Below are 88826 nucleotides of genomic sequence, written 5' to 3'. Positions count from 1 at the left end.
TATAACTATTCATAAAAGTCAAGGCTTAACGTTCGAAAAAGCAATCATTGACGCCGAAGGTGCCTTTGCACATGGGCAAACCTATGTGGCATTGAGTAGATGCAAGTCTTTGGAAGGCTTGGTTCTAAAAAGTAAAATCCATTCCAATCAGATCATAAGCGACGCGCATGTTACTGCATTTAATGAAGATGCTGAAAACAATGCGCCGGATGAAAATATTTTAGAGGATTCCCGGAAAAATTTTCAGTTGGATCTAATTGAAGAACTCTTCGATTTTTATGAACTATTATATCCCGTAAATCGGATTCTGGATATTTATTATAAAAACAGAACTATTGTTGAAGGACCAGTTGAAAAGGTGTTTTTAAAAATAAAGGACACATTAACCCATTTTTTAAAAATAGGAAATGGATTTAAAAATCAACTCAAAGAATTATCATATCAATCCAACGAGTTACCAGAACTAAACGAGACCATTCAGGATAGGTTTAAGAAAGCCATGGCTTATTTTAAAGTCCAAACAGAAACAAACATCGCAGAGCCTTTAAAAACTTTTGGATTCACAACCGATAACCAAGCGGTTGGCAGCGAAATAACTAAACAGCTCGATAATTTTGAAGAGTTGTTAGATATAAAGCTGTTGTATTTCAATAAAATTTCAAATGGTTTTAATTCTAATTTGTTTTTAGAATTGAGAGCCAAAGCCGTTTTTAATGCCAAACAACAGCCTAAAAAGAAAAGAAAAAGCGTTGTTGAGGGGACAAGTAACGTCGAACTTTTTGAGAAACTGCGACTGCTTAGAAACGATATTGCTCAGGAAAAGTGTTTGGTACATTTTCAAGTGTTTACTCAAAAGGCTCTATACGACATGTGTGAAACCTTGCCGACAAATAACGGTGAGCTTTTAAAAGTAAACGGAATGGGAAAAACACGTGTTGAAAAATACGGTACCGCTATTTTGAAAGTGATTAGGACATATTGCGAGGAGCATGATATTGAAATTTCGGGTGAAGCTGAAATTTTTGACGAACCAAAGAAAACGAAGAAGAAAGTAGATACCAAAAAGGAATCATTACAATTATTCCAATCGGGAAAATCTATTGAAGATATTGCTGAAGAACGTGAACTGACTTCCAATACCATTTTCGGCCATCTGACCAGTTTTATTGCAACCGGTGAAGTTAAAATAACCGATTTAATGACTGCTGAAGATTATGACGAACTCAAGAGCATAATTCCCCAAAAAAGTTTTGAAGGCCTGTCGGATTTGAAACAGCAGTTGGACGACAAATACAGTTATGCCGAATTACGCTTGGTGGTAAATGATTTAGCTAAAAGTTGATATTTCTAATTTCTTATTTTTTCTAGCTTAATTGCCTAACATACCGGATCCAGAAAACAAATCCATAGTTTGGTATTGGTTTGGTTTTATTGAAGTGGCTTTTTTGTTCAATGATTTTGCAATGATGTTGACGTTATTTTTCGGTTTCTTTTTGTCAATCATATCCATTTCCATAATTAATCCGTTTGAAAATTGCTTCACAATTCTGGGGTCTATATCAGGAAAATCCATCTTTTTTTGATTGCCAAAATTTAAAAAGTTTGATAGTGTAATGGGAGCTTCGGTGGTATGGTATATTTTCATGATGTACCTGTCATCTTCAAATTGGAGCCCTTTGCAGATATAGCCAATAATGGTTTTTGAAGGCAAATCGGAAATTTTGTAGTTGTCTATTTTTTCAGTGCTATTTCCGGGGTCGGGAATAGGAAACATTTGGAGGAATTTTGAACCTTGGGCATCCATAAACATAATCATTGTGTTTAAGTCCGAATCGAATAGCATGGTGGTGTTGCCCGCATTTTTGTTTTCACGAATGCTTATGTTTGTCCCTTGATATTTAGCGCCTTTTTTTATTAAAAAGGTCATATCCATGGTTTCTTTTTTCTTGGTGTTTAAAACCATTTCTGTTTGTAATTGCCAGTCGAAGTCGTAAGAATCGGGTAAATCACTTGCCTTAACTTTATGGTTTTTTAAGGCTGTTTTAACCGATTTAACTTGACCTTTGGAATTACTGGTGTCGTAATCATCTTCATCAATATCCTCTTTGGGTTGATTTCCTCCTTTAACAATATTTTTCATTACACCTTCCATAAGAACTTGACCTTGCGCCTTAACTTCTCTAGCTTGTGGTAGCTGTACCGTTACGGCTTGGTAATTATAAACCAATAGACTTTCACCAGGAGGTGCCATATTCATATCGAAAGCACTAGCAGATTGCCCAGTATCTGACTTTTTAGTATATATTTCGACCAAACGGTCTTGGTCATCAAAAAGCACATAGCTGCCTTCGTAACCGGTTTCATTAAGAAAATCGAATTTGGTATAAGTTTTTCCCCTTAAGGTTTGTTTGCTTTCCTTAAAATCTTCATATCTAAAATGTTCGGGTTCATATATAAAAGCGAATTCTACAATGCCGTTGAACGGATTTGTCATCATGCCCAAATCGGTTTGTTTTTGCAAATTGGCCATTACAGGCTCGGGTGGTAGTTTATAGGCTTCAACCATCATGGTTGGCATCATCATACCTTGGCTTTGCAGTGCAACGATGGATGATTTTGTATATTCACCATCTTTGAATGCGTAAATAAATCCCTCGCTATCAATATAGCTGGGTTTGGGCATATTGTCATGAGTAGAACGCACTGCCACTTGTTCGGCATCAAAAAATTGGGTTTGGTTAAGGTTGCCATTTTCGTGGAGTTTAATAACTACATCTTCTTTGTAAAAGTCTTTTTTAGCTTGGGTGTTTATGTTTAATGCCGAGTTGGCAGGTTCTAAAACAGCCGGTGTTTCTTCGGTTTCTTGTGAATTATCATTTTCAGGCTTGTCTTTTTTGGTTGTGGCATCGTCAATGGTTTTTTCTGTTTTTTGACTGACTACTTCGTCGGTTTTTCGTAAAATGGTGCGTTCGGCCGCTTGTTCGGCTTTTTGTTTCAGTTTTTTTAAAAACTGAGCTTGTGTAGGCATTGTAAAGCAAAGTGTCAACAGCGCCATTATTAGTGTTTTCGTTTTCATGACTTTTATTTTTTAAATTATTATGTGTTTGCCATGGCTAGTGGATGCGTTTTTTTACTTGTACACGGCCTTTTATTTTGGCTTCTGCATATTGTGTTAGTGTAGCATAGTCTATAGCATAACAGGTATAATCAAATTCTACTATAAAATCTTCTTTGCCGCTACTGTGATTAATTATTTTAAGGTTGCCTTCGCCTTTTAATGAAGTATCTAACCAAATGGCATTTTCATAATCTTCATTGAAAATAATCTGTGCGTTTCCACCAACAATGGGTTTGTCATTTACAATAGGGAAGTATGTAGCTACTGAATAACTTGCTTTCGGGTTGTAGTCAGTACTGCTAACGGCTTTAACAAAGCCAATAGAAAAAGTTTGCGGACTATAGTCGTGAATGCCAATATCAAAATTAATTATTCCCGCTCCAGAATACCCATAATCGGCCTGTATATTATCGTCGCCATCATATTCCATAAGTACATCGCCATAAATGCTTTTGTAGTCTATGCTAATGTAATAACCGTCGGGATCTCTTTCGCCGTTCTCCTTTTTGTCATTTGAAGGATCTTTAGAGCACCCAACCGTGCCCAACAGAAAGAGAAAAATAATAATGTGAAATTTGGAGGTGTAAATGTTTTTCATATTTCAACTGAGATTTAAGAGAAGTAAAGCTATGCTGAAAAATGAAAAGCGAATCAAACAAATGTTTCAATCTATGCTAGATATGTAACATGTTAAGCAATGTAGAAATATATTTTAACGTGAGTTCGATATAACCATTTATTCAGAAGCCAAATTATTAATTAATGCAATATGTCAGGTTGAGCGGAGTCGAAACCTAATTGAAATTTTCGTTTTTCATACCTTTCGACTCCGCTCAAGGTGACAACAGTCAATTTTATTGGAAACACTAGCGTAAACGTAAACACTGAATTCTTAAATCAAACTCACGTTATTTTATTGAAAAAGAATATTTTATCTTCCCGTATAAACAATACATCAAGTTTTTAAAAAATAGGAAAGATCGTTTAAGGAGTCTTTTAGTTTAAAAATATTTTAGCTATTTTTAGTGTCTATGGATATCATCATTCAATCGACTTTAAAAACGCTCCAAAAATCTCAAGTTTTGTTGAATAGTATATCGAACGTCCAATTATGTGATGCTTCGGTTCCGCCGTACCATTCCAGCATTGGCACCCATATCCGACATATTTTAGATTTTTACGATTGTATTTTTAAATGCAATCTAGAAGATAAAATTGATTTAACAGCACGAAGCAGAAACAGGGACGTGGAAACGGACTGTGGTTGTGCCCAACATTATTTGGATTCTATTATAGAGAAGCTGAATTCCGTAACTATAAACATAGCAAAAACGGTTTTAGTAATTGACGATTTGGGTATGGGGAAAACAGAAATTCCATACACACTAGGTGCTTTATTGGCACAAGCGAATAGCCATACTATTCACCATTACGCTATTATAAACTATATATTAGATGGCTTGGGAATTGAAATTGCAGACTCCAATTTTGGATACAATCCTACTACGCCACAGCCAAGACCGGTAGCTTAAAACTATTTGTTTTTAAACATACTGCTCATGATGATTTTGATGCCCTTAAAAATTAAAAATACGGCCATGGCACATATTAAGCACCCAACAATTAAAAGAGGAATGTAAAGGGAGTTTTCTGGTTGACTAAAAGCAAAGGTTAACAAAATAGGGCCAATAAACAGGCTCAATACTGCAAATATTAAAATTTTTATGCCTTTAAAAAGAACGACTTTATCTGTTTTATTGTCCATAGTTGTTATAATTTTGAATTGCTAATCGCACGTTTTTATGTTTTTTGAGCAGGGCTTCGGCTTCTTTTTGTGGAATATCGAGTTCGGCCATAATCATTCTTGTACCTCGGTCCACCAACTTATTGTTACTCAGTTGCATATCCACCATTTTGTTGCCCTTAATATGCCCCAGTTGAATCATTGTGGAAGTGGTAATCATGTTTAGAACCAGTTTTTGCGCGGTTCCGGCTTTCATTCTGGAACTTCCCGTAACAAACTCTGGTCCCACGATAACTTCAATAGGGAATTGTGCCGTTTTAGACAACGGACTCTCCTGGTTACAAGTGATGCAGCCCGTAATGATGTTGTTTTCGCTACAGGCTTTTAATGCTGAAATCACGTAAGGTGTGGTGCCCGAAGCTGCAATGCCAACTACCACATCTTTGCTATTGATTTGGTGTTTTTGTAAATCTTCCCAACCCAAGGTTAATGAATCTTCAGCAAATTCAACGGCTTTTCTGATGGCTTGGTCGCCACCGGCAATAAGCCCGACTACCAATTCGTGGGGTACGCCAAAGGTGGGCGGACATTCCGAAGCATCCAAAATGCCCAATCGGCCACTGGTGCCCGCACCGATATAAAACAGCCGGCCTCCCGTTTTTAATTTTGATACAATTTGTTCCACCAATTTTTCTATCTGCGGAAGCGACTTTTCAACGGCATAAGGCACGGTTTTGTCTTCATTATTGATGTTGGTCAATAATTCTGAAACCGACATGTTTTCCAAGTGGTTGTAGTTTGAATCCTGCTCGGTAGTTTTTGTAAAACCCATGTGCCAAAAATAGCAATTAATGATTAGATTTAATCATAAAGCACATCTTCAACTTCTATTTTTTTGTCGTTTATAAAATCGTAAAGTGTGAGTTGCCTTAAAATGTAATAATCGCGCCAAAAACTTTCTAACGAGTTTAAATATTTTAGTACGGATTCATCACGTTCTCGAAGGGCAATGTTTAATTCGGTGATTGTGATTTTGCCCAAAATGTATCGTTTTTGTGAAATATCGTATCGTTTGGTAGCGACTTCCTTTGCTTTTTCCGAAGTGAATAAAAAATCACGTTGGTTACTCCAATTGAGTACATGCAGATAAATTTCCTGTTCGAATTCCTGCTGGTCTTGTTTTATGTTGTTGTTGGTTAAATCGAGGTTAGCCTCGGCCATTTTCCGACGGGATTTTGATACGCCCCAATCGAAAATGGGAATGCCCAACGACACACGAACATTTTGCTGTTTGTTGTAATTATTAAACAGATTATTGAAATCGTCACCGTTTTGCGAAATACCAAAATTAGCAGAAACACCCAGTCTCAATCGGTTATTGCCTTTTTGAAACGCCACTTCCTTTTCGGCTTCCAAGCGTTTTCTTCTAAATTCAATAACGGCCTTTCGATTATTTTGGGCTTCGCTCAGTGCTTTTTCAATATCCACGTTAAACAGCGGTAATTCTTCTGGAACGGCCAACTCGATATTTTCGGTGCCCAATTCCAAATATCTGGCCAAATTTTGCGACGTCCGTTTTACTTCAACGGTATTGGTGGTCACGTTGTTTTTGGAATTTAAAAGGGTAAGTTCCATTTGCAACAATTCATTTTCGGCAATTTTTCCCATTTTGAATCGGCCTTCGGCAATTTGGTAAAGGGTGTCCTGATTTTTAAGATTGGTCTTGGCGATTTCCAACTGCATTTGCGACTTTAGCAACGCAAAATATCTATTGGCAGTGCTCACCGAAATCTGCTCCATATTTTCAATAAAGTCCCTTTTGGATTCTTCATAAACCAAAGGTTCTATTTTTTTGTCCCACTTAAACTCGTTGAATAATACGGAATTCTGAAAATAATTCACACTGAAAGGGATAACGGAATAGCCAATATTGTCATCGAGGCCAAAAAGTTCAATACGCTCTAAATTAGAATTTATTGAAAGTACCCCTCCGGTAAAGGGCACACTTTGTGAAATAGACAAACCTCCTTCAAGTAGTAATTGGTTTTGGTTTACAAAAATATCCTGTCCTTCATCGTTAGTTAGTCTTCTTACTGCATTTCTATATTCGGGTAAAATGGCGTTGAGGCTTAACTCGGGTAAAAAACGGGCTTTATAGTTTTTATATTGCCAATAACTCGCTTGGTTTCTATTCAGATTTATCTTGTAATCTGGCGATTTTTTCTTGGCCATACTAATGGCTTCGGAAAGGGTGATTTTTTGGGTTTGCGAAAACGTGATTAAAGGAAAAATAACGAGTGCGATAAATAGTTTTAGTTTCATCTATTTAGTGTTATAGAGTATTACAAAGAACAAGAACGTTCATGCAATTCGTTGAGTTTTGGGTTTTATTCGGTTCTAAGGGCTTCAATGGGGCGTTTTTTTGCGGCTGCCTTTGCGGGGAAAATTCCAAAGGTTAGCCCCACCAAAACGGCAATGAAAAAGGAAACCATAATGGATGTTATAGACAGAACCGTTTCAATACCGGAGACAAGTTCGATAATGTAAGCGCTGATGATGCCGAGTAAAATGCCGACTATTCCACCGCCAACACTGATTAAAACCGACTCCGAAAGGAACTGTAAAATCACATCTTCTTCGGTAGCACCAATGGCTCGGATAATGCCAATTTCCTTAGTGCGTTCCAGCACCGATGCCAACATAATATTCATAATGCCAATACCTCCAATAAGCAACGAAATACCAGCAATAATACTGAGTACAATATTGAAAATCTGTTTTGTTTTTTGCTGCTGCTTGAGTAGTTGAATGGGGATGGTGATTTCAAAATCCAACACATCGTTGTGGCGACGTTTTAGCATTTTACTCAATACTTCGGCGGTAGCTTTCAATTGGTTGGAATTCGTAACTTGTACGGTGAGTTTATCAATTTGGTGATAATTGCCACGAGGTGTTTTTGTGGCTGGGCCGTTTTGGTTTCGGTTTTGTGCCGCAGGATTATCACTGATTATTTTCCGGTCTTTATACCTTACCAAAAACGTGTTTATGGGAATGTAAACATCTTCGTTTAAATCTCTGATGCCTAAATTTTCCTGAGCCTTGTCAGAAATTAATTTTTCTTCAATAACGCCGATAACTTGCAGCCAAACGTCTTTAACTTTTATTTGTTTCCCCAGAGCACTCTCTCCGGTAAATAGTTTCTTTTCTACTTTTTTACCGACAATGCAAACGGGAAGTGCATTTTTAATCTGAAATTCAGAAAACGATTTTCCTTTGTCTAATGAAATATTCGAAGTTTCGAAAAAACTGGGTTCAATACCAATCAGTTTTACGGGGTTTTGTTTACCGTTATTGATCATGTAAGTGTTCATGATAATTTCGGGGCTTACCACTTTAACACTGGGAATATGCTTTTTTACGTTAACCGCATCCAGAACATCCAATCCTTTTGAAAACCGTTTGGATTCGCTGTTTTTGGCTTCTTCCTCGGTTTCACTGGTGTCTTTCTTTTCTTCGTCGGGAATGGGCGTTACCACAATATTGTTAACCCCAACGAGTTCCAACTGCGCCAAGATTTCTTTTTCGGCACCGCTACCAATGGCCAACATGGCAATAACCGATGCCACACCAAAAATAATGCCTAAAGCCGTTAAAAAAGTGCGAACCTTGTTGGTTTTTATAAACCAAAACGCTTCGCTGAAGTTAGATTTTAGCTTTTCTAAAAGTATTTTATCTATCATCTTACTTCAATAGAGTTATACTTTTATCATCCAAATCTTCAGGTTGGTTTAGGTAAACCACATCGCCTTCTTTTAATCCTTTGTTTACTATTATTACCTCGTTGTTGGAAAGTCCCAATTCCAATTGCTTTTTCTCGATGGATAAGCCCGACTTTACATAGGCATAGCTGATGGAATCTTTTGAAAAAATCGCTTCTAACGGAATCATTAAAACATCTTCCTCTTGTTTGGTGAGTATTCGGTTGGAGGTGGTCATGCCCGGACGAATATTTTTGCTGGTGCCATTCAATTTTATCAATACCTGAAACAATTTGATGTCTGATCCTGCTTTGGTTTCACCTACATTGGCCACTTCGGTTACTACACCATCCAATTCAATATCCGGGAAGGCATCAAATCCTACTTTGGCGGTGAGTCCTTTTTTTATTTTTCGGATATCTACCTCGTTACTATAGGTTTTCGATTCCATTTTTGTTAAGTCTGGAAGGCTAGCAATAGCGGGTTGCCACGGTGAAATGGTGGAGCCGACTTTCTTTTTGGTGCCATTCCATTCCTTTACGTAGGTTACCATGCCTTCGTCATCAGAAAAAATGGTAAACTCCTTTTGAAGTTCCATCAATTCATCAATTTGCTTTTTGTATTTTGAAACCTCGGTGCCTACTTCAATCATTTTAGCATTGGCCTGACTTTTTTTAATGGAATAATCGGCTTTCTTTTCCTTTAAATCACGTTCTGTTTTTTCAATATTAATTTCCAAAGACCTGATGGTGGCGGGTGGTTCGTAAGTAGAGCGCGATAATTCCAATTTGTATTCCTCAATTTTAAACAATAAATCTTTTATGGCAGTACGCTCTTGTTTTAATGTAAGCGTGGTGTCGAGTTGCTGCTGAATGTATCTGGATTCCGCTTTTTCCAAGTTCAATTGAGCATCCAGAATTTTTCCGTTAAGTTCTGAAACATCCAGTTTTCCGATATAATCGCCCTTTTTTACCACCGTGCCTTCGGGAACCAAATCTTGAATTTTGATATTGTACAAACCAAAACGCTGGGCGTTGCTTGGGCCGTTAATTTCTTTTGAGCTTGTAGATTGCGCTTCGCCAGAAATAAATACTTCGTTTAAAAAAGTGCCTCTTACCACTTTGCTTGTAATTGAAACGTTTTCATCGCTTGAAGAGCTGAAAAAGGAATAGGCGAGAACAGGAATGATGATTAAGCCAACAATTACGGCTATACGTTTTTTTGTCATGGCTAGTTTAATTGATGAAGTCTTAAAATTACGAAAAAATCACAGCTGTAAGATTTTATTACGTTAAATAAAACTTAATGTTTTAACCACTATTTTCGTGCCTTTATTGTATCGTGTACGTAAAAACATCAACTTCTGAGGCTTTAAAATAACCTAGCGGAAAATTATTGGGGTTGGATAGGTTTACACAGTTACCTCTTAAAGTAGCTGGTTGTGTTTGGAAAGGGTCGCCCGCCTCATCATCGGTTTGTTGGAGTAGTAAGCTGAAGTATTCAAAAGTGCGCTGCGTAATACCATAGTTTCGCAAAATGATTTCATCTCCAGGATTTAATGAATCGTCTGAAAAAAATGCAAAAATTTCGTTGCCGTTGGTAAACTCATCATCGTAAACTTCGAGGCTGATTTTATTACTGTCGAAAAACACAAATTCGAATAAATAAAAATCTTCGGTTTCAACGGGGTCGCTATAAAAGGCTTTAATTTCAATTTCGTCGCCAGCAAAACCACCGTCATTTTTTTGTTCAATATAATCTATGGGCACTACGGGTTTTAAAACGGTGGTAGCCGTATAAATGTCGTTATTGTACTCAATATTTAGCGTGTAAACGCCATTCAATTCCGGCTGAAACCCTTCGGTTCTATAGAAACCTGTATCGCCATCTTCAAGAAAACGATAGGTTCTGTTGTTGTCGCTAACATTAACTACCGCTCCGGTAGCGGGCATAATTTCATTACTAAAATAAGGAGAGGTTAAGCTAAGTTGAATGCTCTGAATATTTCCAGTTGTACCTTTTATCCAGTTTAATGACGCATCGATAACCAATCGGGGTGCAGAGTTTTCAAGCTCGACATCAATCACGTCTTCACAAGACCAAATTAAAAACGGAAGAAACCAAAGGATATGTTTAAGCGCGTTCATTTTTTTAAAATTTGAAATTATACGATACCGACGGTACAATGCCGAAAATGGACAGCCTAGTGGCTTCGTTCCTTCCCGTATCTGTATTTCGGTTAAAATTGATAGAAGCAGCGTTCCTTCTGTTGTACACATTGTAAATTCCGAACACCCATTGCGATTGCAAGCCCGATTTCTTGTTGGGTTTAGGAGTATAATTTAAGGCGAAATCCAACCTGTGGTAACTGGGCAGCCTGTTTTCATTTCTACCTGAATAGTTGGGAATGTTCAATCCGTTGAAGGTATATTGCGCATTGGGGAAGGTGGTGGGCTGCCCCGTTTGGAATAAAAAGTTGGTGTTCAGTTTCCATTTGTCGTTAAAATCATAACTGCTGGTTATGGAAATATCGTGGGTTTTATCGTACGGCGTGTTGTACCAATTGCCGTTATTAATGCCCAATTCTTCAGGTGTTCTTCCCGGAGTTTGCTGTTCAGATTTTGATAGGGTATAGGCCAGCCAGCCTTTAAATTTTCCTTCATTCTTTCTTAATAAAAATTCCATACCGTAGGCGCGTGCCTTTCCGTTGAGGATAACTTGCTCTATGGCATTGTTGGCAATTAAATCGGCACCATCAATATAGTCAATACGGTTTTTAACCTTTTTATAAAAACTTTCAATTTCTAGGGAATAGCGATTTTCATTAAAATTTTTAAAATAGCCCATTGCTATTTGATCTAATAACTGGGGTTTTATATATTTTCCGCTGGGCGTCCAAATATCCAAAGGGGTAGGTGAGCTGGTGTTTGATAGCAGATGTAAATATTGGGTCATGCGGTTATAGCTCCATTTAATGGAACTGTCATCATTTAATTGATAGGCCAACGACGCTCGGGGTTCCAGATTGTAAAAACTTTCAATAACATGTTTTTGTTTGAATGATTCTGTACCAATGGTATCGGCTTTTTCATAGATTTGGAAATCTTTGTTGAACGTTACCGCTTGATTATTGGCATAAATATTAAGTTCGTCCTGCCCTAAACGATGAAAACTGCTTAGCCTCAAACCGAAGGATGCGGTCAATCTTTCCGATAGCTTTCGTTCGGCATCCAAATAGAGGGCATTTTCAAAAGCATACTTATCGGTGAGTTTAAAAGGATTGATTCCCGAAGTAGGGGTGGTTGGATTAATTTCTCCAGGATTAAACCTGTAGTACACACTGTTTAATCCATATTGAAGCTTTAATTTATTGCTTATATAGTGTTTGAAGTCATACTTTAAATTGAAATTTTGAATGCCCGAAACCCAATCGAATTCCACAAAATTCAGTTTGAGGTTGTAATAGTAATCGGAATAAATAAAGGAGAGGTTTGAAAATAACTTGTCGGAAAACAAATGGTTCCACCTAAAATTTAAGACCGAATTACCATAAACGTTTTCAAAAGTGTCCTCAATTCTAAACACATCGCGTCCAAAATATCCAGACAAGTAAATGCTATTACGATCGTTTAATTTATAATTTAATTTGGTGTTGAGGTCGTAAAAATAGGCTTCGTTGTCAATATCGAACAACGGAAGAAATAAATGCGCATAACTGGATCGGCCACCCAACAGGAACGCGCCTTCATCTTTCTTTAAGGGGCCTTCAACCAACAACCGACTCGATACCAAACCAACGCCGCCGTTGGCATGAAACGATTTGCTGTTGCCCTCTTTTTGGTAAATATCCAACACCGAAGACACACGCCCGCCATAACGCGCTGGAATGCCGCCTTTAAACAAACGCAAATCCTTTATGGCATCGGGATTAAAAACCGAAAAGAAACCAAATAAATGGGAAGAATTATAAATGGTAGCCTCGTCCAAAAGGATTAAGTTTTGATCAGCAGCTCCTCCGCGCACGTTAAAACCTGAAGCCCCTTCCCCAGCGGTGGTTACGCCCGGAAGCAGGGTAATCGCTTTAATAATATCGGCCTCGCCAAGCACCACAGGAATGTCTTTTATGGTGCCCGAAGTGAGTTTGTTAACACTCATTTGCGGCGCTTTAATATTCAGTTTTTCTATGTTTTGGGTAATGACTACTTCGTCCAAACTTTCAAGGGCATCGGTAAGGCTGAAATTTTTAGTGGTGTTTTGTGATAAATTGATGGTTTCCGTATGCGTATTGAAGCCTAAATGACTCACAATAATTTGGTACTCGCCTTTTGGAAGTGTGATGGAATAAAAACCATATTCATTGGTGATGGTGCCCGATTTTAGCTTTGGGAAAATGATATTTACCCCAATTAGTGTCTCGTTGCTATTTATATCTGAAACCGTACCGCTTATTGTGAATCTTTCCTGTGCGTTTATTCCATTGAAGTAAAAACAGATAAGTAAAAGACAAAGAAGGCTTTTTTTCATATAAGGTCTGTTTCTTTTTCTTGATTGAATAGTTTTGAGAATGGTATTTTAAAATTTACATAAAAATAAAAAAAAGCCCCTTAAAAAGGGGCTTTTGGAATACTTTAACAAAAAAGTAATATTAGGCTATAATGGCATTGAAGGTTTTGCTTGGGCGCATTACTTCGTTTACCAAAGTTTCACTTGGTTCGTAATACCCACCAATATCTGCAGGTTTGCCTTGTATGTCATTAAGTTCTTTTACAATAATATCTTCGTTTTTGGCCAATTGCTCCGCCATTGGAGCAAACTCGGCTTTCAACGCTTCATCTTTATTTTGGTTGGCCAATTCTTGTGCCCAATATAAAGCTAAGTAGAAATGGCTTCCGCGGTTATCCAGTTCACCAGCTTTTCTAGATGGTCCTTTTCTGTTTTCCAACAATTTACTTGTGGCATCATCTAAAGTTTCACCTAAAATTTTAGCCTTGGCATTGTTGTTTACTTCACTGAAATGCTCCAATGAAACTGCAAGTGCTAAAAATTCACCTAAAGAATCCCAACGTAAGTGGTTTTCTTCCATTAATTGTTGAACGTGTTTTGGAGCAGAACCACCAGCACCGGTTTCAAACAATCCACCACCATTCATTAATGGAACGATAGATAACATTTTTGCACTGGTTCCTACTTCTAAAATAGGGAACAAGTCTGTTAAATAATCACGCAATACGTTTCCGGTTACCGAAATGGTATCTTCTCCGGCTTTTAATCTTTCACAAGTGAAAATAGTAGCATCAATAGGAGAAAGGATTCTTAAATCTAAACCAGTAGTATCGTGGTCTTTTAAGTACGTGTTTACCTTTTTAATCAATTCGGCATCGTGTGCACGGTCTTCGTTCAACCAAAATACAGCAGGCGTTTCTGAAGCTCTTGCTCTGGTAACGGCCAATTTTACCCAGTCTTGGATAGGGGCATCTTTAGTTTGGCACATTCTCCAAATATCACCAGCTTCAACGCTGTGTTCCATTAAAGTGTTTCCTAAGTCATCAATCACTTTTACGGTACCGTTAGCTTCAATTTCGAATGTTTTGTCGTGCGAACCGTATTCCTCAGCTTTTTGAGCCATTAGTCCAACGTTTGGAACCGTACCCATAGTGGTTGGGTCGAAAGCACCGTTGGCTTTACAGAAATCTATAGTAGCTGTATAAACACCGGCGTAGCTGCTATCTGGAATTACCGCCTTGGTATCTTGCGATTTACCTTCGGCATTCCACATTTGCCCCGAGTTACGGATCATGGCTGGCATTGAGGCATCAATAATTACATCACTTGGTACGTGAAGGTTGGTAATACCTTTATCTGAATTTACCATAGCTAAATCGGGACCGTTGGCGATGGCCGATTCAATGGCTTTTAAAATTTCGTCTTTTTTATCGGCAGGAAGCTCGTTTACTTTAGCTAAAACGTTTCCTAAACCGTTGTTTTCCTCAACACCAATTTGTTCGAAAACATCGGCATACTTGTCGAAAATATCAGCAAAAAATACTTTTACGGCGTGGCCGAAAATAATAGGGTCTGATACTTTCATCATAGTTGCTTTCATGTGAAGCGAAAACAAGATATCGTTAGCTTTGGCATCTTTTACTTGTTCCTGTAAAAAGCTTACCAAGGCATTTTTGCTCATTACAGAGCCATCTATAATTTCACCTTTTTGGATAGGAAAGGCCGGTTTTAGTACGTTTTCGTTGCCTTGGGCATCAACGTGAACTATTTTTATGTTGGTAGCAGCAGCTAAGGTCAACGATTTTTCGTTGTGTGCGAAATCACCAGATTCCATAGTAGCTACGTGCGACTTAGAGTCTGAACTCCAAGCCCCCATGCTGTGCGGGTTGTTTTTTGCAAAGTTTTTTACCGCTTTTGGAGCACGACGGTCTGAGTTTCCTTCACGCAACACCGGGTTTACGGCACTACCTTTTATTTTATCGTAACGCGATTTAATATCTTTTTCAGCGTCTGTTTTTGGCTCGTCAGGGTAATTTGGAAGTTTATATCCCAAAGCCTGCAATTCTGAAATGGCAGCCATCAACTGAGGTACCGATGCACTAATGTTTGGCAATTTTACAATATTGGCTTCAGGTTTTTTGGCCAACTCACCAAGCAGAGCCAAATCATCTGGAACCTGTTGGTCTGCTGTTAAAAAATCCGGAAAGGTCGCTAAAATTCTTGCCGCCAAAGAAATGTCTTTGGTTTCAATATCAATACCAGAAGATTTAACAAATGCTTTTACGATAGGGAGTAACGATTTTGTAGCTAAAGCTGGAGCTTCGTCGGTTTTTGTATAAATAATTTTAGACATTCCTGTGATTTATATTTTTAGAATTATTAAAAGGCCAAAAAGCACGAAATAAAAAGACGTTTCGTTTTTAGCGTTGCGAATATACAAAAAAAAGGTAGTTAAACCTGTTTAAACGATTAACTAAAATGTTGGAGTTTACAGATTTGCGATAATACCAAAAAAGAGGGGACAGAGTAAGAATATTTTAAAAAATAAACAGAATGTATAAAAAAACAAAAGCCATATCACTATAGAATTTAATCTATTCTGACATGGCTTTCTTGAAATAACTTAACGTGCCCTTTTAGTATTTCTACTATCAAACTCAAAATTTTCATTCAAATTTTTTGGTTCAAGTGTTGTTATTTCAAAGAAACATTACGTAATTTTCAAAATGTATTGACCTATTATTTCATGTTTCCGTAATTGTTTTTCTTGATACTATTAACTTTTTCTTCGCTTTCGCGTTAAAATTATTAATAGCATTGCTTGCATTACAACAAAAACTTTCGCTTTATATTGATTTTTAAGCTTTCAACCTTATTAGTTACCGTCTGCTGGGCATACCGCTCTATTTAAGATATCATGGTTTTTAACATTTACAGACGCATACACGTTGTTGTTAAATAACCTCAAAAAACAATTTTTATAAGAACGTTACCTTATTTAGAATATAATGCAAATTCGCTGTTGAGACGAAACCAACTTCTTTAAGGTTGTCATTATTTCTTCTACTAAGATACAATATAAAACCCTAAAAACCAAATTTTTAAGTCTATTAGTTTTAAACTGATTATAAACACAGGTTGTTAACATTTGTTAATAAAAAAGCCCTGGGATGTCCCAAGGCTTTTAAATACTGATGTTTTCAGTACTATCTTATTAACGTCTGGCTTCTTTAATTCTGGCTTTTTTACCAGTAAGACCTCTAAAGTAGAAGATTCTAGCTCTACGTACTTTACCACGCTTGTTAACTTCAATTTTTTGCAATGCTGGTAAGTTTACTGGGAAGATACGCTCTACACCAATAGAACCAGACATTTTTCTAATTGTAAAAGTTTCTGAAGATCCAGAACCTCTTCGTTGTATTACCGTACCTCTAAAAAACTGGGTACGTGTTTTGTTTCCTTCTTTAATTTCGTAGTAAACGGTGATGGTGTCTCCTGCCGAAAAATTTGGTAATTCCTTTTTTGTTACAAATTCGTCTTGTACAAACTTTACTAAAGATTCCATATCTTTAAAATTATAAATGGTTAATTCAGAACAACATTCACGATTCTCGCCAGAGGTTAACCCGAAATTGGGTGCAAAGATAATTAAAAAGTTAATAGTTTAAAGTAAAAAGTAAAAAGTTTTTTTCGCTTTTTGGGTGTTCCTTTTTGCTTGGTGTTTAGGAGCTTACGCCAATGTTCACAGAAGCAAAAAGTCAGGCTATCCGCTATATCTTTTTTTCGTGCCTCAAAAAAGGATGTCGCTGCTATCCTTAACACGGTTAAAATTAATCCTCCAACAAATCCGGCCGGCGTTCCTTGGTTCTTAAATAGGCCTGCTCTTCTCGCCACTTTTCTATTTCGGGTAAATTGCCGCTAAATAATAATTCGGGCACTTTCCAACCTTTGTATTCGCGGGGTTTGGTGTAAATGGGCGGTGCCAATAAATTATCCTGAAACGAATCGGTTAGGGCAGAAGTTTCATTCCCCAAAACTCCGGGAATCAAACGGATTACTGCATCGCACAACACGGCCGCGCCCAATTCGCCTCCCGATAGCACATAATCGCCAATGGAAATTTCGCGGGTTATAAAATGGTCACGCACCCGTTGGTCTACCCCTTTATAATGTCCGCATAAAATAATAATGTTTTCTTTTAGCGATATCTGGTTGGCAATGCCCTGTTTTAGGGTTTCGCCATCGGGGGTCATGTAAATAACCTCGTCATAATCCCGTTCCGCTTTAAGCGCGGTTATGCATTTGTCAATCGGCTCTACCATCATTACCATACCGGCACCACCGCCAAATTGGGTGTCGTCAACAGATTTGTAATTATCGGTCGTGTAATCCCGTAAATTATGGAAATGCACTTCCACCAAACCGGCTTCAATGGCACGTTTTAAAATGGAAGCCCCAAACGGACTCTTCAGTAATTCGGGTAAAACCGTAATAATATCAATGCGCATAACAATTCTTTAAGCGCAGCAAAGATAATTTAAATCATAGACATTTTAATAAATTCGATTTATGGCTGTATTGGAAATAAAATGGATTTTACAATTTAGAAATTCAATACTAATCGTAAATTTGAAATAAGTTAAACGAGTCGAAACGAAAAAGAGAACAATACCACTATGAAACTAGTATTATCGCCAGCCAAGTCGTTGGATTTTGAAAGTAAATTGCCCACCGAAAGATATACCGAAGCCCAGTTTTTAAAGCAGTCGGAACGCTTAAACAAACTGCTTAAAAAGAAATCGGCCAAAAGCTTGTCGAAACTCATGAGCATATCCGATGCTTTGGGCCAACTCAATTACGAGCGTAACCAATCGTGGGAATTGCCGTTTACTACCGATAATGCCCGCCCGGCCGTTTATGCCTTTAGCGGCGATGTCTACAAAGGTTTGGATGCCTACACCATTCCGGAAGAAAAAATGGACAAGCTTCAAAACACCGTGCGTATCCTGTCTGGGCTGTACGGTTTGTTGAAGCCTACCGATTTAATCCAGCCGTACCGCTTGGAAATGGGCACTAAAATGCCGGTTGGGGCGAAAAAAAATCTCTATGAATTCTGGAAAAAAGATATTACCAAAGCGCTTAACGAGGAGCTGGAAGACGACGAGTTGTTTTTAAACTTGGCCAGTAACGAATACTTTAAGGCTGTCGATAAAAAAGCATTAAAAGTTCCTGTGGTAACGGCCAATTTTAAAGATTTAAAAAATGGCGAGTATAAGGTAATTTCATTTTTTGCCAAAGAAGCACGAGGATTAATGGCCAGATATATTGTAGATACCAATGCACAAAACGTCGACGATTTAAAAGGCTTTAATTACCAAGGCTATAGTTTTAGTGAGCCCATGTCTAAAGACAACGATTTGGTTTTTATTAGATAAACTCAATGAATCTGTGTTAAAAGCCGGAACAAACTCATAAACGGCTCCAGCTTTTAACACAGCCATTTTATTTGGGCGTTGCCTTGTTGCCCACATTAATTTGGCTTTCCACCGAAGGTTTCTTTTTAATTCTAGGTCTTCTTTTTCCAAACGTGCCACGGTATATTTTGCCGCGTTTTGTTTTTTTGTCTCCTTTTCCCATTGTTTTTTGTTTTAAATGATATTTTTATAATTTGAACCTTTGTCACCCTGAGCGCAGTCGAAGGGGTTCAGGTTCTCATAATAGTTTTGTTCTGGTGAGATTCCAAAATAATCCCGATAGCTATCGGGACGGAATGACCACCAGTTTAGCAAAATATAAAAAATTCAAAACTAAAATTCAAATTTCTGTTTTTCCATAAGCATCCATACTCGCCGTTTATAAAAGAAAACACCACAAAGCTCATTGTGGGCACTTTGCCACCACCCCGCTTCTCCACGGGCGATTTGCTGGAAAAGGACGTCGATTTTTGCTACGGCAGCTATTACAATTCGCTGTGGCTGTTTATAGATAAAATCCATAATCTCAATTTACCTTTCGATAATTCCGAGGAAGCCGTGCAGCAGCGCAAAGCCTTTTTAATAAAACACCAAATTGGCGTGTGTGATATTGTGGAAAGTGCCGAACGCGAAAAAATCGATGCCTCCGATTTGGGCATGAAAAACATCAAACTGCGCAATGTGCTGGGCTATTTGCAACAATACCCCAATATCGATACCATTTTATTTACCGGCGGAAACAGTAAAAACGGTCCCGAATATTTTTTTAGAAAGCATTTAAAAGATTACGGATTAAAACTGAAACTGGTCTCCAACGAAGTGCCACGCATACACGAATTCGTCATGCCAAACGAAACGGATGTGAGGTTGAGCGGTCCCGATAACTATCGGGACGAAACCCCTAAAAACCGAAAAATAAAAACCGTATCATTAACCTCCGGCTCCGGTGCCGCCAATATCTCCATTAGCCGATTGCCGCTGTACAAACAACTAAAAGCCAAAAACCCCGATTTTAATACCTTCGATTTCCGGGTGATGCAGTATCGGGAGTTTTTTTGAAGTGGTTCGCTTAACGGTCTCGTATAACCGTCAGTTACGGAATTAAAGATAATGATTTTCGGTTTAACACTGACGTTAGCAATTTCGAGTGGATTCGGACGTAGTCGAATCCGCCGTAATTGCGGTTATACATTGTTGTGGTGTCGTTTTTATTATTTTTTCACTTAACTGTTTAGCGAATTCAGGTTCACAATAAACTTGATGCCCTTTGTCCAATAATATTTTGTATTCCAATTCCATCTTTTCTAACCATTCCATTTCTGGTTTAAACTCATCATTTTCTCCAAAGAACAGTTTTAGGCTTCCATTAGGTCTTTCAGTTTCTTTTCTTAATCTAGTTGAAGACACACAGGCAAGAGAATTAATTTTTCCACTTCTAATTCCATATTTCCAAGCTATAGTTCCACCTAAACTAAATGCTAAAATATTTATCGAGTGCTTTTCAATTTCAATTAGTTTATTCACTGCTTTTTCAATTCCGCCTTCAATAAATTGTTTGTGCAAGTTAGTTTGACTGTATTCTGTTTTGTCAATTTCTCCAAGTTCGCAACTATCGTAAAACTCAATATCAAATTTTGCTTCTAAAATTCGAGTATAATTTATTAACCATTCAGATTTTTCTCGACCCCACAAGTCTGAAATTATGATTAATCTTTCTTTCATAAACGATATTTTGTCAAATGCACCACAACTTTAAGGATATGCGTCGTTTCCTAAATGACTTATATCCGTCGTTAAGCGAAGGTAGCTGAAATTTTTTACAAAGTCAAGAGGTTTAAAATAAATCGCAGTGCTGTATAAATTAACCGTACATTTGCCACTTAATAAAAAAAGGGGGTGATATTTAATTTGTAAGTCATCATCTCAAAACGCCCACCATGGGCTTTCAAACAAATTATATGTCATTTCAATCTTTAGGCTTATCGGAAGCCTTATTAAAAGCGGTGGATCAAAAAGGTTACACCACCCCAAGTCCCATTCAACAAAAAGCCATTCCGCCTGTATTACAGGGCAAAGATGTTTTGGCATCGGCACAGACCGGCACCGGAAAAACCGCTGGTTTTACCTTGCCGTTGTTACATATTTTATCGGAAAACCCAAAAGAAAAATACCGCCCCATTCGCGCCCTAATTTTAACGCCCACCCGCGAACTGGCGGCACAGGTGTACGCCAATGTTAAGGAATACAGTGCCTTTTTAAATTTACGCAGCGTGGTTATTTTTGGCGGCGTAAACCAAAAACCACAAGTGGCACAAATACGCAAAGGCGTTGATATTTTGGTGGCCACACCGGGGCGTTTGCTCGATTTGCAAAGTCAGGGGTTGTTATCGCTAAAACGTGTTGAGGTTTTTGTTTTGGACGAAGCCGACCGTATGCTCGATATGGGCTTTTTACGCGATATTGAACGCACCATTAACCTGATGCCCGAAAAACGACAGAACTTAATGTTTTCGGCCACGTTTTCAAAAGAGATTAAAAAACTGGCGCACGGTATTTTAAACCAGCCTGTGCAGGTGGAAGCCACACCCGAAAACACCACTGTAGAGCTCATAAGCCAAAAAGTGTATCGGGTGGCCAAGGGCTTAAAAACGGGATTGGTTATTAAGTTGATTTCCGATGGCAATTGGAAACAGGTGTTGGTATTTACCCGCACCAAACACGGCGCCAACAAACTGTGCAAAAAAATGATGGCGGCTGGCATAAGCGCTGCGGCCATTCATGGGAATAAAAGTCAGGGTGCACGTACCAAAGCGCTTTCCAATTTTAAAAATGGCAGTGTGCGCGTGTTGGTAGCTACCGATATAGCGGCCCGCGGATTGGATATTCCGTTGTTGCCCCACGTTATTAACTTTGAACTGCCCAATGTGCCGGAAGATTACGTACACCGCATTGGAAGAACGGGTAGGGCAGGTGCCGACGGACAAGCCATTTCTTTGGTAAGTGCCGATGAAACTTCGTATTTAAAAAGTATAGAAAAACTGATTGGTGAAAAAATTGAAGTTGAAATTTTGGAAGGTTTTGAGCCCGACCCCAATGCCTCTACCGAACCGATTAAACCTGGTCAAAATCGGAACAGGAATAACAGAAACCCACGTAATTCGAACCGAAATTCGGGAAGAAGCCGAAACTCCAGACGCCCAAAGCGTACTAACGACAAACGAATTTAACATTAGTCTGATTGAGTGCAGAATGGCGGTGCTAGGTCAATTCGAGTGGATTTTTACATTGAAAAGGATGCTGTCTTAAAAGGCGTCATTCCGAACAAAGTGAAGGAATCTCAAAAAATCAAGTTGCTGATAAAGAGATTGCTTCGAAATAAAATTTCGCGCAATGACGTTAATTAATTATTTTTAGACAACCTCGACAAAATCAAAAATCTAGTAAATGGAATCGCAACCCAATAATCCGTTGCACGGTGTAAAACTGGAACAAATCATCAACGAATTGGTGGCGCATTACGGTTGGGAATATATGGGTTACACCATAAACATTAAATGTTTTACAAATAACCCTTCGGTGAAATCGAGCTTAAAGTTTTTACGCCGAACGCCATGGGCGCGCACTAAAGTGGAAGCCATGTATTTAAATATGCTTGAAAATAATAGGCGTTAATCTAAAATCTTAATTTCAATATCTTTAAAGTTAATACCTTGCCCTTCAGCTTGTAATCCAATATATCCTTCTTTGAGAAGTTTTCCATTAATTTTAATACTTGGATCGAAATCGCGTATTAATATGTTGCCGCCAATTTGAGGTTTGCTATATTCTAAAACCTTTTCACCATTTACAAAATGTTGTATTAAAGAATCTTTATACACAATAAGTTCGCCATTAACCCATTCATTCCATTTATAGGTTTTTGAGGAAGATCTTACACAATGAGAATCACTTATTGCGTTATTTATAACAATATCTGTTCCAGGCGAACACATGTTTCCAGTGGGTCTATGTTCGTTTTCTTTAGATTCAGCTAATATTTGATACTCTACCGAAATAGGCCAGTTTTGATTTTTTAAAATGGTTTTTGGGTCTTGTGCATGAAACATAATACCACTATTTCTGTAAGTGAAATGAGGAGCATCTTCCATCCATTGGCTAGTAAACTGATATTTAAATTTTAAATGATATGAGGAAAATTTAGTCTTATAAAATAAATGTCCGTAGCGCTCATCAAAACGTTCATAATTATCATAATTTACCTGAATAGAGCCATTTGAAATTCTAAATGTGTTTAAATAATTTGTTCCGGTTTCTTCTTTATAAAATTTAGGAATCCAACCGTCTAAATTTTTTCCATTAAATAAACTTATCCATTGTTTATCTGTTGTTTCGTTGTTTTTTGATGGATTCTCTTTACAGTTAAGCACCATAATTGAGAATATAACAATGGTGATAATAGGTTTTATGTGCATTATAATGTTTGTATTGGCTTATGAATATTACCGTTGCCCTTTGATACGAAAAGTGAGCATGATTGTAAAGGTAGTTTTTACTCCCATTCTCGCTGTCTATTTGACACTTCTGTGTAAACTCAAGAGATTTAATAAGAAGTGAAAAGGTTATAGATAGTTTGTTTTTTCCGTAATAGGCTATTCAAATATGTTATTTTTAAATTAAAGTAGCTAATATAAAGGGTTTAAATTTTTAAAAAAATATAAAATCTAAGTTGATTTTTAGCTATTTATCCTTAATGAAAATTTTTGTTCAATTAAGATTTGTTAACTTTTAATAAGCCATATTGCCAACAGCATTAACTCAATTTAACCTTGATACTTTATGCTGAAAATAAAGATTCTTTGTAAAAAGTTATATATAAATGTTGCCATGCTATAAACGATTTGGCGTCGTATTGGGTTATATCATAAAAATGGGTGTTTTCTGAAGCCTTCGGTGAATTCGAGCTTAAGAATTTTTAAGCCGCACGCCATAGGCGCGCACTAAAGTGGAAGCGATATATTTAAATATGCTGAAAAACAAGAAGAAAAATTGACACAAAAAAAGACCCGATTTTCAGTGGGGTCTTAAATTCTTTAATGAGTAAATAAACTACTCTTTTTTCTTGTCTTTACCTTTTTCTCGACCTTTACCCCAGTTGACTTTAAGTTCTTCTAGAGTCACTTCGCCGTTAGAGTCGCCATCAAGCGATGCGAACATTTTTTCCAAGCGTTCTGCAGGTACTTCGCGTTTTCTTTTGGCAGACTTAAACTCGTCTAAAGAAATGGAGTCGCTTTTGTCGGCATCAAAACGGGTTAACATTTTTTCAAAGTTTGGAGCTTTTTTTTCCTTTTCCTGTGCTTCAGAAGTAGCTAAACCAGACATAAATACCAAAGCCAAAACGCCTAATTTTAAAGTTGCTTTTTTCATGTGTAAAACAATTTAAGTTATTTGGGTTTTAGACTCTTTTTTTTAAAAATAGTTTAATGGGAATAAGAAATATTTTTCAACCCTTCATAAACCACAATACCCACGGCATTGGCCAAATTCAGGCTTCTAATATGCGGACTGTAAAGTGGGATTTTAAATAATTTATCGGCGTTTTTTTCTGTGATGGATTTTGGAAGCCCAACAGATTCCTTTCCGAAGATTAAAAATAGATCGTCTTCAAAAGGGATGTTCCAATGGTCTTTTGTGCCATGGCTGGAGAGAAACGCCATCTTTTTATTGGAATTGATTTCAAAAAAATCGGCGATACTATCGTAATACGTAATGTTTACATGCGGCCAATAATCTAATCCGGCACGTTTCAAGCGGGTGTCGTTTATTTCAAAACCAAAAGGTTTTACAAGGTGCAAGTTTGAACCGGAAGCCAATGCTAACCGACCAATGTTTCCGGTGTTGTTGGGTATTTCGGGTTCAATTAAAACAATGTTTAAGGGCATTACTCTTTTTTAGGTTTAACCTTTACAGCTGCGGGTTTCATTATAATCCTTAAAGTACTGTCGTTATTAAAATAACTGATCATCCAATTCATGAAAATAAGCAGTTTATTTTTAATGCTTAAAATAAGCATAAGATGAATAAACATCCAGGTAAACCAGGCCAATCGGCCTTGAAAACTTAATTTAGGTAAATCGACTACGGCCTTTCGTTTTCCAATGGTAGCCATAGAGCCTTTATCAATATATTCAAAGTTTTTTAGAGTTTTGCCCTTTTTTAGGTTTTTGAAATTTTTTGCTAAAACCGAAGCTTGTTGAAGGGCCACACCTGCCACCTGCGGATGTCCGGTAGGGTAGTTGGGCGTTTCCATAAAAGCAATGTCGCCAAGAGCATAAACTTGGTTCAGCCCATTCACGTGACTGTGCCGGTTTACAATGAGTCTGTTGCCTCTGGTAATGCAACTTTCCGGAAAACCTTCAATGATGTTTCCGGTAACACCAGCAGCCCAAATCACGTTTTTTGAATTTATGGTCTCGCCAGAATTTAGGGTTACCGTGAAGCCATCATAATCGCTCACTAAAGTGCTGGTTTTTACCACTACGCCCAACTCTTCTAAATATTTTTGTGACATTTTTTGAGAGCCATCACTCATGGGGCTTAGGGTGTTTGGCGTACCTTCCAGAAGATATATGGTTAGTTTTGAAAAATCCTTATCGGGGTAATCCTTTGGTAAAATATTGCGTTTCATTTCGGCCAAGGCTCCGGCTAGTTCAACACCGGTTGGACCGCCACCAACAATAACGAAATTCAATAAGGTTTGAAGTTTTTCGGGGTCGGTGGTGTTTAAGGCGTCTTCAAAGGTTTGTAAAATCCTGTTGCGCAATTGAATGGCTTCAGGAATGGTTTTCATTGGGTAGGCAAATTTTTTTAGATTTTTATTTCCGAAGTAATTGGTGGTGCAACCTATGGAAATCACTAAATGGTCATAAGTAAAATCGCCGATAGGTGTACTGATAAATTTTTCTTCCAAATTTATTTTGGAAACTTTTGTAATCCGAATCCGGACGTTTTTTGCCTTTTGAAAAACTTTACGAAGCGGAAAAGAAATACTGGCGGGTTCCAATCTTGCCGAAGCCACTTGGTACATTAACGGTTGAAATTGATGGTAGTTTTGTTTATCTAAAAGATAGACTTCGTAGTTGGGGTGGTTTATCAATTCCTGTGCAAGTCTTAAACCGGCAAAACCAGCACCAATGATTATAATTCTTTCTGGAGGTGTCATTCTATTTTAAATTTAGCCCAATATCGATTTTACAAATTGGTCTATTTGCTTGTTTCCGTTAGTGGTTAAATGCTTAACAAAAGCACTGCCAATAATGGCGCCTTTGGCGTACTTGGTTGCGGCGGTAAACGTCTCGTTATTACTAATGCCAAACCCAATAACTTGCGGATTTTTTAAATCCATTTTTGCAATGCGCTCAAAATATTGGGTTTGTTCGTCGCCAAATCCAGATTTTGCTCCCGTAGTACTGGCGCTGCTCACCATATAAATGAATCCGTTGGAAATCGAATCGATGTAACGGATGCGTTCTTCGGAAGTTTGTGGCGTTATCAAAAACACATTGATCAAGCCGTATTTTTCAAAAATAGCTTGGTACTCTTCGTGGTACACATCAACAGGTAAATCGGGAATAATCAATCCGTCAATGCCCAATTCCTGGCATTTCTTGCAAAATGCCTCCACGCCATATTGCAGCATCGGGTTGAAATACCCCATGATGATTAACGGAATTTCAACCGTTTTTCGGATGTCTTTTAACTGATTGAAAAGTGTTTCGGTGGTCATGCCATTTTTTAAGGCAGCCGTAGAACTCTCTTGGATTGTTGGGCCATCGGCTAGTGGGTCGCTAAATGGTAAGCCGATTTCAATCATGTCCACCCCATTTTTTTCTAAATCCTGAATGATAGAAACGGTATCGTTTAAATTAGGGTAACCTGCTGTGAAATATATAGAAAGTAACTTTTTGTTTTCTTCTAATTTGCTTTGAATTCGATTCATTTTTGTTTGGTTATCGTCATTGCGAGGAACGGAGTGACGAAGCAATCTTTTGAAGAGATTCCTTCACTTCGTTCGGAATGACGTTAAATTTTAAAATATTCAATATAATTATTCAAATCCTTATCGCCACGGCCCGATAAACTCACTACAACCACGTCGTCTGGCTTAAAGGTTTTCTGTTCGAAAATAGCCAAGGCATGCGAGCTTTCAATAGCCGGAATGATTCCTTCCAGTTTGCAAAGTTCCAACCCGGCATTCATGGCCTCGTCATCGGTAATCGACATAAATTCTGCACGGCCTGTTTTTGCTAAATGGGCATGCATGGGACCCACACCGGGGTAATCCAATCCTGCCGAAATAGAATAAGGCTCAGTGATTTGTCCGTCGTTGGTTTGCATCAACAGCGTTTTACAACCGTGGATGATGCCTTCTTTTCCCAAAACCGAAGTGGCGGCACTCTCGCCAGAATCTACGCCATGACCAGCGGCTTCCACTGCTATAATATTGACATTTTCTTCATGCAAATAATGGTAATAGGTGCCAGCGGCATTACTTCCACCACCAATACAAGCCACAACATAATCGGGGTTTTCGCGACCTTCGTGTTCTTTAAGTTGCCATTTTATTTCTTCGGAAATAATGGCTTGAAAACGCGTTACCATATCAGGATATGGGTGTGGGCCAATGGCCGAACCAATAATGTAATGCGTGTTTACGGGGTTGTTGATCCAATCGCGGATGGCCTCATTGGTAGCATCCTTTAGAGTACGACTTCCCGATTTGGCGGGCATTACTGTGGCGCCGAGCATTTTCATTCTGGCAACGTTTGGTGCTTGGCGGGCAATGTCGATTTCGCCCATGTATACGATACATTCCAATCCCATGAGAGCGCAAACTGTTGCAGTGGCCACACCGTGTTGACCGGCACCGGTTTCGGCGATAATTCTAGTTTTGCCCAAACGCTGCGCCATTAAAATCTGGCCAATGGTATTGTTTATTTTGTGCGCTCCGGTGTGGTTCAAGTCTTCGCGCTTCAAATAAATTTTGGTGTTGTATTTTTCTGAAAGTCGTTTTGCAAAATACAATGGCGATGGGCGCCCCACATAATCTTTTAAAAGCTGTTTGAACTCATCCTTGAAAGAGGGTTCGTTCATCACTTCTAAGTACTTTTGGCGTAATTCTTCTACATTGGGGTACAGCATTTCTGGGATAAATGCCCCTCCAAATTCGCCGTAATAGCCTTTTTCGTTTACGTTGTAATTTTTCATTTTTTTATTTGTCATTCCCGCGCAGACGGGAATCTTTTTATTTTTAGTTTCGGTTTATAATGGATTCCGCATCAAGTGCGGAATGACAAACTAGCTTTAAATTGTTTTAATAATTCAATATGCTTCAATCCGGGTTCTATTTCGAATTGACTATTTATATCTAAAGCATAGCAATATTTTGATGCTTCACTTTGATTAAATTTTTTAATTTTTTCTATTTCATCAACTCCAATACCGCCGCTTAAAAAAAACGGTTTGGTAGAGGGGTAGTTTTTTAAAACGTCCCAATTGAAGGTGTAGCCATTGCCACCCGGAAGCTTGCCTTTGGTATCGAAAAGGAAATAGTCAACAACGTTTTCGTATGGTTTTAAAACCTCAAAATTGAACTCGTCCTTAATGGAAAATACTTTGATGATTTCAAGTTTTTTATGTGATGCTGAAACAAGTTCAGCATGACGTAAGGCGTCACAATATTCAGGAGATTCTTCGCCATGTAATTGAACAGCTTGTAAATCGAGCTCATTTATTTTTCCAACCACAAACTCTAAAGGGGCATTTACAAAAACGCCTGTCTTTTTTATAGAATTCGGAAGATTTGGAATGGATTCAGCGTCAAAGCATCTAGCGGATTTTTCGAAAAATATAAAACCAAGATAATTGGGTTGCAAAGCCGCAACTAGTTTGATGTTATCTTGATATTTCATTCCGCAGATTTTAAGTCGAAGCCCCTCCTTGACCCTCCCCGAAGGAGAGGGAATAGATTGTGGAATATGTTGCTTCTTTTTGTTCATCTGAGTACTGGTTCTCCTCCTTTGGAGGAGTTAGAGGAGGCTTTTTATAAATACTGTGGCACTTGCCCCGGGATTATCCGTTTTCATAAAATTTTCTCCAATTAAGAATCCTTTGTAACCAAAAGGTTGTAACTCTTTAATAGCTTCAATATTGCTGATGCCACTTTCAGATACTTTAACAAAATCGTCTGGAATGAGTTCGCTCAAGACTTTACTAGTTTCTAAGCTAACATCAAACGTTTTTAAGTTTCGGTTGTTAACGCCCAACATATCGAGGCTTGGCATGATGGATTTATGTAATTCTTCTTCGTTGTGCACTTCCAACAGCACGTCTAAATTTAAACGTTTTGCAAACTCGGAAAATTGCTTGATTTCATCGCGAGTTAAAATAGCGGCAATCAACAGAATAACATCGGCACCATAGGCTTTGGCCTCTAGGATTTGATATTCGTCAATAATGAATTCCTTTCTCAATAACGGTAAATTGCAACTGGCTCGGGCGGTTAATAAGTCGTCCAACGAACCGCCGAAATATTTGCCATCGGTTAAAACCGACATGCCACAAACACCGGCATTCTCGTAACCTGTGGCAACGTCTTGAACGTTTAAGGTGTGGTTGATGACTGATTTTGATGGCGAGCGCCGTTTGTGTTCGGCAATAATGCCCGACTTGCTATTTCGTAATGTATTTGACAAAGAAACGGTTTCTCTATTGAAAAGCACCGATTGCTCTAATTGCGAAACGGGAATTAAACCTTTTCTGAGGTTTACCTCGTTGCGTTTGTCGATTACTATTTTGTCTAAAATATTCATTTTTGTTTTCGAATCGTCATTGCGAAACTTGTGAAAAAAGTTGTGGCAATCTGTATGTTTTAACGAGATTACCGCGTCGTTTTTCTCCTCGTAATGACGTTATTTACTCAATTCAATCAATTTATCTAAACTCGTTTTGGCTTTACCAGAAAATAAGGATGCTTTGGCTAACTCAAAACCTTCTTTATGCGAAATTTGTTCGGCCGTAGCGATGGCTAATCCTGCATTGGCACACACCACGTTGTTTTGTGCTTCGGTACCGTTTCCGCTTATAATATCCACAAATATTTTTGCGGCATCTTCAATACTGTTGCCTCCAAAAATCGCGTCTTGTTTTACTGGTTTTACTCCTAAATCTTCCGGAGAAAACAGTTTCTCGGAATGATTCGATACTATTTTAGCTTTTCCGGTTAATGAAATTTCGTCGTAGCCATCTAAAGCATAAACAATGTTGTAATTTTTATCGGTGTTTTGATAAATGAAACTGTACAAGCGCAAAAGTTCCAAATTATAAACGCCCAATAATTGGTTTTTTGGAAACGACGGATTTACCATGGGGCCCAACATATTGAAAAAGGTTTTTACGCCCAATTCTTTTCTAATTGGAGCCACATTTTTCATGGCCGGATGGAATAGCGGCGCGTGCAAAATACAAATGCCCGCTTGGTCCACACAGCGTTTTAAAAAATCTTTGTTGTTGGAAAATTTTACTCCCAATGTTTCCATAACGTTTGAAGATCCCGAAGTGGACGATACGCCGTAATTACCATGTTTCGATACATTAACTCCTGCACCTGCCGTTATAAACGAGGATAGGGTGGAAATATTAAACGTGTTTTTTCCGTCACCACCCGTACCTACAATATCAATGGCATCGAATTCTCTGAGGTCAATAGGAACACAAAGCTCCAACAAAGCATTTCTGAATCCCGTGAGTTCTTCAATGGTAATGCTGCGCATCATAAAAACAGAAAGAAAACAAGCAATTTGACTCGGGTTGTACATATCGTTGGATATGTTAACGATAACTTGTTTGGCTTCCTCGGTGGTTAGCGTGTCGTGGTTTATCAGTCTGTTTAATATATCTTTCATTTTACTATTGCTGCGAAATCGGAAATTGTTTTAATTGTTCTAAAATTATTGTTCATTTTGTCTTGATACAAAACGAACCAAAAAATCAAATCAATCTGAGGAAATTCCTGCGGAACATTCGCTTTCGGAACTTCGTGCTTAAAGCTTTGCTTTGCATCTTCGTTTCTACGCTCATTATTTCTGCAGATTGATGCTTTCGACTTGGTCGAAATTTGGGACTCGATTTTTTACTATTTTATTTTCTTATTTTTATCTGCTTTCAATTTTTACTGGTTCACCCAATTTTCCAATATTTTTTTGCCGTCTGGTGTTAATACCGATTCGGGGTGGTATTGTACACCTTTTACGTCGTAAATTTTGTGGCGTAATGACATCACTTGTCCGTTTTCGTCAAACGAAGTGGCTTCCAAACTCTCGGGCAAATCAGGATGCACCACCCACGAGTGGTAACGGCCCACTTCAATATTTTTGTCCAGTCCGTTAAAAATAGGTTCGTCATCCACACAAATTTCCACTTGGGTGGCCACGCCGTGGTAAACATCATCTAGATTCACCAATGAACCACCAAACACTTCGCCTATGGCTTGCTGGCCTAAACATACACCTAAAATGCTTTTGGTTGGGGCATATTTTTCAATAATGGCTTTTAACAGTCCGGCTTCGTCGGGAATGCCTGGGCCAGGAGATAATACAATTTTGCTGAATGGCTCAACATCTTCCAAAGCCAGTTTGTCGTTTCTTACTACGGTAACATCGCAGTTTAAATCTTCCAAATAATGAACGAGATTATAGGTGAAACTGTCGTAGTTATCTATTACTAGTATTTTTTTCATTCGTTTTCAGTTTGTCATTCCTGCCAAAGCGGAATCTCTTTTGTTTATGTTCATTTTGTCTTGATACAAAACGAACCAAAAAATCAAATCAATCTGAGGAAATTCCTGCGGAACATTCGCTTTCGGAACTTCGTGCTTAAAGCTTCGCTTTGCATCTTCATTCCTTCGCTCATTATTTCTGCAGATTGATGGTCCCGATTCCATCGGAAAAAGGGACTTTGCTTTTTGTTAATTATTTTCTGTTGATTTCAATTATTCCTTTTTTTCTAAACTCATATATCTTCTGCTATTTTGATAGCTTTGGTTAAAGCCCCCAGTTTATTGTAAACTTCCTGTAATTCACTTTCTTGGTCCGATTTTGAAACCATTCCGGCACCGGCTTGCCAATTCAGTTTGTAGTCTTTGCTTAAAAAGGTTCTAATCATGATGGCGTGGTTAAAATTGCCATCAAAATCCATAAACCCAATGGCTCCACCGTAATAGCCTCGGCTTGTTTTTTCATACTTTTCAATGAGCTGCATGGCCATATGTTTGGGTGCTCCGCTTAGCGTACCTGCGGGGAAGGTATCGGCCACCACTTGCATGGTTGAGGTGGTGTCGTGCTTATGCCCGGTAACTTTACTCACTAAATGGATAACATGTGAGAAAAATTGAACCTCGCGATAGGTTTCCACATTCACTTGGCTACCGTGTCGGCTGAGGTCATTTCGAGCCAAATCGACCAACATGACGTGCTCGGCATTCTCTTTGTCGTCGTTTTTTAATTGTTCGGCCAAAACGGCATCTTTTGCGTCGTCGCCGGTACGTTTAAACGTTCCTGCAATGGGGTGGATTTCAGCCAAACCATCGGAAACAATAAGTTGTGCTTCGGGCGAACTACCAAATATTTTAAAATCACCATAATCGAAATAAAATAAATACGGCGAGGGGTTAATGCTTCTTAGTGCACGGTAAACATTGAAATCGTCGCCCGCAAACTCTTGCGAAAAACGTCGAGAAAGCACTAATTGAAATACATCACCACGTTGGCAATGTTTTCTGGCCAACTCTACGTTTTGTTTAAACTCTTCATCAGTTAAGTTCGAATTGATGTCGCCCTTTGTATTAAAGTTGTACGAAGCAAAATTTTGAACGTTTATGAGTTTGTCTATTTCGTGGATATTGTTTTCGTTATCCTCGTAACAGTGGGCAAAAATGTAGGCTTCATTTTTAAAGTGATTGATGGCTATGATGTTTTTATAAACTGCATAATACACATCGGGGATGATTACCGAATTGTCTTTTTTGCCGATTTCAATGTCTTCAAAATATCTAACGGCATCATAAGCCGTATAGCCAAAAATGCCGTTGTTAATGAACTTGAAATTCTCTTCGGTTTTAACATCAAATCGTTTGGTGAAATTGTAGATTTCGTCCACCACATTTACACCATCGGTTATGTTTAAACTGGTGGTGCTTCCATCGGGAAAGGTTTGCGAAATCACTTCGTTTTCTACTTTAATCGACGCGATGGGGTTAAAGCAGATATATGAAAAGTTTTTATGGTTGCGGTGGTAGTCACCACTTTCCAAAAGAATACTATTCGGGTATTTGTCGCGTATTTTATAGTACACCGTTACGGGCGTAATGGTATCGGTTAAAATGCGTTTGTGGTGGGTATAAAGACTGTATTTTTCCATTTATTTTTAGTTTCTCTGAAATGATTTCAGAATAATAAAAAAAGGCTTGTCGTGAATTGACAAGCCTTTTTTATATTTTGAGTTTTAAATATACTAGGTTTTTACTTCACGAATCGTTAGTTTCTAAAGCACCACCACCAAGCTGTATTTAAAATTATGTTCATGTTTTGTTTTTTAATGGCTCAAATATAAAAACGAAAAAATTATTACCCAAAATATTAAGGAGTTTTTTCGTGTTTTGGTTAGCAATTGCACCTGTTAGTCCAGTTTGTTCAATAGCCTGATGAGTTCGCGTTGTTCGGTGGGGCTAAGTGCACTTGTAAATTCTATTTCTGAAGTTTCTACTAAATTGTCAATATCATTCAGGAAATCGAGCCCTTGTTGGGTAATTGTAATATCTATTTTCCGTTTGTTGGTATTGTTTTTGGTTTTAGATACATACTTCTTTTTAACAAGTTTGTCAACCAAACGAGTGGTGTTACTCATTTTATTGACCATGCGTTCCTGGATGGCAGCCAAAGTTACGGGGCGGCCTTTTTGCCCACGTAAAATACGAAGCACATTAAACTGCTGTAGGGAAATATCGTGGGGCTTGAGTGCTTCGTTTAGTTTCCCGTTTATCAATCCGTAAGTGAAAAACAGGTTAATCACCACCTTTTTGTGCAAAGGCAAATCGGAGTTTATTTTAAGGATTTGTTCTATGTTCATTTGTTGGTTGTTGCTCCTAAAAATACAGAAATAATTTAGAATTTTTTTGCGATTGATTGACGTCGGATTTACTTTTAACATAAAATACTGTTAAAAAGCGGTATAGAGTTTAAGTATTATTTAAATTTATAAAGCTCAAGAAAGGAAATTAATTGCTTGATTGGTTTTTAAGTAATTGGTTGGACACTATCAAAATTGAGTTTGAAAATTTTATGAAAGAATACATATGAAAATAAAACTAGTATCTATAGCCATTATATGCTTACTGTTCAGTTGTAAAAATGAAAAAAAAGCTGAAATGCTGGCTGTCGATTCAACTCAGCAGATTGACGTCAAGCAGGAGAAAGCTTCGATGGATTTAGAGGTTTACGATTTTGCTGGTTTTAAAAAATTCCTTGAAAAGAAGGATGATAAAATACACGTTATTAATTTTTGGGCAACGTGGTGCGCGCCGTGCGTTAAGGAGTTGCCTTATTTTGAAAAATTGCATGCCGATTATAAAGACAAGGGTGTAGAGGTGCTATTGGTGAGTTTGGATTTTCCGCATTTATACGATAAAAAGCTTAAGCCCTTCATAAAAAAACATCAACTTCAGAGTAAGGTTGTGGCGCTGGATGACCCTGATATGAATTCGTGGATTCCTAAAATAAGCGAAGCTTGGTCGGGCTCTATTCCTGCGACATTAATATATAAAAATGATACTCGTGAATTTTATGAGCAGTCATTTAATTATGAAGAATTAAAAGAAAAACTAAATCCATTTTTAAACCACTAATAATTATGAAAAAGTCTATCCAGTTTCTTACAGCAGCACTTGTTTTGGTGCTAATTAGTGCCTTTACCGTTAGCGATGGTTACAAAATTGGCGATGTCGCCGAAGATTTCTCCTTAGAAAATATTGATGGTAATATGGTGTCGCTTTCAGATTATGAAGATGCCAAAGGTTACATCGTTACGTTTACCTGCAATACTTGCCCGTATGCAGTGATGTATGAAGACCGAATAATTGCACTTAACAATAAATATGAAGAAAAAGGCTATCCGGTGATTGCCATTATGCCCAATAATATTGCCGTAAAGCCTGGTGATAATTTAGATGCCATGAAAAAGCGAGCAGAGAGCAAAGGCTTTACCTTTCCTTATTTAATCGATGCCGAGCAAAGTGTGTACCCAAAATTTGGAGCCACAAAAACACCGCATATTTTTGTATTGCAAAAAACCGATGCCGGTAATGTGGTTAAATACATTGGAGCCATTGACGATAATTACAAAGACGAAACGGCGGTAACAACCAAATACGTTGAAGACGCTGTTGATGCTTTGTTAACGGGTGAAGATGTGCCGCAAAAAGAAACAAAAGCAATTGGTTGCACGATTAAGGTTTAGGATACGATTTTTAACTTCCCCAAAAAACAAAAAGCTCCGAAAATGAATTCGGAGCTTTTTTATGTAAATGCCGTCTTGTAGTAAATTGACCAAAAGGCGATTTCTTATGAAAGCTTTGAGTATGTCTCTAAACTTGCTTTACTGCTACGCCAGATGGAGCACTTAACGATACATTGAAATATTGTATGTTTTTACAAAATCCATCTTTTATATTGAAAGGAAAAAAGTATTCAATTTTGGACATATTTTATTTACTTATTAAATTGTCAAGAAACCCTTTTGATTGTGATGATTAAAGTGAGTCTTTAATCGAATACGGCCAAAATACTTGCAAATCCAATATTAAGCCTTTTCAGTAAACTAATAATGATGTCATAGCAGAACATTTACAAACGAGTTTGATTAGAATTAAAATTAAGCAATAACTTGATTCACTTCATCCAAGCTATTTTCGTTATCCATTAACACCACCAAGGTATCGTTGGCCTCAATCACTGTCGATCCTCCTGGCCTAACAAACTTATTGTTTCGTTTTATCATCACTATAAATGCCGATTTCGGAAAATGTATATCGATAATGCGCTTGTTTACAGCGCTGCTTGTGGGCGATATGGTAATTTCCTCCATGGCTGTTTTGGGCAAATCCAGAATATAGCGATCGCTTTCAGAAAAGGGTTTTACTGCTTCGGGAAGCCCCACGTTGAGCCATTTGGCGAAAATGGAAAGGGTGGTGCCTTGAATTAAAACCGAGGTTACCGAAATAAAAAATACAATATTAAAAATCATATCGGCCTTTTCAATGCCGGCCAAAAGAGGGTAAGTGGCAAACACGATGGGAACGGCGCCACGTAGCCCTACCCAAGAAATATACAGTCGACGTCTATTTTTCATTTTAAAAAACGCCATGCTCAAAAACACACTTACTGGGCGCGCCACAACGATTAAAAACAGGGATATGAGTAAACCAATGCCCATATATGGGATGATTTGCGTGGGGAACACAAGTAGCCCGAGTGTTAGGAACAAAACGATTTGCATGAGCCAAGCCAAACCATCGAACATCTTTAAAATAGTTGATTTATGTATTAAATCTTGGTTGCCTAAATAAACGGCGCAAATGTAAATGGCTAAAAATCCGTTTCCGCCAATAAAATCGGTGGCTGAAAACGTGATGAACATTAGGGCTATAACCAAAACCGGGTAAAGCCCCTCAAAACCGAGCTTTATTTTATTGATAATGGTTTTGCTAACTTTTCCGAAGATAAACCCTGAAATACCACCCAAAATCATTTGTTGTAAAAACAGTGGGATTATAGAAAGAAAACTTTGGTCTTGATTGACTACTAGGCTTAAAAAAGCAATGGTCAGTACATAAGCCATAGGGTCGTTACTACCGCTTTCCAATTCCAATGTTGGGCGCAGGTTGGTGCGTAGTGCTAAATTTTTGGAGCGTAAAATGGAGAATACGGCAGCCGCATCGGTAGATGACACAATTGAACCTAATAACATGCTTTCGTAAATGGTGAAATCGGTAATCGACCAAACGAAAACGCCTAAACATGTGGCTGTGAGCAATACCCCAACCGTAGATAGCATGATACCCTCTTTTATAATGGGTTTTACCGAATTCCAATTAGTGTCCAATCCTCCCGAGAATAAAATAAAATTAAGGGAAACGATACCAATAAATTGTGCCAGTTTAGGGTCGTCAAAACGAATGCCCACAATGCCGTCTGATCCTGCCAGCATGCCAATAGCTAAAAATAAAAGTAAGGTGGGGACGCCAAATTTATAGGATGTTTTGCCCACTATAATGCTCACAAAGAGTAATAGGGAACCAACAAGCAATATGTTTTCAATTTCTAAGTTCATTTGTCATTTGTGAAAATTTATAGATAACAAATTAGATTATTTTATCCGTTTGGCTTGTGTGGTAAATGATAGGCCTTGTTGCCCCATGGTTGAATTCATAATGCCTTCAAACAAGGGCTCGGGACAGTTTTTCGGAATTTTCCATTCAAAAATGAAGTTGGAACCCGTACCACCGGCAACGTCCTTTTCATCAATAATAATATCGGTGGTTTCCATGGGAGCCAAAAAAATAGGGTGGTTAAAATAGTTCCTTACCGAAACCCCATGAGTGTCAAAGTATTCTGCTTTAAGCAGGTAAATGGTGTCGGTATCGCTGGTATTGCGCAAGCTAACCATAGCGGTTAAATTATGGGTTTTGTGTTGCGATATGCTGTAAATCTGCGAGTAAATCGATAAGTACGATTTCCCGTATTCCAAAGAATCCTTGTCCTTAATTTCAATTTTCCGGTTGGCCCAATTTTCTGCGTGTATGGGGGGCGATGTCTTGGGTTGTTCGTTACAACTTAAAATAGAGCATATTATGAAGCTATAAAGTAGTAGCGTTTGTTTCATGGCTGCGATGGTTTTTGGAATGCGATTTACGTTTTAAAGGTAAAAAAACATTTTGGTTCAAACAGAGCAATGCCAGAAAGAAATATTACTCGATTAAAGCCGCTTCACAGTCTGTGAGGATATAATTGAAATGCTCCACGTCGTCCTTGTTGAGTTTTAATTTTCCTGTTACCGCGACGATGTCATCAGTGTTAAAATTTTGCTTTGATTTAAACTGAAGCTCAACAGCCGTTTCCGGTCCGCCAACGCCACAAAAAAAGCAGGAGGCCATGGGGCCTTTAGATAGTATGTATAATTTGTCTTCTGGAGATATGTTTAAAAAATATCCTTTAATCGTAACCACTTTCCCTTCCAAAGCTTTGATATCGGTAGAGAATGCCGGATACAAGAATGTATCATCAAATTTTGGAAAATATTTTTCACTAAACTTTACCTTGGCTAAATCTTCCCAAGTTATTTTTTGCTGGCCAAAACAAACCGCGGTACTTATAAAAAACAAAATGATTAAAATGTTGTGCTTCATATTATCGTTTTTTTGGGGTGGGGTTTAGTTTGGTTGGTTTGGCTTTGCTCGATGCTAGGTGTTATCGACCTTCTTGGCTAAGTATGGTTGAAATATTCATTTTTAATATAGGGTAAATGGCTAAAATAACAGAAAATGCTACCATGGCAAAAACCAATCCGGCAGTTTGTGCTATTTCGTGTAAACCTAAAGGCTGAATCATGTTTTGTTTATAACTAAAATTAGCGAATTTTAGTATGAAATACAATGCTGTTTTTGTGAGTAATGCACCGAGTACAAATGCGGTAAAAGTAATAGCTATACCTTCATAAGCCACAATTTTTATAATTTGAAAAGTACTGGCGCCATAGGTGCGTAACAATGCCAAATCGAACGCGCGTTCTTTTACCATTTTATAAAGGTTGATAAAAATAGTTAGGGCAGAAATGAATAATATAAGATAGGCTATCCAATTAATGGTTTCAAAACCAATACTTGTATATTGGAATAGCCGATCGAGTTCAAATTTTGGCAAAGCCGCTTGCAGGTTGCTTTGTTCGTTTATTTTTTTAGGAAAGGTTAAAAGTGCCATGGGGCTTCTAAACGTTACCAATAAAGCCGTAACCTCTTTTTCTGTTTCATGCGCATGGTTTTCATGGTCTTCATGTTCGTGAATCTCATCCTTATGGTTGTGTTCGTCTTCATTTTCATGATTGTTGTTTTGTTCATCCGAATGCTCATCTTGGCCATGGTCGTGAACATCCCAAACGGTTTCCAAATTACAGACAATTAATCGGTCTATGACTTTTGTTGTCGGTTTTAAAATGCCGACAACAGTTAGTTTTTCGTCGTGTACTTCCACGGTGTTTTCAATTAATCCGTGCGAGCTGGAAAATGTATCACCTAAATTTAGGTTTAATTGGTTGGCTACGTCGCTGCCAAGCACCACTTCCATGGCGCTTTGGGGTTTTTGGCCTTGTGCGATTTCAGCTTTGTAAATGGCGTAGAACGCCGGGTTGGTGCCCACAATTCTAAACCCTTTGTAGTTATCGCCATACGAAATGGGAACCACCGATTTAACCATCGGATTTTTTTCAATTTTTTTGGCCTCTTTAAACGGAATATTCCCAGTGGGATTGTCTAAATGCAACACCGACGATAAAATGAGCTGCAACGGACTGCCTTTTGCGCCAACAACAACATCGATATTGCTCAGGTTGTTGTCCATTTGATGTTGAAACGAACTTTTTAATTGCTGAATGCCTAAAAGCAAGGTAATGCTCAAGGACAGCGTGATGATGCTTAAAAACGTGTAAAACGGTTTTGATTTAATGTTTTTTATGCTGATTTTCCAAATGTTCATAGGGTAATGGTGTTTTGGAATACGTGTTTGATTCTATGATCGTGGGTAATGACTATTAAATTGGCACTGTTTTTTTCGGCTTGTTCCTTTAAAAGGTTGATAACCATGTTGCAATTTTTGTCGTCTAAACTCGAAGTAGGCTCGTCGGCCAAAATAACTCTAGGTTGGTGTATTACCGCCATGGCTATACCCAAGCGTTGTAACTGGCCTTCGCTAATTTCATTTATGTTTTTGTGTTTGCATGCCTTTAAGTTGAGTTGTTCCAATACCGTATCGACAGCTAACTCATCAATATTTTTGTTGCTGAAAAACAATCGGGTTTTTAGGTTTTCGTAAACGGTTAACGAAGGAATGGCATGTTTTTTTTGAAACACCAAACCGATGTGTTCACCGCGAAATTTATCCATTTGACTTCGAGATAGAGTGGTTAAATCGGTATGATGTATCATGATTTTTCCACTATCTGGTTTTAAAATACCAGCCAAAAGATGAAGCAAGGTGGTTTTTCCAATTCCAGATTCACCGAGCATTAGGAGGCTGTCTTGTGCATTTAAATTAATTTCGGGAAAACGGAACAGGGTGTTACTGTTTTTATATTTGAATGAAAGCTCACTCGTGTGTATCATTTTGAGTGTAATTTGTTGATTCAATATTCGATTTTATAGCACGCTCTAAAATAAGAGGTTCGCTGCCAGGTCCAATGGTCAGCAATTTGCACCCGGTTATAGGCACTCCATTAAAAGGTCTTATATGAATTTCTCCATCGGGTGTACGTTCAAAAAAAGTATAATTATTAGCTTCACCTATTTTAGTGCAGCCTTTTATCCTTAGAATGGTTTTGGGGAGTGCATTGCAAATTTTCACGATATGATCCCGGCTAGGTAGGTTGGGCAAATCTATCGAGCAGGATGCCCAATGTGCTTTTTGGTGATTAAGCTGCTGCGGAGTGCTTTGTGAGGGGACGAGCTCGGGAAGCAGTTCGATGTCCAAATCTGCCATAGCGATTACCTTGGCTGTTGGATTTATTTTTCCAAGGGAGGCGATGACTTCTTTTTTGCGGTTTAAATCTGTTTGTTCTAAGTGTGTTAAAACAATAAGTGATGATACTTGAATTTGGTTAGCTTCCAATTCATTATGTTCGCCACGTTTTTGCCAATTTTGGGCATCGACTACAGAAACCTGGATAGGGGGTGAAAATCTATCGTTCAGTCCAACCCCAAGAAACTCCATTAGCGAGCAGGCATCAGAGGTGCCATTGGCTTCAATAAGTGTAATGCCGTTTTCTCGTTTAGGAATTCTATTAACCGTTTCCCGAAGTTCAACAATACCACTGCAACAAATACAACTTCCGCTTAAAGGTTTTATGGTATTGGTGTTAAGTTGCTCCCTAAAATGCTGAACGTCCATGTTGGCATTTTCGTAATCGTTCAGAATCACGTATGGATTCCAGGCTTTGTTGTTAAAGTGTTCGATCAAATACTTTAAAAGCGTCGTTTTTCCAGCGCCCAAAAAGCCTACTATGGTAATTAAAGCTTCCATTTTTTTGCGGAGTCTTACAGTGTTTTATGCAAATTTACTGTTTATTAGGTCTAAACGGTTTTATTATTGATTCATTGCATTTTAAAAAAGGGCCTTCCATAAGGTCGATACAATACGGAATGGCTGGAAAAATGGCATCTAAACATTCTCTAATGGACTTGGGTTTGCCGGGGAGGTTAACGATTAAACTATTGCCTCTAAGTCCCGCTGTTTGTCTTGATAAAATAGCTGTTGGAACGTATTTTAAAGATTCGGTTCTCATAAGCTCCCCGAAACCTGGCATCATTCGGTCGCAAACCGCCTCGGTGGCTTCTGGGGTAACATCGCGTTTTGCAGGGCCCGTTCCACCTGTGGTGATAACTAAGCAACAGTTTTCATTATCGACGAAATCGATAAGTGTGTTCTCTATAATTTTTTGCTCATCGGGAACTATTCTATAGACTTCATTCCATGAGGAAATTAAATATTCATTAAGCGTATTTATGATGGCTTTACCACTAATGTCTTCATAAATTCCTGCATTGGCTCTGTCGCTAACGGTTATAATGCCTATTTTGATAATATCCATTTTTTTGATTTTAAACGGGCCACTTGTCCTCTTGGGGAAGCAATTGGGCTTTCCATAATTTTACCTCGGTATCAGTAAGCAGGCAATCATTTAATTGACTAAGCATTTTCTCTTTTTTTAAATGTATTCCTATAAATACAAGTTCTATTTTTCGATCACCAAACATAGGATCCCAATTCGCTTCTATTTCGGCTTGGTTTTCAATAAAAGCCGCATAGTTAATGCGCTCTGAAAACGGCATGGATGCCCACCAAACCCCAGCGTTATCGGCTTTGCAAGAACCGCCCGCTGAACTCCATAGAAGTGCTTGGTTGGGTCTGGACGATAGCCAAAACAAACCTTTGCTCCTGATGATGTTTTGCGGAAATTCTTGATTGAGATAGTCTAAAAAACGTTCTGAATGGAATGGCCTTTTGCTTCTAAAAACAAATGAGCCTATACCGTACTCTTCTGTTTCAGGCACGTGTTCGTTTTCTAATTCTTTTAGCCATCCTGCCGAAGCTTCTGCTTTTGCATAATCGAACAGCCCAGTATTGATGACTTGTTTCAGATCTACTTTTGATTGATGGGCAGAAATTATTTTTGCTTCTGGATTTAACGAACCGATAATAGCCTTGAGTTCTTCTAATTGATTTTGTGTAACTAAATCCTCTTTGTTAAGAATAATAACATTAGCAAATTCAATTTGGTCGGTAAGCAGGTTGACAATGGTTCTGTTGTCGCCTTCAATATCTGTAAGTTCTCTAGTGACAAGGTAGTCAGAACTAGAAAAATCTTTTAAAAAATTAAAGGCGTCAACAACGGTTACCATAGTGTCTATGTAACTAAAGCGGCTCAAGTCTATTGAGCCATCTTCACTTTCAAAAGTAAAGGTTTGGGCAACGGGAATGGGTTCGCTAATACCAGTACTTTCAATTAAAAGGTAATCGAATTTGTTTTGCATTGCCAGTTTTTCAACCTCTTCCATGAGGTCTTCCCTGAGCGTGCAGCAAATACACCCGTTAGACATTTCTACCAGTTTTTCTTCGGTCCTTGAAAGTGTGTTTTCATTTTGTATAAACTGCGCATCAATATTAACCTCGCTCATATCGTTAACGATAACAGCAACTTTTAGGCCTTGTTTGTTGTGCAAAATATGGTTGAGTAAGGTGGTTTTTCCTGCTCCTAGAAACCCACTTAATACAGTAACGGGTAGTTTTTTCATTTTAGAAAGAAATATTTTTGAGAATAAAGACTGGAAATATGCTTTTAATTTAAGTGATGTTTTTCAATGCTTATCAAATCGGAATATATTGCCGTGAAGACATGATCTTGTTTGTCGTAAATTTTTCCGCGTATCTTAATTTGATAATCGAAATTTTTATCTATTTCGGATTGCAGTAGTTTGATTTTTCTATTCAGGTAATATGAAATAATTGAAAATTTAAGACTACTGCTATGCCATATAGTGTCTAAATGTGCTGTGTGTTTGTTAATATCGTTGTAAAAGCGGTTTAAAGCTTTAAAGTTTGAGAAATCTTGATTGCCCAATGCATCTAGAATAATTTGGTTATCGCTGGAGAGTACGAAATATATTTCTTCGATTTGATGCTTTTTTATCAATTTATGAATGTGCTTAATGGTTTTTCTATTATAAATAAAAGAGTTTCCTAGAGAGGTGTAGAAATAATTTTCTTTATGGAACCTGCTATTTATAATAGGTTCCAAGCAATCTGTAGGGCACAAAAGGAATAAACTTTTAGGCATTAATTTAAGATGTTATTTAGAGTAAGTAGAAAAGAGGCATATTGCTGTTCAGCTTTAAAATGTTTTAGCACAAGGCATGTTTTTCCTTTACCTCGTTACCGTTTAAACCAGATTAGTAGCATCAAAATTAAGCTGTGACGACAAACTATAGGGGTGTTAATGTATTTGTTTATAGGTTTTTAAAGGCTTCCGTTTCTAAAATTGAAACCGATTTAAAATCATTTGTATTCTTGGTGTTAATAACATCAAAGTTTCTCACATCTACATAATCGTTAAATTCCTCACTAGTATTAATAATTACACCTCCAAGTAAAAATATTCTATCGCAAGTAAATTCGTTGATGCTCATTTTTACCAGTTGCTTTATTTGCTTATCGATTGCAACATAGGTAAAATCGGTAATAGCCTTTTTGGGGTTATCTGAATGAAGGATTTCGTGTTTAAAGGGCATAAGCGATTGTTCCAATTGTATTTGTTGGTAATCATAGTATACGCTTTGAGGAACATAAGTAGGTTCTTCGTTACTTTTTTTAAACCTTTCTAAGGCAAGCATTAATGCCCCACAGCTGTTGGTTAAACGAGATTGTCCAATTCTGCGCATTCTCCCTAATTCGCCATTGTCAGTAATACCTATGTGCGGTCCATAAAATATGAAAGCATCTCCACCGTCTGGTATATGGTGCGAAAATGCTACCATGCCTGTAAAGCCAGAATAAGGCAGTCCTCCCAATCCTCCCATAGTAAATGGACGACTCAAAACCCTACGGAAATCGGTAGAAACATTCACGTCGTCTGAACAAACAGAGGTAGCAAACAACATTTTCTTTAAATCTGATTTATACTCCTTTTCAAGAAGGGATAAATAGCTTTCGGTTATTTCCGCTCCGGTTTTTGCGTTGGGATAGTGTTTTTTTACAGTGGCTTTTATTTTCATAATAAAAAGTTTTATGATTTTAACTATATAAATGTTTGGTGCTTTTAATTAAACGTTGACAAATTCGATGGTTGATTTGATTTTATTTAGGGAAGGAACAGCATAAACCTTTCTTACATTGACAATACTTTAAATTGTACAGGTGAAGCACCACAAGAGAAATAGCAGTTGCATACAGAAAAAGTTCAGATAGATGAAGCCATTCTAGCCTCTCGTTAACAATCAATACGAAAAGGAAGCTCCAACAAACCCACAAGCCTTTTTTTATAAATGGGTTTGTACTGGTTTTGGCAGAACGATAAATAGCAAAAAAAGAAATAATCAAGAAAACAAAATCGATGCCATACCACCATGTAGGAGCATTACTATGGCAACAAATGGCCGATGCCTGTGCTGTAAATAAAAATGGAGTGGCCAAACAATGTACTAAACAAAGCGAACTGGCCAATGCTCCCCAAGTGTCAGATTTTTTTATTGAGATGCTCATTTACGACTTATTAATGCAACTTAGTTGCAAATATAATGATATTGCTTGTTATTACAATTGTGTTGTGTTAAATTTGTACTTATGGGAGTAATTAGAAAAACACAATCTATAGACTTGTTGCTTTCTGAGTTTAGCAGGAATTCTGCGGCTATTTCGGTAACAGATCTAACAAAGCGACTAGAGCCAAAAATTAATAAATCGACTATTTATCGCACGTTAGAAAGGCTTGAGGATGATGGGGTGCTGCATTCCTTTTTAGGAAAAAGTGGTATTAAATGGTATGCTCAATGCCATAGTTGCACAAAGGAAACACATGTAGATTCGCACCCGCACTTTCAATGCCTGGAATGTGGAAAGGTAGATTGTTTAAATATCAACGTGCAAATACCCAACATTGCAAACCGCGAGGTAGTGGCTTCTCAAGTTTTAATTCAGGGAAAGTGTGAGGATTGTACTAATTAACATTTAAAGAGGATTAAGATAACAAACCAAAATATCCTCCTTTAATTAAGTCAAATCCTCGATAAATTTTATTTACACACTTTACGGGATAGTGTCAGTTCCAGTTGCAAGTGCGCAAATGTGTAAGTTTGATTTACATGGAATTTTTGAAAATCACAATCTAAATCCACTTGATGAAAATGGGTAGGGTATCGCTATTACAAACTTTATGCTCGTGGTGCTCAAATAGGTGTGCCATTTTATGAGAAGCCGGCAATAACAAGGTGGCCACTAAAAATAACGAGAGTACCCTAAAAACGATATGTAATTTTTGTTCCGTCAATTAATCTACAAAACGTTTTAGTCCAATTCGGCGAAGCATCTTTTTTTCAAAATTCCAAAAGAATTGGTGTTGCCCAAAAAGCCAGCCAAAACCTACTAGCAAAAACTGATATACTGTAAAAAGTAAAATGATTCGGGTAACCCAATAGCCAAATGTTCCAAAACTTTCTGTAGTGATGTGTAAATAGCTTAAAATAGGTTTGCCAATGTATGAAGCTGTTGATCCCGTTATGGCAAAAACCAAAAAAATAATAGCTATTTGCCAATTGTTGTCAATGCCCCAGCGCGCTTTTAATTTTTCCAAAGTCTGCGTTTTAGTTGCAAAAGTACTAAAATCACAATTAAATACGAGGCACCCACGGCCCTAATCTTTGATTGTAGGTCATTTGGAAGTATATAAAATAATTATATAGTAAGTAGTTTACTTCGTAACCGTAGTCAATGTTGGGTTGATAATCAATTTGAAGCTCATATAAGTTAGGGTTAAAGCGCTGAGGTTGAAGTACGCGTTGATTCCATTCGATAACGTATTGATAGTTTCGGTTTTCCAAATATTGTTGTGAGTAAAAACCGTGAGGCCTAGCTCGGCTAGCCACCCAAAAGTTGAAACCGGGTTCGATGATAATGATTTCGTATTCGGTTTTGTCGCTGGAAATAACAACCGTATCGTTGTCCTTAAGGTTTTCTAAGCGTTCGTCACTTTTTGAAGCCGTTTGTTTTGTGGTATTGCAATTGAAAGCTAAGACCGTTAGGATAAATATGTAGAATAGTTTTTTCATAGTTTTATTTTAATGGTTTATTCAAATTTAAGGCCAAAGGGAAGTAGTTACGAAACCACAATGAGTAAACCATTACTTTTAATTAGGGAACGCCATTTGGCATATTCTAAATTTACGAAAACTATTTTTTGAGTGGCCTGATTTAAGAGGTTTTAACAAAAAAGCGCCGAAAACGATACCGTTCTCGACGCCAAATCTTTAAGTGTTAAAAAAAGATTGTTATTTTCCGCCAAACAAGCCGCCTAATAGACCTCCTAGTCCGCCTTTCTTTTTTGCGCTTCCTAAAACCATTCCGGCTACATCGTCAACAACGCTGCCATCGCCGTCGGCATCGAGTATTTTTTCCAAAAAGCTTTGCTCTTCTTTGGCTGAGTTTCCTCCGAGCAAACCTCCAAGCAAACCTCCCAAATCATTTGGTGTACTCACATTGTTTTGTCTGGCCTGTTTTCCCAAAACGCCCATTAAAATAGGAGCGGCCACTTTTAGGATGTTGCCCACATCGCCGGCACTAACACCCGACTTTTCACCGATTATTTTTTCTACGCCTTGTTTTTTTGTTCCTAAAACATGACTTAAAATTTTGTCGCCATCATTTTTTACGGCATCATCAACACCACCACTAAATAGGCCACCAATATTTTCAATAATACTTCCGTCATGTTTACTGTTCATTAAGGCTCCCATTAACCCTTCTGCACCTTGCGGTGTTGAGGCATTTCGTTCCATAGCTTTCATAAGTACGGGTAATGCCATGGTAAGCACGCTGCTCGTTCTGGTTTCATCGGTTCCCGTTGAACCCGATACGCCGCTAATAATTGTTTTTCCTAAATCACTGTTTAAAAGGTCTAAAATTCCGGACATGATATTTATTTTTTGTAAGATTAAAAGTAAAAGGTAAGGTACAAAAAAAGTCCTAACCGTTGTAGTTAGGACTCATTTATAACGTTTTGGTCACATGGAATGTTGGCCAATTTCAATTATTTTGGAAATTACCCGAGAATACTGATGATTTGCGTAGCCAATTCTTCACCAATTCTGTCTTGTGCTTCGTTAGTGGCTGCACCGGTGTGAGGTGTTAACGATAGTGCAGGGTTCATTAACAATTGCATTTCTGGTTTTGGCTCTTTTTCAAAAACATCTAGAGCAGCTCTGGCTACTTTTCCGCTTTCAATCGCTTTAACCAAAGCCACTTCGTTTACTACACCACCACGTGCTGCGTTGGCAATGATAACACCGTCTTTCATCATGTTGAACTCGGCTTCATCGATAACGTAATCTTTTTGTGCAGGTACGTGTAATGTTAAGAAATCGGCTTGTTTTAAAACGTCTTCTTTTGAAATGGTGTTGATTTCGAAGTTTACTTTTTGTCCGTCGAAAAATTCCAATTCCAAATTGGCTTTTTCCAAAAACGGATCGAAAGCCACTACTTTCATTCCAGCGCCCAAAGCTACTTTTGCGGTAGCTTGACCGATACGGCCAAAACCTAAAACACCTAAAGTTTTCCCTTTAAGTTCGGTGCCTTTGGCGTAAGCTTTCTTTAAACCTTTAAAGTTGCTGTCTCCTTCAAGAGGCATTTCTCGGTTGGCATTGTGAAGAAAACGCGCCAATCCGTAAAAATGACCGAAAACCAATTCGGCTACAGAGTGCGAAGAAGCTGCAGGTGTATTGATAACGTGCAAGCCTTTTTCACGAGCATATTCTACATCAATATTGTCCATACCAACACCACCGCGGCCAATAATTTTTAGGCCCGGGCAAGCGTCAATTAAATCTTTTCGAACGGTAGTTGCGCTACGAACCAATAGAACAGCGATGTCTTTTTCGTTGATGTAGTTGGCTAATTGTTCTTGAGCTACGGTTGTTGTGATTACTTCGTATCCTCCTTTTTCAAGGGCTTTTATACCACTTTGAGAAATACCGTCGTTTGCTAATACTTTCATTTTTAATTTTTCTTTTTAATTTGTCATTACGAGGAAGTTAGCATCGTAATCTTTTTTAAGAGATTCCTTCACTTCGTTCGGAATGACGGTATTGTTTAAATTTGAGTAAACACTGCACACGGCAATTGATTACTGCAAACTAGTTTATGCTTTGCTTTCCAATTCGCTCATCACCTCAACCAAAACTTTTACGCTCTCGATAGGCATGGCGTTGTACATAGAGGCGCGGTAACCACCAACACTTCTGTGACCGTTGACACCGCTAATTCCAGCTTCTTTAAGCATGGTTTCAAAAGTGTCTTTTAAATTATCGTTAGTCAGGTTGAAGGTTGCGTTCATAAAAGAACGGTCTTCCTTAACAGCAAACCCTTTAAATAGTGGGTTCAAATCGATTTCAGAATACATCAAGCTAGCTTTCTTTTCGTTTTCTTTTTCGATAGCTGCAATACCGCCTTTGTTTTTCAACCACTCTAGCGTTAACATTGAAGTATAGATTGGGAAAACAGGAGGTGTATTGAACATACTGCCTTTGTCGATGTGCACTTGGTAATCCATCATCGATGGGATTTTACGGGATACTTTTCCTAAAATATCTTCTTTAACCACTACTAAAGTTGTTCCTGCTGGCCCCATATTTTTTTGAGCTCCGGCATAGATCAATCCGAATTGAGAAAAGTCTAAAGTACGAGAGAAAATATCGCTACTCATATCGCAAACCATTGGGATGTTGGTTTTAGGGAAACTCTTCATTTGCGTACCAAAAATGGTGTTGTTTGAGGTACAGTGGAAATAATCGTAATCTTCAGGGATTTCGTAACCTTTAGGGATGTAGTTGTAGTTGGCATCTTTAGAAGAACCTACTTCGTAAACATCGTCGTAGATTTTAGCTTCCTTAATAGCTTTTGCTGCCCAAGAACCAGAGTTTAAATAACCGGCTCTTTTTTCCAAAAGGTTAAGTGCCACCATTAAAAATTGTGTGCTGGCACCACCTTGTAAAAACAAAGCCTTGTAGCCTTTGCCCTCTAAACCTAGCAGCTCTAAAACCAAAGCTCTGGCGTTTTCCATAATATCCACAAAATCTTTACTTCTGTGGGATATTTCAATTAAAGATAAACCAGAATTGTTATAATCAACTACCGCTTCAGAAGCTTTAAGCAATACTTCCTGTGGTAAAATACTTGGTCCTGCGCTAAAGTTATGTTTTTTCATGTTTGTTATAAAAAATTGAGATGCAAAGTTGCTAATTAATTAGGGATTATATAGTATAAAATCAATATTTTTTTTAGGAAATTGATAATAAAAATTCAACGGAATCGACACTATCCGCATAATCCCAAAGTTTAGGTTTTTGGGTGGATCCAAAAGCAATTTCGTTTTCCGTAAACCCGTTAGAAACAATGCATTGAATTAGGTTTTCGTCTTGGTTTAGTTTTTCCTTCAATTGCTCGGTATTGTCGTAATATTCGTAAAACAAAGTGGCAATGGGCGAGGCGTAGCTTTGGTCTTCTTTGATCATAAAAAAGCCGTTTTCAAGCATGTCGAATTCGCTCATTAAATACACCGCTTTGTTGTAGTCGTAATTATTGGCATATTTGGCTTTTTCAACAATGGGGTGCCAATGGTAAATAGATTCGAAAAAGGCATCGAATTTGTAACCTTTGGGCACAAATAGTTTTGAAACGTTTCGGCAGCCTAAACCGTAGTATCTAAAAATGTCTTCGGAAAGGTTTTTTAGGTCTTCGGAAGTTTCATTTCCTGTTAAAACAGCTACTGAATTTCGGTTATTTCGAATAATGGACGGCTTGCCCTTGAAATAATATTCAAAATACCGGGCGGTGTTGTTACTTCCGGTGGCAATTACGGCATCGAAATTTTCAACTCTATTTTCGGTGAAATTTATTTTTCCTTTGAATTGTGGATCGACAAATTCCAAATACTTAGCCAAAAAAGGCAATAAATGTTTGTCGTTGGAAGATTGTTTTACCAAAACCTTGTGTCCACTAATTAAAACTGACAAAAAATCATGAAAGCCCACCAGGGGGATATTTCCAGCCATGATGATGGCTATGGTTTTGGGTTCAACCTTACCAAAATCATAAAGTTTTAACCAGTTAGTTAAGTTTTTTTCGGTTAGGGATTCGGCCCATCCGTTAATGGCGAATCGCATATTTTCTGGAGTAAACCAGCCGTTGTGTTCTTCGGCTAGTTTCAGTTGGTGCTTAAAGCCGTCGAAAAAAATGTCGTTGTGTTCCACATCATTATTTTTTTCGATGATATGGGTAGAAAATTGCCTTAAAAAATCTCCTAATTTTACAAATGCGGTAATTCTTTCCTGTAATTGCATCCTTAAATTTGGTTATGAATGGTTTTGGCTTTATTTTTGCGACTGCAAAGTTAGAAAGAAAAAAACGCTATGGCAATTATTATAACAGACGAATGTATAAATTGTGGTGCTTGCGAACCCGAGTGCCCAAACACAGCAATATATGAAGGCGCTGACGATTGGCGCTACAAAGACGGAACAAGCTTAGAAGGCAGCGTGGTATTGACCAACGGTACCGAAGTGGATGCCGATGAGGCTCAAGAGCCAATTAGTGACGAGATTTACTACATCGTGCCCGATAAGTGTACCGAATGTAAAGGTTTCCATGATGAGCCACAATGTGCTGCCGTATGTCCGGTAGATTGTTGTGTGCCTGATGAGGATAATGAGGAAACAGAAGAAGAACTTTTGGCCAAGCAAAAGTTTATGCACCCAGACGGATAGTCGAAAATTTATAATTAGTGATACAAAATTAAATCCTGAGTCTTTTTGACTCGGGATTTTTTTTCGCCTATAGTGAGCTCCGCCCTAAAATTAAAATCTGTATCTTCTAAAATTAGGTTTTGAGCGTTCTATTATTCATCGATTTGCAGATTTTTTACGAATTGAGCTTGCGAAAAACGGAAATGTAATTGGTTTAATTGTTTGATTTTTAGTTTTTTATGCTTAAATTTAATAGCAACTTAGGCTAGGGTTGTTTTTATCGCTATTAAAACTTTAACATCATGAAAAATCTCTGTCTTCTATTCTCGTGTTTTATTCTTTTTTATTTGTTTTCCTGTAAGCCCAATTTGGTAGGGCTAGGCGAAAAAACATATAGTCCGCAACTCGATAAAATCATGGTTGAGCAATTGGGCATAAATGATTCGGTAAATATTGTTTCACCGCAATCATTTATAGTACAAAGAAATTTAGTGAATAATGGTAATGCCGATGTGAATGCTTCCTATGTGATTAGAGATAGAATTCAACCTATGGTGTTTCAGGCTATTGTTGGCAATTATGGTTTCGATACCATACCCAACACAACTATTTATGAAGAAACCATTAGTGGGCCACAACTGGCAAGTTCGGCACAAGATTCCATTTCCTTTGGTCCAATTGGCCCGTTGGGATGTGGCATGTATAAGGAGACCATCACCATTGATACGCTCAATACAGTTGATGAATCGAATGAAGTTGACAATCAATCCGTTCACTATTTTTTCGTGCCAAGCACTCAAAATTTTAGTGTGACCAAGAATGAAATATTAACCGGAGTGCCTCATGATTCGGGCAAAATTGTAACAACAGTTTTTACGGTTACTGCCGGGGCAACATTTTCTGTTGAATATGCGCACTTTACTTATGTTTCCACTGAAGGCTCAAAAGCTGTTACTTTTCCCGCTCCACCGGTTAACATCCCGGCAGGAACTTCCTTAGATATAAGTATGGAAATTGAAGTAATCGAGCATAAGTTTACTTCGGGTTTTGAATCCAGTATTTATGGAAAGATTACAACTATTTCTGAAGATGGTTGTATTATAAAACACGAAGGGGCCAAGGTGTTTGTAGAACATTCAAATTAGCGAGAAAAAGGTTTAAAACTAAATCCCGAGCTTTTTAGCTTGGGATTTTTTATTTTAGCATAATGAACCAAACTAAGGTATTTCTTTTAATTGATGGCGAACGCCCCGAAACGCTTCCCGATTTGTCAAGCTACGATTTGGTGTGCGCTACCGATGGGGCTTATCGGTTTTTAATGGAAAAGGCAGTTGTTCCCGATTTTATAAGCGGAGATTTCGATTCGTTGGAAGAGCTTCCAAAAAGCATTGAGGTGATTGAAACCCCAGACCAAAATTATACAGATTTTGAAAAGATTTTGAAGATTCTTTTTGAAAGAGGGTATAAAAGCATCCATGTGTATGGTGCCAGCGGGAAGGAGCAGGATCACTTTTTAAGCAACCTGCACATCGCTATGGTTTGGCGAAATGATTTGAACCTTATTTTTTTTGATAATTACGGCTATTACTTTTTAGCCGAAAACACCACCGAAATAAAAAACAGTATGGGTAAAACCGTGTCCTTAATTCCGTTTCCCGAAGCTAAAGGCATTACCACTCAGGGATTAAAATACCCCTTAACCAACTCAACCCTAATTTTTGGAGAAAAAATTGGTGAGCGTAACCGTGCTATTGCAAACCACGTAGCCATTCGGTTTAACAGCGGTTTTTTGTTTGTGTTTGTGAACGAATGCAAGTAGGTTTAACTTATTGAAAAACATAAGGGTATGCTAAAAAAAAAACAAGAATATAAAACCGAAGATCTAAATAATTTCTGTAATTTTGGAATAGAGCCTAAATACAGCAATTATGGAAAATAAGCAGGTAGAAGTGATTTTTAATCCAACTTCCGATTTTTTTGATAAAAATGACCCTAGATGGGCACAACAAAAAAACTTGTTGGTTAGCGATTTGCAGGGCCGGGCAACAAAGGTGGAGAAAAGAATAGACCCCGTGGAAGGTATGAAAGGTGGGCTAGAAACCTTAATAGTTACCATCGGGCCGGCAGTAGTCACCGGTATAGTTGATATTATTAAAGCTTGGCTGGCTAGAGATCGTTCCACAAAAATCGAATTGTCTGCAAATATTGACGGAAAGACGGTGTCGATTACCGCCGATGCTAATGGTATCGATAAAAATACCTTAAAGCAATTTCTCCAGAAGGCTATAGATAAAACATCATGATATGGATGCGACCTATAAAGCGATACTCATTGCTAACAATGAATTCCCAGAGGATCCCCACGGATTACCTAAGCTTAATGGGCCTGCAAACGACATAAAAATTTTAAAAGAAGCCCTTTGCAATCCCGAAAAGGGTTTGTTTGAGGAAAAAAATATTACAACGCTTTTAAATGCCACATCGGGTGAAATTTTATCAACCTTAGAGCAGTTTTTCAAAAACTTAAAATATACCGACCAATCCTTATTTTATTATAGCGGACATGGATTACAGGACAGAATGAGCCGGCTGTATTTGTGCGCTAAAAACTCAAAAAAAGATTCCCTGATTTCTACAACAATTTCTGATAATGCATTAAACATGCTTTTGGAATCCTGTCAAACCAGAAAACATATTTTAATATTCGACTGCTGCCACAGCGGCGGATTTAAAGGTGGCGATTTACCCCAGTCGTTACAAGGCGAAGGCCGTTTTGTGATTACAAGTTCAACTTCCGAAGAATTGACCACCGATACCGATAATCCCGATGGGCCAAGTCCGTTTACAAAATACCTCCACGAAGCGCTTTTAAGTGAAGGGATTGACCAAAATCAAGATGGGTACGTTAGCGTTAATGAGGTTTACGAATATATTTTTCCAAGAATTTACAAGGAAACCAAACAACGTCCGCAACGGAAGTTTGGCGATACCTCGGGGGATCTTCCGCTGTGTAAACGAAAAGTTTTGGTTCAAAGTCCGTTGAAACCGGAAAAAGTTGAAAACAAAACCCTGAATTTGGGCAGTGGGAAACCAAAGCTTAACGTATCGGAGCAACGGATAGACCATTTAGCGGTTAAAGCCAATGAAAAATTGCTCGATGAAATTATAGATGTTTTTAATGAAGGCAGCGGAGAATTGGATTGGGAGGCCACATGCGACTGCGATTGGATAGCTATTGAAGCCCATGATACCTATATAAAGCTCAAATTAACACCGAAAGCAGGGATGAACCGCGGGAGCATTAGGGTAAAGGATAAAAGCGGCGGAGGCTCTAAAACCATTAGGGTAACGGTGGAAAAATTAGAACCACTAATTGTAAAGCCGGAGAATAAAAAGTCTGCCGAACCCCAAAAACAGGAACAACACGTTTTGGGTGAAGATTCCTCTGTGCGTTCAACAAAGCTATTGGTTTTTAAGGATGTGAAAATGCGACACATCAACCAAGCGAAAGCAGTGGTGGATAATTCTGAGCAATCTGGTGTGATTGAAGTGTTTTCAGATCGAATTGAATTTGTTGGCGACGTTAAAATTACTATTAAAGATATTGATGTTTTAGATTATTATCCGCAGGACATCAACCCCGGTTATACCTATAATTACATGGGGGTTTCTGGGAGTTATGATGGGGTTAATAAAATGATGTATTTCTATGTGTTTAGCTGGTTTGGAGCCGGACAGACTTGGAAAATGGCGGAACAGATTTATGGGTTAATCAAAAATAAAAAACTCGCCGTCGAACCTAATTTCACAACGCATATTAATAATCCGCCCAATCAAAATACAAACTCAAATACGCAACCTCCGGAAAACCCACCGCCCCCGCAAAACAATATTTATATGCCCGGGGCTTGGAATATTTATATTTATCAATTCGGCCAGCAAATATCTTATTTAAATCTTTATTTCAACGTTGGGGGAGCCCTGAGTGGAACGCAACAAAGTGCTGATGGTTTCTCGCAAATAAGTGGCACTTGGGGCTACAATCCGTACAACAAATTATTGTCTTATAATGTTATGGTTTCCCTCTTTAGTGGTACTGTTCCGGATAGTGGAAGTGTAAGCCTTCAAATGGATCCCAATGGTAACATTTCCGGTACAGATCTATTGGGACGGCGATGGACGCTGCAAAAAACGGGAAATTAGTTTGTTGTTTTTTTGAAAGTATTTGGGTCTCTGAAATTAAATTTGATTGTCTGTTTTGATAATACCTAGTTTTCGTCATGCTGAACTCAATTCAGCATCTCATATTGTTTGTAGATTACCATTTTGTAATGAGACACAGAAACAACACTTCGACTACGCTCAGTGTGACAATTCTGGGTGACGGGCAATTTTATGATTGAGAACGGGGGTTCTTAATTAAATTAATGAAAATGAATTTTAGGCGGGTAATTGTTGTAAAATAAACTTCATATCTTAGTGGTAACTAGCGCACCAACCCGATAGTTTTCAAATAAAGTTAAAACATGACTAAAACCATCAAATTCGTCATTGTGGGCAGTGGCAATATTGCTTCCACATATCTTTCCGCAGTCAATAATATTTCAAATGCAGAAGTTGTGGCAGTGGTTTCTCGAAAGTCTGAAAAACCAAAAGCTTTAAGTCACTTGCCTTTTTTTAAAAGTATTTCGGAAATATCGGTTGATTTTGATGCGGTTATAATTTGTACGCCAAACGGACTGCATCATATTAGTGCTGTTGAAGCAGCCAACAAAGGAAAACACGTGCTTTGCGAAAAGCCCATCGATATTACTTTGGAGGCTATCGATAAAATGATTGAAGCTAGTAAAAAAAACGATGTGAAATTGGGTGTAGCGTACCAACGGCGCTACAGTTCAGACAATCCCATTGTGAAAAAAATGATTGATTCCGGTGAATTGGGGCGCATTTTTTCAGTAGATCTTTCTGTAAAAAACTATCGTGATGATGCTTATTATAATTCGTCGCCATATCGGGGTACCTACGGCATTGATGGCGGAGGTCCTTTTATTCAGCAGGCTTCACATTACATCGATTTGTATTATTGGTTCTTTGGGAAACCCAAAAAACTGGTAAGTCAATTAGGGACTTTTGTACACGATATTGAAGTGGAAGACCACGGTGCGGCTATTTGCCTTCACGATTCTGGAATGATTGGAACAATTACCGCATCAACAGCCACAAAACCCGGTTTTCCTGCGAAAATAGAAATTTACACTAGTAAAGGCTATTTGATTTTAGAAAACGATGTGATTACCCATTGGGATATTGAAGGTGTTGAAAACCCAACAGCGCAAACTCCATATGAAAACACACACACCGGAGCCGCCACAGCGGCCGTAGCAGACACTACCAACCATGAAATTATTTTAAACGATTTTATTGCTGCGATACAGAATGGTGGTGATTGCTTAATTTCGGGCGAATCGGCTAGAAATGCCACCGAAATGATCTTGGAAATTTATAATAGCCAGTTTTGATTTTCAAATTCCAAAGGGCTAAATTCCAAATTTCAAAAAAGAGATGCTTCGACTGCGCTCGGCATGACAAACTTCTTGCTTCCAGCTTCCAAACTTCACAATAGTTCATTCCATGCCTTCAGGGTTAAACTTTATTTTAACAAAACGTTGATTTTTCAGGTTATCTATATCTTGACCAAACATAAGTAAGGTGTCATCGCTCATCCAATTATACAGTAAGGGTCTAATGGTAATATCTTCCAGTTGAAAATTTCTAATTAATGGTTTTCTAATATAATCGCCTGTATTGAGGTTTAAATCTGTGGCAATAAACGCGCGGTCAAAATCTGTAAAATAATTGGCTAAATGGCCACTTTTGTGGTTTAGGTTCTTTTCGCTGCAATTGTACAACAAAAATAAATGGTTGTTTTTGCATATTGGAAAATACGAACTGTAAATGGGTACATTGGGTTTGTCGTTTCTTTTTCCAATTTTTTTAGCCCAAATCAGGTCGCCATTGGCGTCTAGTTTAATGGCGGCAATATTATGGTGGTAGTAGGTTGTGGCATAATTATAAGTATAAGACCAAACTTGTTCGGCTAAAACGAGTACTTCATCATTATCGAGTTTAAGGGTTTGTTGGAGAACATAATTTTGATTTTCCCTTTTTCCGTCGTTATATTTTTCAATGGCTTTGTTTTTTTGCTTGCCATCTTCAAGTAATTGCGCAAAAAACTCAGCCGAAAGTGGGGTGTGCTTAGAGTAAATTTTTTCACCTGTATTCAAGTTAATTTTAGAACTGAAAACCCCTGTCATGGCGTATATGTTCTTTTTTGAAGTTAGCCCAGATAAAATTAATTCGTTGTCGTTTATTAGCGTAATATTAAGATTTCTTAAGTGAACTTCGGGCGACCTTACGGTAGAAAGTAGGTTAAGCTTTTCGGGTTCTACTTTGTAAAGAAGGTATTCGTATCGTTTGTTGTTTCCGTCGGCTAATATTTTATAGGAATCATACTTTTTACAAAGAAAGAAAAGCTCATTTTTATTGTTTATAAATATCCTTCGGAATGAAAGCACGTCGTTTTTAAATGGGAGTTCGTATGACGAAATAGATTTTTCATTAAAACTGGAATCGAATGTTTGAACCCTGATTTTTGCCGTTTCTTTGTTTTTATTCGGGATGGTGTAAAACAGAAAAATGGTGTTTTCATCTTCGCTGATCATAAATCGGCTTAACGAGTTCCTGGCACTTTTGGTGTCGTTTTCAATGGTGGTGATTAACTGTTTTGGGCCTAACGAAAACGTTTTTAAATCGGTATTCTGGTAATAGAATGTTTTGCCTTCATCCGTAAGCAGGCAAAAAACGTGGGTTATGTTGTCCTTAATTTTTACAAGCCCCAATGAATTAAATTTACCTTCGTAGGTATCGTCCTTTAAATTGATTTCCTTTCCAGAAGGTGTTAAATCTAGGTTGAATTGCCTTAAATACATATCGTCGCCTTGTCCATACTTCCCTTCGGAATAAAGTAGGTAATAACCGTTTTCGTCTTTGCCAATAATATCTATAGGGATTTCGCGCTTATCATTTTTAAATACGCTTCCAAATTCAACCGAAATATCCCGTTGCGCATGGTTTAATTGTACAAAAAACAATAGAATTAAGGCGAGTATAGGCTTTCTCATAAAAGTGTTGTAAAAAGTTATTGAGGTAAATGTAGGAAAAAAATAGAGTTTTTGTTTGACTACCTATTTAGGTTAGTCATTTACCTCAAAAGCCTTCATTTCTGCCAGAGGTTCCAAAGTGTCTTCGCTTTCCCAAAGGGTTTTATCGAACTTGCTTAAAATTTGGTATTTGCCTTTTTTGGTTTGTTCGATGTTAGCAAATTCGCTCTGGCTGAGTTTACTATTTTGGGAAAACAGCATTTCTTTTTTAATGGTGTTTCGACCTTCAATTTTAAAAGTCAATCCTATTTTATGTTTAACAGTGCTGTTTTCAATAAGTTTTAAATCGCGGCTCACATAAAAATAGCTACCGGTGGTTTGTTTGGTGTATTTAGGGTGGTAGATGTTTTGGTCATTTTTTTCAAAAAGTAGAGTGCCTTCGTCAACATTGGCAATATATTTAACGCCCAAAAGCAGTTTGAGGTTCAGTTTGCTGCCGTGTCTGTTTTTATAAAAGCCGTAGTCCAAACGGGTTATGGCATAAGTGGAGTGGCTCACATAAATTTTGCCCGCATATTTACTTTTTCCGCGTCGCGGCTCAAATTGTATAATATAAGTAGGTTCGTTGTTGCTCTGGGTAATATCTTCAAAAGTAAATTCGTAAAGATTGCTATCGGTAATTTTGCTTAAAAAGGAGTTTTCGAAAAACTGCGCATGCCTCAATAAATGGCGAGTATCGTTATTGAGGTGTTTCACTTCAAATTTATTTTTGTTATTTTCTTTGAATTCCTCGTCCGTCAGTGACAACGAATCCTCAATTTTAAAAATCCCCGTTTTAAGTTTGTAGGTTTTGGTGGTATCCAGATAGGTTAAAACCAAATTTTGGGCCTTTTGTTGGATATCTTCAATCGAGAGGTCGTTTTTGTAATCCAGTAATTTTGTAGCTTTTTGCACCGAAAGTTTGCTGCTGTCTAAATTAAACGTGGCGAGTTCGCCCTTAATATCGGTAAAATGCACCATATCGCTTTCGCGGATTTTTTGGGAGAGGGCATGCAGATTCGCATTCAATTTTTCAATATTTGTTTTACTGATGTGTGATGCCTTTTCAATTTCAAAATCCAAGTTTTCAAAGTTGGTCTGTTCAGAATTCCTTCTGAAAATAGGGTAACGGTTAAGGTCGTAATCGTAGTTTTTGCTGATGTTGCGCCTCACTTCGGCTATAATCGAATCGGCATTCGGTATTTTATTGCTGATCAATACTTCGCTAAGTTGGTTAACGGCATCGGCCAATTCGATCGTGAAATTGGATTCTTGTATTTGTTGTACCGAAAGCGTTCTGTTTTGGTAGCCCATGCACGAAATGGTGATGGGGGCATTTTGGTTTTGAATGGTGAAATAACCTTCGTCGTTAGAAATAACGCCGCTGTGCTCACCCGTTTTAACGGAAGCATAAGGAATCGGCTCTCCGTTGTTTTTAGTGATGATTCTGGCGGTAATCGACTGTGTAAACCCCAAAAAACCAAATAGCCCAAAGGCCATAATCAAAATCGCTTTTTTTGCCATAAAATTTAATCCATGCCCGTTTTGGGCTTTTCTAACTATCAAACGATTGAAGATGGATAATGTTACAGAATTTTTTGAAGCGCACCCTTCTTTTTAAACTTCGGAATTCTATTTTATTGACTACATTTGCACTCGCAAAAGTCCATTCTCTTTCCATCCCAAAAGGAAGGATGTGTGATGGAGAAGTTTAATGTATAATTTAATTTACCCGAATTTGTTCCCTTTCCTTTGGAAAGGGTTAGGGAAAGGCTTATGAAAGCAGGTATTGTAGGATTGCCAAACGTAGGAAAATCAACGTTGTTTAATTGTTTGTCTAACGCCAAAGCGCAAAGTGCCAACTTTCCGTTTTGTACCATCGAACCCAATATTGGTGTGGTAAACGTGCCTGATCCAAGATTGGAAAAATTGGAATCGTTGGTGAAACCAGATCGCGTTATTCCCGCAACTGTCGAGATTGTCGATATTGCCGGATTGGTAAAGGGCGCCAGTAAAGGCGAAGGTTTGGGCAACCAGTTTTTGGCAAATATCCGCGAAACCGATGCAATCCTGCATGTGTTACGTTGTTTTGAAAATGATAATATTGTGCATGTTGATGGTAGCGTAAACCCCATTCGTGACAAAGAAACCATCGATATGGAATTACAGCTTAAGGATTTGGAAACTGCTGAAAAAAAGCTGGACAAAGTTAAGCGTGCCGCAAAAACAGGGAATAAAGAAGCCCAAGCTGAAGAGGCTGTATTGTTGAAAATTAAAGCGGGTTTGGAATCGGGAACTTCGGTTAGAGCCTTGGAGTTTTCTGAAGATGATTATGCCGATTACGTAAAACCCAACCAGTTTATTACCGATAAGCCTGTAATGTATGTTTGTAATGTGGACGAAGGTTCGGCGGTTTCAGGAAATGCGTTTGTTGAAAAAGTAAAGGAAGCCGTAAAAGACGAAAAAGCCGAGGTTTTGGTTTTGGCCGTTGGAACGGAAGCCGATATTAATGAGTTGGACGACTACGAAGAGCGCCAAATGTTTTTGCAGGATATTGGATTGGACGAGCCAGGTTCAGCAAAATTAATCCGTGGTGCCTATAAGCTATTGAGCCAACAAACTTACTTTACCGCAGGTGTAAAAGAGGTGCGCGCATGGACGGTTGGCATTGGAGCTACTGCACCACAAGCGGCCGGCGTCATTCACACCGATTTTGAAAAAGGATTCATCCGTGCAGAAGTGATTGGTTACGACGATTACGTTAACTTTGGAAGTGAAGCCAAGGTGAAAGAAGCTGGTAAAATGCGCGTTGAGGGAAAAAACTACATTGTAAAAGATGGTGACGTGATGCATTTCTTATTTAATGTTTAAAAAACAGGGAATTATAAATTAATTTTTGTAGGTTTTTATTTTAATTTTAGTTTCTTTGTGGAGCTTGTTTTATGTGGTTGCTGATTTAAGATGTAAGTTCATTTCTTGGTAACGGTATTTAATTAAAAAGCAGGAAACTATGCCAACCCTAACCATTGAAACCGAAATCAATGCAGATATCAAAACATGTTTTGATGTAGCCAGAAATATTGATATCCATCAAGAATCATTAAGGTTTTCCGAAGAAAAAGCTATAGCGGGAAAAATATCTGGCTTAATAAGTCAAGGCGAATGGGTAAGCTGGGAGGCGAAACACTTTGGGGTAGTACAGCATTTAACTTCAAAGATAACTGAATTTGATGCGCCCTATTATTTTGTAGACGAAATGGTGTTCGGCGCCTTTAAGTCGTTTAAGCATGAGCATAGGTTCAGGGAAGAAAATGGAAAAACCGTAATGACCGATATATTTGACTTCAAAGCGCCTTACGGAGCACTTGGGAAGTTGGCAAATGTGTTGTTTTTAAAACGTTATATGTTCAGTTTGTTGAAAAGACGAAATCGTTTTTTAAAGGAAAAAGCCGAAGCCATAGCTAAAAACCAAATAGGAGCAAAGCTAGTACTTAGCTGAACGTCGTAAAACGCTACGACTTATATTGCTTGTTTATTTGTGCCGTTTTTATTTTAGTTGAATGAAATCAAAAAAATCATTCGTTTACGGCATATTGCTCGGCATTTTGGGTATCGTGCTATTTTCTTCAAAAGCGGTTATGGTCAAATTGGCCTACAAATATAATGTGGATGCGCTGAGTGTTTTGCTATTGCGTATGTTGTTTTCGTTTCCGTTTTATTTGGCCATTGCCATTGTTTACAGCAGAAAGAAAAGTGAAGTAAGTGTTTTAGGAAAGGATTACGCTTGGATGTTGTTTTTCGGTTTTTTGGGTTACTATTTGTCCAGTTATTTCGATTTTGTTGGTTTGGAATATATATCGGCAAGCTTAGAGCGTATCATCCTGTTTTTGTATCCCACAATGGTTTTGGTATTCAATAAAATCTTTTTGAAAAAGCCTATCACAAAAATTCAGATTATCGCTATTGCATTGAGCTATTTGGGTATTATTTTGGCCTTTTGGGGAGAAGCAGCCGCTACCGGAAAAGAGGCCTTTATCGGTGGGGTTTTAATTTTGCTTTGTGCTATTACGTATGCCACTTATTTATTGGGTAGCGGATGGTTGATCCCGAAGTTTGGTGTGGTAAGGTTTACATCGTATGCTATGTTGGTTTCCTGTGTTTGCGTATTCATTCACTACGGCATATTTTCAAAAACAAATATTTTAAATTTAAGCTGGCAAGTCTATTTGCTCGGATTTTTAATAGCCATTTTTGCAACGGTAATTCCGTCGTATTTGGTGTCAGAAGCCATCAACCGAATCAATTCCTCAAATTTCGCCGTTATTTCGGGTATCGGGCCCATTTCAACCATTGTTTTGGCGTCCATTTTTTTGAATGAACATTTAACGCCCATGCAGTGGCTTGGTGCTTTTTGGGTTATTGTGGGGATATGGTTGGTGTCCATAAAAAAGAAGTCGCTGGCTTAAATTTGGTTTCTCAACAAATCCTGTTATATTGTTAATTATTTTGTGTTGGGGCTTTTTCATTTTTTAAATGGTTATGTTATATTAGCAACCCCTCACGAAAATTCACTTAAATAGATTTATGGCGGAAGAAACCAATTATACCGAAGACAATATACGTTCGTTAGACTGGAAGGAGCATATTAGAATGCGCCCCGGTATGTATATCGGTAAATTGGGCGATGGAAGCTCGCCAGACGATGGTATTTATATCCTACTGAAAGAGGTTCTGGATAACTCCATCGATGAATTTGTAATGGGCGCCGGAAAGACCATCGAAATTTCCATCCAGGGGAATAAAGTGATTGTTCGCGATTACGGACGAGGCATTCCGCTGGGGAAGGTGGTCGATGTGGTTTCGAAAATGAACACTGGCGGAAAATACGACTCCAAGGCCTTCAAAAAATCGGTGGGATTGAATGGGGTAGGTACCAAGGCAGTTAATGCCCTTTCAACTTATTTTAGGGTGGAATCGACGCGTGACGGAAAATCAGCTTCCGCGGAATTCGAGCAGGGTAACCTCACGAATGAAGAAAGCCTTGACGATACTTCCCGAAGAAAAGGAACTAAAGTGTCCTTCGTTCCCGATGGCACCATTTTTAAAAACTACAAATTCAGAAGTGAATATGTGGTGAAAATGCTTAAAAACTATGTGTACCTCAACCCGGGGTTGACCATTGTTTTTAACGGTGAAAAGTATTTCAGTGAAAACGGATTAAAGGATTTGTTGAACGAAAATATCAATGAATCCGATTTGCTGTATCCTATCATTCATTTACGTGGCGACGATATTGAAGTGGCATTAACCCACAATAAAACCCAGTATAGCGAAGAGTACCATTCGTTTGTTAACGGACAAAATACCACTCAAGGAGGGACGCATTTAAATGCCTTCCGTGAAGCTTTGGTAAAAACCATTCGGGAGTTTTACGGAAAGAATTACGATGCTTCCGATGTTAGGAAATCGGTTGTAGCGGCCATTTCCATAAAAGTGATGGAGCCTGTTTTCGAGAGTCAGACCAAAACAAAGCTTGGTTCTACCGATATGGGTGGTGATTACCCAACGGTTCGAACGTACATTAACGATTTTGTTAAGACCCAACTCGATAATTATCTGCACAAAAATGCAGATACGGCCGAAAAAATTCAACGTAAAATTTTGCAGGCAGAACGTGAACGAAAGGAGCTTTCGGGCATCCGAAAATTAGCAAGAGACCGTGCCAAAAAAGCCAGCCTGCACAACAAAAAATTACGTGATTGCCGTGTGCATTTTGGCGATACCAAAAACGACCGAAACTTAGAAACTACTCTGTTTATTACCGAGGGAGATTCGGCTTCGGGAAGTATCACCAAATCGCGCGATGTCAATACGCAAGCCGTATTCAGTTTAAAAGGAAAACCTTTGAATTGTTATGGGCTTACAAAGAAAATTGTTTACGAAAACGAAGAATTCAACCTGCTTCAAGCGGCTTTAAATATTGAGGAATCACTCGAAGATTTGCGTTACAACAACGTGGTTATCGCCACCGATGCCGATGTTGATGGTATGCATATCCGGTTGTTGCTCATTACGTTCTTCCTTCAGTTTTTTCCAGAGGTAATCAAAGAAGGGCATTTATATATTTTACAAACGCCATTGTTCCGTGTTCGAAATAAAAAGGAAACCATTTATTGCTACACAGAGGAAGAGCGTGTTAATGCGATTAACAAACTAAAACCAAAGCCTGAAATAACACGATTTAAAGGACTTGGGGAAATTTCGCCCGACGAGTTCAAACATTTTATTGGGGACGATATGCGATTGGATCCCGTAATGTTGGACGAGGGCATGTCCATCGATGAGCTGTTGTCGTTTTACATGGGCAAAAATACGCCAACAAGACAGGAGTTTATCATCGACAATTTGAAGGTGGAAATGGATGTAATAGAAGAATAAACTAAATAAAATTAAACAGTTATGTTGTACAATAAAAATGTTAAAAAGCGATCTTATGAATACTTGAGAAAGCACACCAGTAGCGAGCAAGTGCATAGGTTGCAAAGAGTAGGTAAGGTAACGTTAAACGGAAAGCCTAAAAATCAAGAATAGCTTTTAATGATAGAAGAAGAAAACGACGACGATTTAATTAAAAACGACGGAGAGCCCCAAGAAACCATAACCCGTGTTACGGGCATGTATAAAGATTGGTTTTTGGATTATGCCTCGTACGTTATTTTAGAACGGGCCGTGCCCGCAATTGAAGACGGTTTTAAACCCGTTCAGCGTCGTATTATGCATTCTATGAAAGACCTCGACGATGGGCGCTACAACAAAGTAGCCAACATTGTGGGGCATACCATGCAGTACCATCCGCACGGCGATGCCAGTATTGCCGATGCTATGGTGCAAATCGGTCAGAAAGATTTATTGATCGATACCCAAGGGAACTGGGGAAACATCTTAACGGGCGACAGTGCAGCGGCATCCCGTTACATCGAAGCACGTTTGTCAAAATTTGCTTTAGAAGTGGTTTACAGTCCCAAAATTACCGAATGGCAGGCCAGTTATGACGGCCGCCGTAAAGAGCCCATCAATTTACCGGTAAAGTTTCCGTTGCTATTGGCCCAAGGTGGCGAGGGAATTGCCGTTGGGCTTTCCACCAAAATATTGCCGCACAATTTTATGGAGCTTATCGAGGCTTCCATAAAGCATTTACAAGGCAAACGATTTACAATATTGCCCGATTTTCCAACGGCTGGAATTGCCGATTTTTCCAATTATAATGACGGTTTAAGAGGCGGGAAGGTACGTGTTCGTGCCCGTATTTCGCAGGTGGACAAAACCACTTTGGCTATTACCGAACTGCCCTTTGGTACTACCACATCCTCGTTAATCGATTCTATTTTAAAAGCTAACGATAAAGGCAAAATCAAGATTAAGAAAATTGAGGATAATACAGCTGCCGAAGTAGAAATATTGGTGCATTTGCCTTCTGGTTTGTCGCCCGACAAAACCATCGACGCGCTGTATGCCTTTACCAATTGCGAAAGTTCCATTTCGCCCTTGGGTTGCGTTATTGAAGACAATAAACCGCTTTTTATCGGGGTTTCAGAAATGCTTCGAAGAAGTACCGATAACACGGTTCAGCTTTTAAAGCAGGAGCTCGAGATTAAATTGGGCGAACTTGAAGAACAGTGGCATTTCGCTTCGTTGGAACGTATTTTTATAGAAAACCGAATATACCGCGATATTGAAGAGGAAGAAACTTGGGAAGGCGTCATTCAAGCCATCGACAAAGGACTTCAGCCTCATATCAAACATTTAAAACGGGCCATAACGGAAGAAGATATTGTTCGGTTAACGGAAATTCGAATCAAACGAATTTCAAAATTCGATATAGATAAAGCCCAACAAAAAATTGATGCTTTAGAGGAAGAGATTGCCCAAGTAAAGCATCATTTGGCACACTTAATCGATTATGCCATTGCCTATTTTAAGCGATTGAAAAAAGACTATGGCGAGGGGCGCGAACGCAAAACAGAAATCCGAATTTTTGATGATGTTGATGCTACAAAAGTAGTCATCAGAAACACCAAGCTTTATGTAAATAGGGATGAAGGTTTTATTGGCACGTCATTGCGCCGTGATGAATACGTGTGCGATTGTAGCGATATTGACGATATTATCGTGTTTACCAGAGAAGGTAAAATGATGGTAACCAAAGTGGATTCCAAAACCTTTGTGGGGAAAGACATCATCCACGTGGCGGTCTTCAAAAAGAAAGACAAGCGCACCATTTATAACATGATTTACCGCGATGGAAAAAAAGGGCCATCATACATAAAACGCTTTGCTGTTACCAGCATTACCCGCGATAGGGAATATGATTTAACCAACGGAAACAAAGGTTCTGTAACCTTGTATTTTTCTGCAAACCCCAATGGTGAGGCCGAAGTGGTTACCATATTGTTGCGCCAAGCGGGCAGCATTAAAAAGTTGAAATGGGATATCGATTTTGCCGATATTTTAATAAAAGGGCGTGCCTCAAAAGGAAATGTGGTGACCAAATATGCCGTAAAGCGCGTCGAGTTGAAGGAGAAAGGGATTTCTACTTTAAAACCTCGAAAAATTTGGTTTGATGACACCGTTCAGCGTTTGAATTTAGATGGACGCGGCGAACTGATTGGCGAATTTAGGGGCGAAGACAAGCTGTTGATTATTGATCAAACCGGAATGGTAAAAACGGTTACTCCCGAAGTGACGATGCATTTTGATGACGATATGATTGTTATGGAAAAATGGGTTCCAAAAAAGCCTATTTCGGCCATCTATTACAATGGGGAAAAAGAACTTTACTACGTTAAGCGTTTTTTAATCGAGCAGGAAGGTAAGGAAGAATCCTTTATTTCAGATCACCCCAATTCGCAATTGGAAATTGTTTCGACCGATTGGAAACCGATGGCCGAAGTGGTTTTTGCCAAAGAACGCGGAAAAGACAGAAAGGATAATTTAGAAATCAACTTGGAAGAATTTATCGCTATTAAAGGGATTTCAGCTTTGGGTAATCAACTTACCAAAGATAAAGTGAACCAAATTAATTTGTTGGATCCGTTGCCATACGAAGCCCCTGAAGAAGTACACGCCGATGACCTGGAAGTGGTTGATGAAACCGATGTGTCTTCCAAGGTTTCAGCCAATGAAAGTCAAGAATCTTCCAATTCCGATAAAGAAAACGGAAATGATGATTTTGATATGGATAGTGAAGGGCAAACCTCGCTGTTTTAGATTTTTTTTGCGTTTTTATTGATTCTAAAATTCAGGAATTCAATAAACAACGAAAACGCAATAGCAAAGTAAAGATAGCCTTTTGGTATGGCGCCCACCTCGTTTCCAAACAATTTCGTATGCGAAAGATGAGCTGCTTCTGTTATCAGCATAAAACCTATTAATATTAAAAACGCCAAGCCCAATATTTGCATACTCGGATGTTTTTTTATGAATTCTCGAATGGGGTTGGCAAACGCAATCATGATAATAATAGAGATTACTACTGCAATTATCATTAAAACCAAAGTGTAGTTGTTGTTGGGGTGTAGCCCATTGGTCATTCCTACGGCGGTTAAAATCGAATCGATTGAAAAGATAAAATCGATTATCAATATTTGAACCAAGCCTTGCGAAAGGCTATTTAGTTTTTTCTCGTTAAGTTGGTTTTGATCGTGTTTTGGGTGCTCTACTTTTTCATGGATTTCAGAGGTGCTCTTGTAGATTAAAAACAGTCCGCCAACAAATAATATCACTGCCTGCCAGCTTATGGCTATTTGTAACCAAGAAGAATTTATGGTATAAAACGGTTCTTTTAAACTCACTAAAAAGCTAACAAAAAATAAAAGCACAACACGTTGTACCATGGCTAAGATCAATCCGATTTTTGTGGCTTTCGATTGTTGATGCTCTGGTAATTTATTTGCGATAATAGAGATGAAAACAATATTGTCAATCCCTAAAATAATTTCTAAAAACGTAAGGGTTAGCAAGGCCATTATAGCGTCACTGCTCAGGAAAAAATCTATCAAAATTCAAAAAGTTTATTGATAAATGTAGTAAATATTTAGGTGCGCTTTAATTGTCGCTGTATTTTTTTTATGGCCGATTCAATAGATTTTTCGGGCTCAATTATATTGTATTCGCCCCAAAATCTAGGGTCGGAAAAGCCAGATGCCTTTTCGGTTAAAATGGTTGACGGTCTTAAAAGCGTACTTTTGTTTCTGGCCAGCGCGGGGTCTTTTATTTCCCAATCGGTTATGGCCATTTCACTGCTAAGGGTATATGTGCTGTTGAATAATTTACCCTTCCAGTTAACTTTAAACGTAAGCGATATATTACTGTAGGCGTAATGCCATTTGCCATTTTGGGTGCGGTAATTTACTCTGTAGTTTGCTTCTTTGGGCTGTACGTCAACTTTTCTTGGTTTTTTACGCACAAACATTTGGCTGGATAGGTCTTTATTGGAAACATTTAAACTGTAAACGGCACTGGTTAGGGCCAAGGTTTTGGCATCAATATATAGCTTCCCGTAATAAAGCGGAGTTGGAATATGTTTTTTCTGTTTGAAATCAACAACATATACAAGGTCGTTGTTTACGGTTGTGGGGTGGTCAAAACTAAATTGATACAAGGGCAAACTTTCTTCAGTAAAAATATACTCTGGATATTTAATAATGTCGGTGTAAAGGTTGCTAAACGGTCCGCCTTGCAATTTAAGGGCAATGGTGTCTAGTTTCGAGTAGTCGGTTTTTTTTCTGGCCTTAATCAATTCAATGTGGTCGTTTCTAAAATTGTTGTAAGGTTGTTTATGTATTTTTACCACAGCTTCCGAAAGTGAGGCATTTTTACGACGCTTTTTTATCGTTTCCCGATAAAATGCAGTCATTAGCGTATTGTTATTGTTGTAAATCGAGCTTTTCTTTTTTAAGGTATTAATAACTAACTCGCGGGCATCTTGGTTTGGCAAGGCAATTAGGCTTACTTCATTAAGTTTTGTAGGGACGGGGGTGAGTTTTATTTTTTCGTTGTCCTCGAGGTATGATATGCTCACGGTCATTTTTTCGTAACCCAAATGTGAAACTTTTATAAAACCATCTAAATAAGCTTCTGGAATTTTTAATAAGAATTCACCCTGTCCGTTCGTTACTGTGCTAATATTCGTTTCGTCAATAACAATATCGGTAAAAGTTAAAGGGGCGTTAGTATCGGCATCAACAACTTTGCCTTGAATGGCTTTAAAGTTGTCTTCGGTTTGGGTAAAAGCAGTTCCGCTAAACATTAAAAATAATGCTAAGGTCCAGATAAATCGAAAAAAAATGGAGTATCGCATGGCAATTGTTTTCGGTGAAATAATATCTTAAGATACTAAAAAAATCACATTTTTGCAATAGGTTTCTGATGTTCAGTTGATTAATGGTGTTATGGGGTGCGCTTTTATGGAGACATTAAAAACTGTCGGGTTGAACTCTTAACGTTATTTTTAGATTTCAAAAAGTAGAATAGCCTTATATTTACACGATTTTAAACCGAAGCATGCAGCACAATTCAATAACGTTTCGTAAAACAGGCTATTTTTCTCCGCTAATCTGTGATTATCTAGATGAAAACCCACAGTTGAAGCCATTTTATAACAGGTTTCCGAAACTGGGAAATTTTAAAAATCAAATTGAAGAAAAGGAGCGATTTTTTACAGCTGAATCGAGAGCAATTTTGGTTTCCGCTTTAAAAAAACAGTACAGTTCGGTTGAGGCTTCAGAAAAAACGCTTCAAAATATTGAAACCTTAAAGTCTTCGGGTACTTTTACGATTACTACGGGGCATCAACTTAACTTATTTACGGGGCCACTTTATTTTCTCTATAAAATTGTTTCGGCCATAAACCTTTCCTGCGAATTGAAGAAAGCCTATCCCGATTTCAATTTTGTGCCCGTGTATTGGATGGCAACAGAAGACCACGATTTTGAAGAAATTAATTATTTCAATTTTAATGGAAAAAAAATCCATTGGAATAAAAATGCCAGCGGCGCTGTGGGCGAACTTTCTACCGAAGGTTTAGAGGCGGTTTTTAATTTGTTTTCGCAAGATTTGGGACCGAGTAAAAATGCCGAATTTTTAAAGCGCCTTTTTAATGAAGCCTATTTAAAACACGATAATTTAACCGACGCCACCCGATATTTGGCCAACGAGCTGTTCAAGGACTACGGATTGGTAATTGTTGATGGAAATGATGCCGATTTAAAAAAGCAGTTTGTGCCGTTTATTGAGCAGGAATTGTTCGAACAGACCTCTTTTAAACAGGTAACAGAAACTAATGCACAGATTAATCAACTTCCCGAAAATTATAAAATTCAGGTGAACCCTCGCGAAATCAATCTGTTTTACCTAACTGAAAATTTACGTGAGCGCATTGTTTTAGATTCCGACAGCTATCCGGATGGAGTTTATAAAGTTTTAAATACAGACCTTTCTTGGAGCAAGAGTGAGATGCTAAAACACCTCAATGAGGTGCCTGAGCGTTTTTCGCCAAATGTAATTATGCGCCCGCTGTACCAAGAAGTGATTTTGCCAAACCTCTGCTACATTGGTGGCGGTGGCGAGCTGGCATACTGGTTTCAATTAAAGCAGTTTTTTGAACAGGTAAATGTACCGTTTCCGATGCTGTTGTTGAGGAATTCGGTGTTGATTCAGTCTGAAAATCAACTCAAAAAGCTTCAAAAATTAGATATTTCTTCTGAAGACATTTTTCTGAAGCGGGATTCGTTCATAAATAAAAAGGTACGTGACATTTCGAATATTGATATCGATTTTTCAAACCAAAAAGAACACTTAAAACAACAGTTTGAAGCACTGTACCAATTGGCCACAAAAACCGATAAATCGTTTTTGGGGGCGGTAAGTGCACAGGAAACAAAACAGATAAAAGGACTGGAGCATCTTGAAAAGCGGCTGCTGAAAGCCCAAAAACGAAAACTTTCTGATGAGGTTTTACGAATGACCGATATTCAGAACGAATTATTCCCGAACAAAAGTTTACAAGAGCGCAACGCCAATTTCTCAGAATTTTATTTGGAATATGGCGCGCGTTTAATTCCAAATTTAATTGAAAGTTTAGAGCCGCTAAAAGGCGAATTTTCAATTCTCACTTTATAGTTATGCACAAAATAGATATTGACTTGGTTGAAATGACCTTGGATGTGATGAAATATGCCATCAATAGAATTTCGGCCGTTGAACATCCTATTGGTAAACCCAAAAAGGAAGAAGAGCTAAAAGCATTGGTCGGCGAAACCGTAACGCCCGAGGGGATTGGCGGCGAGTATGCCTTTAAGTTATGGCGTAAATATTTGTCGAAAGCCAATGTGCCTGTAGATCACCCACGAAATTTGGCCTTTGTGCCAGCATCGCCCACCCGAGCAGCAATAATGTTCGATTTGGTGACTTCGGCATCGAGCATTCACGGCGCATACTGGATGGAAGGTGCGGGCGGTATTTTTTGTGAAAATGAGGCCATGCGCTGGATGGTGTCACTAACCGGATTGCCCAACGGCGCTTTTGGCGTGTTTACCAGTGGCGGAACGGCCGCAAACTTGTCGGCTATTGTTACGGCCCGCGAATTTTGGCGATGTGATGATACTTATAAGCGCGAAAAAGGTTTGATAATTACTTCCATTGGTGCGCATTCGTCCATAAAAGCGATGGCGAAGGTGGCCGATGTGGATATTTTATTGGTAGATACCGAAGAAAAACTTACCGGAGATGATTTAAGAAAAACGATAGACGGACTGACCTTTCACCAACGAAAGCGTTTATTTGCGGTGGTGGCCACCGGCGGAACGACCAATGCCGGAATTATTGACGATTTAGAAGGCGTTGCTGAGGTTTGCGAAACAGAGAAGCTATGGTTTCATGTTGATGCTGCCTATGGAGGTGGGGCTTTGGTGGCCGATTCGGCAAGGCATTTGTTCAATGGCATTGAACGGGCCGACAGCATTACCATCGATCCGCATAAATGGATGTTCTCGCCTTACGATTGCGGAGCCGTAATTTACAAAAAACCAGAATTGGCCAAGGAAGCCCATTCGCAACAAGGCTCGTATTTGGATATCTTTAAGGACGAAGGGGCGCACGGTTTCAATCCAACAGATTATCAAATACAGTTAACGCGCCGGGTTAGAGGATTGCCACTTTGGTTTTCGTTGGCTACCCACGGTACCGATAGTTATAAAGTTGCCGTAGAGCGCGGATTGGAGTTGGCACAAATTGCAGGAAAAATGATTGAAGAGAATCCCAATGTTGAGTTGGTAAGAGAACCGAGCCTATCCTGTGTGCTTTTTAGGAGGATTGGTTGGCAACCAGAGGACTATAAACACTGGACTTACGAAAACCATAAATCGGGATTTGCGTTAGTAACTCCAACAAAATGGAAAAATGGAGATACCTTCGAAACCGTGTCGCGGTTCTGTTTTATCAATCCCGATACCACCGAAAAGGATATCCAAATGATTTTAGATTCGATGGAGTAGAATTTGTTCAAAAAACATAAGGCTATAATTTTTCAATATAAAATCAATCGTTATTTTTGCGCATGCAACACGATAAGGTACTTATTTTAGACTTCGGATCGCAATACACACAGCTTATTGCCCGTAGAGTTAGGGAACTCAACATTTACTCCGAAATACATCCATTCAACAAAATTCCGTCAAACATTGAAGAATACAAGGCCGTAATCCTTTCTGGTAGTCCCAATTCCGTTAGGGGTGAAGATGCTTTGCATCCCGATTTAAGCAACATACGCGGTAAAAAACCCATGTTGGCCGTTTGCTATGGTGCCCAATATTTGGCCCATTTTTCTGGTGGAAATGTAGCGCCTTCAAACACGCGTGAGTATGGTCGAGCTAATTTATCTTATGTGAAGGAGGATGAAACCTTTTTTGAAAATATTACTTCGGGCAGTCAAGTTTGGATGAGCCATAGCGATACCATAAAAGAATTACCTACAAATGGGGTGCTAATTGCTAGCACGCACGATGTGGAAAATGCCGCCTATAAAATTGAAGGCGAAACCACTTATGCCATTCAGTTTCACCCTGAAGTATATCATTCAACCGACGGAAAACAATTGTTGGAAAACTTTTTGGTGAAAATAGCCGGATTGAACCCAGATTGGACGCCGCAGTCTTTTGTTGAAGAAACCGTTGAAGCCATTCAGCAAAAAGTAGGCGATGGAAAAGTCGTTTTAGGGCTTTCCGGAGGCGTGGATTCTACCGTGGCTGCCGTACTTTTAAACAAGGCCATAGGTAAAAACCTGTATTGTATATTCGTTAATAACGGTCTGCTTCGTAAAAATGAATTTGAAAACGTACTAAAGCAGTACGAAGGCATGGGGCTTAACGTAAAAGGAGTAGATGCTTCCGAGCGATTTTTGGCCGCATTGAAAGGCATTGAAGACCCAGAGAAAAAACGTAAAGCCATTGGTAATGCGTTTATCGAGGTGTTTGATGATGAAGCCCATAAATTGAAAGATGTGGAATGGTTGGCACAAGGTACCATTTACCCCGATGTTATTGAAAGTGTGTCGGCTACCGGCGGCCCTTCGGCCACTATAAAAAGTCACCATAACGTAGGCGGATTGCCAGATTTTATGAAGCTTAAAATCGTAGAGCCTTTACGTGCTATTTTTAAAGATGAAGTAAGACGAGTAGGAGCAACCTTGGGGATCGACCCAGAACTTTTGGGTCGCCATCCGTTCCCGGGGCCAGGATTGGGTATTCGAATTTTAGGCGACATTACTGCAGAAAAAGTAAGGATTCTACAAGAGGTGGATGCGATTTTCATCAATGGATTAAAATCTTGGGGACTATACGATAAAGTTTGGCAAGCGGGAGCGATGTTACTTCCGGTAAACAGTGTTGGCGTTATGGGAGATGAGCGTACGTACGAAAAATGTGTGGCATTGAGAGCTGTTGAAAGCACCGATGGCATGACCGCCGATTGGGTAAATTTGCCATACGAATTCCTTCAAAAAACATCAAACGATATAATAAATAAAGTAAAAGGCGTTAATAGGGTAGTGTACGACATCAGTTCGAAGCCACCCGCCACCATTGAGTGGGAATAGTCAATTTGTTTTGACTTAACCGCCTTTTGGCACATTGTATGATTGTTATTTAGAAAGAAGGTATTTTAAAGTCGTCTTTTTAAATAACAATCAACGTATATAACCAAAACGGTTGGTGTTTTTATTATATTTATGTTTTCTCAATTAAACGGTATGAGTAGATTTCTTTTAGCTTTTATTCTAGTAGTAGTATTCGGTTTTTCATCTGTAAATGCACAAAATTTCAGCACACATAAAGTGAAGGCAGGCGAGACTATCGAAGAGGTTTCAAAAAAATATTTTGTTTCGCCTTATGATATTTACGAACTCAATCCAGATGCCAAAAAGGGATTAAAGGCTAATACCATTCTCATTATCCCGATATCAAAGGCAAAGCAGCCCAAAGTTACCGTAACCAAAGAACTCCAAGGATTTAAAGAACATAAAACCAAACGAAAGGAAACTTTGTACAGTTTGGCAAAAGAATACAATGTAACAGAAGAGGATATAAAAAAGCACAACTCCTTTTTGTATGCCAATCCGTTAAGAAAAGGCGACAGAATCCAAATACCAGTTTACAAAACTACAGAAACCGTTGAGGTGGCCGAAACCACCAAAACTTACACTGTAAAACCCAAAGAAGGGAAATGGCGTATTGCCTATAAATTTGGAATATCAGTAAACGAATTGGAGGCTCTAAATCCAGGAATGCCCGAAGTTTTAAAAGTTGGTGAAGAAATCAATGTACCTAACCTTTCTACTGAAGATGTGAAAACAGTAGATGAAAAATATGGGTACTATAAAGTATTGCCCAAGGAAGGTTTTTATCGCTTAAAGCTGAAATTAGGTTTAGAGCAGGAAGACCTTGAAAAGTTAAATCCGGGACTAAAGGAAAGTGGCTTAAAAGAGGGCATGATTTTAAAAATTCCCTACACGGCGACTACTGATAATTTTTCTATTTCGGAAACAATTAATTTGGTAGATAGCATTTCAGATTTTAGCACCAAACGTATCGCCATTATGCTGCCTTTTAGGTTAAATCGCGTGGATTTCGATTCGGTTGCCGATACCAAGCAAAGCATAAAAAACGACCCTTATTTGAATACCTCTTTAGATTTTTATTCGGGGGTTTTAATGGCTGTCGATTCATTGAAAACTTTAGGGATTTCGCTGAAGTTGGATGTTTACGATACCAAAAATGAAACTGCTGAAGTATCGCGTATTATAAAAGAAAATGATTTTGAAAATATTGATGCGGTTATTGGCCCATTAACTGGAAGAAATTTTGAACGTGCTGCCTCAGATTTAAGAAAGTTCCACATCCCGGTGGTGTCGCCCATTGGCACTAATTTAAAGCTTTATGATAACGTATTCCAAGCCCGACCTTCAGATGAACTGTTGAAAGCTAAGGTAATCAATTTTGTAAAGACCGATTCGTTATCATCCAATATTATCATTGTTCACGATACAAAAAATACAACGATATCGAATGAACTGAAACAGGAATTCGGACGAGCCAAACAAGTGCTTTCCAGAAAAAATAAGGACGGAAAAGATGAATTTTTTGTAACGCGCGAGGATATTGAAAATGCATTGAAACCCGGAAAAAACATCGTGTTTTTAGAAACCCAAAATGAAGGCTTTGCAGCTAATGTTATCAGTGTTTTGGCTTCATTGATTAGAAATGGAAATGACGAAGAAGAAGCGCGAAAAATAGTACTGGTTACTACCCGTTTGAATTCGGCGTTTGAAGGCGACCAAATAAACAACACCCATTTGTCTAAACTTCAGTTTCATTTTGCAACGGGGTCTAAATCCTATAATGAAAGCGACCATAAAATTTTCTTAAAGAAATATAACGATACCTATCGAATTACTCCAAATAACAAAGCAGTCAAAGGCTTCGATTTAACCATGGATGTGGTGTTGCGATTAGTGTCTTCAAGCGATTTGTATTTGTCTGTAAAGCATGCGCCATTAACCGAGTACATCGAAAATAAGTTTGCCTATAAAAAAGAGTTGATGGGCGGTTACTACAACGATTCTGTTTACTTGGTGAAGTACGATAACTTATCTATCGTTGAAGTAAAGCAATAGTATGCTTCCCGATAAACAGTTTTTAATCGATTTGGCCCATACCAAAATGCCTTTCGGGAAATATGAAGGGCGTTACCTGATTGATTTGCCCGAACATTATGTGGTTTGGTATCACAGCAAAGGTTTTCCCCAAGGAAAATTAGGCGATATGTTGAAACAGGTTTACGAACTAAAGCTTAATGGACTGGAAGATCTTATTCGGAATATTAAAAGACAATACCCTAAAAAATAACCGTGAATCCCAAAATAAAAAAACGCTATCAAAACTTAAATTGATAGCGTTTTTTTGTATTGTTATTTTTTGTTTTCAATCCACTTTCGGGCATTAACAAAAGCTTCAACCCAAGGAGAAACTTCGTCTTTTCTTCCTGTTGGATAATTGGCCCAGTTCCATTGGAAAATAGAACGCTCGATATGTGGCATGGTTACCAAATGGCGTCCTGTTTTATCGCACATCATGGCGGTGTTATAATCCGATCCGTTGGGGTTGTGTGGGTATTCCGCATAAGCGTATTTACCAACAATGTTGTATTGGTCTTCTGCTTTTGGTAAACTGAATTTACCTTCCCCATGTGAAATCCAAACCCCCAAGGTGCTTCCCGCTAAGTTGGAGAGCATCACCGAATTGTTTTCTTGAATTTTTACCGATGTAAACGAACTCTCGTGTTTGTGCGAATCGTTGTGGAGCATTTTGCCATGAACATCGTGTTCTGGATTGATTAAATCTAATTCCATCCACAATTGGCAACCATTGCAAATACCAACTGATAAAGTGTCATCTCGTTTGAAGAAATTTTTAATCACTTCATTCGCTTTGTCGTTGTATTTAATAGCTCCGGCCCAACCTTTCGCAGAACCCAAAACGTCACTGTTTGAGAATCCACCAACAGCACCTAAAAACTGAATATCTTCCAATGTTTCACGACCAGAAATTAAATCGGTCATGTGTACATCTTTTACATCAAACCCAGCCAAGTACATGGCGTTGGCCATTTCGCGTTCGGAGTTACTTCCTTTTTCACGAAGAATGGCTGCTTTTGGCTTTTGGTGGTTGAGAGGAACAGAAACCACATCTTTTAACTTCCCAGTAAAATGACTCGGGAAACTGTATTGTAATGGTTGATTTTTATAATTATCGTAACGGTTTTGCGCTAAACCATTCGCCGTTTGTCTTTGGTCTAATAAGAACGATGTTTTGAACCAAGTATCACGCCATTTAGAAACAGACAAGTTGAACGTGTCATTTCCGTTGCTGATGATTAAGCTATCGCTTTCGGCAACGTTACCAATGTTGAAGAATTCAATGTTGGCTTCAGATAATACAGATTCGATTGAAGCGTCTTTCGATTGAATAACCAAACCTGCATTTTCAGCAAACAATACTTTAGTTGAATCATTTTCAGCCAGAGCAGTTAAGTTTAATTCAGCACCTAAATTATTGTCGGCAAAACACAATTCTAAAAGCGTTGTGATTAATCCACCCGATGCCACATCATGGCCCGCAACAATTTTTTCCTCTAAAATTAATTGCTGAATGGTGTTAAAAACCGTTTTAACATACCCGGCGTTTTGAACATTTGGAGTGTCTTTTCCAATTTTGTTCACTACTTGGGCAAATGAGCTTCCGCCTAATTTAAAACAATCTTGAGATAGGTTGATGTAGTATATACTTCCTGCTCCTTTTTGGAATACAGGCTCAATTACTTTGTTTATGTCGATACAGTTAGCTGCAGCCGAAATGATTACGGTTCCCGGAGAAATAACCTCTTCGTTAGGGTATTTTTGCTTCATGGAAAGTGAATCTTTTCCGGTTGGGACGTTGATACCCAAATCGATAGCAAATTCTGAAACCGCTTCAACCGCTTCGTATAAGCGCGCGTCTTCACCTTCGTTTTTACAAGGCCACATCCAGTTTGCAGATAGCGATACATTTTTTAATCCATCTTTTAGTGGCGCCCAAATAATGTTGGTTAAAGCTTCGGTGATGGAATTTCTGCTTCCAGCTACCGGATTGATTAATCCCGAAATAGGTGAATGCCCAATAGATGTAGCGATACCTTCCTTGCCTTTAAAATCCAATGCCATAACACCAACGTTGTTCAATGGAATTTGCAACGGACCAACACATTGTTGCTTGGCTACTTTTCCGCCAACACAACGGTCTACTTTATTGGTCAACCAGTCTTTACACGCAACAGCTTCAAGTTGTAATACTTGCTCCAGATAGTTGTTGAAATTATCAGGATTGTAAGTCACATCAGCATAATTTCGAGTAACCTTTTTATCGTACATATAGGTTTTTGGCGAGCTGCCAAACATGTCTTCCATAGCCAAATCCATCGGTTTGTGCCCGTTGGTTTTGCTCTCGAAAGTAAAGCGATTATTGCCGGTAACATCGCCTACGGTATACATGGGCGAACGCTCACGGTCGGCAATTTTTTGAAGCGTGTCAATATGTTTTTCAGAAATAACCAATCCCATACGCTCTTGGGATTCGTTACCAATAATTTCTTTGTCGGATAGGGTGGGGTCGCCAACGGGAAGTTTATCCAAATCGATATGCCCACCGGTTTCTTCAACTAATTCCGATAGACAGTTTAAGTGTCCTCCAGCACCATGATCGTGAATGGAAACAATATGGTTTTCATCGCTTTCTACCATACCACGAACGGCGTTGGCTGCACGTTTTTGCATTTCGGGATTAGAACGCTGTACGGCATTCAGTTCAATGCCCGATTCAAATTCACCCGTATCGGCACTTGATACCGCGGCACCACCCATACCAATACGGTAGTTTTCGCCACCTAGAATAACGACTTTATCGCCTGTTTTTGGGGTGTCTTTTAAGGCTTGTTCAGATTTTCCGTAACCAATACCTCCGGCTTGCATGATTACTTTGTCGAAGCCAAGTTTTCTGGCATCTTCTTCGTGCTCGAACGTTAACACCGAACCGCAGATTAACGGCTGACCGAATTTATTGCCAAAATCGGAAGCGCCGTTTGAAGCTTTTATTAAAATATCCATGGGAGTTTGGTACAACCACTTGCGCTCGTCCATCGCTTTTTCCCAAGGCCTGCCCTGAGCGGAGTCGAATGGGTTGTCTTCCAAACGCGAATACGACGTCATGTAAACCGCTGTTCCTGCCAAAGGCAAAGAACCTTTTCCGCCAGCCAAACGGTCGCGAATTTCGCCACCCGAACCCGTTGCTGCACCGTTAAAAGGCTCAACCGTGGTTGGGAAGTTGTGGGTTTCCGCTTTAAGCGAAATTACAGAATCGAAATCTTTGGTTTGGTAAAATTCAGGAACGTCAGCACGTTTTGGAGCGAACTGCTCTACTTTTGGGCCTTTAATAAAGGCTACGTTGTCCTTATAGGCCGAAACAATATCGTTCGGGTTGGTTTCCGAAGTTTTACGGATCAACTTGAATAGTGACGTCGGTTTTTCCTCGCCGTCAATTACAAATGTGCCGTTAAAAATTTTATGGCGACAGTGCTCACTGTTTACCTGTGAAAACCCAAATACTTCAGAATCGGTTAACGGGCGACCAATTTTCTTGGCAACACCTTCTAAATATTCAACCTCTTCGTCGCTCAATGAAAGCCCTTCCTGAATGTTGTAAGCGGCAATATCTTCAATGTCCAGAATAGGCTCCGGCTTGATGTTTATGGTAAATGATTCTTGATTCAGTCCGTTGAATTTTTCAGAAATCATCGGGTCGAAATCCTTAAAATCTTCCGAAACGGCTTGGAATTCCTCAATTCGAATAATGTCAGAAATCCCCATGTTTTGGGTGATTTCCACAGCATTGGTACTCCAAGGGGTAATCATTGCAGCACGTGGTCCAACAAAAAAAGCATCCAATGATGCTTGCTCTATTTTAGGCTGGTTGCCAAATAACCATGTTAGTTTAGAAATGGTTTCGGTTGATAATTCTTTTGTTGTTTGTACGGCAAACACTTTGCCGGTTACGTTTCCAAAGAAATGAATCATTATGTACGGGTTTGTAAATGTATTTGAAAATGCAAAAATACGTTTTTATTTTAGATTGTAGATCTCGGATTTTCGATTTTTGAAAGGGTTACGAACAGGATTTTAACACCGAAAATTAAAAGTATTTCTCTAAAATGGTTTTAACCGAATTTCGGTAAGAATTTCCGAATAAGTTGAGGTGAACCAACAAATAATACAATTGGTAAATGTCGATTCGGGCTGAAGTTTCGTCTGAAAACGGAAAGATTTCAACATAAGATTGATAAAAACTCTCGCCAAAACCGCCAAACAATTTGCTCATGGCAATATCAACCTCGTTGTGTCCGAAATACACGGCGGGGTCTATTAAATATGGTGTGCCATCTTTTGAAATTAAATAATTGCCACTCCACAAATCGCCATGCAATAGCGACGGTTTGATGTTTTTGAATAAAGGAGATAGAGAATTGTTCATTTTTTTAACCGAAGGAATTTCAGAGGAAGTAAGCAAATGTTTTTGATGTGCCAATTTAAACTGGGGTTGCAACCGTTCGTGAATATAAAAATCGACCCAATTGCTGTGTTGCGTGTTGCTTTGTGGCAAACTGCCAATAAAATTGTCGGTTTCCAGTCCAAAATTTTTAGAAGAACATTGGTGTAATTGGGCGAGTTGTTGGCCTAAATGTTCAAAATCTTTGGCGGAAGGTGATTTGCTTTCAATGAATTCCATTAAAAGAAAAGCATGGTTGCCAAAACGATTACAAAACAAAACTTTAGGGGTTTTTATGGTATTGGTACTGCCAATTAAGTTGAGTCCGTTGGCTTCAATTTCAAACATGGTTAATGCGGATGAAGCTTGGTTGGTTTTTAGGAAATAGGCATTTGTGGCCGTTTCAATTTTATAAGCCGTTGAAATATCGCCACCGTGAACAGGTGACATACTGCAAATGTCTTCATTCAATATCCCTGAAAGGTGGATTTTTAAATCGTTTTGCATGATTCAAAAATACGGAAGAAGATTTAAAAACTGAATTTTTATAGTTTTCGTCAACTTGAATTGTCACGCTGAGCGCAGTCGAAGCGCTATTTAGGCCTCTTGTTAAAAAAGAGTTAGTAATTAATGTGATTCTGAAACAAGTTCAGAATGACGCGAATAACTAGGCTTTCCGTTCCATAAGCGCCATATAAAACCCATCAAAACCACTTTCGTGGGCGAATACTTTTTTGTCTTTTACAAAATTGAAATCGGCACCAACGTCTGTCTTTAAAAAGGCTTCCACCTGATTTTGGTTTTCCGAAGGGAGTACCGAACAGGTAGCGTAAACCAGTTTTCCGCCGGGTTTTACCATTTTTGAATATTGTTGCAGCACCTCTTGTTGGGTTACACGAATGCGGTCTAAAAACTCGGGCTCCAATTTCCATTTGGCATCGGGGTTGCGACGTAGCACGCCCAATCCTGAGCAGGGGGCGTCGATCAAAACACGGTCGGCTTTGCTATGCAGTTTCTTTATGGGTTTGGTAGAGTCGATTACGCGCATATCGAAGTTGTGAACCCCATTGCGCTTAGCACGAATTTTAAGCTTTTTAAGTTTACTTTCGTAAATATCCATGGCAATAACCTGCCCTTTATTTTGCATTAAAGCCGCTAAATGCAGGGTTTTTCCACCCGCACCGGCACAGGTATCCACTACTTTCATTCCGGGTTTTACATCCAGAAAATCGGCGACCAATTGCGAGGAGGCATCCTGAACTTCAAAAAGTCCGTTTTTAAAAGCATCGGTTACAAAAACATTAGCACGTTCCTTTAGTTTTAATGCCGATGGGTAGCCTTTTACAAATTCGGTTTCAATAGTATTTTCATCAAAAAGAATACTTTGCAGTTTTTCTTTGGTCGTTTTTAAGGTGTTGACGCGCAGAATAACATCGGCCTGTTCGTTTTGCATGGCAATTTCTTTGGTCCATACAGCATTGCCCAATTCTTTTGCGCCCACTTCGTCAATCCAATCGGGAATGGACTCACGGAATTTTCTAATTTTAGAAAGCTCATCAAAACGGCCTTTTATTTTTCGGGTTGGGGTATTTTCAAAATACTTCCAATCCGGTAATTTGATGCCTTTCAAAGTGGCCCAAACGGCAAAAAGGCGCCACAGATTGTCGCGATCAAACGGTTCTTTTACTTCGGCAATTTCGGCGTAAAGGCGTTTCCAACGGACAATATCATAAGTGGTTTCGGCCACAAAAGCACGGTCGCGAGCGCCCCAACGTTTATCGCGTTTTAATAATTGCTGTATCACTTTGTCGGCATAGTTTCCTTCGTTAAAAATATCGGTCAATCCATCAATAACCGCAAAGCATAAATTTCTGTGTAGTCGCATTTTTTTAGTAATCAGTTTTCAGTCGCAGTAAGCAGTCTTACCATAAACTGAAATTTAAGCAGGCAAAGTTACGTTAATTGCCATGAATTCACGAATGTTTTATTAATTAGATGAATAGGTTTATCTTTTCCGAAAATTAGTATCTATGAAATCATTTTTTGTTGGTCTGTTAGCTTTGGTATACTGTGTTTCCTGCGGGAAGAAGAGCGATTTTATTCCTCGAATTTTTAATATGGTTGAAATTGAAACGCTTTTAAAAGATTCGCTTTTGAATGTTAGGGCTATAGAGTTGAATGAAGAGAGGTTATTAGGCATTTCTTCTGTTGGGAAGCAGTATTCCTTATTCTTTGATGGGTTAAAAGAGATAAATGAAATTGAATTATTACGAAGTTCAGAATCCCGCTTTAGGTCTTGCGCTATCCAGAATGATAACTTTTTTTATCTTTCTATTGGAACTCCTGTTGAACTGTACAAAAATGGAATGTTGGTTTACAAAGAAAACCACCCCAAAGCCTTTTACGATTCTATGGATTTTTGGAACGACGAGGAAGGCATCGCCATTGGCGATTCTACCGATGGTTGTTTAAGTGTTATCGTAACCCGTGATGCTGGCGAAACTTGGACAAAATTGACTTGCGATGAATTGCCAAAAGGTATTGAAAACGAAGGTGCTTTTGCCGCCAGCGATACCAATATTGCCATTGTGGGCGATCACACTTGGGTGGCTACCACGGCTGGACGTGTGTATTACTCGCCCGATAAAGCCAAAACTTGGCAGGTTTTCGATACGCCTATTGTTAAGGAAAAAGACACTGAGGGCATTTATTCCATCGACTTCTATGATGAACTGAATGGTTTTGCTATTGGGGGCGATTATACCAATCCGGATGCGAATTCAGCCAACAAAATGAAAACGACCGATGGTGGAAAAACTTGGCAGTTGGTAGCGCAAAACCAAAATCCGGGTTACCGAAGTTGTGTGCAATATATTCCGAACAGAAATGGAAAGGAATTGGTGGCTATTGGTTTTAAGGGCATCGATTTTAGCAACGATGCCGGCGAAACATGGAAACACTTAAGCGACGAGGGGTTTTACACCATTAGGTTTTTAAACGATAGTGTGGCGTATGCTGCTGGCGCGGAACGCATTTCAAAATTAACATTTAGGGAATAAAAAAAGAACCTTTTATTGGTCCTTTTCTTTTTCCATGCGGTGTTTTAATTTTTTATCGACGTATCTGTCAAACAATCGTTTTTTAAAATCCTCTTCGGCCATTTTCAGCAAAATGATTTTTTTGTCAGAAAGGATAGGCTTTAGTTGTTTAATCAGTTTGGCTTCCTCGGCGTGCAATTGGTTTTCGTACTTGGTTAAATCGGCAAGAAGTTGTTTGGCTTTTGCTTCAGTTAACGATTCGCGGTTTTCTTTTATTTCGCGGTGCAATCCTCTAATGTTTTCGTGCCTTAATTTTGAAGTGGTTTCTTCGTAAGCGTTATAAATGGGCCAAAATTTTTCGGCTTCATCAGCTGTTAAATTAACGCGTTCTGAGATAAAAGGGATTTTCAGTTTTTTAAATTTATCGTGGCGTTGCGAAAACGCATTGATAGAAATAAAAAGAATGAGTATAGGGAGAATTTTCTTTTTCATGTTCTTGTATTATTCTAACATTATGTCTTCAAGGTTAACATCGTTTAAAATATAGTCTTCAAAAGATTCGTCATCAATGGTCTCTTCAGAGAAATTATCGACATAAAAATCGTCTGCCGTAAGGGAAGCATTGATTTCGTAGCTACCAATATCTTCTTCTAAAATATAATTTTCAACGGTTTCGGTGTCCAAAGAATCAAAAGTAGTGGGTTTGGTTTCTAAAATCGATAAATTGAAAAGCAACAAAATGGCAGCCGCGATGCTCGATACGTAAACCAAAGTTCTTTTGCTAAAAATAGAAATGACTTTTGGTTCCTCAGTTTTCGGAACTTTATTGAGAATGGTATTTTCCAGTCCGTCTAAATAACCTTCGGGCATAACAAAACCAGGGCCGCCAACATTTGCTTTGAGTTTGGCTTCAGTAAACAGTCTGTCTTCTAAAGTATCAAAGTAATTGTCGGGAGCTTTAAACCCGGTGTTTTTAATGTTATGTAACTTGTTGTCTTTCATTCTATTTATAAGACTACTTTTTTTTATAAAGGTTTAATTGTTAGTTAAATAGTCTTCAATTTTTTTTACGGCGATATGGTACGAGGCTTTTAAGGCCCCTTCGCTGGTTTCCAATATTTCTGAAATTTCCTTGTATTTCAAATCCTGAAAATATTTCATATTGAATACCAATTGCTGTTTTTCGGGCAATGTGGCAATGGCTTTTTGCAATTTTAATTGGATATCCGAGCCTTCAAAATACACATCGGAAGTTAAATTATTTATAACCTGCTGCTGAACTTCTTCGCTACTGGTTTGTAACCGCTTGGCATTTTTGTTGATGAACGTAATCGACTCATTAGTAGCGATGCGGTACATCCACGAAAACAGTTTGCTTTCTCCTTTAAAATTATGAATATTTTTATAAACTTTTATAAATGTGTTTTGAAGTACATCGTCAGTGTCGTCATGTGATTTCACAATATTTCTGATATGCCAATACAACCGTTCTTTGTAGAGCGAAATCAATGCCCTAAAAGCTTCGTCTTTATCCTTGTCGGATTTTAATTGTACTAACAGTTGTACTTCCTCGATCACTAAAATAGTTTGATTTTAGACTGATAAAAATAGTAAAAGTTTAAATGAAATTTTCTTTGAAATAAAACACGTTTAAAATCAATATGTTACAAATAAAAACATCGATGAAGTGTATTTAAAATTCGATTAAGTGTATTTTTTCTTGTAGGATAAATATTTGTGACATATATTTGTACCAGAAACCTACTTATAAATGTTGGATTGCCCCAAATCTAGCAAAAACAAAAAAAGGATAGCCGCCCCCAAATCGCTATCCTTTTTTCTTTTGTAAAAATTTTTGTTTTCTAAAGCTTTATTCGAAGCTTTGCATTTCAACCAGCTTTTGGTAAACACCTTTTTGTTCAATAAGTGCATTGTGTTTGCCTTGTTCAACAATTTCACCTTTGTTGAGTACCACAATTTCATCGGCGTTTTGGATGGTAGACAAACGGTGGGCAATAACAATGGACGTTCTGTTTTTCATCATATTTTCCAGTGCCACCTGCACCAAGCGTTCGCTTTCGGTATCGAGAGCCGATGTGGCTTCGTCTAAAATCATAATCGGCGGACTTTTAAGCACGGCACGTGCAATGCTCAGTCGTTGTTTTTGTCCTCCGGAAAGTTTGTTCCCTGCATCACCAATGTTGGTATCGATGCCATGGGGCAGTTCTTTTACAAATTCCCAGGCATTGGCCACTTTTAGTGCTTCAATAACCGCTTCGTCCGTGGCGTTTTCGTTCCCCAGTTTAAGGTTGTTTTTTATGGTATCGTTAAACAAAATGGCATCTTGGGTAACGATGCCCAATTGTTTGCGTAGTGAACTCGTGGTAATGTTGTTGATGTTGATGCCGTCAATTAAAATCTCGCCTTTATTAACGTGGTAAAAACGGGTAATTAAGTTGGCAATGGTCGATTTTCCACTGCCCGATTGCCCTACTAGAGCCACGGTTTTTCCTTTGGGAATGGTTAACGAGAAATTCTTCAAGACATAATCATCTTGATATTTAAACGAAATGTTTTTGAATTCAATTTCTGAATTGAAATCGGTTTTTTCAATGGCATTTGGTTTATCGCGCAGCGGGTTTGGCGTATCGATAATTTCTTGGATGCGCTCGGCTGCGGCATTTCCTTGTTTGATGTTGTAAAGTCCTCTAGAAATCGCCTTTGCCGGTACCATAATATTATAGGCTAAGCCCATAAAAGCGATAAAAGAACTACCATCCAAAGAGCCATCAACCAACACCAATTGGCCTCCATACCACAATAAAATAGAAATTACCAAAATGCCTAAAAATTCACTGGTTGGAGAGGCGAGGTTTTGGCGGTTCAAAAGTTTGTTCGAAAAGTTGTAAAATCGGTTTGAACTTTCCCTGAATTTATTGTCGAATTTTTGTTCGGCGTTAAAACCTTTAATAATGCGCAATCCGGTTAAGGTTTCTTCTAAAGTAGAAAGAATTACGCCCTGTTCGTTTTGAACGCGATCTGATTTTCGTTTTAAACTCTTTCCGATTCTTGAAATAATAATACCCGATATCGGAATAAAAATGAACACAAAAATGGTAAGCTTGGCGCTCAAAATAACCATACCTATTAATGTGAAAATAATCATTAACGGTTCTCTGGCAATAAGCTCCAAAACCGGAAGCATGGAATATTGAAGTGTAGCCACATCGTTAGTAACACGGGCCATAATATCACCTTTCTTTTGTTCTGAAAAGTAGGAGAGTGGCAGTTCTACCGTTTTGGTGTAAACGGCATTCCGTAAATCGCGTACCACGCCATTTCTTAAAAACACCATGAAATAATTGGCCAAATAGCCAAAAATGTTTTTTAGTAAAAACAAGGAAATGATAAGTCCAACCACCAATAGCAATGCTTTTTGCGGGTCGTTTTCGGCGTATTGGTTAACATGGTAAGCCAAAAAATCTTTGTAGTAGTCTTTTAATCCGCCAATGCCATCGTAAACGGGTTTGGCAATTTGGGTAACCTCGTCCTTTTTTTCGAATAAAATATCGAGCATTGGTATTAATGCGATAAAAGACAGGGTGCCGAATAGTGCATAAAACACGTTGGAAATAATATGCCCAAAAGCATAACTTTTATAAGGTTTGGCGTACCTTAAAATATTATAAAAATGATTCATTAAACCAGAATTGTCTATTTATAAAACATGCTTTTATGGAAACCATAAAAGCATGTGAATTTTTAGCAAAGATACGGGTTATTAAATTAATTTCATGTCTTTTAAAATGGCTTCGGCCTTGGCATCGAGTTCGGCTTCGGTCTTTTTAAAATCGGAAACATTATTTAATTTGGTATTTACGCTTACGTAGAATTTTATTTTTGGTTCTGTACCGCTGGGGCGCAGGGCCACTTGGCTGCCGTCTTCGGTGTAATAGATCAAAACATTCGATTTTGGAATATCCAGTTTGCTTTCTTCTCCCGTGGACATATTTTTAGATGTTGATAAACTATAGTCTTCAAAACGAACCACTTTTGAACCGTTGATGACTTTTAACGTATTGTTTCGGGCATCTGTCATCATTTGCTTGATTTCCTCGGCGCCTTCAATCCCTTTTTTGGTAAGCGATACTAATTTTTCTTTATAGAAACCGTGCTCGGTATATAGTTTTAAAAGATCCTCAAAGAACGAACTGCCATTCGATTTTGCAATGGCTGCAATTTCGCAAGCCAATAATGTTGAGGTAACCGCATCTTTATCGCGAACAAAATCGCCCACCATATAGCCAAAACTTTCTTCGCCGCCACCAATAAAATCTAATTCAGGGAAATCGTGAATCAGTTTGGCGATCCATTTAAAACCGGTAAGTACAATTTTATTTTCAACACCGTAAGCTTCTGCCAATCGGTTAAGCATTGGGGTAGAAACAATGGTTGTGGCAATAAATTCCTTGCCTTTTATTTTGCCTTCGTTTTTCCATTTTTTCAAAAGGAAATCGGTCATCATCAACATGGTTTGGTTTCCGTTGAGCAATTGCAGCTCATTTTCGGAATTCCGAACGGCCACACCCAAACGGTCGCAGTCGGGGTCGGTGCCAATAACGATATCGGCATTTACTTTTTCGGCCAATTCCAAAGCCATTTTTAGGGCCGCTGGCTCTTCGGGGTTGGGCGATTTTACCGTTGGGAAACCACCATTGGGTACTTCCTGTTCTTTTACAATATGAACGTTTTTGTACCCCGCCTGTTTTAAGGTTTCAGGTACTGCCGTTATCGAAGTGCCGTGAAGCGAAGTAAACACAATGGTTAAATCGTCTTTAGCGGCTTGGGTAGCGCCAACGCATCCGTTGTCAACCGAGGCATCAACAAAAGCACCGTCAACCGTTTTTCCTATATAATGAATTAAATCGTT

82 protein-coding genes (2 of these 82 running past the window's edge) are annotated in these 88826 nt (G+C 38.4%); 27 read left to right on the top strand and 55 right to left on the bottom strand.

The annotated features are described in order from the left end of the window. A protein-coding gene (locus ABI125_13640) for a helix-turn-helix domain-containing protein (GenBank protein XCF05753.1) crosses the window boundary here: on the top strand, nt 1-1342 show its 3' portion. Its footprint begins 1100 nt before the window's first position; 1342 of the gene's 2442 nt are visible here — the last part of the coding sequence; its start codon lies beyond the left edge, outside the window; it ends in the stop codon at nt 1340-1342. A gap of 27 nt (nt 1343-1369) precedes the next feature. Here ABI125_13640 and ABI125_13635 read toward each other — a convergent pair whose 3' ends face one another. Both ABI125_13635 and ABI125_13630 read right to left on the bottom strand, forming a co-directional pair. Next, complete coding sequence (locus ABI125_13635; GenBank protein XCF05752.1) at nt 1370-3076, bottom strand: hypothetical protein; 1707 nt, start codon at nt 3074-3076, stop codon at nt 1370-1372. A gap of 37 nt (nt 3077-3113) precedes the next feature. Next, complete coding sequence (locus tag ABI125_13630) at nt 3114-3716, bottom strand: hypothetical protein (protein XCF05751.1); 603 nt, start codon at nt 3714-3716, stop codon at nt 3114-3116. A gap of 433 nt (nt 3717-4149) precedes the next feature. Here ABI125_13630 and ABI125_13625 point away from each other — a divergent pair, with 433 nt between their 5' ends. Continuing rightward, nucleotides 4150-4650, top strand: a complete 501-nt coding sequence (locus tag ABI125_13625) for a hypothetical protein (GenBank protein ID XCF05750.1) — start codon at nt 4150-4152, stop codon at nt 4648-4650. A 2-nt stretch (nt 4651-4652) separates the two neighbouring features. Here ABI125_13625 and ABI125_13620 read toward each other — a convergent pair whose 3' ends face one another. The 10 genes from ABI125_13620 to trmD all read right to left on the bottom strand — a co-directional run bounded on the left by ABI125_13620 (nt 4653) and on the right by trmD (nt 17631). Then, a complete protein-coding gene (locus ABI125_13620; GenBank protein ID XCF05749.1) occupies nt 4653-4883 on the bottom strand; it encodes a DUF6095 family protein in 231 nt (76 codons plus the stop codon). Next, on the bottom strand, nt 4873-5694 hold the full coding sequence (gene murQ, locus ABI125_13615; GenBank protein XCF05748.1) for an N-acetylmuramic acid 6-phosphate etherase: 822 nt from the start codon (nt 5692-5694) through the stop codon (nt 4873-4875). Before murQ ends, ABI125_13620 begins: the two co-directional genes overlap by 11 nt. Nucleotides 5695-5723: 29 nt before the next feature. Then, nucleotides 5724-7184 (bottom strand): TolC family protein, encoded by a 1461-nt coding sequence (locus ABI125_13610; GenBank protein ID XCF05747.1) that lies wholly within the window; start codon nt 7182-7184, stop codon nt 5724-5726. A 65-nt stretch (nt 7185-7249) separates the two neighbouring features. After that, nucleotides 7250-8602, bottom strand: coding sequence for an ABC transporter permease (locus ABI125_13605; GenBank protein XCF05746.1), 1353 nt, complete (start codon nt 8600-8602; stop codon nt 7250-7252). A 1-nt stretch (nt 8603) separates the two neighbouring features. Beyond that, nucleotides 8604-9848 carry an RND transporter gene (locus ABI125_13600; protein XCF05745.1) on the bottom strand — a complete coding sequence of 415 codons (1245 nt, stop codon included), beginning with the start codon at nt 9846-9848 and terminating at the stop codon, nt 8604-8606. A 103-nt stretch (nt 9849-9951) separates the two neighbouring features. After that, nucleotides 9952-10767 carry a DUF4249 domain-containing protein gene (locus ABI125_13595; GenBank protein XCF05744.1) on the bottom strand — a complete coding sequence of 272 codons (816 nt, stop codon included), beginning with the start codon at nt 10765-10767 and terminating at the stop codon, nt 9952-9954. Nucleotides 10768-10771: 4 nt separating this feature from the next. Further along, entirely contained in the window at nt 10772-13144 is a 2373-nt protein-coding gene (locus ABI125_13590) for a TonB-dependent receptor (GenBank protein ID XCF05743.1), read from the bottom strand. Nucleotides 13145-13265: 121 nt separating this feature from the next. Continuing rightward, the gene (locus tag ABI125_13585) at nt 13266-15476 is read right to left on the bottom strand and encodes an NADP-dependent isocitrate dehydrogenase (protein XCF05742.1); all 2211 of its coding nucleotides are present in this window, start codon (nt 15474-15476) and stop codon (nt 13266-13268) included. Between the two features lie 861 nt (nt 15477-16337). Further along, nucleotides 16338-16688: a 50S ribosomal protein L19 gene (rplS, locus tag ABI125_13580; protein ID XCF05741.1), complete on the bottom strand. Its 351-nt coding sequence runs from the start codon at nt 16686-16688 to the stop codon at nt 16338-16340. Nucleotides 16689-16953: 265 nt separating this feature from the next. Further along, a complete protein-coding gene (gene trmD, locus ABI125_13575; GenBank protein ID XCF05740.1) occupies nt 16954-17631 on the bottom strand; it encodes a tRNA (guanosine(37)-N1)-methyltransferase TrmD in 678 nt (225 codons plus the stop codon). 168 nt (nt 17632-17799) lie between these two features. On the opposite strand from trmD, the gene yaaA reads away from it, so the two are divergent. Further along, the gene (gene yaaA / locus ABI125_13570; protein XCF05739.1) at nt 17800-18558 is read left to right on the top strand and encodes a peroxide stress protein YaaA; all 759 of its coding nucleotides are present in this window, start codon (nt 17800-17802) and stop codon (nt 18556-18558) included. 67 nt (nt 18559-18625) lie between these two features. Here yaaA and ABI125_13565 read toward each other — a convergent pair whose 3' ends face one another. Further along, nucleotides 18626-18760: a 30S ribosomal protein THX gene (locus tag ABI125_13565; protein ID XCF05738.1), complete on the bottom strand. Its 135-nt coding sequence runs from the start codon at nt 18758-18760 to the stop codon at nt 18626-18628. A 185-nt stretch (nt 18761-18945) separates the two neighbouring features. On the opposite strand from ABI125_13565, the gene ABI125_13560 reads away from it, so the two are divergent. Further along, the gene (locus ABI125_13560) at nt 18946-19656 is read left to right on the top strand and encodes a uracil-DNA glycosylase family protein (GenBank protein ID XCF07910.1); all 711 of its coding nucleotides are present in this window, start codon (nt 18946-18948) and stop codon (nt 19654-19656) included. 75 nt (nt 19657-19731) lie between these two features. On the opposite strand, the gene ABI125_13555 is transcribed toward ABI125_13560, so the two are convergent. Next, nucleotides 19732-20319 (bottom strand): alpha/beta hydrolase, encoded by a 588-nt coding sequence (locus ABI125_13555; GenBank protein ID XCF05737.1) that lies wholly within the window; start codon nt 20317-20319, stop codon nt 19732-19734. 236 nt (nt 20320-20555) lie between these two features. On the opposite strand from ABI125_13555, the gene ABI125_13550 reads away from it, so the two are divergent. Both ABI125_13550 and ABI125_13545 read left to right on the top strand, forming a co-directional pair. Continuing rightward, nucleotides 20556-21824 (top strand): DEAD/DEAH box helicase, encoded by a 1269-nt coding sequence (locus ABI125_13550; GenBank protein ID XCF07909.1) that lies wholly within the window; start codon nt 20556-20558, stop codon nt 21822-21824. A gap of 217 nt (nt 21825-22041) precedes the next feature. Continuing rightward, a complete protein-coding gene (locus ABI125_13545; protein ID XCF05736.1) occupies nt 22042-22269 on the top strand; it encodes a VF530 family protein in 228 nt (75 codons plus the stop codon). On the opposite strand, the gene ABI125_13540 is transcribed toward ABI125_13545, so the two are convergent. The 12 genes from ABI125_13540 to ABI125_13485 form a co-directional block, all read right to left on the bottom strand. Continuing rightward, nucleotides 22266-23069, bottom strand: coding sequence for a DUF1080 domain-containing protein (locus ABI125_13540; GenBank protein XCF05735.1), 804 nt, complete (start codon nt 23067-23069; stop codon nt 22266-22268). The genes ABI125_13545 and ABI125_13540 overlap by 4 nt on opposite strands. 634 nt (nt 23070-23703) lie before the next feature. Further along, nucleotides 23704-24021: an EF-hand domain-containing protein gene (locus tag ABI125_13535; GenBank protein XCF05734.1), complete on the bottom strand. Its 318-nt coding sequence runs from the start codon at nt 24019-24021 to the stop codon at nt 23704-23706. A gap of 53 nt (nt 24022-24074) precedes the next feature. Then, nucleotides 24075-24536, bottom strand: a complete 462-nt coding sequence (locus ABI125_13530) for a tRNA (cytidine(34)-2'-O)-methyltransferase (protein XCF05733.1) — start codon at nt 24534-24536, stop codon at nt 24075-24077. After that, nucleotides 24536-25816: an NAD(P)/FAD-dependent oxidoreductase gene (locus ABI125_13525; protein XCF05732.1), complete on the bottom strand. Its 1281-nt coding sequence runs from the start codon at nt 25814-25816 to the stop codon at nt 24536-24538. Before ABI125_13525 ends, ABI125_13530 begins: the two co-directional genes overlap by 1 nt. Before the next feature lie 12 nt (nt 25817-25828). Further along, complete coding sequence (trpA, locus tag ABI125_13520) at nt 25829-26593, bottom strand: tryptophan synthase subunit alpha (GenBank protein ID XCF05731.1); 765 nt, start codon at nt 26591-26593, stop codon at nt 25829-25831. An 83-nt stretch (nt 26594-26676) separates the two neighbouring features. Then, a complete protein-coding gene (trpB, locus tag ABI125_13515) occupies nt 26677-27861 on the bottom strand; it encodes a tryptophan synthase subunit beta (protein ID XCF05730.1) in 1185 nt (394 codons plus the stop codon). A gap of 71 nt (nt 27862-27932) precedes the next feature. Next, complete coding sequence (locus ABI125_13510; GenBank protein XCF05729.1) at nt 27933-28565, bottom strand: phosphoribosylanthranilate isomerase; 633 nt, start codon at nt 28563-28565, stop codon at nt 27933-27935. 117 nt (nt 28566-28682) lie between these two features. Then, complete coding sequence (trpC, locus tag ABI125_13505; GenBank protein XCF05728.1) at nt 28683-29465, bottom strand: indole-3-glycerol phosphate synthase TrpC; 783 nt, start codon at nt 29463-29465, stop codon at nt 28683-28685. 99 nt (nt 29466-29564) lie between these two features. Beyond that, the gene (gene trpD / locus ABI125_13500) at nt 29565-30557 is read right to left on the bottom strand and encodes an anthranilate phosphoribosyltransferase (protein XCF05727.1); all 993 of its coding nucleotides are present in this window, start codon (nt 30555-30557) and stop codon (nt 29565-29567) included. A gap of 266 nt (nt 30558-30823) precedes the next feature. Then, complete coding sequence (locus tag ABI125_13495; protein XCF05726.1) at nt 30824-31390, bottom strand: aminodeoxychorismate/anthranilate synthase component II; 567 nt, start codon at nt 31388-31390, stop codon at nt 30824-30826. Between the two features lie 272 nt (nt 31391-31662). Continuing rightward, complete coding sequence (locus ABI125_13490) at nt 31663-33069, bottom strand: anthranilate synthase component I family protein (protein XCF05725.1); 1407 nt, start codon at nt 33067-33069, stop codon at nt 31663-31665. A 258-nt stretch (nt 33070-33327) separates the two neighbouring features. Beyond that, complete coding sequence (locus tag ABI125_13485; GenBank protein XCF05724.1) at nt 33328-33777, bottom strand: MarR family transcriptional regulator; 450 nt, start codon at nt 33775-33777, stop codon at nt 33328-33330. Between the two features lie 226 nt (nt 33778-34003). On the opposite strand from ABI125_13485, the gene ABI125_13480 reads away from it, so the two are divergent. Together ABI125_13480 and ABI125_13475 are read left to right on the top strand one after the other, a co-directional pair. Further along, nucleotides 34004-34552 (top strand): TlpA disulfide reductase family protein, encoded by a 549-nt coding sequence (locus tag ABI125_13480; GenBank protein XCF05723.1) that lies wholly within the window; start codon nt 34004-34006, stop codon nt 34550-34552. Nucleotides 34553-34557: 5 nt separating this feature from the next. Continuing rightward, nucleotides 34558-35163, top strand: coding sequence for a thioredoxin family protein (locus ABI125_13475; protein ID XCF05722.1), 606 nt, complete (start codon nt 34558-34560; stop codon nt 35161-35163). A 414-nt stretch (nt 35164-35577) separates the two neighbouring features. On the opposite strand, the gene ABI125_13470 is transcribed toward ABI125_13475, so the two are convergent. The 11 genes from ABI125_13470 to ABI125_13420 all read right to left on the bottom strand — a co-directional run bounded on the left by ABI125_13470 (nt 35578) and on the right by ABI125_13420 (nt 44657). Then, nucleotides 35578-37035, bottom strand: coding sequence for a potassium/proton antiporter (locus ABI125_13470; GenBank protein ID XCF05721.1), 1458 nt, complete (start codon nt 37033-37035; stop codon nt 35578-35580). Between the two features lie 36 nt (nt 37036-37071). Next, a complete protein-coding gene (locus tag ABI125_13465) occupies nt 37072-37587 on the bottom strand; it encodes a DUF3124 domain-containing protein (GenBank protein XCF05720.1) in 516 nt (171 codons plus the stop codon). An 85-nt stretch (nt 37588-37672) separates the two neighbouring features. Continuing rightward, nucleotides 37673-38110: a hypothetical protein gene (locus tag ABI125_13460; GenBank protein ID XCF05719.1), complete on the bottom strand. Its 438-nt coding sequence runs from the start codon at nt 38108-38110 to the stop codon at nt 37673-37675. Between the two features lie 61 nt (nt 38111-38171). After that, entirely contained in the window at nt 38172-39452 is a 1281-nt protein-coding gene (locus ABI125_13455) for an ABC transporter permease (protein ID XCF05718.1), read from the bottom strand. Then, nucleotides 39449-40078, bottom strand: coding sequence for an ATP-binding cassette domain-containing protein (locus ABI125_13450; protein XCF05717.1), 630 nt, complete (start codon nt 40076-40078; stop codon nt 39449-39451). The genes ABI125_13455 and ABI125_13450 overlap by 4 nt, the downstream gene beginning before the upstream one ends. After that, the gene (locus ABI125_13445) at nt 40062-40991 is read right to left on the bottom strand and encodes a GTP-binding protein (protein ID XCF05716.1); all 930 of its coding nucleotides are present in this window, start codon (nt 40989-40991) and stop codon (nt 40062-40064) included. Before ABI125_13445 ends, ABI125_13450 begins: the two co-directional genes overlap by 17 nt. Nucleotides 40992-41025: 34 nt before the next feature. Then, on the bottom strand, nt 41026-41559 hold the full coding sequence (mog, locus tag ABI125_13440) for a molybdopterin adenylyltransferase (GenBank protein ID XCF05715.1): 534 nt from the start codon (nt 41557-41559) through the stop codon (nt 41026-41028). A 10-nt stretch (nt 41560-41569) separates the two neighbouring features. Further along, a complete protein-coding gene (locus ABI125_13435) occupies nt 41570-42763 on the bottom strand; it encodes a GTP-binding protein (protein ID XCF05714.1) in 1194 nt (397 codons plus the stop codon). A gap of 44 nt (nt 42764-42807) precedes the next feature. Continuing rightward, nucleotides 42808-43305, bottom strand: coding sequence for a hypothetical protein (locus ABI125_13430; GenBank protein ID XCF05713.1), 498 nt, complete (start codon nt 43303-43305; stop codon nt 42808-42810). A 169-nt stretch (nt 43306-43474) separates the two neighbouring features. Further along, complete coding sequence (locus tag ABI125_13425; protein XCF05712.1) at nt 43475-44239, bottom strand: hypothetical protein; 765 nt, start codon at nt 44237-44239, stop codon at nt 43475-43477. An 82-nt stretch (nt 44240-44321) separates the two neighbouring features. Continuing rightward, nucleotides 44322-44657 (bottom strand): MerC family mercury resistance protein, encoded by a 336-nt coding sequence (locus ABI125_13420; GenBank protein XCF07908.1) that lies wholly within the window; start codon nt 44655-44657, stop codon nt 44322-44324. Here ABI125_13420 and ABI125_13415 point away from each other — a divergent pair. After that, the gene (locus ABI125_13415) at nt 44578-44817 is read left to right on the top strand and encodes a hypothetical protein (GenBank protein XCF07926.1); all 240 of its coding nucleotides are present in this window, start codon (nt 44578-44580) and stop codon (nt 44815-44817) included. The two genes, ABI125_13420 and ABI125_13415, sit on opposite strands and share 80 nt — an antisense overlap. Continuing rightward, nucleotides 44808-45188 (top strand): transcriptional repressor, encoded by a 381-nt coding sequence (locus ABI125_13410; protein ID XCF05711.1) that lies wholly within the window; start codon nt 44808-44810, stop codon nt 45186-45188. The genes ABI125_13415 and ABI125_13410 overlap by 10 nt, the downstream gene beginning before the upstream one ends. A gap of 322 nt (nt 45189-45510) precedes the next feature. On the opposite strand, the gene ABI125_13405 is transcribed toward ABI125_13410, so the two are convergent. The 6 genes from ABI125_13405 to ABI125_13380 all read right to left on the bottom strand — a co-directional run bounded on the left by ABI125_13405 (nt 45511) and on the right by ABI125_13380 (nt 50572). After that, on the bottom strand, nt 45511-45813 hold the full coding sequence (locus tag ABI125_13405; protein XCF05710.1) for a DUF6787 family protein: 303 nt from the start codon (nt 45811-45813) through the stop codon (nt 45511-45513). A 37-nt stretch (nt 45814-45850) separates the two neighbouring features. Then, a complete protein-coding gene (locus ABI125_13400) occupies nt 45851-46288 on the bottom strand; it encodes a DUF6146 family protein (GenBank protein ID XCF05709.1) in 438 nt (145 codons plus the stop codon). Between the two features lie 219 nt (nt 46289-46507). Further along, the gene (locus ABI125_13395; protein XCF05708.1) at nt 46508-47149 is read right to left on the bottom strand and encodes a DUF937 domain-containing protein; all 642 of its coding nucleotides are present in this window, start codon (nt 47147-47149) and stop codon (nt 46508-46510) included. Nucleotides 47150-47277: 128 nt separating this feature from the next. After that, on the bottom strand, nt 47278-48228 hold the full coding sequence (locus ABI125_13390; GenBank protein ID XCF05707.1) for a D-2-hydroxyacid dehydrogenase: 951 nt from the start codon (nt 48226-48228) through the stop codon (nt 47278-47280). Between the two features lie 144 nt (nt 48229-48372). Beyond that, complete coding sequence (gene serC / locus ABI125_13385; protein XCF05706.1) at nt 48373-49437, bottom strand: 3-phosphoserine/phosphohydroxythreonine transaminase; 1065 nt, start codon at nt 49435-49437, stop codon at nt 48373-48375. Nucleotides 49438-49510: 73 nt separating this feature from the next. Continuing rightward, the gene (locus ABI125_13380; protein ID XCF05705.1) at nt 49511-50572 is read right to left on the bottom strand and encodes an acyl-CoA reductase; all 1062 of its coding nucleotides are present in this window, start codon (nt 50570-50572) and stop codon (nt 49511-49513) included. A gap of 69 nt (nt 50573-50641) precedes the next feature. On the opposite strand from ABI125_13380, the gene ABI125_13375 reads away from it, so the two are divergent. From ABI125_13375 to ABI125_13350, 6 genes are all read left to right on the top strand, one after another. Beyond that, a complete protein-coding gene (locus ABI125_13375) occupies nt 50642-50995 on the top strand; it encodes a 4Fe-4S dicluster domain-containing protein (GenBank protein ID XCF05704.1) in 354 nt (117 codons plus the stop codon). Nucleotides 50996-51276: 281 nt separating this feature from the next. Beyond that, nucleotides 51277-52119, top strand: coding sequence for a hypothetical protein (locus ABI125_13370; protein XCF05703.1), 843 nt, complete (start codon nt 51277-51279; stop codon nt 52117-52119). Between the two features lie 62 nt (nt 52120-52181). After that, nucleotides 52182-52793, top strand: a complete 612-nt coding sequence (locus ABI125_13365; GenBank protein XCF05702.1) for a thiamine diphosphokinase — start codon at nt 52182-52184, stop codon at nt 52791-52793. Between the two features lie 109 nt (nt 52794-52902). Then, on the top strand, nt 52903-53277 hold the full coding sequence (locus tag ABI125_13360; protein ID XCF05701.1) for a hypothetical protein: 375 nt from the start codon (nt 52903-52905) through the stop codon (nt 53275-53277). 1 nt (nt 53278) lies between these two features. Further along, the gene (locus ABI125_13355) at nt 53279-55177 is read left to right on the top strand and encodes a caspase family protein (GenBank protein XCF05700.1); all 1899 of its coding nucleotides are present in this window, start codon (nt 53279-53281) and stop codon (nt 55175-55177) included. Between the two features lie 323 nt (nt 55178-55500). Next, a complete protein-coding gene (locus tag ABI125_13350; GenBank protein ID XCF05699.1) occupies nt 55501-56493 on the top strand; it encodes a Gfo/Idh/MocA family oxidoreductase in 993 nt (330 codons plus the stop codon). A gap of 105 nt (nt 56494-56598) precedes the next feature. Here ABI125_13350 and ABI125_13345 read toward each other — a convergent pair whose 3' ends face one another. Together ABI125_13345 and ABI125_13340 are read right to left on the bottom strand one after the other, a co-directional pair. Further along, nucleotides 56599-58155 carry a hypothetical protein gene (locus ABI125_13345; GenBank protein ID XCF05698.1) on the bottom strand — a complete coding sequence of 519 codons (1557 nt, stop codon included), beginning with the start codon at nt 58153-58155 and terminating at the stop codon, nt 56599-56601. 72 nt (nt 58156-58227) lie between these two features. Continuing rightward, a complete protein-coding gene (locus ABI125_13340) occupies nt 58228-59697 on the bottom strand; it encodes a carboxypeptidase-like regulatory domain-containing protein (GenBank protein ID XCF05697.1) in 1470 nt (489 codons plus the stop codon). 252 nt (nt 59698-59949) lie between these two features. Between ABI125_13340 and ychF the strand changes: the two genes are divergently transcribed. The 5 genes from ychF (at nt 59950) to ABI125_13315 (ending at nt 67440) form a co-directional block, all read left to right on the top strand. Further along, nucleotides 59950-61044, top strand: coding sequence for a redox-regulated ATPase YchF (gene ychF / locus ABI125_13335; protein XCF05696.1), 1095 nt, complete (start codon nt 59950-59952; stop codon nt 61042-61044). Between the two features lie 139 nt (nt 61045-61183). Further along, nucleotides 61184-61672: an SRPBCC family protein gene (locus ABI125_13330; protein XCF05695.1), complete on the top strand. Its 489-nt coding sequence runs from the start codon at nt 61184-61186 to the stop codon at nt 61670-61672. A gap of 61 nt (nt 61673-61733) precedes the next feature. After that, entirely contained in the window at nt 61734-62639 is a 906-nt protein-coding gene (locus ABI125_13325; GenBank protein ID XCF05694.1) for a DMT family transporter, read from the top strand. A gap of 118 nt (nt 62640-62757) precedes the next feature. After that, nucleotides 62758-64611 carry a DNA topoisomerase IV subunit B gene (locus ABI125_13320; protein ID XCF05693.1) on the top strand — a complete coding sequence of 618 codons (1854 nt, stop codon included), beginning with the start codon at nt 62758-62760 and terminating at the stop codon, nt 64609-64611. Nucleotides 64612-64770: 159 nt separating this feature from the next. Continuing rightward, the gene (locus tag ABI125_13315; protein XCF05692.1) at nt 64771-67440 is read left to right on the top strand and encodes a DNA gyrase/topoisomerase IV subunit A; all 2670 of its coding nucleotides are present in this window, start codon (nt 64771-64773) and stop codon (nt 67438-67440) included. Here ABI125_13315 and ABI125_13310 read toward each other — a convergent pair. Both ABI125_13310 and ABI125_13305 read right to left on the bottom strand, forming a co-directional pair. Next, nucleotides 67437-68231 carry a TerC family protein gene (locus ABI125_13310; protein XCF05691.1) on the bottom strand — a complete coding sequence of 265 codons (795 nt, stop codon included), beginning with the start codon at nt 68229-68231 and terminating at the stop codon, nt 67437-67439. The two genes, ABI125_13315 and ABI125_13310, sit on opposite strands and share 4 nt — an antisense overlap. A 35-nt stretch (nt 68232-68266) precedes the next feature. Next, a complete protein-coding gene (locus tag ABI125_13305) occupies nt 68267-69481 on the bottom strand; it encodes a carboxypeptidase-like regulatory domain-containing protein (GenBank protein ID XCF05690.1) in 1215 nt (404 codons plus the stop codon). Nucleotides 69482-69735: 254 nt separating this feature from the next. Between ABI125_13305 and bshC the strand changes: the two genes are divergently transcribed. The 5 genes from bshC to ABI125_13280 all read left to right on the top strand — a co-directional run bounded on the left by bshC (nt 69736) and on the right by ABI125_13280 (nt 76631). Next, a complete protein-coding gene (bshC, locus tag ABI125_13300; GenBank protein XCF05689.1) occupies nt 69736-71352 on the top strand; it encodes a bacillithiol biosynthesis cysteine-adding enzyme BshC in 1617 nt (538 codons plus the stop codon). Nucleotides 71353-71354: 2 nt separating this feature from the next. Further along, a complete protein-coding gene (locus ABI125_13295; protein ID XCF05688.1) occupies nt 71355-72725 on the top strand; it encodes an aminotransferase class V-fold PLP-dependent enzyme in 1371 nt (456 codons plus the stop codon). 62 nt (nt 72726-72787) lie between these two features. Then, entirely contained in the window at nt 72788-74323 is a 1536-nt protein-coding gene (gene guaA / locus ABI125_13290; GenBank protein XCF05687.1) for a glutamine-hydrolyzing GMP synthase, read from the top strand. 153 nt (nt 74324-74476) lie between these two features. Further along, complete coding sequence (locus tag ABI125_13285) at nt 74477-76399, top strand: LysM peptidoglycan-binding domain-containing protein (protein XCF05686.1); 1923 nt, start codon at nt 74477-74479, stop codon at nt 76397-76399. Nucleotide 76400: 1 nt separating this feature from the next. Beyond that, nucleotides 76401-76631: a DUF3820 family protein gene (locus ABI125_13280; protein ID XCF05685.1), complete on the top strand. Its 231-nt coding sequence runs from the start codon at nt 76401-76403 to the stop codon at nt 76629-76631. Nucleotides 76632-76693: 62 nt separating this feature from the next. Here the strand turns inward: ABI125_13280 and purL are convergent, their stop codons facing one another. From purL to ABI125_13265, 3 genes are all read right to left on the bottom strand, one after another. Beyond that, nucleotides 76694-80389 (bottom strand): phosphoribosylformylglycinamidine synthase, encoded by a 3696-nt coding sequence (gene purL / locus ABI125_13275; GenBank protein ID XCF05684.1) that lies wholly within the window; start codon nt 80387-80389, stop codon nt 76694-76696. A gap of 115 nt (nt 80390-80504) precedes the next feature. Then, the gene (locus tag ABI125_13270; protein ID XCF05683.1) at nt 80505-81365 is read right to left on the bottom strand and encodes a fructosamine kinase family protein; all 861 of its coding nucleotides are present in this window, start codon (nt 81363-81365) and stop codon (nt 80505-80507) included. Between the two features lie 160 nt (nt 81366-81525). Further along, nucleotides 81526-82743, bottom strand: a complete 1218-nt coding sequence (locus tag ABI125_13265) for an RsmB/NOP family class I SAM-dependent RNA methyltransferase (protein ID XCF05682.1) — start codon at nt 82741-82743, stop codon at nt 81526-81528. Between the two features lie 145 nt (nt 82744-82888). Here ABI125_13265 and ABI125_13260 point away from each other — a divergent pair, with 145 nt between their 5' ends. Then, nucleotides 82889-83917: an oxidoreductase gene (locus ABI125_13260; GenBank protein ID XCF05681.1), complete on the top strand. Its 1029-nt coding sequence runs from the start codon at nt 82889-82891 to the stop codon at nt 83915-83917. A gap of 12 nt (nt 83918-83929) precedes the next feature. On the opposite strand, the gene ABI125_13255 is transcribed toward ABI125_13260, so the two are convergent. The 5 genes from ABI125_13255 to ABI125_13235 all read right to left on the bottom strand — a co-directional run. Further along, nucleotides 83930-84388 (bottom strand): sensor of ECF-type sigma factor, encoded by a 459-nt coding sequence (locus ABI125_13255; GenBank protein ID XCF05680.1) that lies wholly within the window; start codon nt 84386-84388, stop codon nt 83930-83932. Nucleotides 84389-84397: 9 nt separating this feature from the next. Next, nucleotides 84398-84898, bottom strand: a complete 501-nt coding sequence (locus tag ABI125_13250; GenBank protein ID XCF05679.1) for a hypothetical protein — start codon at nt 84896-84898, stop codon at nt 84398-84400. A 33-nt stretch (nt 84899-84931) separates the two neighbouring features. Next, nucleotides 84932-85474, bottom strand: coding sequence for an RNA polymerase sigma factor (locus tag ABI125_13245; protein ID XCF05678.1), 543 nt, complete (start codon nt 85472-85474; stop codon nt 84932-84934). Nucleotides 85475-85766: 292 nt separating this feature from the next. Further along, on the bottom strand, nt 85767-87596 hold the full coding sequence (locus ABI125_13240; protein XCF05677.1) for an ABC transporter ATP-binding protein: 1830 nt from the start codon (nt 87594-87596) through the stop codon (nt 85767-85769). An 81-nt stretch (nt 87597-87677) separates the two neighbouring features. Beyond that, on the bottom strand, nt 87678-88826 hold the 3' portion of the coding sequence (locus ABI125_13235) for a phospho-sugar mutase (protein ID XCF05676.1). Its footprint extends 582 nt past the window's final position; the window shows 1149 of its 1731 coding nt (coding positions 583-1731); its start codon lies off the right edge, out of view; it ends in the stop codon at nt 87678-87680.

Origin of the sequence: Tamlana crocina, assembly GCA_040429635.1 — a bacterium.
Taxonomy (GTDB): domain Bacteria; phylum Bacteroidota; class Bacteroidia; order Flavobacteriales; family Flavobacteriaceae; genus Flavisericum; species Flavisericum crocinum.
Note: the sequence above shows the minus strand (reverse complement) of the source record. Positions and strands in the feature narration are given on the sequence as shown.

Bases quoted from the DNA above. Each gene is read 5' to 3' on its own strand.
- ABI125_13280 (XCF05685.1), top strand. From the start codon at position 76,401: ATGCTTCCCGATAAACAGTTTTTAATCGATTTGGCCCATACCAAAATG.
- ABI125_13450 (XCF05717.1), bottom strand. From the start codon at position 40,078: ATGATACACACGAGTGAGCTTTCATTCAAATATAAAAACAGTAACACC.
- purL (XCF05684.1), bottom strand. From the start codon at position 80,389: ATGATTCATTTCTTTGGAAACGTAACCGGCAAAGTGTTTGCCGTACAA.
- trmD (XCF05740.1), bottom strand. From the start codon at position 17,631: ATGCGCATTGATATTATTACGGTTTTACCCGAATTACTGAAGAGTCCG.
- ABI125_13315 (XCF05692.1), top strand. From the start codon at position 64,771: ATGATAGAAGAAGAAAACGACGACGATTTAATTAAAAACGACGGAGAG.
- ABI125_13395 (XCF05708.1), bottom strand. From the start codon at position 47,149: ATGTCCGGAATTTTAGACCTTTTAAACAGTGATTTAGGAAAAACAATT.
- ychF (XCF05696.1), top strand. From the start codon at position 59,950: ATGAAAGCAGGTATTGTAGGATTGCCAAACGTAGGAAAATCAACGTTG.
- ABI125_13545 (XCF05736.1), top strand. From the start codon at position 22,042: ATGGAATCGCAACCCAATAATCCGTTGCACGGTGTAAAACTGGAACAA.
- ABI125_13340 (XCF05697.1), bottom strand. From the start codon at position 59,697: ATGGCAAAAAAAGCGATTTTGATTATGGCCTTTGGGCTATTTGGTTTT.
- serC (XCF05706.1), bottom strand. From the start codon at position 49,437: ATGAAAAAACATAACTTTAGCGCAGGACCAAGTATTTTACCACAGGAA.
- ABI125_13460 (XCF05719.1), bottom strand. From the start codon at position 38,110: ATGAAGCACAACATTTTAATCATTTTGTTTTTTATAAGTACCGCGGTT.
- ABI125_13455 (XCF05718.1), bottom strand. From the start codon at position 39,452: ATGAACATTTGGAAAATCAGCATAAAAAACATTAAATCAAAACCGTTT.
- ABI125_13605 (XCF05746.1), bottom strand. From the start codon at position 8,602: ATGATAGATAAAATACTTTTAGAAAAGCTAAAATCTAACTTCAGCGAA.
- guaA (XCF05687.1), top strand. From the start codon at position 72,788: ATGCAACACGATAAGGTACTTATTTTAGACTTCGGATCGCAATACACA.
- ABI125_13430 (XCF05713.1), bottom strand. From the start codon at position 43,305: ATGCCTAAAAGTTTATTCCTTTTGTGCCCTACAGATTGCTTGGAACCT.
- ABI125_13400 (XCF05709.1), bottom strand. From the start codon at position 46,288: ATGAAAAAACTATTCTACATATTTATCCTAACGGTCTTAGCTTTCAAT.
- ABI125_13590 (XCF05743.1), bottom strand. From the start codon at position 13,144: ATGAAAAAAAGCCTTCTTTGTCTTTTACTTATCTGTTTTTACTTCAAT.
- ABI125_13465 (XCF05720.1), bottom strand. From the start codon at position 37,587: ATGAAACAAACGCTACTACTTTATAGCTTCATAATATGCTCTATTTTA.
- ABI125_13320 (XCF05693.1), top strand. From the start codon at position 62,758: ATGGCGGAAGAAACCAATTATACCGAAGACAATATACGTTCGTTAGAC.
- ABI125_13240 (XCF05677.1), bottom strand. From the start codon at position 87,596: ATGAATCATTTTTATAATATTTTAAGGTACGCCAAACCTTATAAAAGT.
- ABI125_13445 (XCF05716.1), bottom strand. From the start codon at position 40,991: ATGGAAGCTTTAATTACCATAGTAGGCTTTTTGGGCGCTGGAAAAACG.
- ABI125_13330 (XCF05695.1), top strand. From the start codon at position 61,184: ATGCCAACCCTAACCATTGAAACCGAAATCAATGCAGATATCAAAACA.
- ABI125_13250 (XCF05679.1), bottom strand. From the start codon at position 84,898: ATGAAAGACAACAAGTTACATAACATTAAAAACACCGGGTTTAAAGCT.
- ABI125_13255 (XCF05680.1), bottom strand. From the start codon at position 84,388: ATGAAAAAGAAAATTCTCCCTATACTCATTCTTTTTATTTCTATCAAT.
- ABI125_13375 (XCF05704.1), top strand. From the start codon at position 50,642: ATGGCAATTATTATAACAGACGAATGTATAAATTGTGGTGCTTGCGAA.
- ABI125_13285 (XCF05686.1), top strand. From the start codon at position 74,477: ATGAGTAGATTTCTTTTAGCTTTTATTCTAGTAGTAGTATTCGGTTTT.
- ABI125_13630 (XCF05751.1), bottom strand. From the start codon at position 3,716: ATGAAAAACATTTACACCTCCAAATTTCACATTATTATTTTTCTCTTT.
- ABI125_13380 (XCF05705.1), bottom strand. From the start codon at position 50,572: ATGCAATTACAGGAAAGAATTACCGCATTTGTAAAATTAGGAGATTTT.
- ABI125_13565 (XCF05738.1), bottom strand. From the start codon at position 18,760: ATGGGAAAAGGAGACAAAAAAACAAAACGCGGCAAAATATACCGTGGC.
- yaaA (XCF05739.1), top strand. From the start codon at position 17,800: ATGAAACTAGTATTATCGCCAGCCAAGTCGTTGGATTTTGAAAGTAAA.
- ABI125_13540 (XCF05735.1), bottom strand. From the start codon at position 23,069: ATGCACATAAAACCTATTATCACCATTGTTATATTCTCAATTATGGTG.
- ABI125_13425 (XCF05712.1), bottom strand. From the start codon at position 44,239: ATGAAAATAAAAGCCACTGTAAAAAAACACTATCCCAACGCAAAAACC.
- ABI125_13475 (XCF05722.1), top strand. From the start codon at position 34,558: ATGAAAAAGTCTATCCAGTTTCTTACAGCAGCACTTGTTTTGGTGCTA.
- ABI125_13345 (XCF05698.1), bottom strand. From the start codon at position 58,155: ATGAGAAAGCCTATACTCGCCTTAATTCTATTGTTTTTTGTACAATTA.
- ABI125_13325 (XCF05694.1), top strand. From the start codon at position 61,734: ATGAAATCAAAAAAATCATTCGTTTACGGCATATTGCTCGGCATTTTG.
- trpD (XCF05727.1), bottom strand. From the start codon at position 30,557: ATGAAAGATATATTAAACAGACTGATAAACCACGACACGCTAACCACC.
- ABI125_13610 (XCF05747.1), bottom strand. From the start codon at position 7,184: ATGAAACTAAAACTATTTATCGCACTCGTTATTTTTCCTTTAATCACG.
- mog (XCF05715.1), bottom strand. From the start codon at position 41,559: ATGGATATTATCAAAATAGGCATTATAACCGTTAGCGACAGAGCCAAT.
- rplS (XCF05741.1), bottom strand. From the start codon at position 16,688: ATGGAATCTTTAGTAAAGTTTGTACAAGACGAATTTGTAACAAAAAAG.
- ABI125_13635 (XCF05752.1), bottom strand. From the start codon at position 3,076: ATGAAAACGAAAACACTAATAATGGCGCTGTTGACACTTTGCTTTACA.
- ABI125_13265 (XCF05682.1), bottom strand. From the start codon at position 82,743: ATGCGACTACACAGAAATTTATGCTTTGCGGTTATTGATGGATTGACC.
- trpC (XCF05728.1), bottom strand. From the start codon at position 29,465: ATGAATATTTTAGACAAAATAGTAATCGACAAACGCAACGAGGTAAAC.
- ABI125_13530 (XCF05733.1), bottom strand. From the start codon at position 24,536: ATGCCCTTAAACATTGTTTTAATTGAACCCGAAATACCCAACAACACC.
- ABI125_13295 (XCF05688.1), top strand. From the start codon at position 71,355: ATGCACAAAATAGATATTGACTTGGTTGAAATGACCTTGGATGTGATG.
- ABI125_13480 (XCF05723.1), top strand. From the start codon at position 34,004: ATGAAAATAAAACTAGTATCTATAGCCATTATATGCTTACTGTTCAGT.
- ABI125_13370 (XCF05703.1), top strand. From the start codon at position 51,277: ATGAAAAATCTCTGTCTTCTATTCTCGTGTTTTATTCTTTTTTATTTG.
- murQ (XCF05748.1), bottom strand. From the start codon at position 5,694: ATGGGTTTTACAAAAACTACCGAGCAGGATTCAAACTACAACCACTTG.
- ABI125_13625 (XCF05750.1), top strand. From the start codon at position 4,150: ATGGATATCATCATTCAATCGACTTTAAAAACGCTCCAAAAATCTCAA.
- ABI125_13595 (XCF05744.1), bottom strand. From the start codon at position 10,767: ATGAACGCGCTTAAACATATCCTTTGGTTTCTTCCGTTTTTAATTTGG.
- bshC (XCF05689.1), top strand. From the start codon at position 69,736: ATGCAGCACAATTCAATAACGTTTCGTAAAACAGGCTATTTTTCTCCG.
- trpA (XCF05731.1), bottom strand. From the start codon at position 26,593: ATGAATCGAATTCAAAGCAAATTAGAAGAAAACAAAAAGTTACTTTCT.
- ABI125_13260 (XCF05681.1), top strand. From the start codon at position 82,889: ATGAAATCATTTTTTGTTGGTCTGTTAGCTTTGGTATACTGTGTTTCC.
- ABI125_13365 (XCF05702.1), top strand. From the start codon at position 52,182: ATGAACCAAACTAAGGTATTTCTTTTAATTGATGGCGAACGCCCCGAA.
- ABI125_13435 (XCF05714.1), bottom strand. From the start codon at position 42,763: ATGAAAAAACTACCCGTTACTGTATTAAGTGGGTTTCTAGGAGCAGGA.
- ABI125_13415 (XCF07926.1), top strand. From the start codon at position 44,578: ATGCCATACCACCATGTAGGAGCATTACTATGGCAACAAATGGCCGAT.
- ABI125_13410 (XCF05711.1), top strand. From the start codon at position 44,808: ATGGGAGTAATTAGAAAAACACAATCTATAGACTTGTTGCTTTCTGAG.
- ABI125_13535 (XCF05734.1), bottom strand. From the start codon at position 24,021: ATGAAAAAAGCAACTTTAAAATTAGGCGTTTTGGCTTTGGTATTTATG.
- ABI125_13485 (XCF05724.1), bottom strand. From the start codon at position 33,777: ATGAACATAGAACAAATCCTTAAAATAAACTCCGATTTGCCTTTGCAC.
- ABI125_13490 (XCF05725.1), bottom strand. From the start codon at position 33,069: ATGGAAAAATACAGTCTTTATACCCACCACAAACGCATTTTAACCGAT.
- ABI125_13525 (XCF05732.1), bottom strand. From the start codon at position 25,816: ATGACACCTCCAGAAAGAATTATAATCATTGGTGCTGGTTTTGCCGGT.
- ABI125_13360 (XCF05701.1), top strand. From the start codon at position 52,903: ATGGAAAATAAGCAGGTAGAAGTGATTTTTAATCCAACTTCCGATTTT.
- ABI125_13390 (XCF05707.1), bottom strand. From the start codon at position 48,228: ATGAAAGTATTAGCAAACGACGGTATTTCTCAAAGTGGTATAAAAGCC.
- ABI125_13305 (XCF05690.1), bottom strand. From the start codon at position 69,481: ATGTTTAGCGGAACTGCTTTTACCCAAACCGAAGACAACTTTAAAGCC.
- ABI125_13350 (XCF05699.1), top strand. From the start codon at position 55,501: ATGACTAAAACCATCAAATTCGTCATTGTGGGCAGTGGCAATATTGCT.
- ABI125_13355 (XCF05700.1), top strand. From the start codon at position 53,279: ATGGATGCGACCTATAAAGCGATACTCATTGCTAACAATGAATTCCCA.
- ABI125_13510 (XCF05729.1), bottom strand. From the start codon at position 28,565: ATGAAATATCAAGATAACATCAAACTAGTTGCGGCTTTGCAACCCAAT.
- ABI125_13270 (XCF05683.1), bottom strand. From the start codon at position 81,365: ATGCAAAACGATTTAAAAATCCACCTTTCAGGGATATTGAATGAAGAC.
- ABI125_13585 (XCF05742.1), bottom strand. From the start codon at position 15,476: ATGTCTAAAATTATTTATACAAAAACCGACGAAGCTCCAGCTTTAGCT.
- ABI125_13555 (XCF05737.1), bottom strand. From the start codon at position 20,319: ATGAAAGAAAGATTAATCATAATTTCAGACTTGTGGGGTCGAGAAAAA.
- ABI125_13600 (XCF05745.1), bottom strand. From the start codon at position 9,848: ATGACAAAAAAACGTATAGCCGTAATTGTTGGCTTAATCATCATTCCT.
- ABI125_13550 (XCF07909.1), top strand. From the start codon at position 20,556: ATGTCATTTCAATCTTTAGGCTTATCGGAAGCCTTATTAAAAGCGGTG.
- ABI125_13620 (XCF05749.1), bottom strand. From the start codon at position 4,883: ATGGACAATAAAACAGATAAAGTCGTTCTTTTTAAAGGCATAAAAATT.
- ABI125_13470 (XCF05721.1), bottom strand. From the start codon at position 37,035: ATGAACTTAGAAATTGAAAACATATTGCTTGTTGGTTCCCTATTACTC.
- trpB (XCF05730.1), bottom strand. From the start codon at position 27,861: ATGAAAAATTACAACGTAAACGAAAAAGGCTATTACGGCGAATTTGGA.
- ABI125_13495 (XCF05726.1), bottom strand. From the start codon at position 31,390: ATGAAAAAAATACTAGTAATAGATAACTACGACAGTTTCACCTATAAT.